This is a genomic window from Malaciobacter pacificus, assembly GCF_004214795.1.
GTDB lineage: Bacteria > Campylobacterota > Campylobacteria > Campylobacterales > Arcobacteraceae > Malaciobacter_A > Malaciobacter_A pacificus.
The window spans coordinates 1,614,804-1,730,146 of sequence record NZ_CP035928.1 but is presented as its reverse complement, the minus strand read 5'-3'; the positions used below and the strand labels follow the sequence as shown (position 1 = coordinate 1,730,146).

General features: G+C 28.0%; 123 protein-coding genes, 5 tRNA genes and 3 rRNA genes (2 of these 131 cut by a window edge). 76 read left to right on the top strand and 55 right to left on the bottom strand.

Going from position 1 to position 115,343, the window contains the following annotated elements:
• The 26 genes from hemE to APAC_RS08575 all read left to right on the top strand — a co-directional run.
• Positions 1-77 carry the final stretch of a uroporphyrinogen decarboxylase gene (gene hemE / locus APAC_RS08700; protein ID WP_130233734.1) on the top strand. It extends 961 nt beyond the left edge of the window, so only the last 77 of its 1,038 coding nucleotides appear in the window; the start codon falls outside the window, past its left edge; it ends in the stop codon at positions 75-77.
• A 74-nt stretch (positions 78-151) separates the two neighbouring features.
• Positions 152-1,069 carry a radical SAM protein gene (locus APAC_RS08695; protein ID WP_130233733.1) on the top strand — a complete coding sequence of 306 codons (918 nt, stop codon included), beginning with the start codon at positions 152-154 and terminating at the stop codon, positions 1,067-1,069.
• Positions 1,070-1,133: 64 nt separating this feature from the next.
• Positions 1,134-1,208: transfer RNA gene (locus APAC_RS08690), tRNA-Asn, on the top strand.
• Positions 1,209-1,251: 43 nt separating this feature from the next.
• Positions 1,252-1,326, top strand: a tRNA-Asn gene (locus APAC_RS08685).
• Positions 1,327-1,356: 30 nt separating this feature from the next.
• Positions 1,357-1,431, top strand: a tRNA-Asn gene (locus tag APAC_RS08680).
• Positions 1,432-1,498: 67 nt separating this feature from the next.
• The gene (locus APAC_RS08675; protein ID WP_130233732.1) at positions 1,499-2,512 is read left to right on the top strand and encodes a GGDEF domain-containing protein; all 1,014 of its coding nucleotides are present in this window, start codon (positions 1,499-1,501) and stop codon (positions 2,510-2,512) included.
• 419 nt (positions 2,513-2,931) lie between these two features.
• A 16S ribosomal RNA gene (locus APAC_RS08670) occupies positions 2,932-4,448 on the top strand.
• Between the two features lie 97 nt (positions 4,449-4,545).
• A tRNA-Ile gene (locus APAC_RS08665) sits at positions 4,546-4,622 on the top strand.
• Between the two features lie 38 nt (positions 4,623-4,660).
• A tRNA-Ala gene (locus tag APAC_RS08660) sits at positions 4,661-4,736 on the top strand.
• Between the two features lie 290 nt (positions 4,737-5,026).
• A 23S ribosomal RNA gene (locus APAC_RS08655) occupies positions 5,027-7,954 on the top strand.
• Positions 7,955-8,249: 295 nt separating this feature from the next.
• Positions 8,250-8,365 (top strand): 5S ribosomal RNA (rrf, locus tag APAC_RS08650).
• Together the 16S, 23S and 5S rRNA genes with 2 tRNA genes alongside form the textbook arrangement of a ribosomal RNA operon.
• Positions 8,366-8,592: 227 nt before the next feature.
• Positions 8,593-9,885: an NCS2 family permease gene (locus tag APAC_RS08645; protein WP_130233731.1), complete on the top strand. Its 1,293-nt coding sequence runs from the start codon at positions 8,593-8,595 to the stop codon at positions 9,883-9,885.
• Positions 9,886-9,921: 36 nt separating this feature from the next.
• Complete coding sequence (locus APAC_RS08640) at positions 9,922-10,341, top strand: phosphoribosyltransferase (RefSeq protein WP_170170177.1); 420 nt, start codon at positions 9,922-9,924, stop codon at positions 10,339-10,341.
• Between the two features lie 56 nt (positions 10,342-10,397).
• Positions 10,398-10,685, top strand: a complete 288-nt coding sequence (locus APAC_RS08635; RefSeq protein WP_130233729.1) for a hypothetical protein — start codon at positions 10,398-10,400, stop codon at positions 10,683-10,685.
• 45 nt (positions 10,686-10,730) lie between these two features.
• On the top strand, positions 10,731-11,120 hold the full coding sequence (locus APAC_RS08630; protein ID WP_130233728.1) for a DUF423 domain-containing protein: 390 nt from the start codon (positions 10,731-10,733) through the stop codon (positions 11,118-11,120).
• Positions 11,121-11,124: 4 nt separating this feature from the next.
• Positions 11,125-11,928 (top strand): ion transporter, encoded by an 804-nt coding sequence (locus APAC_RS08625; protein ID WP_130233727.1) that lies wholly within the window; start codon positions 11,125-11,127, stop codon positions 11,926-11,928.
• 11 nt (positions 11,929-11,939) lie between these two features.
• Positions 11,940-12,437 (top strand): YajQ family cyclic di-GMP-binding protein, encoded by a 498-nt coding sequence (locus APAC_RS08620; RefSeq protein WP_130233726.1) that lies wholly within the window; start codon positions 11,940-11,942, stop codon positions 12,435-12,437.
• A 198-nt stretch (positions 12,438-12,635) separates the two neighbouring features.
• Entirely contained in the window at positions 12,636-13,292 is a 657-nt protein-coding gene (locus APAC_RS08615; RefSeq protein ID WP_130233725.1) for a hypothetical protein, read from the top strand.
• A 59-nt stretch (positions 13,293-13,351) separates the two neighbouring features.
• Entirely contained in the window at positions 13,352-14,011 is a 660-nt protein-coding gene (locus APAC_RS08610) for a response regulator transcription factor (RefSeq protein WP_130233724.1), read from the top strand.
• Positions 14,004-15,173, top strand: a complete 1,170-nt coding sequence (locus APAC_RS08605; protein ID WP_130233723.1) for a sensor histidine kinase — start codon at positions 14,004-14,006, stop codon at positions 15,171-15,173. The genes APAC_RS08610 and APAC_RS08605 overlap by 8 nt, the downstream gene beginning before the upstream one ends.
• 66 nt (positions 15,174-15,239) lie before the next feature.
• Entirely contained in the window at positions 15,240-15,821 is a 582-nt protein-coding gene (locus APAC_RS08600; protein ID WP_130233722.1) for an NUDIX hydrolase, read from the top strand.
• Entirely contained in the window at positions 15,821-16,258 is a 438-nt protein-coding gene (locus APAC_RS08595; RefSeq protein WP_170170143.1) for a cytochrome c family protein, read from the top strand. Before APAC_RS08600 ends, APAC_RS08595 begins: the two co-directional genes overlap by 1 nt.
• Before the next feature lie 91 nt (positions 16,259-16,349).
• Positions 16,350-16,991: a ribulose-phosphate 3-epimerase gene (gene rpe, locus APAC_RS08590; protein WP_130233721.1), complete on the top strand. Its 642-nt coding sequence runs from the start codon at positions 16,350-16,352 to the stop codon at positions 16,989-16,991.
• A 2-nt stretch (positions 16,992-16,993) separates the two neighbouring features.
• Positions 16,994-17,587 carry a phosphoribosylanthranilate isomerase gene (locus APAC_RS08585; RefSeq protein WP_130233720.1) on the top strand — a complete coding sequence of 198 codons (594 nt, stop codon included), beginning with the start codon at positions 16,994-16,996 and terminating at the stop codon, positions 17,585-17,587.
• Positions 17,574-18,398 (top strand): 3'-5' exonuclease, encoded by an 825-nt coding sequence (locus APAC_RS08580; RefSeq protein ID WP_130233719.1) that lies wholly within the window; start codon positions 17,574-17,576, stop codon positions 18,396-18,398. Before APAC_RS08585 ends, APAC_RS08580 begins: the two co-directional genes overlap by 14 nt.
• Positions 18,388-18,876, top strand: a complete 489-nt coding sequence (locus APAC_RS08575; RefSeq protein WP_130233718.1) for a hypothetical protein — start codon at positions 18,388-18,390, stop codon at positions 18,874-18,876. The genes APAC_RS08580 and APAC_RS08575 overlap by 11 nt, the downstream gene beginning before the upstream one ends.
• Positions 18,877-18,910: 34 nt before the next feature.
• Here the strand turns inward: APAC_RS08575 and APAC_RS08570 are convergent, their stop codons facing one another.
• Genes APAC_RS08570 through APAC_RS08555 form a run of 4 tightly spaced genes read right to left on the bottom strand, consistent with a single transcriptional unit; the run spans position 18,911 to position 21,804 of the window.
• The gene (locus APAC_RS08570; RefSeq protein ID WP_130233717.1) at positions 18,911-19,486 is read right to left on the bottom strand and encodes a 2-oxoacid:acceptor oxidoreductase family protein; all 576 of its coding nucleotides are present in this window, start codon (positions 19,484-19,486) and stop codon (positions 18,911-18,913) included.
• Positions 19,487-19,501: 15 nt separating this feature from the next.
• A complete protein-coding gene (locus tag APAC_RS08565; protein ID WP_130233716.1) occupies positions 19,502-20,335 on the bottom strand; it encodes a 2-oxoglutarate ferredoxin oxidoreductase subunit beta in 834 nt (277 codons plus the stop codon).
• Positions 20,336-20,337: 2 nt separating this feature from the next.
• Positions 20,338-21,468: a 2-oxoglutarate synthase subunit alpha gene (locus tag APAC_RS08560; RefSeq protein WP_130233715.1), complete on the bottom strand. Its 1,131-nt coding sequence runs from the start codon at positions 21,466-21,468 to the stop codon at positions 20,338-20,340.
• A gap of 9 nt (positions 21,469-21,477) precedes the next feature.
• Complete coding sequence (locus tag APAC_RS08555) at positions 21,478-21,804, bottom strand: 4Fe-4S dicluster domain-containing protein (protein ID WP_130233714.1); 327 nt, start codon at positions 21,802-21,804, stop codon at positions 21,478-21,480.
• 282 nt (positions 21,805-22,086) lie between these two features.
• On the opposite strand from APAC_RS08555, the gene APAC_RS08550 reads away from it, so the two are divergent.
• From APAC_RS08550 to trpC, 4 genes are read left to right on the top strand one after another with little or no spacing between them, the layout of a single operon-like run.
• The gene (locus APAC_RS08550) at positions 22,087-22,803 is read left to right on the top strand and encodes a tRNA1(Val) (adenine(37)-N6)-methyltransferase (protein ID WP_130233713.1); all 717 of its coding nucleotides are present in this window, start codon (positions 22,087-22,089) and stop codon (positions 22,801-22,803) included.
• Positions 22,796-23,179: a YkgJ family cysteine cluster protein gene (locus tag APAC_RS08545; protein ID WP_130233712.1), complete on the top strand. Its 384-nt coding sequence runs from the start codon at positions 22,796-22,798 to the stop codon at positions 23,177-23,179. The genes APAC_RS08550 and APAC_RS08545 overlap by 8 nt, the downstream gene beginning before the upstream one ends.
• Before the next feature lie 11 nt (positions 23,180-23,190).
• Complete coding sequence (locus APAC_RS08540; protein WP_130233711.1) at positions 23,191-24,474, top strand: tetratricopeptide repeat protein; 1,284 nt, start codon at positions 23,191-23,193, stop codon at positions 24,472-24,474.
• Complete coding sequence (trpC, locus tag APAC_RS08535; protein WP_130233710.1) at positions 24,471-25,262, top strand: indole-3-glycerol phosphate synthase TrpC; 792 nt, start codon at positions 24,471-24,473, stop codon at positions 25,260-25,262. The genes APAC_RS08540 and trpC overlap by 4 nt, the downstream gene beginning before the upstream one ends.
• A gap of 11 nt (positions 25,263-25,273) precedes the next feature.
• Here trpC and APAC_RS08530 read toward each other — a convergent pair whose 3' ends face one another.
• From APAC_RS08530 to APAC_RS08470, 13 genes are all read right to left on the bottom strand, one after another.
• Positions 25,274-26,797: a carbon-nitrogen hydrolase family protein gene (locus APAC_RS08530; RefSeq protein WP_130233709.1), complete on the bottom strand. Its 1,524-nt coding sequence runs from the start codon at positions 26,795-26,797 to the stop codon at positions 25,274-25,276.
• A gap of 38 nt (positions 26,798-26,835) precedes the next feature.
• Positions 26,836-27,516 (bottom strand): YggS family pyridoxal phosphate-dependent enzyme, encoded by a 681-nt coding sequence (locus tag APAC_RS08525; RefSeq protein WP_130233708.1) that lies wholly within the window; start codon positions 27,514-27,516, stop codon positions 26,836-26,838.
• 10 nt (positions 27,517-27,526) lie between these two features.
• Positions 27,527-28,585, bottom strand: a complete 1,059-nt coding sequence (rseP, locus tag APAC_RS08520; RefSeq protein WP_130233707.1) for an RIP metalloprotease RseP — start codon at positions 28,583-28,585, stop codon at positions 27,527-27,529.
• A 9-nt stretch (positions 28,586-28,594) separates the two neighbouring features.
• A complete protein-coding gene (pgsA, locus tag APAC_RS08515) occupies positions 28,595-29,137 on the bottom strand; it encodes a CDP-diacylglycerol--glycerol-3-phosphate 3-phosphatidyltransferase (RefSeq protein WP_130233706.1) in 543 nt (180 codons plus the stop codon).
• Positions 29,137-29,916: an enoyl-ACP reductase gene (locus tag APAC_RS08510; RefSeq protein WP_130233705.1), complete on the bottom strand. Its 780-nt coding sequence runs from the start codon at positions 29,914-29,916 to the stop codon at positions 29,137-29,139. Before APAC_RS08510 ends, pgsA begins: the two co-directional genes overlap by 1 nt.
• Positions 29,916-30,803: a 4-hydroxy-tetrahydrodipicolinate synthase gene (gene dapA, locus APAC_RS08505; protein WP_130233704.1), complete on the bottom strand. Its 888-nt coding sequence runs from the start codon at positions 30,801-30,803 to the stop codon at positions 29,916-29,918. Before dapA ends, APAC_RS08510 begins: the two co-directional genes overlap by 1 nt.
• A gap of 63 nt (positions 30,804-30,866) precedes the next feature.
• Entirely contained in the window at positions 30,867-32,192 is a 1,326-nt protein-coding gene (locus tag APAC_RS08500) for a M16 family metallopeptidase (RefSeq protein ID WP_130233703.1), read from the bottom strand.
• A gap of 17 nt (positions 32,193-32,209) precedes the next feature.
• Positions 32,210-33,253, bottom strand: coding sequence for a quinone-dependent dihydroorotate dehydrogenase (locus APAC_RS08495; protein WP_371868591.1), 1,044 nt, complete (start codon positions 33,251-33,253; stop codon positions 32,210-32,212).
• Between the two features lie 87 nt (positions 33,254-33,340).
• Complete coding sequence (locus APAC_RS08490; RefSeq protein ID WP_130233701.1) at positions 33,341-35,050, bottom strand: ABC transporter ATP-binding protein; 1,710 nt, start codon at positions 35,048-35,050, stop codon at positions 33,341-33,343.
• A gap of 78 nt (positions 35,051-35,128) precedes the next feature.
• On the bottom strand, positions 35,129-36,433 hold the full coding sequence (gene murJ, locus APAC_RS08485) for a murein biosynthesis integral membrane protein MurJ (RefSeq protein WP_130233700.1): 1,305 nt from the start codon (positions 36,431-36,433) through the stop codon (positions 35,129-35,131).
• The gene (locus tag APAC_RS08480; RefSeq protein WP_130233699.1) at positions 36,434-38,011 is read right to left on the bottom strand and encodes an endonuclease/exonuclease/phosphatase family protein; all 1,578 of its coding nucleotides are present in this window, start codon (positions 38,009-38,011) and stop codon (positions 36,434-36,436) included.
• 74 nt (positions 38,012-38,085) lie between these two features.
• Positions 38,086-38,739: a ferritin family protein gene (locus APAC_RS08475; RefSeq protein ID WP_130233698.1), complete on the bottom strand. Its 654-nt coding sequence runs from the start codon at positions 38,737-38,739 to the stop codon at positions 38,086-38,088.
• A 61-nt stretch (positions 38,740-38,800) separates the two neighbouring features.
• A complete protein-coding gene (locus APAC_RS08470) occupies positions 38,801-39,463 on the bottom strand; it encodes a ferritin family protein (RefSeq protein ID WP_130233697.1) in 663 nt (220 codons plus the stop codon).
• Between the two features lie 257 nt (positions 39,464-39,720).
• On the opposite strand from APAC_RS08470, the gene APAC_RS08465 reads away from it, so the two are divergent.
• Positions 39,721-40,122: a Fur family transcriptional regulator gene (locus APAC_RS08465; RefSeq protein ID WP_130233696.1), complete on the top strand. Its 402-nt coding sequence runs from the start codon at positions 39,721-39,723 to the stop codon at positions 40,120-40,122.
• Positions 40,123-40,148: 26 nt separating this feature from the next.
• On the opposite strand, the gene APAC_RS08460 is transcribed toward APAC_RS08465, so the two are convergent.
• Positions 40,149-41,066 carry a calcium/sodium antiporter gene (locus APAC_RS08460; RefSeq protein WP_130233695.1) on the bottom strand — a complete coding sequence of 306 codons (918 nt, stop codon included), beginning with the start codon at positions 41,064-41,066 and terminating at the stop codon, positions 40,149-40,151.
• Positions 41,067-41,068: 2 nt separating this feature from the next.
• On the bottom strand, positions 41,069-41,488 hold the full coding sequence (ybeY, locus tag APAC_RS08455) for an rRNA maturation RNase YbeY (protein WP_130233694.1): 420 nt from the start codon (positions 41,486-41,488) through the stop codon (positions 41,069-41,071).
• A gap of 114 nt (positions 41,489-41,602) precedes the next feature.
• Between ybeY and APAC_RS08450 the strand changes: the two genes are divergently transcribed.
• Positions 41,603-42,010 (top strand): thioesterase family protein, encoded by a 408-nt coding sequence (locus tag APAC_RS08450; RefSeq protein ID WP_130233693.1) that lies wholly within the window; start codon positions 41,603-41,605, stop codon positions 42,008-42,010.
• Positions 42,011-42,016: 6 nt separating this feature from the next.
• Here the strand turns inward: APAC_RS08450 and radA are convergent, their stop codons facing one another.
• Positions 42,017-43,366, bottom strand: coding sequence for a DNA repair protein RadA (radA, locus tag APAC_RS08445; protein ID WP_130233692.1), 1,350 nt, complete (start codon positions 43,364-43,366; stop codon positions 42,017-42,019).
• Positions 43,367-43,999: 633 nt separating this feature from the next.
• On the bottom strand, positions 44,000-44,230 hold the full coding sequence (locus tag APAC_RS08440) for a hypothetical protein (protein WP_130233691.1): 231 nt from the start codon (positions 44,228-44,230) through the stop codon (positions 44,000-44,002).
• Between the two features lie 83 nt (positions 44,231-44,313).
• Here APAC_RS08440 and APAC_RS08435 point away from each other — a divergent pair, with 83 nt between their 5' ends.
• Entirely contained in the window at positions 44,314-46,935 is a 2,622-nt protein-coding gene (locus tag APAC_RS08435; RefSeq protein WP_130233690.1) for a DEAD/DEAH box helicase family protein, read from the top strand.
• Here the strand turns inward: APAC_RS08435 and APAC_RS08430 are convergent.
• The gene (locus APAC_RS08430; protein ID WP_130232179.1) at positions 46,932-48,296 is read right to left on the bottom strand and encodes an IS4 family transposase; all 1,365 of its coding nucleotides are present in this window, start codon (positions 48,294-48,296) and stop codon (positions 46,932-46,934) included. The two genes, APAC_RS08435 and APAC_RS08430, sit on opposite strands and share 4 nt — an antisense overlap.
• A gap of 184 nt (positions 48,297-48,480) precedes the next feature.
• Here APAC_RS08430 and APAC_RS08425 point away from each other — a divergent pair, with 184 nt between their 5' ends.
• The 3 genes from APAC_RS08425 to APAC_RS08415 all read left to right on the top strand — a co-directional run bounded on the left by APAC_RS08425 (position 48,481) and on the right by APAC_RS08415 (position 49,753).
• The gene (locus APAC_RS08425; RefSeq protein WP_228255905.1) at positions 48,481-49,014 is read left to right on the top strand and encodes a DUF3427 domain-containing protein; all 534 of its coding nucleotides are present in this window, start codon (positions 48,481-48,483) and stop codon (positions 49,012-49,014) included.
• 230 nt (positions 49,015-49,244) lie between these two features.
• Entirely contained in the window at positions 49,245-49,490 is a 246-nt protein-coding gene (locus APAC_RS08420; RefSeq protein WP_130233689.1) for a type II toxin-antitoxin system Phd/YefM family antitoxin, read from the top strand.
• Entirely contained in the window at positions 49,484-49,753 is a 270-nt protein-coding gene (locus APAC_RS08415; protein ID WP_130233688.1) for a Txe/YoeB family addiction module toxin, read from the top strand. The genes APAC_RS08420 and APAC_RS08415 overlap by 7 nt, the downstream gene beginning before the upstream one ends.
• Positions 49,754-49,764: 11 nt before the next feature.
• Here APAC_RS08415 and APAC_RS08410 read toward each other — a convergent pair whose 3' ends face one another.
• A complete protein-coding gene (locus APAC_RS08410) occupies positions 49,765-50,604 on the bottom strand; it encodes a paraquat-inducible protein A (protein WP_130233687.1) in 840 nt (279 codons plus the stop codon).
• An 85-nt stretch (positions 50,605-50,689) separates the two neighbouring features.
• Here APAC_RS08410 and APAC_RS08405 point away from each other — a divergent pair, with 85 nt between their 5' ends.
• A complete protein-coding gene (locus APAC_RS08405) occupies positions 50,690-51,169 on the top strand; it encodes a ribonuclease HI (RefSeq protein WP_130233686.1) in 480 nt (159 codons plus the stop codon).
• Here the strand turns inward: APAC_RS08405 and APAC_RS08400 are convergent.
• Complete coding sequence (locus tag APAC_RS08400; RefSeq protein WP_130233685.1) at positions 51,166-51,759, bottom strand: SH3 domain-containing protein; 594 nt, start codon at positions 51,757-51,759, stop codon at positions 51,166-51,168. The genes APAC_RS08405 and APAC_RS08400 overlap by 4 nt on opposite strands.
• A 119-nt stretch (positions 51,760-51,878) precedes the next feature.
• Here APAC_RS08400 and APAC_RS08395 point away from each other — a divergent pair, with 119 nt between their 5' ends.
• Positions 51,879-52,433 (top strand): YqiA/YcfP family alpha/beta fold hydrolase, encoded by a 555-nt coding sequence (locus APAC_RS08395; RefSeq protein WP_130233684.1) that lies wholly within the window; start codon positions 51,879-51,881, stop codon positions 52,431-52,433.
• Between the two features lie 19 nt (positions 52,434-52,452).
• Here APAC_RS08395 and ftsY read toward each other — a convergent pair whose 3' ends face one another.
• Both ftsY and APAC_RS08385 read right to left on the bottom strand, forming a co-directional pair.
• Positions 52,453-53,481, bottom strand: a complete 1,029-nt coding sequence (ftsY, locus tag APAC_RS08390; RefSeq protein WP_130233683.1) for a signal recognition particle-docking protein FtsY — start codon at positions 53,479-53,481, stop codon at positions 52,453-52,455.
• 9 nt (positions 53,482-53,490) lie between these two features.
• Positions 53,491-54,057, bottom strand: coding sequence for a TlpA family protein disulfide reductase (locus APAC_RS08385; protein ID WP_130233682.1), 567 nt, complete (start codon positions 54,055-54,057; stop codon positions 53,491-53,493).
• 61 nt (positions 54,058-54,118) lie between these two features.
• On the opposite strand from APAC_RS08385, the gene APAC_RS08380 reads away from it, so the two are divergent.
• Genes APAC_RS08380 through APAC_RS08365 form a run of 4 tightly spaced genes read left to right on the top strand, consistent with a single transcriptional unit; the run spans position 54,119 to position 57,621 of the window.
• Positions 54,119-54,658: a 5-formyltetrahydrofolate cyclo-ligase gene (locus APAC_RS08380; RefSeq protein WP_130233681.1), complete on the top strand. Its 540-nt coding sequence runs from the start codon at positions 54,119-54,121 to the stop codon at positions 54,656-54,658.
• A gap of 9 nt (positions 54,659-54,667) precedes the next feature.
• Positions 54,668-56,212, top strand: a complete 1,545-nt coding sequence (gene rny / locus APAC_RS08375; RefSeq protein WP_130233680.1) for a ribonuclease Y — start codon at positions 54,668-54,670, stop codon at positions 56,210-56,212.
• A 6-nt stretch (positions 56,213-56,218) separates the two neighbouring features.
• Positions 56,219-56,815, top strand: a complete 597-nt coding sequence (gene rsmD, locus APAC_RS08370) for a 16S rRNA (guanine(966)-N(2))-methyltransferase RsmD (protein ID WP_130233679.1) — start codon at positions 56,219-56,221, stop codon at positions 56,813-56,815.
• A 5-nt stretch (positions 56,816-56,820) separates the two neighbouring features.
• On the top strand, positions 56,821-57,621 hold the full coding sequence (locus APAC_RS08365; protein ID WP_130233678.1) for an ABC transporter permease: 801 nt from the start codon (positions 56,821-56,823) through the stop codon (positions 57,619-57,621).
• A 4-nt stretch (positions 57,622-57,625) separates the two neighbouring features.
• On the opposite strand, the gene APAC_RS08360 is transcribed toward APAC_RS08365, so the two are convergent.
• Entirely contained in the window at positions 57,626-58,447 is an 822-nt protein-coding gene (locus APAC_RS08360) for an SDR family NAD(P)-dependent oxidoreductase (RefSeq protein WP_130233677.1), read from the bottom strand.
• Positions 58,448-58,517: 70 nt separating this feature from the next.
• Here APAC_RS08360 and APAC_RS08355 point away from each other — a divergent pair, with 70 nt between their 5' ends.
• The gene (locus APAC_RS08355; RefSeq protein WP_130233676.1) at positions 58,518-59,165 is read left to right on the top strand and encodes a hypothetical protein; all 648 of its coding nucleotides are present in this window, start codon (positions 58,518-58,520) and stop codon (positions 59,163-59,165) included.
• Positions 59,165-59,944 (top strand): TIGR02757 family protein, encoded by a 780-nt coding sequence (locus APAC_RS08350; protein WP_130233675.1) that lies wholly within the window; start codon positions 59,165-59,167, stop codon positions 59,942-59,944. The genes APAC_RS08355 and APAC_RS08350 overlap by 1 nt, the downstream gene beginning before the upstream one ends.
• Here APAC_RS08350 and APAC_RS08345 read toward each other — a convergent pair.
• From APAC_RS08345 to abc-f, 3 genes are read right to left on the bottom strand one after another with little or no spacing between them, the layout of a single operon-like run.
• Positions 59,941-61,062, bottom strand: a complete 1,122-nt coding sequence (locus APAC_RS08345; protein WP_228255904.1) for a GGDEF domain-containing protein — start codon at positions 61,060-61,062, stop codon at positions 59,941-59,943. The genes APAC_RS08350 and APAC_RS08345 overlap by 4 nt on opposite strands.
• Before the next feature lie 3 nt (positions 61,063-61,065).
• Entirely contained in the window at positions 61,066-61,509 is a 444-nt protein-coding gene (locus APAC_RS08340) for a GatB/YqeY domain-containing protein (RefSeq protein WP_130233674.1), read from the bottom strand.
• 36 nt (positions 61,510-61,545) lie between these two features.
• Positions 61,546-63,501: a ribosomal protection-like ABC-F family protein gene (gene abc-f, locus APAC_RS08335; RefSeq protein ID WP_130233673.1), complete on the bottom strand. Its 1,956-nt coding sequence runs from the start codon at positions 63,499-63,501 to the stop codon at positions 61,546-61,548.
• Between the two features lie 409 nt (positions 63,502-63,910).
• On the opposite strand from abc-f, the gene APAC_RS08330 reads away from it, so the two are divergent.
• Positions 63,911-65,221 (top strand): hypothetical protein, encoded by a 1,311-nt coding sequence (locus APAC_RS08330; RefSeq protein ID WP_130233672.1) that lies wholly within the window; start codon positions 63,911-63,913, stop codon positions 65,219-65,221.
• Positions 65,222-65,737: a hypothetical protein gene (locus APAC_RS08325; protein ID WP_130233671.1), complete on the top strand. Its 516-nt coding sequence runs from the start codon at positions 65,222-65,224 to the stop codon at positions 65,735-65,737.
• Here the strand turns inward: APAC_RS08325 and APAC_RS08320 are convergent.
• Positions 65,730-65,984 carry a helix-turn-helix transcriptional regulator gene (locus APAC_RS08320; protein ID WP_130233670.1) on the bottom strand — a complete coding sequence of 85 codons (255 nt, stop codon included), beginning with the start codon at positions 65,982-65,984 and terminating at the stop codon, positions 65,730-65,732. The two genes, APAC_RS08325 and APAC_RS08320, sit on opposite strands and share 8 nt — an antisense overlap.
• A 178-nt stretch (positions 65,985-66,162) precedes the next feature.
• On the opposite strand from APAC_RS08320, the gene APAC_RS08315 reads away from it, so the two are divergent.
• Positions 66,163-66,426, top strand: a complete 264-nt coding sequence (locus APAC_RS08315) for a hypothetical protein (RefSeq protein ID WP_130233669.1) — start codon at positions 66,163-66,165, stop codon at positions 66,424-66,426.
• A gap of 14 nt (positions 66,427-66,440) precedes the next feature.
• On the top strand, positions 66,441-67,466 hold the full coding sequence (locus tag APAC_RS08310; RefSeq protein WP_130233668.1) for a hypothetical protein: 1,026 nt from the start codon (positions 66,441-66,443) through the stop codon (positions 67,464-67,466).
• A 26-nt stretch (positions 67,467-67,492) separates the two neighbouring features.
• Here APAC_RS08310 and APAC_RS08305 read toward each other — a convergent pair whose 3' ends face one another.
• The gene (locus tag APAC_RS08305) at positions 67,493-68,620 is read right to left on the bottom strand and encodes a replication initiation protein (RefSeq protein WP_130233667.1); all 1,128 of its coding nucleotides are present in this window, start codon (positions 68,618-68,620) and stop codon (positions 67,493-67,495) included.
• 609 nt (positions 68,621-69,229) lie between these two features.
• On the opposite strand from APAC_RS08305, the gene APAC_RS13270 reads away from it, so the two are divergent.
• Entirely contained in the window at positions 69,230-69,370 is a 141-nt protein-coding gene (locus tag APAC_RS13270; protein ID WP_170170142.1) for a hypothetical protein, read from the top strand.
• 20 nt (positions 69,371-69,390) lie between these two features.
• Here APAC_RS13270 and APAC_RS13265 read toward each other — a convergent pair whose 3' ends face one another.
• A complete protein-coding gene (locus APAC_RS13265; protein ID WP_170170141.1) occupies positions 69,391-69,561 on the bottom strand; it encodes a hypothetical protein in 171 nt (56 codons plus the stop codon).
• Between the two features lie 338 nt (positions 69,562-69,899).
• Positions 69,900-70,169, bottom strand: a complete 270-nt coding sequence (locus APAC_RS08300) for a hypothetical protein (protein ID WP_130233666.1) — start codon at positions 70,167-70,169, stop codon at positions 69,900-69,902.
• Between the two features lie 243 nt (positions 70,170-70,412).
• Between APAC_RS08300 and APAC_RS08295 the strand changes: the two genes are divergently transcribed.
• Complete coding sequence (locus APAC_RS08295) at positions 70,413-71,609, top strand: IS110 family RNA-guided transposase (protein ID WP_130232234.1); 1,197 nt, start codon at positions 70,413-70,415, stop codon at positions 71,607-71,609.
• A gap of 116 nt (positions 71,610-71,725) precedes the next feature.
• On the opposite strand, the gene APAC_RS08290 is transcribed toward APAC_RS08295, so the two are convergent.
• From APAC_RS08290 to APAC_RS08270, 5 genes are all read right to left on the bottom strand, one after another.
• Complete coding sequence (locus tag APAC_RS08290; protein WP_130233665.1) at positions 71,726-72,589, bottom strand: hypothetical protein; 864 nt, start codon at positions 72,587-72,589, stop codon at positions 71,726-71,728.
• Positions 72,590-72,600: 11 nt separating this feature from the next.
• Positions 72,601-72,963: a hypothetical protein gene (locus APAC_RS08285; protein WP_130233664.1), complete on the bottom strand. Its 363-nt coding sequence runs from the start codon at positions 72,961-72,963 to the stop codon at positions 72,601-72,603.
• Positions 72,964-73,710: 747 nt separating this feature from the next.
• Positions 73,711-74,601 carry a hypothetical protein gene (locus APAC_RS08280; RefSeq protein ID WP_130233663.1) on the bottom strand — a complete coding sequence of 297 codons (891 nt, stop codon included), beginning with the start codon at positions 74,599-74,601 and terminating at the stop codon, positions 73,711-73,713.
• A complete protein-coding gene (locus tag APAC_RS08275; RefSeq protein ID WP_130233662.1) occupies positions 74,601-75,245 on the bottom strand; it encodes a hypothetical protein in 645 nt (214 codons plus the stop codon). Before APAC_RS08275 ends, APAC_RS08280 begins: the two co-directional genes overlap by 1 nt.
• A 232-nt stretch (positions 75,246-75,477) precedes the next feature.
• Positions 75,478-77,637: a site-specific integrase gene (locus APAC_RS08270; RefSeq protein ID WP_130233661.1), complete on the bottom strand. Its 2,160-nt coding sequence runs from the start codon at positions 77,635-77,637 to the stop codon at positions 75,478-75,480.
• A 365-nt stretch (positions 77,638-78,002) separates the two neighbouring features.
• Between APAC_RS08270 and APAC_RS08265 the strand changes: the two genes are divergently transcribed.
• Complete coding sequence (locus APAC_RS08265) at positions 78,003-78,809, top strand: hypothetical protein (RefSeq protein WP_130233660.1); 807 nt, start codon at positions 78,003-78,005, stop codon at positions 78,807-78,809.
• A 112-nt stretch (positions 78,810-78,921) separates the two neighbouring features.
• On the opposite strand, the gene mdh is transcribed toward APAC_RS08265, so the two are convergent.
• The 4 genes from mdh to APAC_RS08245 form a co-directional block, all read right to left on the bottom strand.
• Positions 78,922-79,863: a malate dehydrogenase gene (gene mdh, locus APAC_RS08260; protein ID WP_130233659.1), complete on the bottom strand. Its 942-nt coding sequence runs from the start codon at positions 79,861-79,863 to the stop codon at positions 78,922-78,924.
• A gap of 12 nt (positions 79,864-79,875) precedes the next feature.
• The gene (locus APAC_RS08255) at positions 79,876-82,182 is read right to left on the bottom strand and encodes an HD domain-containing phosphohydrolase (RefSeq protein WP_130233658.1); all 2,307 of its coding nucleotides are present in this window, start codon (positions 82,180-82,182) and stop codon (positions 79,876-79,878) included.
• Between the two features lie 61 nt (positions 82,183-82,243).
• Positions 82,244-83,128 carry a cation diffusion facilitator family transporter gene (locus tag APAC_RS08250; RefSeq protein WP_170170140.1) on the bottom strand — a complete coding sequence of 295 codons (885 nt, stop codon included), beginning with the start codon at positions 83,126-83,128 and terminating at the stop codon, positions 82,244-82,246.
• Between the two features lie 4 nt (positions 83,129-83,132).
• Positions 83,133-84,302 (bottom strand): pyridoxal phosphate-dependent aminotransferase, encoded by a 1,170-nt coding sequence (locus APAC_RS08245; protein ID WP_130233656.1) that lies wholly within the window; start codon positions 84,300-84,302, stop codon positions 83,133-83,135.
• 84 nt (positions 84,303-84,386) lie between these two features.
• Between APAC_RS08245 and APAC_RS08240 the strand changes: the two genes are divergently transcribed.
• Complete coding sequence (locus APAC_RS08240) at positions 84,387-84,980, top strand: M48 family metallopeptidase (RefSeq protein ID WP_130233655.1); 594 nt, start codon at positions 84,387-84,389, stop codon at positions 84,978-84,980.
• On the opposite strand, the gene APAC_RS08235 is transcribed toward APAC_RS08240, so the two are convergent.
• Positions 84,964-85,371 carry a DciA family protein gene (locus APAC_RS08235; protein ID WP_228255903.1) on the bottom strand — a complete coding sequence of 136 codons (408 nt, stop codon included), beginning with the start codon at positions 85,369-85,371 and terminating at the stop codon, positions 84,964-84,966. The two genes, APAC_RS08240 and APAC_RS08235, sit on opposite strands and share 17 nt — an antisense overlap.
• Here APAC_RS08235 and APAC_RS13260 point away from each other — a divergent pair.
• The 7 genes from APAC_RS13260 (at position 85,351) to APAC_RS08205 (ending at position 92,822) form a co-directional block, all read left to right on the top strand.
• On the top strand, positions 85,351-85,479 hold the full coding sequence (locus APAC_RS13260) for a lipoprotein (RefSeq protein ID WP_150131737.1): 129 nt from the start codon (positions 85,351-85,353) through the stop codon (positions 85,477-85,479). The two genes, APAC_RS08235 and APAC_RS13260, sit on opposite strands and share 21 nt — an antisense overlap.
• The gene (gene nadB / locus APAC_RS08230) at positions 85,479-86,927 is read left to right on the top strand and encodes an L-aspartate oxidase (protein ID WP_130233653.1); all 1,449 of its coding nucleotides are present in this window, start codon (positions 85,479-85,481) and stop codon (positions 86,925-86,927) included. Before APAC_RS13260 ends, nadB begins: the two co-directional genes overlap by 1 nt.
• Before the next feature lie 114 nt (positions 86,928-87,041).
• Positions 87,042-88,436, top strand: a complete 1,395-nt coding sequence (gene nhaD, locus APAC_RS08225) for a sodium:proton antiporter NhaD (RefSeq protein ID WP_130233652.1) — start codon at positions 87,042-87,044, stop codon at positions 88,434-88,436.
• Between the two features lie 141 nt (positions 88,437-88,577).
• Entirely contained in the window at positions 88,578-90,113 is a 1,536-nt protein-coding gene (guaA, locus tag APAC_RS08220; protein ID WP_130233651.1) for a glutamine-hydrolyzing GMP synthase, read from the top strand.
• A gap of 602 nt (positions 90,114-90,715) precedes the next feature.
• Positions 90,716-91,312 carry a pseudouridine synthase gene (locus APAC_RS08215; protein ID WP_196781787.1) on the top strand — a complete coding sequence of 199 codons (597 nt, stop codon included), beginning with the start codon at positions 90,716-90,718 and terminating at the stop codon, positions 91,310-91,312.
• Positions 91,313-91,374: 62 nt separating this feature from the next.
• Entirely contained in the window at positions 91,375-92,124 is a 750-nt protein-coding gene (locus APAC_RS08210; RefSeq protein WP_130233650.1) for an alpha/beta fold hydrolase, read from the top strand.
• Positions 92,124-92,822, top strand: coding sequence for an alpha/beta fold hydrolase (locus tag APAC_RS08205; RefSeq protein ID WP_130233649.1), 699 nt, complete (start codon positions 92,124-92,126; stop codon positions 92,820-92,822). The genes APAC_RS08210 and APAC_RS08205 overlap by 1 nt, the downstream gene beginning before the upstream one ends.
• On the opposite strand, the gene APAC_RS08200 is transcribed toward APAC_RS08205, so the two are convergent.
• A complete protein-coding gene (locus APAC_RS08200) occupies positions 92,815-93,285 on the bottom strand; it encodes a hypothetical protein (protein WP_130233648.1) in 471 nt (156 codons plus the stop codon). The genes APAC_RS08205 and APAC_RS08200 overlap by 8 nt on opposite strands.
• Before the next feature lie 134 nt (positions 93,286-93,419).
• Between APAC_RS08200 and pnuC the strand changes: the two genes are divergently transcribed.
• From pnuC to APAC_RS08180, 4 genes are all read left to right on the top strand, one after another.
• Entirely contained in the window at positions 93,420-94,037 is a 618-nt protein-coding gene (pnuC, locus tag APAC_RS08195; RefSeq protein ID WP_228255902.1) for a nicotinamide riboside transporter PnuC, read from the top strand.
• Complete coding sequence (locus tag APAC_RS08190) at positions 94,009-94,785, top strand: choline kinase family protein (protein WP_130233647.1); 777 nt, start codon at positions 94,009-94,011, stop codon at positions 94,783-94,785. The genes pnuC and APAC_RS08190 overlap by 29 nt, the downstream gene beginning before the upstream one ends.
• Complete coding sequence (locus APAC_RS08185) at positions 94,782-95,654, top strand: DMT family transporter (protein WP_228255901.1); 873 nt, start codon at positions 94,782-94,784, stop codon at positions 95,652-95,654. The genes APAC_RS08190 and APAC_RS08185 overlap by 4 nt, the downstream gene beginning before the upstream one ends.
• A gap of 66 nt (positions 95,655-95,720) precedes the next feature.
• Positions 95,721-96,032 (top strand): EthD family reductase, encoded by a 312-nt coding sequence (locus APAC_RS08180; protein WP_130233646.1) that lies wholly within the window; start codon positions 95,721-95,723, stop codon positions 96,030-96,032.
• Position 96,033: 1 nt separating this feature from the next.
• Here APAC_RS08180 and APAC_RS08175 read toward each other — a convergent pair whose 3' ends face one another.
• Positions 96,034-96,660, bottom strand: coding sequence for a hypothetical protein (locus APAC_RS08175; protein WP_130233645.1), 627 nt, complete (start codon positions 96,658-96,660; stop codon positions 96,034-96,036).
• 326 nt (positions 96,661-96,986) lie between these two features.
• On the opposite strand from APAC_RS08175, the gene APAC_RS08170 reads away from it, so the two are divergent.
• The gene (locus tag APAC_RS08170; protein ID WP_130233644.1) at positions 96,987-97,763 is read left to right on the top strand and encodes a phosphotransferase; all 777 of its coding nucleotides are present in this window, start codon (positions 96,987-96,989) and stop codon (positions 97,761-97,763) included.
• A gap of 18 nt (positions 97,764-97,781) precedes the next feature.
• On the opposite strand, the gene APAC_RS08165 is transcribed toward APAC_RS08170, so the two are convergent.
• Positions 97,782-98,663: an IS3 family transposase gene (locus APAC_RS08165; protein WP_233750439.1), complete on the bottom strand. Its 882-nt coding sequence runs from the start codon at positions 98,661-98,663 to the stop codon at positions 97,782-97,784.
• Positions 98,660-98,956, bottom strand: a complete 297-nt coding sequence (locus APAC_RS08160; RefSeq protein ID WP_044416656.1) for a transposase — start codon at positions 98,954-98,956, stop codon at positions 98,660-98,662. The genes APAC_RS08165 and APAC_RS08160 overlap by 4 nt, the downstream gene beginning before the upstream one ends.
• 170 nt (positions 98,957-99,126) lie before the next feature.
• Here APAC_RS08160 and APAC_RS13455 point away from each other — a divergent pair, with 170 nt between their 5' ends.
• Positions 99,127-99,261 carry a hypothetical protein gene (locus tag APAC_RS13455; RefSeq protein WP_266095888.1) on the top strand — a complete coding sequence of 45 codons (135 nt, stop codon included), beginning with the start codon at positions 99,127-99,129 and terminating at the stop codon, positions 99,259-99,261.
• Positions 99,262-99,390: 129 nt separating this feature from the next.
• Here the strand turns inward: APAC_RS13455 and APAC_RS08150 are convergent, their stop codons facing one another.
• Positions 99,391-99,774, bottom strand: coding sequence for a hypothetical protein (locus APAC_RS08150; RefSeq protein WP_130233642.1), 384 nt, complete (start codon positions 99,772-99,774; stop codon positions 99,391-99,393).
• A gap of 74 nt (positions 99,775-99,848) precedes the next feature.
• On the opposite strand from APAC_RS08150, the gene APAC_RS08145 reads away from it, so the two are divergent.
• The 6 genes from APAC_RS08145 (at position 99,849) to APAC_RS08120 (ending at position 105,539) form a co-directional block, all read left to right on the top strand.
• On the top strand, positions 99,849-101,099 hold the full coding sequence (locus APAC_RS08145; protein ID WP_130233641.1) for a glycosyltransferase: 1,251 nt from the start codon (positions 99,849-99,851) through the stop codon (positions 101,097-101,099).
• A gap of 104 nt (positions 101,100-101,203) precedes the next feature.
• Positions 101,204-102,496: a M99 family carboxypeptidase catalytic domain-containing protein gene (locus APAC_RS08140; RefSeq protein WP_130233640.1), complete on the top strand. Its 1,293-nt coding sequence runs from the start codon at positions 101,204-101,206 to the stop codon at positions 102,494-102,496.
• A gap of 1 nt (position 102,497) precedes the next feature.
• Positions 102,498-103,202 (top strand): alpha/beta fold hydrolase, encoded by a 705-nt coding sequence (locus APAC_RS08135; RefSeq protein ID WP_130233639.1) that lies wholly within the window; start codon positions 102,498-102,500, stop codon positions 103,200-103,202.
• A 61-nt stretch (positions 103,203-103,263) separates the two neighbouring features.
• Positions 103,264-104,262, top strand: coding sequence for a HupE/UreJ family protein (locus tag APAC_RS08130; protein WP_130233638.1), 999 nt, complete (start codon positions 103,264-103,266; stop codon positions 104,260-104,262).
• A gap of 80 nt (positions 104,263-104,342) precedes the next feature.
• On the top strand, positions 104,343-105,218 hold the full coding sequence (locus APAC_RS08125; protein WP_130233637.1) for an alpha/beta fold hydrolase: 876 nt from the start codon (positions 104,343-104,345) through the stop codon (positions 105,216-105,218).
• 9 nt (positions 105,219-105,227) lie between these two features.
• Entirely contained in the window at positions 105,228-105,539 is a 312-nt protein-coding gene (locus tag APAC_RS08120) for a hypothetical protein (protein ID WP_130233636.1), read from the top strand.
• A gap of 17 nt (positions 105,540-105,556) precedes the next feature.
• On the opposite strand, the gene APAC_RS08115 is transcribed toward APAC_RS08120, so the two are convergent.
• The gene (locus APAC_RS08115) at positions 105,557-105,751 is read right to left on the bottom strand and encodes a YgaP family membrane protein (RefSeq protein WP_130233635.1); all 195 of its coding nucleotides are present in this window, start codon (positions 105,749-105,751) and stop codon (positions 105,557-105,559) included.
• 153 nt (positions 105,752-105,904) lie between these two features.
• Between APAC_RS08115 and APAC_RS08110 the strand changes: the two genes are divergently transcribed.
• Positions 105,905-106,969, top strand: a complete 1,065-nt coding sequence (locus APAC_RS08110; RefSeq protein ID WP_130233634.1) for a PQQ-dependent sugar dehydrogenase — start codon at positions 105,905-105,907, stop codon at positions 106,967-106,969.
• A gap of 104 nt (positions 106,970-107,073) precedes the next feature.
• On the opposite strand, the gene APAC_RS08105 is transcribed toward APAC_RS08110, so the two are convergent.
• Genes APAC_RS08105 through sfsA form a run of 3 tightly spaced genes read right to left on the bottom strand, consistent with a single transcriptional unit; the run spans position 107,074 to position 110,165 of the window.
• Entirely contained in the window at positions 107,074-108,183 is a 1,110-nt protein-coding gene (locus tag APAC_RS08105; protein WP_130233633.1) for an OmpA family protein, read from the bottom strand.
• A gap of 2 nt (positions 108,184-108,185) precedes the next feature.
• On the bottom strand, positions 108,186-109,406 hold the full coding sequence (locus APAC_RS08100) for a MotA/TolQ/ExbB proton channel family protein (RefSeq protein WP_130233632.1): 1,221 nt from the start codon (positions 109,404-109,406) through the stop codon (positions 108,186-108,188).
• Between the two features lie 57 nt (positions 109,407-109,463).
• The gene (gene sfsA, locus APAC_RS08095; RefSeq protein WP_130233631.1) at positions 109,464-110,165 is read right to left on the bottom strand and encodes a DNA/RNA nuclease SfsA; all 702 of its coding nucleotides are present in this window, start codon (positions 110,163-110,165) and stop codon (positions 109,464-109,466) included.
• A gap of 211 nt (positions 110,166-110,376) precedes the next feature.
• Here sfsA and APAC_RS08090 point away from each other — a divergent pair, with 211 nt between their 5' ends.
• The 3 genes from APAC_RS08090 to APAC_RS08080 all read left to right on the top strand — a co-directional run bounded on the left by APAC_RS08090 (position 110,377) and on the right by APAC_RS08080 (position 113,641).
• Positions 110,377-112,455, top strand: coding sequence for an AAA family ATPase (locus APAC_RS08090; protein WP_228255900.1), 2,079 nt, complete (start codon positions 110,377-110,379; stop codon positions 112,453-112,455).
• A gap of 93 nt (positions 112,456-112,548) precedes the next feature.
• Entirely contained in the window at positions 112,549-113,118 is a 570-nt protein-coding gene (locus tag APAC_RS08085; protein WP_130233629.1) for a hypothetical protein, read from the top strand.
• A gap of 79 nt (positions 113,119-113,197) precedes the next feature.
• Positions 113,198-113,641 carry a hypothetical protein gene (locus APAC_RS08080; protein ID WP_130233628.1) on the top strand — a complete coding sequence of 148 codons (444 nt, stop codon included), beginning with the start codon at positions 113,198-113,200 and terminating at the stop codon, positions 113,639-113,641.
• A gap of 251 nt (positions 113,642-113,892) precedes the next feature.
• Here the strand turns inward: APAC_RS08080 and APAC_RS08075 are convergent, their stop codons facing one another.
• Both APAC_RS08075 and APAC_RS08070 read right to left on the bottom strand, forming a co-directional pair.
• Positions 113,893-114,483, bottom strand: coding sequence for a transposase (locus tag APAC_RS08075; RefSeq protein WP_130233627.1), 591 nt, complete (start codon positions 114,481-114,483; stop codon positions 113,893-113,895).
• Positions 114,462-115,067, bottom strand: a complete 606-nt coding sequence (locus APAC_RS08070; protein ID WP_130233626.1) for a transposase — start codon at positions 115,065-115,067, stop codon at positions 114,462-114,464. The genes APAC_RS08075 and APAC_RS08070 overlap by 22 nt, the downstream gene beginning before the upstream one ends.
• 169 nt (positions 115,068-115,236) lie before the next feature.
• On the opposite strand from APAC_RS08070, the gene APAC_RS08065 reads away from it, so the two are divergent.
• Positions 115,237-115,343, top strand: partial view of a hypothetical protein gene (locus APAC_RS08065; protein WP_130233625.1) — the 5' end (the start) only. The gene runs 649 nt beyond the window's last position; only the first 107 of its 756 coding nucleotides appear in the window; it begins with the start codon at positions 115,237-115,239; its stop codon lies off the right edge, out of view.

The following is a 115,343-nucleotide window of genomic DNA, read 5'->3' as shown; positions in this document are numbered from 1 at the left end:
ATGGAATTTTACCTGATGTTCCAGTTGAAAATGCAATTCACTTTGTAAAAGAGTGTCAAAGAGTTTCTAAAAAATAGTAGAGTATTATCTCTAAAATCTCAAATTAATTTAAGTAGGAATCTTCCTACTTAATCTTTCGAAAGTATTTAATATGTCTTATTCAAACTCAATAACTTTTGGTCCAGTTCCATCAAGAAGATTTGGTATATCTTTAGGTGTAGATTTAAGTCCTTCTAAAAAACAGTGTAATTTTGATTGCTTATATTGTGAGCTTGAAGGTGCAAAAACAGTAAGTAGTATGGATGAATATCCAAATGTTGAAGAAGTTATAAATGAAATTAAAAAATCATATCTTAAACATCCAAAAATTGATGTAATAACTTTAACTGCAAATGGTGAACCAACTTTGTATCCAAAACTAGATGAATTAGTAGATAAAATTAATGAAATTAAGGGTGAAACTAAAACATTGATTTTATCTAATGGTAGTACAATTTATAAGAATAAAGTATTTAATACCTTATTAAAAATCGATATTGTTAAACTTTCGTTAGATTGTGTTAGTGAAAAATGTTTTAAGAAACTTGATAGACAAGATAATAGTATTGAGATAGATAAAATTATTCCTTCTATGTGTGAGTTTTCAAATCAAACTGAAAATGATTTTGTATTAGAAATTTTATTTGTTAAAACATTAAATGACAAAGATGAAGAAATTACACTACTTTATGATGCTATAAAAAGTATTAATCCATTAAGAGTTGATATTGGTACTATTGATAGACCACCAGCTTATGATGTAAAACCTGTTAGTTTTGAGTTCTTAGAATCTATTGCAAAAAGATTTGAAAATATTAATGTAAACATAGTTTATAAAAATAGACCAAAACTTCTTCAATCTTATAATGAAAAAGAAATTTTAACAACTTTAAGTAGAAGACCACTTACTAAAGAAGATATTTCAAATATGTTTGATGAGAACAGTATAAAAAACTTGGAAAAACTAGTAAATAATGGTCTTATTTCACTAGTATCTAGTGCAGGTGTAGAATTTTATAAAAAAGCTTGAAAAAGTCTTGACAAAGACTATTTTTTTGACTATAATTCCAGTCCATTTTGAAACAAAGATAGATTCCGGCATAGCTCAGTGGTAGAGTAGATGACTGTTAATCATTTGGTCCCTGGTTCGAATCCAGGTGCCGGAGCCACTAACTTTTTTTAAAATACCTTTTCAAACTAATTTATTAAGATTCCGGCATAGCTCAGTGGTAGAGTAGATGACTGTTAATCATTTGGTCCCTGGTTCGAATCCAGGTGCCGGAGCCACTTAAATAAATTGTTTCAAAACTTACAAATTCCGGCATAGCTCAGTGGTAGAGTAGATGACTGTTAATCATTTGGTCCCTGGTTCGAATCCAGGTGCCGGAGCCACTAAAAAATTATTTCTCTAAACTTACTTTTAACATATTTAGATTATTATTCCTTTGAGGTATAAATAATGAATGAAAACTTATTAGAAAATCAAATATTCACACAAAAAAATTTAGAGACATTAAATACTTTAAGAAATCAATTACAGTATAATCAATCCTTTTTACAACTACTTTTAGACACGATTCCAAACCCAGTATTTTATAAAGATATAAATGGAATATATCAACATTGTAATGACTCATTTTCAAAAATGATTATAGGTGTTGAAAAAGAATTAATAATAGGCAAGTCTTTATATGATTTACCTGAATATATACCAACAGAATTAGCGGATATATATTCTAATAAAGACCAAGAGTTATTCTCTAATCCTGGAACCCAATTTTATGAAGCAAAAGTTAAATGTGCAGATAAAAAATTAAGATATTTTAATTTTTATAAAGCAACATTTATGTCAGAAGAAAATAAAGTATTAGGTCTTGTTGGTGTAATGTTAGATGTAACAACTTATAAAAACATTCAGATAGAACTTGAAAAAAAGAATCTAGAACTAAAAAAATTAAGTATAGTTGATGAATTAACGAACTTATATAATAGAAGGTATTTTGAGGAAATGTTTCAAAAAAAAATAGAAAAATTAAATCGAGAAAAAAAACCCTTTTGTTTTGCTATTATTGATGTGGATTATTTCAAAGACTATAATGATGGTTTTGGTCATTTAAAAGGTGATGAAACATTAAAAAAAATATCATTAATTTTAAAAAAGACATTTAACAGAGCAAATGATTATCAATTTAGACTTGGTGGTGAAGAGTTTGGTATTTTATTTGATGTAGATAAAGTAGAGAATGCAATTAAAATAATAAAAAAATTAATTGAAAATATCAGTTCAGAAAAAATAGAAACATATAATCAAAGTGTTTCCGATTTTTTAACAGTCTCAATTGGTTTAGGTTTTATAGAAAATATTGATTTAAACAATCAAAATTTTAAAGATGAATTGTATGATAGAATAGATAGAAAACTATATGAGTCAAAAAAAGAGGGAAGAAATAGATTTAGTTTAGAAATTATCTGAATAAAATACTAATATAAACTAGTAAAAACCTTATTTTTATTTAAATTTAGCTTAAATTTAATAAAAAAACAAAAAACCCCTTGACAAAGGGTCAGGAATCTATTATAATTCCCGTCCAAATTGACTGAGACACATCAAACGGAAGAGAGATGAGTTGAGAGTTAACGATCTTTAAAAAGAAATAAAGTTTAAAGAAGAGTAATCTTTATAAACTGAATATTATCAATAAGATAATTAAATAAATGTTAAATAAAAAAACAAGAATAAAAATTCTTGTCTATTAAATAGAATGTAAAAATTTTATTTTTAGCTTTAAGCTAAACAATGAGTGATAATTTTGTAACTAAAATTGCAGTACTCTGAAAAAATGCAAATTTTTTTAGAATGCAAAGTTACATAAAGTTGTCAGTTTCAAACACTTTATGGAGAGTTTGATCCTGGCTCAGAGTGAACGCTGGCGGCGTGCTTAACACATGCAAGTCGAACGAGAACGGGTATTAGCTTGCTAATACTGTCAGCTAAGTGGCGAACGGGTGAGTAATATATAGGTAATGTGCCTTGAAGAAGGGGATAACAGTTGGAAACGACTGCTAAGACCCTATATGCCTTTAAAACAAAAGTTTGCAAGGGAAATATTTATAGCTTCAAGATCGGCCTGTACAGTATCAGTTAGTTGGTGAGGTAATGGCTCACCAAGACAATGACGCTTAACTGGTTTGAGAGGATGATCAGTCACACTGGAACTGAGACACGGTCCAGACTCCTACGGGAGGCAGCAGTGGGGAATATTGCACAATGGGGGAAACCCTGATGCAGCAACGCCGCGTGGAGGATGACACATTTCGGTGCGTAAACTCCTTTTATATAGGAAGATAATGACGGTACTATATGAATAAGCGCCGGCTAACTCCGTGCCAGCAGCCGCGGTAATACGGAGGGCGCAAGCGTTACTCGGAATCACTGGGCGTAAAGAGCGTGTAGGCGGATAGATAAGTTGGGAGTGAAATCCTATGGCTCAACCATAGAACTGCTTCCAAAACTGTCTATCTAGAGTATGGGAGAGGTAGATGGAATTTCTGGTGTAGGGGTAAAATCCGTAGAGATCAGAAGGAATACCGATTGCGAAGGCGATCTACTGGAACATTACTGACGCTGAGACGCGAAAGCGTGGGGAGCAAACAGGATTAGATACCCTGGTAGTCCACGCCCTAAACGATGTACACTAGTTGTTGTGAGGCTAGACCTTGCAGTAATGCAGTTAACACATTAAGTGTACCGCCTGGGGAGTACGGTCGCAAGATTAAAACTCAAAGGAATAGACGGGGACCCGCACAAGCGGTGGAGCATGTGGTTTAATTCGACGATACACGAAGAACCTTACCTGGTCTTGACATAGTAAGAACTTTCCAGAGATGGATTGGTGTCTGCTTGCAGAAACTTATATACAGGTGCTGCACGGCTGTCGTCAGCTCGTGTCGTGAGATGTTGGGTTAAGTCCCGCAACGAGCGCAACCCTCGTCGTTAGTTGCTAACAGTTCGGCTGAGAACTCTAACGAGACTGCCTACGCAAGTAGGAGGAAGGTGAGGACGACGTCAAGTCATCATGGCCCTTACGACCAGGGCTACACACGTGCTACAATGGGGTATACAAAGAGCAGCGATACGGTGACGTGGAGCAAATCTCAAAAATATCTCCCAGTTCGGATAGTAGTCTGCAACTCGACTACTTGAAGTTGGAATCGCTAGTAATCGTAGATCAGCTATGCTACGGTGAATACGTTCCCGGGTCTTGTACTCACCGCCCGTCACACCATGGGAGTTGAACTCATTCGAAGCAGGGATGCTAAAGTAGCTACCTTCCACAGTGGATTCAGCGACTGGGGTGAAGTCGTAACAAGGTAACCGTAGGAGAACCTGCGGTTGGATCACCTCCTTTCAGAGAAAGAGTTAAGATTCGTTTCTTAACTCGAAACATTTATAGAAAAACTAATTGATATATTCAGTTTATAAAGATTATTTAAAATAGGTAATAGGGGCCTATAGCTCAGCTGGCTAGAGCGCTCGACTGATAATCGTGAGGTCCCAGGTTCAAGTCCTGGTAGGCCCACCATTAAATAATCTGTAAAAAAAGATTAACTCAGCATATATGGGGATATAGCTCAGCTGGGAGAGCGCCTGCCTTGCACGCAGGAGGTCAGCGGTTCGATCCCGCTTATCTCCACCATATACCTATAAAACTTAATATAAGTTCAAATATATTTGGATTTATATTAGGTTTTAAACCTAAGAATTACTAGAGATGGTAATACGATATTTAAAAACATAATGTTAAAGTCTTAAAATTTTTCTAGCGAATATTTATAGCGATATAGATATAAGTTAATAAAGAAACAATTTAAAACACAACTATATTTATTAAATGTAAATTTAATAAGATAGTAGCCAAGGAATAATTATTCAAAAAATAGTAGAAATACTATTAAGAAAAAAGGTAGCTTAGTTTACTAAGTTATTTGAAAAGCTATTAAGGGCTAATGGTGGATGCCTAGACTGTAAGAGGCGATGAAAGACGTACTAGACTGCGATAAGCTTTGGGGAGCCGTCAAGAGGCATTGATCCAGAGATTTCTGAATGGGACAACCCAATATAGTGCGAGCTATATTATCCTTTCGAGGAGGCAAACCTGGTGAAGTGAAACATCTCAGTAGCCAGAGGAAGAGAAATCAATTGAGATTCCGTCAGTAGCGGCGAGCGAACGCGGAATAGGGCGCATACATTTAGCATATTAGATAGAAGAAGTATTTGGAAAGATACACCATAGAGAGTGATAGTCTCGTATTTAAAATCTTTTATGTGGAACTAAGGTATGGAACGAGTAGGTCGGAACACGTGATATTTTGACTGAATATGGGGGGACCACCCTCCAACCCTAAATACTACTTACAGATCGATAGTGAACAAGTACCGTGAGGGAAAGGTGAAAAGTACTCCAGCGAGGAGAGTGAAATAGAACCTGAAACCATTAGCTTACAATCATTCGGAGCCCTATGATTTATCAGGGTGACGGACTGCCTTTTGCATAATGAGCCTGCGAGTTGTGGTATCTGGCAAGGTTAAGTCAAGTACGAAGCCGTAGCGAAAGCGAGTCTTAATAGGGCGAAATAGGGTCCCCATTAAGAACTTTATGTTCTTAATGGGTTCCCTTAGTCAGATGCTGCAGACCCGAAACGAAGTGATCTATCCATGAGCAGGTTGAAGCTGGTGTAAGAGCCAGTGGAGGACCGAACCGATGGGCGTTGAAAAGTCCCCGGATGACTTGTGGATAGGGGTGAAAGGCCAATCAAACTTCGTGATAGCTGGTTCTCTCCGAAATATATTTAGGTATAGCCTTGCGTAGTAGCATATAGGGGTAGAGCACTGAATGGGCTAGGGCTGCTTACCGCGGTACCAAACCCTATCAAACTATGAATACTATATGTGTAATCGCAGGAGTCAGGCGTAGGGTGATAAAATCCTATGTCGAGAGGGGAACAACCCAGACTAACAGCTAAGGTCCCTAAGTTACATCTAAGTGGAAAACGATGTGGAGTTACTGTGACAACCAGGAGGTTGGCTTAGAAGCAGCCATCCTTTAAAGAAAGCGTAACAGCTCACTGGTCTAGTGATTCTGCGCGGAAAATATAACGGGGCTAAGATGTACACCGAAGCTTTAGATTCAATTTTTAATTGAGTGGTAGGAGAGCGTTCTATTCAGCGTAGAAGATGTACCGGTAAGGAGCGTTGGAGCGGATAGAAGTGAGCATGCAGGCATGAGTAGCGATAAAAGAGGTGAGAATCCTCTTCGCCGAAAACCCAAGGTTTCCTACGCGATGCTCGTCATCGTAGGGTTAGTCGGGAACTAAGTCGAGTCCGAAAGGGGTAGACGATGTCAAATTGGTTAATATTCCAATACCAACATATAAGCGCGATGTGGGGACGCATAGAGTTAATCGAGCTCACTGATGGAATAGTGGGTCGAAGGACGTAGGTTGATACTTAGGCAAATCCGGGTATCGTTAGACCGAGATCTTACAGGCTCTTGACGCTCTTCGGAGATGATAGAGAATCGATGATACTGTCGTGCCAAGAAAAGCCACTAAGTATATTATATGTTGCCCGTACCGTAAACCGACACAGGTAGGTGGGATGAGTATTCTAAGGCGCGTGGAAGAACCCTGGTTAAGGAACTCTGCAAACTAGCACCGTATCTTCGGTATAAGGTGTGCCTACTTTAGTATAGAGACTTGCTCTCAAAAGCTAAAGAGGTTGCAACAAAGAGTCCCTCCCGACTGTTTACCAAAAACACAGCACTTTGCTAACACGTAAGTGGATGTATAAGGTGTGACGCCTGCCCGGTGCTCGAAGGTTAATTGATGATGTTAGCGTAAGCGAAGCATTTGATCGAAGCCCGAGTAAACGGCGGCCGTAACTATAACGGTCCTAAGGTAGCGAAATTCCTTGTCGGTTAAATACCGACCTGCATGAATGGCGTAACGAGATGGGAGCTGTCTCAACCAGGGATCCAGTGAAATTGTAGTGGAGGTGAAAATTCCTCCTACCCGCGGAAAGACGGAAAGACCCCGTGCACCTTTACTACAGCTTGACACTGTAGCTTGGATATTCATGTGCAGGATAGGTGGGAGGCTTTGATTACTAGACGCCAGTAGAGTATGAGCCATCCTTGAGATACCACCCCTGAATATTTGAGTTACTAACTGCGAGGAGTTATCCTTCTTCAGGACAATGTCTGGTGGGTAGTTTGACTGGGGCGGTCGCCTCCTAAAAAGTAACGGAGGCTTACAAAGGTTAGTTCATGGCGGATGGAAATCGCCAGTTGAGTATAATGGCATAAACTAGCTTGACTGTGAGACATACAAGTCGAACAGAGACGAAAGTCGGTCATAGTGATCCGGTGGTTCTGTGTGGAAGGGCCATCGCTCAAAGGATAAAAGGTACGCCGGGGATAACAGGCTGATCTCCCCCAAGAGCTCACATCGACGGGGAGGTTTGGCACCTCGATGTCGGCTCATCGCATCCTGGGGCTGGAGCAGGTCCCAAGGGTATGGCTGTTCGCCATTTAAAGCGGTACGCGAGCTGGGTTCAGAACGTCGTGAGACAGTTCGGTCCCTATCTTCCGTGGGCGTAGGAAAGTTGAGGAGATTTGTCCCTAGTACGAGAGGACCGGGATGAACGTACCACTAGTGTACCAATTGTTCTGCCAAGAGCATCGTTGGGTAGCTACGTACGGATGTGATAAGAGCTGAAAGCATCTAAGCTCGAAGCCAACTCCAAGATGAACTTTCCCTGAAGATCCCTCGAAGACTACGAGGTTGATAGGCTGGATGTGTAAGCGTTGTAAGGCGTTTAGCTGACCAGTACTAATAGATCGTTTGGCTTTTTTTATAAATTTCTTGGTTTACTATCTTATTAAGTTTATTTACGTTAAGAAAATGACAACTGCTTGTCATTTTTAGGAAATAAAGAGATTTATGTATACGAAGGTATCATAAATGTCCGTTGTCCTTTAAATCTAACGTGTGAAATTACTTAATAAATAAACAGTGTAAAATTGTAAAGCGTTACCTTGAAAAAATGTCAATTTTTTTAAGAGCTTAAGACTTTAACATTATCTTTACACTCAAGACTATCTTGATGTGAGTAAAGAGTATACTTTATAAGTATCTTCTTTACTCATATTGCTGGTGGTTACAGAGAAGTGGAAATACCCAGCTCCATTCCGAACCTGGAAGTCAAGCACTTCATCGCTGATAATACTGCACCTTTCAGGTGTGGAAACGTAGGCCGCTGCCAGCTCTTGAGTTTACAAATAGCCTATCTAAGCATTCTTTTTTAAGTCTGTTTAGGTAGGCTTTTTTTTAGCAGCTTTTTTATTAATTCTGCTATTCTCTTTTTTATTCCCTTTTTTACTATTTAGTCTTACATTTTTATTTAGTTTATTTCCTATATTTTATACAGACTTATTCTATATTTTCATTTGTTTTTCTATATAATTTCCTCTTATTTCTCTTAAGGATTAAGTCATGGACTTATTTAAATTATCTCAACACAATACTAATGTAAGAACAGAATTTTTTGCAGGTTTTACAACTTTTTTAACGATGATGTACATTGTTCCTGTAAATGGATTTATATTAGCAGATGCAGGTTTACCAATTGATGCTGTAATTACAGCAACGGCACTGATAACAATATTATCAACTTTGTTTTCAGGACTATGGTCTAATACTCCTATTGCAATGAGTGTAGGAATGGGTTTAAATGCTTATTTTTCATATGGTTTAGTATTAGGTATGAAAATACCATGGGAAACTGCTTTAGGGATCGTTTTTTTATCGGGTATATTATTTGTTATTTTATCCTTAACTAATTTTAGAGTTTGGATTATGACTTCAATACCAATGAATTTAAGACGTGCAATTAGTGCTGGTATTGGAACTTTTATTGCTTTTATTGGTTTAAAACAAATGGGAATGATTGTTGGCAATGATGCTACGTTAGTTGAATTAGGAGATTTTTCTAAACCAGAAGTATTGATTGGAGTTTTAGGTTTAGTTTTATCTTTTAGTTTTTATGCATATAAGTTACGTGGAGCTTTCATTTTATCAATTTTGATTACTTCAATAACTGCATGGATAATTGGTATTGGCGATTTTCCTAAAGAGTTTATTTCAATTCCCGCTTCAATTGAACCAATATTATTTAAATTAGATATTCTAAGTGCTGTATCATTATCATTATTACCTGTAATTATTACTTTTTTAATTACTGATATGTTTGATACCTTAGGTACTTTAACTGGTGTTGGTACTAGAGCTAAGTTATTTCAAGAGAATAATAAAGATGATAAGTCTTTGCAAAAAACATTAGAAGCTGATGCAGTTGCTACAACAGCAGGAAGTTTAATTGGTGTTTCAACTACTACATCTTTTATAGAGAGTGCTAGTGGAGTTGAAGAGGGTGGAAGAACAGGTTTAACTGCTGTTTTTACTGCATTGTTTTTTATTGGAACTTTATTTTTGTTGCCATTATTTAAATCAATTCCATCAAATGCTATTTATCCAGTTTTAGTTGTTGTTGGAGTACTTATGTTTACTGAACTTGGAAAAATCAATTTTGAAAAGGCTGATTTAGCTACTTGTGCGGCTGCGTTTTTAATTGTTATATTAATGCCATTAACTTTTTCTATAACAAATGGAATTGCAGCAGGTTTTTTATTTTATACTATTATTAAGTTAGTAAAAAGAGAATTTGAAGATTTAAATTTAGGTATATTGGTTATTACAATAATTAGTGCATTAGCATTTATTTTATAAGGATTATATTTGGAAAAATTATATTATAGTTATGACATGTTTAAAAAAGATACACAAAAGTTAGTTGATAGTTGTAGAGGCTATGAACCAGATATTTTATTGGCAGTTGCAAGGGGTGGTTTGACATTAGCTCATTGTATGGCTCAAGCTATGGATATGAGAAATTTGTATACATTAAATTCTATTCATTATGAAGGTGATTTAAAGTTAGATACTTTTAATATTTTTAATATTCCTGATATATCACATGCTAAAAGAGTTTTAATTATTGATGATATTGTTGATTCAGGAGAAACTATGGAGGCAATATTAAAGTTATTAAATGAAAAGTTTCCTAATGTAGATTTTAAGTTAGCAACACTTTTTTATAAAGGAACAGCAGTATTAAAGCCTGATTATTCAGTAAGAGAAGCTAATGAATGGATTGATTTTTTTTGGGAAGTTGATGTTGTATAAGAATTATTTTAAAAAGTTATGTGTATAATTTTTCAAATTTATTACTTGGGAAGAACATGACTTTTATCGAATTTAAAAAACTTTTATTAGATGCTGAATTAACCATACCAAAATTTACTGCTTTAATTAAAGTTAGTGAAAAAAACATTCAAGCATATAAGAAGAAAAAAGAGGTACCTAATGCTATAGCGGTTGCTGCTGCTTGTTTTGCAAAGATGAATCAAGAAGGTATGGATTATAAAGAACTGATTTCTAGTCTTGAATTAAAAAAGAAAGAAAAAAAAGGTGCTGGATTTTCAAGTAAAAAAGAGTCAAAAGAAAAAAAAGAGAAAAAAGATAAATAAAACAGAAATTTGATATACTTCCCAAAAAATTAGGAAAGATATTAAATGACTTTAAATAAAACTTCACAAAACTTTTTTGCAATAGCCTCATTTTTAATGGCGTTAGCTATTGCAATAGGTGCTTTTGGGGCACATGGATTAAAATCAATAGTAACAGATGATATGTTAAAAATTTATAATACTGGTGTTGAGTATCACTTTTATAATACTTTAGGTTTATTTGCTCTTTCTATTTTTATTAATTTTAAAGAGAATAACAAAAAGCTTATTATTGCATGTTGGCTTATGGTTATAGGTTTATTGATTTTTTCTATTTCGTTATATTTGCTAGTTATTTTAAATATTCCCATATTAGGTGCAATTACTCCTATTGGAGGAACATTATTAATTATTGCATGGTTAATGGCAACATACTCTATTCTTAAGGACAAATAATTAAATGACAGCTATTCAAAAACTAGAGCAAATAAGAGATTCTAGATGGTTTTCTAATTTAACTACAATAATTATTATTGCTTATGCTTCTATTTTAGGTTTTAAAACTTTAGATGAAGTAGAATCTCAATATGATATGTTTTTAAGGTTTGCAGATTATTTTGTAACAATTTACTTTGTGTTTGAGTTAGCAATTAAAATGGTTGCTGAAAAAAGATTTTTAAATTTCTTTAAATCAGGTTGGAATGTATTTGATTTTATTATTGTTGTAATAACTTTACTTCCTTTGGAGTCTTCAAGTTTTGCTGCAATTGCTAGACTTATGAGAGTATTTAGAATTTTAAGATTGTTTACAGCACGGCCTGAGCTTAAAGCAATTATAGATATGCTTATTAAAGCTATTCCATCAATTATTGATATTGTAATATTAATGTTTATAATATTTTATATTTATGCAATTATTGGAAGTTTCTTCTTTGTTGATTTACCTTCTGGCTTATGGAAAGACTTTTTAATCTCTATGTTAACACTGTTTAGAGTATTAACATTTGAAGATTGGACTGATGTTATGTATGAAGCAATGGAAGTTTATCCTTGGGCATGGGTTTACTTTGTTTCATTTGTAATTATTGCAGCATTTGTATTTTTCAATCTTTTTGTTGCAGTTATTATTGGAGAGATGCAAAAACTTCAAGAAGCAGAGATGAAAGATGAAATTCATGAAGATCATTTAAAATTAGATATTCTTTTAGAAGAAGTTAAAGCTTTAAGAGAAGAAATAAAAGATTTAAAAGATAAAGATAAATAAAAGGAGAAAATATGGCAAAAGAACATTCATTTGATATATCAGCAAAATTAGATTTACAAGAGATGAAAAATGCAGTTATTCAAGCACAAAAAGAGATTGACAATAGATATGATTTTAAAGGTATAACAAAAGAGATTGATTTTAATCAAACGGCAAAAACAATTACTATTACAAGTGCAAGTGATAATAAAGTTGATGCAATGAAAGATATTTTAATATCTAAAATGAATAAAAGAGGTATTTCTATTAATTCACTTGAGGAGTTAAAAAAAGAGGACTCAAGTGGGGCTAATAGAAAATATAGTTTTAAAATTATTGATAGTATAGAAAAAGATGAAGCAAAAAAGATTCAAACTGAAATAAAAGGTTTAAAGTTAAAAGTAAGTGCTGTTAATCAAGGTGATGAAATTAGAGTAAGTGGTAAGAACTTAGATGATTTACAATCGATTATGAGACATCTTAAAAGTTTAGATTTAAAAGCACCATTAGTATTTGATAATTTTAGATAAAATTAATTAGATTTTTGACTAACTTTTAAATAATTAATATATAATTCGTCTTTTAAAGGATGAATTATAGAACTTATATTTATAAAAGCAATTTCAGTTGTTAGTTTAGTTTTAGCATTAAGTTATATTGCTGAAAAACTAAGTCCAAAAATTTCTGGAATACTTTCTGGACTTCCTGTTGGAAGTTCAATTACATTATTGTTTTTTGCTATAGAAAATGGTGTAGATTATGTTACAAATGTAGCTTTATATAATATTCATGGATTATTTGCAGCTCTTGCTTTCTCTTATGGCTATTATTTAAGTACATTTTATAGTGGAAAATTAGGTATTTTTTTAAGTTTAATGATTTCATTTTTATCTTATGTAATTATTGCATTAGTTTTATCTTTGATACCTCCTCATATAGTATTTACTCCTTTAATTGTAATAGTTCTAATGATAGGTTCATCTATTTATTTTGCTAAAAAAGAGAATTTTGCTATTAATAAAAGTATAAAAACTTCAGTTTGGGATATTATATTTAGATCAGTTTTAACTATAAGTATCTTTTTATTAGTTACTTCTTTACCTAATTATGTTCCCCAAAATATAGCAGGTATTTTTTCTGCATTTCCAACTATTTTACTACCATTACTACTTATAATTCATTTAAGACATAGTAATTTACAAGCTAGAACGATTATAAAAAATACTCCATTTGGATTAAGTTCAGTGGTTATATATTCACTAAGTGTATTTTTTACTTATGGTACCATTGGAGTATTTTATGGAACTTTAGTATCTTTATTTTTAAGTGTAGTTTATATTGTAATTCAAACTAAACTATTAAAATATTTTAAATTAGTAAATTGATAATACACATAAAATAAACAAATTTCTAATACAATTGATATTATAAATAGGATTTAGATATGAAAGTTTTATTATTAGAAGATGATATTGCATTAAATGATTTGCTAAGTGATCATTTAGAAGACAAGGGTTTTGAGCTTGCTGTTTGTTTAGATGGACAAGATGCTTTAGAAAAACTTATCGATGAAAAATTTGATTTAGCACTACTTGATATTAATACTCCAAGTTTGAGTGGAATAGATGTTTTAAAAACAATTAGAACTGATTATAAGAAAAATATTCCTATTATCATTTTGACTGCTTATCAAGATACAAAACATTTAAAAGAGTCTTTTGAAAATGGTGTTGATGATTATATTAAAAAACCTTTTGATTTAGAAGAATTAGATCAAAGAATACAAAAAATATGTAGACAGTTTAATATTGAGCAAGATAGTAGTATAAAAATTAATGAAAATATTGTTTTTTATCCATCTTTATGTCAAATTATAAAAAATGAAAAAAGTATAAAAATTGCTCAAAAAGAGAGAGATATTCTGAAGTATTTTTGTACACACAAGAACAGAGTAATTTCTAGTGAAGAGTTATTACAAAATATTTGGATTTATGAAGAGATGCCAACTGATGCTACAATTAGAGTTTATATAAAAAACCTTAGAGAAATTGTAGGTAAAGATAGAATTACAACTATTAGAGGAATAGGATACAAGTTTGAATAGAGATGAAAAAAGTGCACTAGTAAAATTCTTAGTTATTTATATAGGTTCAGGTGTTTTTTTAGTTGCCATTATGCTTTATTTATATTACAACAAAGAAGTGAAGCTTTTAAAAGAACACTGTAATATGTGGATGAGTAGTGCAACTATGCAATTAAAAAATGAAATTTTAGATTCACATATGAAACATGAAAAATTCAATCCTGAAAAACTTAAAGATAAGAGATTAAAATATGCATTATATGATAAAGATAAAAAATTAATCTATTCATATTTAGAAAATGAAAAATTTGTGGATTTGGAGAAAGCTTTATATACTAGTGAACACTTTGATTATTTTATAACAACTGTTATTGATGATAATTTGCCTATTAGATATATAGTAATGGAAACTTGCAAAAACTATGAAGATAAAAAAAGACTTCAAGTATATATTTTAATTTCATTTATTATTAGTATTATTTTTATAGTATTTATAGCATATTTCTTAGCTAAAACTTTATTGAAACCAGCTCAAGCAAGAGTTGAATCAATGGATAAGTTTATAAAAGATTCTGCCCATGAATTAAACACACCAGTATCTGTTTTAATGACTTCTGTTAGTATGTTAAAAAAAGGAAAGAATCCTCAAAAAATGATGAAATATATTTTAAGTAGTTCAAAACAAATATCTCAAATATATAATGATATTCATTTTTCTGCCTTTAATGAAATAAATGAAGATGTATATGAAGAGTTTGATTTAAAAGATTTAATTAGTGAAAGTGTAGAGTTTTTTCAAGATATTTCTATTACAAAAAATATTGTATTAAATTCAAATTTAGAAAGCTGTTTAATTAAAATGGATAGAACTAAAACTCAAAAATTAGTTAATAATCTAATTTCAAACGCAATTAAATATAGCAAATCAAATTCATCAATTAATATAAGCTTAAAAGATAATATATTTAGTGTTGAAGATTTTGGTATAGGTATTAGTCCAAGTGAACAAGCTGAAATATTTAAAAGATATAAAAGAGGTAACAATATTGAAGGCGGTTTTGGAATAGGTTTAGATATTGTTAAAAGAGTTTGTCAAGAGTATGATTTAAAATTAAGATTAAAATCACAACTAAATAATGGAAGTACTTTTTTTGTGGATTTTTCATCAATAAAGCAAGTCTAATTTTACTTAAAAAGAGTTTTTTATTTTTTTAGTTAGAATAATAAAAATTTATAAAAAGAATAATATATGAATATAGAGTTAAAAGATTTTAAAGTACAAGATTTAGAAAATACTAAGTTTATACATCCTGTTAGAGTTACGTATAATCTAAATGGAAAAGATAAAAGTTGGGAAGCTGTAAGAAGTCATGATAGTGTAGCTGTATTACTTTATCATACTGAAAAAAATGCTTTTTTACTAGTAAATCAGTTTAGAGCTCCCGTATATTTAAGTGATAAAAGAAAAAAATTTACCTATGAATTATGTGCAGGTTTAGTTGATAAAGATATACCGTTAGAAAATATTGTAAAAGAAGAGATTGATGAAGAGTGTGGATATGATGTAAAAGTTGAAAATATATCAAAAATTGCACAGTTTTACAATAATGTAGGGGTTAGCGGAGGATGCCAAAGCGTTTATTTTGCTAAAATTGATGAAAGCATGAAAATACATGAAGGTGGTGGAATAAATGATGAGTATATTGAAACAATGTTTTTACCAATTGATGATATTGATGAATTCATTTTTGATGAATCAAAAGCAAAAACACCAGGCTTGATGTTTAGTTTATATTGGTTTTTAAAAAATAAAGAAAAATTAGGGTTTTAATGAAAAAATTTTTATTATTTATTATTTCTATTTTTTATGTAAGTTTTGCGCAAGAAACAATAAGTTCAAAAAAAGTTGTAGATATAGATAACTCTTTTATAACAAAGTTTGAATACGGAAAAATGTTATATCATAATCCAAGGGGTATTGGTTGTAATAAGTGTCATGGAGAAAAAGCTGAGGGAAAAAAACTTGTAAATTTTGTACATAAGTATAAAAATAAAGAGTATAAATGTAGTATGATAATTCCTAGTATTACTGAAACAGATTATGAAACATTTAAAAATAAAATAAATCAAAAGAAAAATCCAAATAAAAAGTTTACTAAAGAGCAAGTTTGTGAAAAACTTATTTATTATGCTAATGTGATGCCAACTTATTTTTTAGTAGATGAAGAGATTGATGGAATTTATTATTATATTCAGAATTTAAAATAACTACTTTTCTTAACTAATCTAATATACATTTTATAGAGTATAAAAAGTATAAATGATATAATCGCGAAATATAAATTAAAAAGGTTATAATATGCTTGTTGCTCCTTCAATATTATCAGCAGATTTTGGAAAATTAGATGAGGAAATTAGGGCTATTTGTGATGGTGGATGTGATCTAATACACGTAGATGTTATGGATGGTCATTTTGTCCCAAATATGACAATTGGTCCCGTTGTTGTAAATCCTGTAGCTAAAGCTGCAACTAAACCACTTGATGTTCATTTAATGGTTGAAAATAATACATTTTTTGTAGAGTTATTTGCTCCTTTAAAACCTGAATATATCTCTTTTCATATTGAAAGTGAAAAGCATCCTCATAGGCTCATTCAAAAAATTAGATCTTATGGAATTAAGCCAGCGATTGTTTTAAATCCACATTCAACTCCTGAATCAATTGAGTATCTATTAGAAGATTTAGATATGGTTTTATTGATGTCTGTTAATCCAGGATTTGGTGGTCAAAAATTTATTTCAAGTGTAGTTGAAAAAGCTAAAAAATTAAAAGAGTTAATTAATAAAAGAAATCCAAACTGTTTAATAGAAGTTGATGGTGGAGTAAATGATAAAAACATCCATGAATTAAAAGATGCGGGAGTTGATGTAGTTGTTGCTGGATCGTATGTATTTGGTAATGATGATTATTCAAAAGCAATTAAGAGTTTACAGGTTTAAAAATGAAAATCAAGATTTGTGGTATTACAAATTTACAAGATGCTCTTGATGCTATTGAAGCAGGTGCAGATGCTTTAGGCTTTGTTTTTTATTCAAAAAGTCCTAGATATATTGACCCTTTTGAAGCTAGAAAAATTGTTGATGCAATTCCTCCTTTTGTTCAAACAGTAGGTTTATTTGTAAATGAAAATGAACACTATATTAATCAAGTTTGTGCAAATGCTAAAATGCAATTAGCTCAAATAATTGATGATTTTAATTACACAGATTTTGAAATACTAGATGTAAAATATATAAAAGTTCTAAGAATTAAAGAAAAAAATGATTTAAATCTAATAGATGATAATTTTGCTTTAGTGGATGCTTTTGTTGAAGGATTTGGAGGTGAGGGTAAAAGACTTGCTTTGGAATGGTTTGATAAAATAGATTGCTCAAAACTAATTATTGCAGGTGGATTAACATCTAAAAATTTAAATGAGTTATCTGGATATGGATTTTATGGAGTTGATGTTAGCAGTGGTGTAGAAGAGTTTAAAGGAAAGAAAAGTAAACTAAAGATGATTGAGTTTGTAAAAGAGGCAAATGAAATCATTTAAAAGAACAATAGTTCCTAAACTAAATCAGCAAAAACTAATAAATCATTTATTAAAAGAACCAATACTTATTGATGAATTTCTAGATAAATTATCAAACTGTACAGATAGTTTTTTTGATAATCCTGAATTAGAATTAGAGCTTTTAGTTGCAAATGGTTTACCTTTAGATTTTCATGATGATAGTGTTTATATGAAAACTACTAAAACGAATTTCAATGATCAAGTATTTTGTGTAGTTGATATTGAAACTAATGGTGGTTCTGTGAAAAAAGGTTTTCAAATTATTGAACTAGGTGCAGTTAAAATAAAAAATGGTGAGATAATAGATAAATTTGAATCCTTAGTTTATGCAAAAGAGATTCCTCCTTATGTTCAAGAGGTTACTAATATTAGACCTAAAATGTTAGAAAATGCTCCTGTTTTAGATAAAGTTTTAAGAGAATTTAAAATCTTTTTGGAAGATGATGTGTTTGTAGCACATGATATTAAGTTTGATTACACTTTTATTTCAGATTCTCTTGAAAAATATGATTTAGGCAAATTACAAAATAGAAAACTATGTACTATTGATTTAGCAAAAAGAACAATAAAAGCAGAAAAATATGGACTTAGTTCTTTAAAAGAAGTCTTAAATATAAATGTTAATAATCACCATAGAGCTTATTATGACGCATTAACAACTGCAATAGTCTTAAAAGAGTGTTTTAAAAATATTGATACTAATAGTATCTCTACAACAGAAGAATTACTGTGTTTTTCTAAAAGTGATAATATTATTAATAAAAAAAATAGAGTAAAGAATGATGTTTAGTCAAGATAATTATTTAAAAGTTATAAATTATATTTCAAAGGTATATTCAGATGATATAGAAAGTTTTAAACATTCTATTTCAGTTTCTACAGAAGTTTTGTATACTTGTATTGAGTGTAAACTTGATAGTGATAAGACAAATTTTTTGATTACTTTATCTTGCTTAATTGATGTCTTTTCAAAATCAAATCTTGTTTATGATGATATCTTTAATGATTTTGGCTTTGAAATCGCAGAAGCTTTAGAGTCTTTAAGTCTTAATAAGATGTTGAAAAATAAAAATCAGTTACAAGAAAATATAAATCAAATTTTGACTTTGGATTACGAAATTCAAATGATTAAATTAGCAGATCAAATTATTAAAATTGAAAATAATAATACTACATTAAAAGAATCTAAATTTATTCTTTCATGTTTGAAAAATTCTAATTTATATCTATCTCAAAGATTAGAAAAAAAGATAGAAAATTTATTATAATGTTTAAGTAACTCATTTTGAGTTACTTAAAGAATTATGAAGCTTGAGCTGCTTGAGCTTCTTTTGCGTATTTGTAACCTAAATCAAATGCTTTGTTATTTATATCATGTACTTTTTCAGGTACTTTTGAAAGCATAGTTTCTCTTAGTTTTTCTGCTGGAATTGTATCTCCTGTAAAGTAGTTAGCAATTGCTAAAGCTAGTACAGATTGAGTAATAACATTTCCAACTTCTTCTTTTGCAATAGTAATAATTGAAATCTCAACGATATTCCATTTTTTTCTATCTTCATCAGTTGGGTTAACTAAGTTTGGCTCAATTACGATTGTTCCACCTGGTTTAACACCATTTTTAAATTGGTGGTAAGATACGTCTGCAACTGATAACATGAAATCAATTTCACCATCATTTGCATAAGGATATAAAATCTCTTCATCCTGTAGTGTAATATCAACAACTGTTGGACCACCTCTAACTTGAGATGTATATGTTGCAGTTTTTAAACCATATCCACCATTGTTAATTTTTGCAGCTGCGAAAATCGCACCTGCAAGAAGTACACCTTGTCCACCTACACCTGTAAATCTCATTAATGTTCTATTAGCTGCCATGATGATTACTCCTTCTTATAGCTCAACTGCTGTTTTATTTTTGTGAGCTTCTTTAACTTTTTCATAAGCTTCACAGTACTCTTGAGCGTCTTTGTCGTGTTTTAAAATACCTGTTGGGAATTTACCTACTTGATCCTCAGGCTCTAATTTCTCAAATTTAGCTTTAGCTAATGAGATTGAGTCAATCCACTCTAAGTTAGCCATAGCCGTTGCCATTTTGTTTTTTCTTCCTAAGTTAACATGACAGTTAGAGAATACTTCAATAAATGAGAAACCTTTATGCTCAAATGCTTTAGCTAAAGTTCTTTCTAGTTTTTTAGGATCTAACATAGTTTCTCTTGCAACAAAAGATGCACCTGCTGCTTCAACTAATTTACAAGCATCAAATGTTGGGTCAATGTTACCTCTACTCATTGTAACTGTCCACATACCTTGAGGAGTAGTTGGAGAAGTTTGAGAATTTGTTAATCCATAAATAAAGTTATTAATAATGATATAATTTAAATCAATATTTCTTCTTGACGCATGAATTGTGTGGTTACCACCAATTGCAAGACCATCACCATCTCCACCAACAACGATTACTTTTTTATCTGGGTTTGCTAATTTAATACCAGTTGCATAAGCTAATGTTCTACCGTGAGTTGTGTGTACTGTATTACAGTTGATGTAAGAAGAAAATCTTCCTGAACATCCAATACCAGAAACAACACAAACATCATCCATGTTCCATCCTAATTTGTCAATGGCTCTAATTACAGATTTTAAAATAACACCATCACCACATCCCCAACACCATAGTGTTGGCATTTTTTCAGTTCTTAAATACTCGTCATAATTAAATGCCATAATTACATTCCTTTCACTTTTTCAATAATCTCTAATGGAGATAATGGTCTTCCGTTTACTTTAAATAATGTATCAAAGTCACTTCTTCCTGAAACTCTTTGTACTTCATCCGCAAATTGACCCATATTTAACTCAGTAACTAATACTTTGTCAAATTTACCCATTAATTCTTTAATTCTTTCAGCAGGACTTGGCCAAATTGTAAGTGGTCTAAACATACCAACTTTAATTCCTTCAGCTCTTAATCTATTAATTGCTTCAGTTACACCTAATGAAACAGAACCATAAGCAATAATCATAATATCTGCATCATCTAACATATATTCTTCATTTAATTCTAATTCATCTGTATGAGCATCAACTTTTTTAAATAATCTTTTCATTAATGCATCACAAACATCTGCATCTTCTGTTGGGTGACCAGTTGGTCCATGGTGTAATCCAGTAAAGTGGTATCTATATCCTTCAAACATAGGATTTAGCACTGCTGGCTGATCTTCAGCTACTTCGTAAGGTTTATAGTCTTTTTTGTCTCCATCGAATCTTTTTCTAGAGATTTTGTTTGCTTCAACTTCTTCTAAATCAGGAATTTTAGCTCTACCACTCATGTGTCCAATTGTTTCGTCTAATAAAACAAATACAGGTTGCATAAATCTATCTGCTAAGTTAAATGCTCTTACAACTTCAGTATAACATTCACTTAAATTACCTGGACATAATGTAATTGATTTTACATCTCCGTGAGTTGGGTTCTTAGCTTGTAATAAATCACCTTGTGCAACCCTTGTTGGTAAACCAGTTGAAGGACCACCTCTCATTACATTTACTACTACTAAAGGAACTTCTGAAATATATCCAACACCTAAGTTTTCTGCTTTTAAAGAAATACCAGGTCCTGAAGATGCTGTCATTGCTCTTTTCCCAGACATTGCTGCACCAAGTGCTGTACAAATTCCAGAAATTTCATCTTCCATTTGAATACATGCTTTACCTCTTGCTGGAAGAGCTGAAGATAATACGTGCATTATTTCTGATGAAGGAGTAATTGGATAACCACCAAAAAATTCACAATCTGCGTCTAATGCAGCTTTTGCTGCTAATTCATTTCCTGTTGAAATTAATTCTCTTGCCATTTATTCTCCTTACGCCTCATCTTCATCTAAAATTCTGTAGTTATTTTTAATAACTCTCTCTTTTCTCTCTTTTGCTTCATCAGTTAACTTAGCAAATTTAAACTCTTTTCTATCTGCAACATAGATTGCAAAATCTGGACATGCTAATTCACAGTCAGTACATCCGATACATGAATCAGGATGAACTACTTTAATCATAGATCCTAAAGTTGAAGTAACCTCTTGTCTCATTGCAAGTACACCAGCTGGACAAACAGATACACATTTATCACATGCTTTACATCTAGCTTCGTTTACCCATACAGGAGTGTTTGCAGGAGCTTCCATATTAGACATAATATCCCCTTATTTTTTGTTGATATGAATATTTGATTAAACTCAATATATTATTGTTGAATGATAACCTATCTATCATCTAATTAAAAAATAAATCCCACCATTTATTCATTGAATTTTACTCTTGTTACATTTTGCAACACGATTAATTAATGTTTCTTTAGCTGTTTAAAAAATAAGTTTATATAATTAATTTAAAAAGTTAAAATTATATTAAGAATATCCTAAAACACACATTTATTTTACTTAGATATAATATATAAATTTAATAAAGGAATTTGTTTGGTTTTATATCAACCTATGAACGGTTATTGTTATAATAGTGACACTCATTTTTTATTTAATTTTATTTACGAAAATTTAAAAAAATTTAAAAATGTAAAAGGTGAGTTACTGGATATTGGTAGTGGAAGTGGTGTTTTAGGTTTATTGGTTAAAAGAGAATATGAAAAAATAAATTTAAATCAAATTGAAATTCAAAAAGAGTTTCAATTTTTAACATCTAAAAATTCACAAACAAATAAACTAGATAATAATTTATATAAAGGCTCTTTTTTAGATTTCGAATTTGATAAGAGATTTGATATTTGTGTTTCAAATCCTCCTTTTTATCATTCAAATGTAATAAAAAGTGAAAATAAAAGTTTGAAAATTGCAAGATATAATGATAGTATGCCTTTAGAATCCTTTATCAAGAAAAGTTCAGAAATATTAAATAGTAGTGGTAAAATCTTCTTTTGTTACGATGTGAAACAAATTAATGAAATATTACTTTACTTGATGAAATATAAATTTAATTTAGAGGCACTACAATTTGTTCATCCTAAGAGTTCAAAAGATGCAACATTGATTCTAGTTTATGCAAGAAAAGATTCTAAATCTTTGACTAAAGTTTTAAATCCTTTGGTTGTATTTGATGAAGAGGGTAATTTTACAGAAAAAGTAAATGAAATTTATGAACATTGTGGAACACATAGTATAAAGGCTGAATTTGAGTGAATTGATAAAAAAAAGCGGTTTTAATTTTGCTTTTGATCCTAGTGGATGTAACAGTTGTAACGGAAATTGTTGCATTGGGGAGAGTGGCTATATTTGGATAAATCCAACTGAAATAGAAAAGTTAGCAATACATTTAAAAATTAGTAGTGAAGAGCTAAAAGTAAAATATTTAAACAAGGTCTCATATAAATACAGTATAAAAGAGATACAATTGTCTAAAGATAATTATGCATGTTGTTTTTTTGATTTAAATAAAAAACAATGTTCTATATATGATGTTAGACCAGTTCAGTGTAGAACATTTCCTTTTTGGGACTATTTTAAAGAAAATATTGAAGAGGTAGTAAAAGAGTGTCCAGCTATAAGAACACTTTAGTTTTTACTTTATTGTTAGCAAGCTTTACAGCTTGTAGTAACGATACAATAAATCTTGAAACTAAAGATATTAAAAGTTATAAAAGTATTGAAACAAAAGAGTATCCATATGAAATTTCATATGTAATGTTTGCTTTGGAGTACGAAAACCAAGGAAGATATCCTTATGCTAAATCAATTTATAAAAAACTATTTGAAAATACTAATAATTATGAATATTTAGAAAGATTTGTTTCATTAAGTTTTCATCAAAAAGATTATAAGTCTATACTTGAAATTATTACTCCAAATGTTTTAGAACAAATGAAAGGGATAAAACAAGAGGAAACTATATTAAGAGTTTATTCTTTTTCATTAATGAAAATGGATAAGAAAGATGAGTCAATATATTTTGCAAAAAAAGTATTAAAACTTGACCCAAGTGATGTAAATCATGAACTTCTAGGAAGTATATATCTTGACTCAAAGAATTATCAAGAAGCATTTAATGAATTTGAAAAATCATTTAAAATTAATAACTCTGATTCTACTTTATTAACATTAACAAATATTCAATATTTTTATTTAAAGCAAAATGAAAAAGCAAAGAATACAATTGCAAAGTATATGGAAGAAAATGGTGAACATTATGCTTTATCTTTACAATTATTAACTTTTTATGAAAAAGATAAAGAGGAAGAAAAAGTTTTAAATTTATTAACTAAATTATATAACAAGTATAAAAATGAGAAAAAAGAGATTGCTTATAAAAAAGTTAGAGATTTATTAATTACTTATATTGCACAAAAAGACATAGAAAAAGCAATTATTTTTGTAAAAGAAAATAACGAAAGTGATGAAATTTTATTAGATTTATATAAGAGTTCAAACAAAGCTAATGAAGCTTATATTTTAATTGAAAAAATGTTTAAAGAAACTAATGACTACAGATATTTAGGAGAAATGGCTGTTATTGAGTTTGAGAAAGCTAAAAATAAACAATCAGTTTTAAACTCTGTTATAGTAAAATTCGAAAAAACTTTAGAGAATATCTCTAATCATGTATATGAAAACTATTTTGCTTATTTACTAATTGATTATGATATTGATGTTAAAAAAGGAATTACATTAGTTAATAAAGCTTTAAAAAAACAACCTGATAACCTAGCATATATTGACACTTTAGCATGGGGTGAATACAAGCTTAATAATTGTGACATTGCTTTAAAATTAATGAAAAAAGTTGTGGATAAAGTTGGATTAGAAGATAGTGAAGTTAAATTACATTGGGAAAAAATTAAGGAGTGCAGTAAGTGATTTTAGATGAAATAAATAAAAGAACATTAGAAGATTTAGAAAAAAGAAAAAAAGAAATACCATTGGATTTATTAGGAAGAACTCTTTCTTCTAATCCTTATTCACCAAGAGATGTGAAGCCTTTTTTAACTTCAACAACAGAAGAACCTATTAGAATAATTGCTGAAGTAAAAAAAGCAAGTCCAAGTAAGGGAATTATAAAAGAGGATTTTGATCCAATTAAAATAGCACAAGAGTACAGTGCAAATGGAGCAAATGCTATTTCTGTTTTAACAGAGCCTCACTATTTTAAAGGTGATATAGAATATTTAAGTGCTATTAGAAGATATGTACCAACACCACTTTTAAGAAAAGATTTTATTTTAGATAAATATCAAATTGTAGAAGCTTTAGTTTATGGAGCTGATTTTATTTTACTTATTGCCAAATCACTTGGAACAAAAGAGTTAAAAGAGTTATATGATTATGCAATTTATTTAGGATTAGAAGTTTTAGTAGAAGTACATGATAAAGAAGATTTAACAAAAGCTATTAAATGTGGCGCTACTATTATTGGTATTAATCATAGAAATTTAGAAACTATGGAAATGGATATGACTTTATGTGAAAGACTAATTCCTCTTATTCCAAATGGCAAAATAATTGTTGCAGAAAGTGGAGTTAGTAACACTGAAATCATAAAGAATTTAAGTGAAGTAGGTGCTGATGCATTTTTAATTGGTGAACACTTTATGAGAGTTCCTTCAATTCAAGAAGAATTAATAAACTTCAAAAATGCTTGTAAGTAAGAGTAAAACTCTTACTTTCTAACTACATCGTAAATATCTGTTCTTCTATCTTTTAAGTTAGTAACACTTCCAATATTATGTAATTCATTTAATAGTGATAAATCTACATCAGCAATAAGTATCATTTCTGTATTAGGAGTAGATTCTGCTTTTATTCCATTTGCAGGAAATGCAAAGTCACAAGGTGTAAATACAGCTGATTGAGCATATTGAATATCCATATTTGCTACTTTTGGTAAGTTCCCAACACAACCTGCTATTGCTACATAACATTCATTTTCAACTGCCCTTGCTTGTGCACATAATCTAACTCTTGAGTAACCATTTTGTGTATCAGTTAAAAATGGTACAAATAGTATATTCATCCCTTCTTTTGCTAAAAGTCTGCTAAGTTCTGGGAACTCTGAATCATAACAGATTAATACTCCAATTTTTCCACAGTCTGTATCGAATGTTTTTATCTCATTTGAACCTTTTAATCCCCAAACTTTCTCTTCATCAGGTGTTACATGTATTTTTGCATATCTTTCAGTTGTACCATCTCTTTTACATAAGAAACCAACATTATACAACACTCCATCAATTAGTTCAGGCATACTTCCTGTAATTATATTAATGTTATATGAAATTGCAAGTTTTGAAAATTCATCTTTAAATTGAGGTGTATATTTTGCAAGTTCTCTAATTGCATCTGCTTCACTTAAGTGATTATATTTTGCCATTAATGGTGCATTAAAAAACTCAGGAAATAAGGCAAAGTCACTTCTATATGAAGATACAGAGTTTACAAAATATTCAGCTTGTTCTAGTACTTCTTCAATATTTTTATAAGGTCTTACTTGCCACTGTATTAGTCCTAGTCTAATTACAGTTTTTTCACTCATTGGTTCTTTTGTAGGTTTAGAATAATAGATATTATCCCATTTTAAAAGACATGCATAATCTTTACTGTGAATATCACCTTCTAAATAGTTTTTTATGACTCTTTTTACATAAAAGTCATTGGATAATTGAAAGTTTAGAACAGGGTCATAAATTTCCCTAGATTTTACTTTTTGTATGTACTCTTTGGGTGTAATTTCATTGGCATATTTTGAATAATTTGGAATTCTACCTCCAAATATAATACCTTTTAAATTCTTCTCTTCACACAACTCTTTTCTAAATTCATAAAGTCTTCTACCAAGTCTAAGACCTCTAAACTTTTTATTAATAAATACATCAACTCCATAAAGCATATTCCCATTGTTATCATGGGTGCTGAAAGTATAATTACCAGTGATTTCTTTATAACTGTGGGTATCATCAAATTTATTATAATCAACAATGATACTTAATGCAAAACCAGCTAAGTTATCATTTATTTTTATTGCAACTTGACCTTCGGGAAACTTTTCAATTAGTGAGTAAAACTCTTCTTGAGTCCAAACTGAGTCATCAAGATATCTATACTCATCTTCCATAAGTTTTACAATATCTTGGTGATCCTCTTTTTTTAGATAGACAAGTTCTATTTTGTCAATTTGTTCTTCCATATTATTCTCTTTTTTAAAATATATGGAATTATTATATCTTAATTTTTAAATAGTGTAAAGCCAACTCTGATCATATTTGAACCACATGCAATTGCAAGTTCATAATCACTACTCATTCCCATAGAACAATATTTAGCTCCTAAAGGTTTAAGTTCATCAAATATTTTTTTAGTTGTTAAAAATGATTCTTTAATAATATCTCTATCTTCAACATGTGCACCAATACTCATAACACCTTTTAATTTGATATTTGGGCAAGTTTGAATTATTTGTTGATAAGTTTCAATTGCAATTTCTGGCATTACACCTGCTTTTGAATCTTCTTTTGCAGAGTTTATTTGAAGTAGGGCATTTAATTTTTTCCCTTTAGCTTCTAATTTTTTGTTTAATTCTTGCGCTAATTCAAGTGAATCAATAGATTGAACTAATGAAGGTCTTAAATCAATTAAATTATTAATTTTATTCTTTTGTAATCTTCCAATAAAATGCCATTCAATTGGCAATTCATCTAAAGCGACTGATTTATCTTTTAAATCTTGAACTTTATTTTCTCCAAAAGCTCTTTGTCCCGCTTCATAAAGCGTAGCTACATCTTCACTTGTTGAGTATTTACTAACACCAATAATTTTTACGATATGATGTTCAGAAACTCTAAGTCTAGCAGCTTCAACTTTTGTAATCAATTTATCTAAATTTTGTGTTGCTATTTGTTTGTTCATTTTTTCTCTTTTACTCTTTTAAAAATATTCTATTTATATCATTATAAATACCAAGAAGCATTAAACTTCCTAGTATTACCCATCCCATTATTGTTAAAAACATAAAAACCTGATCACTTGGTTTTCTTCTAACAATCATTTCATATAGGTTAAACATAATATGTCCACCATCAAGTGCAGGAATAGGAAGTAGATTTAATACACCAAGGTTTACAGAAATCAATGCTGTTATTGCAAATAGTGCAATGATACTAGATTCACTCGCATCAGAAATCACTTTTCCAATAGTAATAACACCACCAATTTCACTACTTGGGATTATTCCTTGAATTAGTTTTTGAACACCTTGAAAAATCATAGTTGATGCAAATATAGTTTTTTCATAAGCATATACAATTGACTCAGTAAAAGATAAATCAAGATTTACTATTTTCCCTGATGGTGATATTCCTATCATTCTTTTTTTGATTTTTTCTTTAAACATATTTTCACTATCAGAAATATATGGATTTATTGTTTTTGAAATAAATTGATTGTCTCTTTTTATGAAAAAGTTTAATGAACCTTGAGTAGTTGTAATAATTTTACCTAACTCTTCCCATGATTTAATTTCAGTGTTATTTATTCTTAGAATTTCATCATTTGGTAATATTCCTGCTTTAAAAGCAGGTGAGTTTTCTTGTACTTTTCCAACTTGTGGAGCTAATGTAGTAGCTCCCATTATTGCTATAGCAAAGTATAAAATTGCTGCTAATAAAAAGTTTGCAAAAGGACCAGCAAAAAGTATTATAATTCTTTGCCATGGTCTTTTTGTATTATAAGAATCATTTCCTTCTTCTACAAGACCTGGTTTAGTATCATCTTGACCTTTCATTTGAACATATCCACCAAGTGGAATTAATGCAAACTGCCAAGTTGTACCTTTCCACTCTTTTGCAAAAATTCTTTTTCCAAATCCTATTGAAAAAACATTTACTTTTACTCCAAAAAATCTTGCCGCTAAAAAGTGACCTAATTCATGAAAAAATACTAAGAAAGATAAAACTAATAAAAAAGTAATTGTACCCAAGAAATAACCTTAAACTCTAAAATAGTCTCTAGTGTATTCATAACCAGAGTAAATTGTTAAAATAACAGCAATCCATAAAAGCTCAGTTGCAAATGGCCAATTCATAATTAAAAATCCAATTGCAATCATTTGTATTACAGTTTTGATTTTACCTGCCATTGTAGAAGCTACACTTTTACCTTCAGCAACTGCAACAACACGAAGTCCCGTTATAAAAAACTCTCTAGAAAGTATTAAAAAAACAGCCCAAGCACTTGCTCTATCAATTACCATTAGACCTAAGAAACCTGCAAGCATTAACATCTTATCTGCTAATGGATCTAAAATACCACCAAGCTTTGTCATTTGATCCCAACTTCTTGCTATAAAACCATCAAAAAAATCTGTAACAGAAGCTATAACAAAAATAAGTCCAGCAAAATAATCAAGCCAAGAAGGATGCCAAGAAGCGAAAATTGAAGAGTCTCTATCCACTAAAAACCATAGCATTAGCGGAGCTAATGCTATCCTAAATAGTGCTAGAGTATTTGGAAGATTTAAAGTTTTCTTCATTATTTAAAAGTTGTCCCACCATCAACAATTAATGTGTGACCTGTAATCCATGAAGCATCAGATGTACATAAAAAGTAACATGATTGTGCTAAATCTTCAGGTTGACCAATTCTATTTAATGGAGAGTATTCAGCAGTTTTTGCTTTAACTTCTTCATAGTTTGTAAATGCTTTTAATGCATCAGTATCAATAGGACCACCTGATACTGCGTTTACTCTAATTCCCATTTCTCCAAGCTCAGTTGCTGCATATCTAACCATTGCTTCAACTGCAGCTTTATTTGTACCATGACCTGAGTAGTTTTCAATGTATACTAAGTTACCAGTAGAAGATAAAGAAACTATAGAACCACCACCAACTTTTTCCATTCTTTTTGCAGCTTGTTGAGCTCCACAAACAAATGCATTTACAGTTGCTGTATAGATGTTGTTTAATCCTCTTGGTTTTAGTTTCATAAATTTACCATATCCACCTACTACTGCTCTACCATAAATCATAGCATTTGAAATAAAGAAATCAATTCTGTCAAAGTCTTTGTCAATTTCAGCAAATAACTCTTTTGCAGTTTCTGGTTCTAAAATATTGTATGGGTAGCATTTACATTTTACACCAAATTTATCTTCAACATCTTTACAAATATCTTCAGCTATTTGTGCATTTGAATTGTAAGTAAACGCTACATTAATACCATTTGAAGCAAATTTATATACACACTCTTTACCAATACCTTTTGTTCCACCAGTTACTACTAATGTTTTTCCCTTCATTTCATTGCTCATTATTTTATCACCTCATAATTTTTTAAAGTTTCTTCAAGTTTTTTCATAGTCTCTGCACTTGGAGCAGTTAATGGTAATCTAAACTCTAAAGTGTCTAGTAAACCAGCTATATACATAGCAGCTTTGATTGGAATAGGATTACTCTCACAGAATAACACTCTATTTAATTCAAATAAATCTTCATTTATTTTCTTTGCACTTTCCCAATCACCTTTTTCTAAATCATGAACAAGTTTAGATTTTAAGTTTGGTAAAATATTTGCAGTAACAGAAATAATACCTTTACCACCACTTGCTAAAATTGGAAAGTCAATTGCATCTTCACCAGAAACAAGAATTAAGTCTTTTCTTAAACTTTGAAGTTCAACTATTTTATTAATATCTCCACTTGCTTCTTTGATTGCATAAATATTTTCTACATCATCGTATAGTTTTACAATAGTTTCTGTATCAATTGCTACACCAGTTCTTCCTGGTACGTTGTATAACATAAATGGAATTTCTACAGATTGTGCAATTGCTTTATAGTGTTGATATAATCCCTCTTGAGTTGGCTTATTATAGTATGGAGTTACAGATAAAATTCCATCTGCTCCAACACCTTGAGCATGTTTTGCTATATCACATGCTTCATGAGTTGCATTAGAACCAGCACCAGCAATTACTTTTGTATTTGTTCCCTTACAAGTAGCAACAGCAACTTCAATACATTGTTTGTGTTCATTATGTGATAATGTTGCACTCTCTCCTGTTGTACCAACAGGAACTACTACATCAATACCTTGTTCAATTTGTCTTTTAATTAATGATTCATATTTTTCTAAATCAACTTTTCCATCTTTAAATGGTGTAATAAGTGCGGTCATAGCACCGGTAATTATTTCCATAGTTATCCTTTCTTCTCTACTACTAAATCTTCTAATTCTAATTTATATTTACAGGGTATTTCACTATTTGGCTTGTTTTAAAATAACTGTTGTTGAATTATCTTTGTTTAAATATTTATTTACAACTTTTATTAAATCTTTTTTTGTAAGCTCTTCTACTTGTTTTTCATATTTTAGTAGAGGTTTAATATTGTCTCTTACAAAATAAGAACCATAAAGAGAAGCAACAGAACTAGAACTCTCTAATGAGAAAACAAAATCAGCTTTTGTATTGATTTTTAATTTCTCAATATCACTTTTTGAAATAGATCCCTTTTTTAAATCGTGAATTATATCTAAAATTTCTTTTTCAATTTCTTTAGCTTTAATACCTTCATTTGCAACTGCAACAAAAAGGAAAACTCCAGGGTCTTTTAATTCCATATTATAAGCATAAACTGAGTTAACTAATCTCTTTTCATCAACTAATCTTTTTTGTAAAATTGAACTTTTACCTGAGCTTAGTAATTCACTAAGTGCAGAAAGTGCAACTTGATCTTTATGCTCAAAATTAGGAATATGGTAAGATATTGCAATCATCTCCACAGCACTATCTTTTTTTATAGTAACTCTTTTTGCTCCATCTTGTTTTGGTTCAACTGTATGAAGTTTTGATGGAATCTCTTTTGTATTTTTAATATTTTTAAAATACTTTTTTACTGAAGAAAATACATCATCTTTATTTATATCCCCTGCAACTACTACAATTGCATTTTTTGGCTGATAATAAGTACTATGGAAATCTCTAATATCTTCAATTGTCCAGTTTTGGATATCACTCATAAATCCAATTGGAGTCCAGTGGTATGGGTGATAAATATAAGCATTATTAAATAACCTAAATTGTAGATATCCCATAGGATTATTATCAGTTCTCCATCTTCTCTCTTCTGCTACTACATCTCGTTCAGGTTGGAACTCTTCATCTTTTAGAGTTAAATTTTGCATTAATTCTGCAAAAAGTTCTAAAGATTTATCCATATTTTTTGAACTAGATTTAATATAGTAATGTGTGTAGTCAAAAGATGTTGATGCATTATTCATACCACCAAAACCTTTTACTATTTCATCAAACTCTCCAGCTTTTAAGTTTTTTGTAGATTTAAAGTTTAAGTGTTCAAGCATATGTGCAATACCACTTTTACCCATTTTCTCATCTCTGCTTCCTACTTTGTAGAAAATATCAGTTGATACAACATTTGATCCATTATCCATTGGAATTGCAACAATTTGTAATCCATTTTCTAATGTTTTAGTATAATATTTTGGTAAACTATTACTACTCATTAATTCTCCTGCGAAAATAGTAAAAAATGAAACAAATAAAATAGATTTTTTTAGAATATTCATTTTTACTTCCTTTTTATTTATTTTAAATCAGCTCCGATTGCTTCGCTGATATTGTTATAACCATCTTTGGCAAGTAATTCTAATAACTCTTCATTTATTTTTTTTACCATTGATGGACCTTCAAATATTAGACCTGTGTAGATTTGAACTAATGAAGCGCCAGCTTTGATTCTATCATAAGCTTGTTGCCCATTTGAAATACCACCTACTGAGATTAAAACTGTTTTACCATATAACTCTTTAGCAATTTCTTTGAAAAGTAAATAAGATTTTTCAGTTAAGCACGTACCACTTAATCCACCAAAATCTTGACAATTTGGAACTAAGCTATAATCAATTGTTGTATTAGTAGCTATAATCCCAGCAGCTCCAGAATTTACAGCAGTCTTACAAAGTTCAATCGCTTGAGCTGCTTCCATATCTGGAGCAATTTTTAATAAAATCGGCTTATTTGTAATCTCTTTTGCCATTGTAAAAAGTTCTGTAATAAACTTTTCATTTTGTAAATCTCTAAGATTTGGAGTATTTGGACTTGAAATATTAATCACTAAATAATCACAATAATCTTTAATTTTTTTGATTAAAACTTTATAATCTTCAAGTGCAAACTCTTCTGGTGTAATTTTGTTTTTTCCTACATTTCCACCAATTGGTATTTCAAAAGGATAAAGTTTTTTTAAATTTTTTAAAACTGTATGAATTCCTTCATTATTGAAACCCATTGCATTTTGTACACAGTTAACTTCTGGATATCTAAACATTCTTGGTTTTGGGTTTCCATCTTGAGGTTTTGGAGTAACTGTTCCAATTTCAGTAAAACCAAATCCTAAAGATTTCATAGATTTTATCATTGTTGCATTTTTATCAAATCCAGCTGCTAAACCAACTGGGTTTGGGAAAGTTACTCCAAAAATTTCTTGTGATAATTTTGAATCAGATATGAAATTTCTTTTTTCCATATACTTTTTCCCAATTTTGCAGTTCCCTAATAATTTTAATCCAGTTTCTGCAATATGATGAGCAGTTTCAGGTTCAAACTTAAATAAAACTTTTTTAAGCATTTGATATTTTGACAATGTTAATCCCTTTTGTAAAATTGTGATATTTTATCTAAAAGTTAGTAAATATAACTTTACGAATATAAAAGTTTATATATTCGCTAAGTTATGAAGTCTTTGATACTCTTTACAAGATTTAAGTAATTCTTGTTCTGTATCTATTGCAATTATTTGACCTTCTTTAAATACTGCAATTTTGTTTGAGTTTTTAATAGTACTTAATCTATGAGCTATAACAAAAGTAATTTTATCTTTACTCACTTCTTTTATAACTTCAGAAATGATTGATTCACTTTCGTTATCAAGTGCAGATGTAGCTTCATCTAATATTAATATTTGAGGGTCTTTGTATAAAGCTCTTGCTATTGCAATTCTTTGTCTTTGACCTCCACTTAGATTTGTTCCAAACTCATCAAGTTTTGTATAAATACCACTTTCTAAGTTTGAAATAAAATCATAGGCATGAGCTTGTTTTAAAGCTTTTATTACTTTTTGTTCATCTATTTCATATCCGTAAGCGATATTTGCTGCGACTGTATCATTAAAAATATATACTCTTTGAGTAACAACTGATATATTATTTCTTAGAGATTCTAATTTAAAATCTTTAATATCAATGCCATTAAATTCTATACTACCTTTTGAAATATCATAGAATCTAATTAATAAATTTATAACAGAAGACTTTCCTCCACCACTATCACCAACTAGTGCAAATGTTTCACCTTTTGATACTTCAAAATTGATGTTTTTTAATGCTACATAATCATCATATTTTAGTTCTACATCTTTGAATTCTATTTTTTCTATATTTTTAGGGAATTGTTTATCTCCATCTTTTATACTTGCTTCTTGGGCAAAAACCTCTTTTATTCTAATATCAGCTGCGATTGCATCTTGTAGTTGGTTAAATAGTGAAGATAACCTTTTTATTGGTGTATAAAGTGAAAATAGGGCTGTTGTAAATGATAGAAAAGAACCCGTTGTTAATGTTCCATTTATAACTTGTGTTCCACCCACAATTATAACTACAGCAAAGCCGATTGAACCAATTATTTCCATAAGGGGAGATACTAGGGCATTTGTTTTTACTGTTTTTAATGTTACTGCAAAAAAGTTTTGATTGTGTTTTTTGAAATCTTTCATCTCTAATTCATTAGTTGAATTAGCCTTAATTAACTCAACATTATTAAATGTTTCACTTAAATGAGATGTTATATCAGATATTGATTCTTGTGATTTAAATGATAATTTTTTCATTTTTTTTGCAAGTTTTGAAAGGGGAATTAATGCAATTGGCAAAACAACTAAACCATAAAAAGCAAGTTCTGCACTTTGGTAAATAGCAACAGCAACTAAACCAATAATGGTTAGAGCTTCTCTTATAATATCTGCTACATAGTTTGAAACGGCAAGTTGAATTCTATTGATATCATTTGTTATTCTTGAAATAAGTTTTCCACCATGATTTTTATGGAAAAAAGCCATATCTAAATTTAATATATGAGTTAAAAGCTTGTCTCTAATTCTTCTAACAATATCTTGTCCAATATAAGATATGTAGTATTTTTGAATATAACCACCAATACCTTTAGCTGAATAAATTGCAACAACAACAAAGGGCATAATAAATAGCATATCTTTATCTTTATTAATAAAAATATCATCTAAAAGTGGTTCAATAATATATACAGTTCCTGCTGTTCCACTTGCAACTAAAAACATTCCAATAACTGCAAAGAAAAATTTTAATTTATACTCTTTAATATATGGGATATAGTGTCTATAAAACTCTCTCAATATCAATCCTAATAAAATATTTACCTAAATAAGGATTGATTATATCGAAATATTGATTAATAGCTAAGTAGTAAGGCCTCACTGTATTTTAAACATATTTTTAAATTTTTCAAAACCAAAGGCTTTAATTGTCAAGAAAAATAGTACAAACCCACTTAGTGTACTTGCAAATGCAAGTCCAGCAGCTCCAAAAGGTTGTATTAATGCAAGTGAGAAAATGATATTAAAACCTAAACTTTGCATTGATATTTTTGCAGCTTTTCCTTGTTGTTCCTTTGCATAAAGCCATAGTGAAAATATTTTTGCTATACCAAATGGTAAAAGACCTATTAAATACATAGTTAAAATCAACGCCGTATTTGCTGTATCTTCAGAAGTAAATGCTCCCCTTTCAAATAAAAGCCACACAATAAATTCATTAAAAACTATTCCCACAAACATTGCAAAACTTAATAAACCTAATAAAATAAGAGATGATTTTTTCATTAAATTTAATGCTTTATCTTCATCTTTATTTTTTATTGCTCTTGCAATCATTGGAAATAGTGCTATTGAAGTTGCAATAGCAAAAAGGGCTAATGGAAGTTGAAAAATTCTATTTGCATAATATAAATATGAAATAGAACCTGTCATTAAAAATGATGCCAACCAAGTATCTATAAAAGCTGATATATGAGCAGTTGAAGAACCTACTGTTGCTGCAAAAAAGTTTTTATAAAACTTGTTTTCTTCTTTTTTCTTATGTTTTTTAAAATGAAAAATTTTACATAAATCATGTTTTTTTATAGCAATAACATGAACAAATATTTGTAAAATACCTCCAACTAAAACTCCATATGATAAATAAAAGGCAATTGTGTATTTATCCATGTTTTGAGAGATTAGTAGTGCACCTATCATCCCAATATTTAGTAATGCAGTTGCATATGCTGTTGTTGCAAAGTGGTGTTTATATTGAAGTAGGGCAGCCATAAATGTTACTATAAATATCATTGGAAGATAGTAGAAGTTTATAGCAAACAGTGGTGCTGCTAGGTCTATAGTCTTTTCATCAAATCCTATTGCTATTGCTTTTGCTACTAAATGTGAGAATGCTGTTACTAATAAAGATAATATAATCAAAAATCCAAATAGTTGTAAAAATACAATTGATGAAAATCTAATTTTATGATTTGATTTTGCATATGCAGGAATAAAAGCTTGAGTGAAAGCACCTTCAGCGAATATTCTTCTAAATAAGTTTGGTAGTTTAAAAGCTACAAAAAATATATCAGAATATATATTTGCTCCTAAAATTGAAGCTGTTAGTAAATCTCTAATAAATCCTAATATTCTTGATACTAAAATTCCAGAACTATTTGTAAAAATTGATTTTATTAACATCTATTTTACTACTTTATAATCATTTTTTGAGTGAATTAATATTTGAGGTGTTCCTTTATACTCAGTTAAATGTGCAGTTGTAAATAAAACTTTTTCGCCATTTTTTGGCAAATCATTTTTATTTTTTGCATAAAGTTTTATATAAATATCCTCTTGAAAATATAGTTTTCTATTTTTTACTATACCTTCTAAATTTTCTACAATTTCATTTTGATAATTTTCTTTTAAAATATTAATGTTTTGCCCATTTAGATATAAGTCTTTATAATTATAATTTTTACTCTTTTTATCTAGAATTGAAAATTCAGTTACTTCTTTTAATCCATTGTAATTAATTATTTCTTTGATCTCTAAATCATATTTATAGCCTAGTTCTAAATTTTTTGCATTTTTATAAAGATATATAGCTCTTGTATTATCTTTAATTACAGCCGAAGAGCTTGCTTTGTATATAACAGTAACATCTTTTAAAATTATTGACTTATTTAACTTCTCTTTTAAATATAAATCTTGAATATTATTAATCTTAAAGTGATCAATTTTTTTTAATTCTTTTACTATATTTCTATCTTCTTCACTTGTAGAAAAAGTTGCATAAATAGGAAGATGATCTGAATATCCTTCACCTTTATGTTTTCTATTTGAGTGATTTCCAATCATTTGCCATCTATTGATGTAGTTATTTTTATATAGATAGCTTGGTTTAAAAACTTCAAAAGAGTTAGGAATATATGAAATTTTTTTTGTATCAAATAAAGCAGCTGAAAGTATAATATTATCTGGTGTATTATTTCCACCTCTGTATTTATTTGAAAATCTATTTTTATTTGATTGTTCTTGCCATAAATTTATATGTACTCTTCTATCAATTTTAGAAATATCACTATAAGTGATGAGTTTATTATTATAACTTGTATTTAAAATTTGATTAATACCTGTAATTCCATCAGTGTTATTTAGTTTTCTATTTGATTTTATTGAAAACATCTCATCATAATTTGAGTTAAAATCCCCAAGTAGTATATAGTCATAATCTTTTGGAAGTTTAACTAATCTATCTTGTAGCTCTTTTGCATAAGTTACTCTATAGCTTTCAGGAACAGCTTTTGATGGCCAGTGATTATTGAAAATTTTAAACTCTTGATTATCAATTTCAAATGTAGATTCTAAAATTGGTCTAAATAGTTTATTTCTAAACTTTACATCTATTTGTCTATTATCTCTGATTTTAATTTTTGATAAAAAAGCTACTCCAACAGCACTTCTAGGATATTTTGCAAATGAGTAGTACTTATATTGAGGCAATCTTTTAAACAGTTGTTGCAAAACAGCTTTGTTTTCAATCTCTTGTAAAGCTATTATATCTGCATCAATTTCTTTAATTACTTTTATTACATTATTTAGTTTTATATTAAATGTTTTACTATTCCAATTTGAGTTTGTATTTGGTATAAACTCTTTATACTCACTATTTTGTTTTGTTAAATCAAAAAGGTTTTCAACATTATAAGAAGCAACTTTAAAATTTTGAGAAAAGGCATTTATACATAAAAGTAATAAAAAAAGTAGTTTATACAAGTAGTATCTCCGGTAAATATTTTTCTTATATTACCGAAGATATTATTTTTAATAGGTAAAATTAGTTTAAAAAACTATTTTTGAGAATTTAATCTTGATTGATATTCTTGTGGATGGTCACATACTGGACATTTTTTTAGAGCTTTTTTACCTCTGTGAACATGTCCACATACTTCACAAATCCACTCTTCATCTTCGTTATCGCTGATAAACTCATTTCCACTTTCAAGTCTATCTTTTAATCTTCTGTACATATTTTCATGTTCAATTTCTATTTTACCAATCATGCTTAACATTCTTGAAATATCTGCATGACCTTCATCTTTTGCAACTTTTGCAAAATCAGGATACATTGTTATATTTTCATAACTTTCACCATCAATTGCAATTTGTAGGTTTTCAACTGTATTTCCAAACTCTTTGTCATAATTTAATACATTATAAGCTTTAAGTTCTAGTTGAGCATGTTTCTTTTCATTATTAGCAGCTCTTTGGAAGTGTTCAGCTATATCTCTATAACCCTCTTTTTGAGCAATTTTTGCAAAATACTCATATTTATTTCTTGCCATTGATTCACCAGCAAAAGCTTTCATAAGAACAACTGATGTTAAATCTTCAGTAATACACTCCATTTTCTTACCACAGCAGTGAAGTTCTCCTCCACCAACTTTTGATAATTCAACCTCATTTCCACATACACTACATCTATAACTTTCATATTGTCTCATATTTTATTCTCCTAATAATTTTAATTATTAATTCTACCACTATTAACTTAAGTAAAAATTATTATCCTGCTGTTACATCATTAGGTTTTTTCTTGAAATACTCTTTTTCAACTGCACACAATGGACACTGTTTTGGTGGCTTTTTACCTCTATGAACGTGACCACAAACTTCACATACCCACTCTTCTTCTTCATCTGATTCTAAGAAACCTTCATCGATTAATGCTTGTTTTAATTCTAAGTACTCTTTTTCATGTTCAACTTCAACTTTTCCAATAGCTTTAAACATTCTTGCAATCTCTTTTAATCCTTCTTCTTTCGCTATTGCTTCAAAGTTTGGATACATCTCTTCATGCTCATATTTTTCTCCATCTGCAGCATATTGGATATTATTTTTTGTACTATCTAATTCTATATTTTTTACTAATTTATTATATGCTTTGAATTCAGCCATTGCATGATATTTTTCATTTAATGCAGCTTCTTTAAAGAATCTTGCAATTCTATGGAAACCTTCTTCAAATGCTAAATCTCCAAAAAACTCATATTTATTTCTAGCCATTGACTCACCTGCAAATGCTTTCATTAAGTTAACTGCTGTTAAATTTTCAGTAATCATTTCCATTTCATGTCCACAACATGATAATTTTGCATTTTCTCCTGTTACTTGAACTTCAACTTCACATCCACATGAATTACATTTGTAAGTTTCATATTGTCTCATTATATTTCCTTTTTGATTTTGATAATTAATATATTTTATTAAAGGATAATTTTTTTCCTTTAGACGAAGAATTGTAGGCTAAGACTTCTTAGATTTAGCTTAAGCTTTAATTATCTAAAGAAAAAGTTTATCATTTAATAAAATTTATGTTATAATACTGAATATTGACTTTTTAAACATAAAATAGATATATCCTATATAAATTATGTAAAAATAAAAGGTTTAATATAGTAGAATTCCGCCGAAAGGATGTAAAGATGATGAACTATTCAGGATTATTAAAAGAATATGATTTAAAAGTTACTCCACAAAGAGTAGCAATAGTTGAAGAACTTTACACAAATGGACATATGAATATTGATGATTTATACAAAAAATTATTATCAAAATTCCCATCAGTATCATTAGCTACGATTTATAAAAATATAAATGCAATGGTTGAGAAAGTATTTTTATCAGAGGTAAAAATACCAAATGCAAAATCAGTATATGAGCTAGTGAAAGCTGAGCATGCTCATTTAGTGTGTTCTTCGTGTGGACATATTGAAGATATAGTATTAGATGTTAGTACTATTTTCAGTGAAGCTTCACAAAACAGTGGATTCAAACTTGATTCTACTGATATAGTTTTAAGTGGCACTTGTCCTAAGTGTCAATAAAACTTTAAATTTGAAATACTCTAGCTTTATGCTAGAGTGTTTTGAATTACTAATGCTAAAACTACCATTAAAGCAATTCCAGCTGATTTATTATAAAGTTTATTTGCAGTTATAAATACTAACATAAGTGATACAATAGTAGCTGCTGCGATATCAAAGAAATATGTACTAAAATCTACATTTAGTGGATTTACAATTGATGCTAATCCTAAAACCATAGTAAAGTTTGCAACATTTGAACCAATAATATTTCCTATTGCTAAATCTGCATTATTTTTTAAAGCTGCTTTTATTGAAATCATAAGTTCAGGAAGTGATGTACCAAATGCAACTAAGAATAATCCAATAATCCATTCACTAATACCAAACTCTCTTGCAATATTTCCAGCACTATCAATGGCAAAATCTGCACCACCAATTACAAATACAAATCCTACAAGTAATAATGAAATAGATTTTGCCCATGAAAACTCTGCCTCTTCATCATCTTCTACTTCTTCAACTTGATTTGATTTAATCAAAAATAGTAAATAAGCTCCCATTAATAATAAAAATAAAATACCATCAACCATAGATAGTTTCCCATCAATTCCCATTAAAATAAAAATTAATATAGGAAAAAGTGCCCAAGCTGAATCTTTTGCAAATAGGTCTCTATCTGGAGAGATTTTTTTAGCTATTAAAAATACAACACCAAGAACTAATGAAATATTAAAGATAGTACTTCCTATAACATTAGCAACTGCAATATCTGCACTTCCCTTTATTGAAGCTGACATAGACACAGCCATTTCTGGTAAACTTGTACCAAGAGCAACTAATGTTGCCCCAATTACGAAGTGAGAGATATTATATTTCAGTGCAATTTTTTCACTTTGTTCAATAATAAAATCAGCACCATAAATTAAAGCTCCCATAGAGACAATAAAAATTAAAATATCCATAATTATGAATTCCTTACAATTAAACTTTTAGGTAGATTGAATTGATTAATTAACTCTTCTTCTTTTTCTCTATGTTCACCATCATCAACTTCATGGTCATATCCTAATAAGTGTAAAATACCATGGATATACAATAGAGTAAACTCTTCATTAAAACTATGTCCGTACTCTTTTGCTTTTTCTTCAACGAAATCTGTCGAGATTACTATAGAGCCAAGGGGCATATTGGGAAAATCAAAATCCATAGGAAAACTCAAAACATCAGTTGCTTTGTCTATATTTCTATGTTCACTATTTAATTTTTGAATTTCATCATTTTTAACAACAATTAATTCAACATCTCTTGATGTTAATGTATCAGTTATTGTTTCAATAGTTTTTAAATCTAAGTTAAATTCTGTATTATTTTCTAATTCAATCATTTTCTACCTTTTAATGTCGCGATTGTATCTAAAAAAATCATATTTATACATAAAGGGAGATTTTTGATTTTAAGTTTTATAAATATAAAATAAGACAAATTATGAGGAGAAACTATGGAATTAGAAATAGGTACAAAAGCTACTATTGATTATGTAGTAAAAAACAAAGATTTAGCAAAAAATCTTGAGATATCTAGTGATGATAACTTTCCCCCTGTTATGGCAACTGCTAGAATGACTGCACTTATGGAGTGTAGTGCTGCAAAAGCTATGAAACCACTACTTGGTAATGGTAAGCTATCTGTTGGTGTTGAAGTTAGTCTAAAACATCTTGCCCCTACACTTGAAGGCGATACTGTATCATCAACTGCAACTTTTGTAGGAATGGAGGGAAAACTATATAAGTTTGAAATCGAAGCAAAAGATTCTGGGGGACTTATAGGAACTTGTATTCACACTAGAGCTATCGTAACAGAAGATAGACTTATGAGTGGAGCTAATAAAAGAGTAGGGAAAGAATAGAGTTATTTAAAATAACTCTATCATTTTAGGAACTTCGTCCACTGCAAATGTTTTGATATCAAGTTTTAGTGATGGCTTTTGAGCGATTACTGCTTTTTTGATACCTTGTGCTTGTGCTTCTTTTAATCTTAAATCTAATGAATAAACATCTTTAATCTCACCAGTTAGAGAAACTTCACCGATAAATACTGACTCTTTAGAAATAGGTCTATCCCTAAAACTTGAGATAATCGCTGCAATCACTGCTAAGTCTGCTGAGCTTTCTTTGATTTTTATGCCACCTGAGATATTTATAAATACATCATAGTGATTTAGTGGTAAATCAATCTTTTTCTCTAATAGGGCTAAAAGCATCGTAAGTCTATTTGCATCAAATCCTGTGGCACTTCTTTTTGGGTTTGGATATGTACTTTCTGTTACTAAAGCTTGAACTTCAAGTATGATTGCACGACTTCCTTTCATAGAAACTGTTAGGGCTGAACCTGCTTGGGCTTTGCTTTTATCAAAGAATTTTGAAGCGATATCTTTTGCACTTATAAGTCCTTCTGCACTCATCTCAAAAATACCGATTTCTGAAGTTGAACCAAATCTGTTTTTAAAACCTCTTAACATCCTAAGTTCTTTTGAGGCTTCACCTTCAAAGTATAAAACTGTATCAACCATGTGTTCAAGTACTCTTGGTCCTGCTATTGAACCATCTTTTGTGATGTGTCCAATGATAAACATAGCTATATCACTATCTTTCGCTTTTCTCATAAGCTCAAATGTGATTTCACGTACTTGAGATACACTTCCTGGGGCACTAGTAAGGTTTGATGAATAGATAGTTTGAATAGAGTCGATGATACATACTTCATAATCTTGTCTTAGTAACTCATCTTGAATCTCTTCAAGTTTTATTTCACTAAGTAAGTACATGTTGTCATTGTTTGCTTCAAGTCTATTTGCTCGCAGTTTTATTTGACCAGCACTCTCTTCACCTGATACATATAAAACTTTTTTACCAGAGCTTGCGATACTTCCTGCTACTTTTAAAAGTAGGGTTGACTTACCAACCCCTGGACTTCCACCAATAAGAGTTAAACTTCCTGGAACAATACCTCCACCTAAAACTAAGTCAAACTCATCATTGTGTGAAGAAAATCTTGTAACATCATCTTGTTTTATTTGAGTGATTGGAGTAGCTTTTGAAGTAGTATTTACTACCTTTGCAGTTTGTTTTAGTACTTCTTGTTGGTCTTGGTTTAGTTCAATAAAACTATCCCATGAACCACAATTTGGACATTTACCTAGCCATTTTGTACTTTGTTCTCCACAATGTTGACACTCAAAAAGTGATGATTTTTTCTTAGCCATTTCTTCAAACCTTTTTATTTTATGGTGCAATTATAATAAAAAAAATTTAAAGGGATAAAAAATATGACAGATTGTAAGATTGATTTGTTTAAATATTTTTATTTTAATGTTTTAAATTAAAAAGAGTGAATATTATATGAATAGAAAAATTATCTCAAAAGAGTAATCATACAGCAGTAAATTGAGGTAATTTAGATAAATCAATTGGAGGAAAAGTGTTTCTAAAAGATGCTACAGATTTAAACAGAAGTATAATTTTATTCAATTCTTAAAAAACAAAAGTGAGCAACTATAATTTCATATACATAGAAAAAATGAAGATATACATGACTTTAAAAAGTTATGGATTTTTCAAGTTGATGGAGAGTGTTTTGAACCAAAGGAAATAAAAGAAAAAATATTAAGAAGTATATGTTGATTTAAATTATTTGTTAAATATTAATCAATGGTTATTAGGGACCCTGTAAATTAAACTGTGTAAATTATCTTTAGCCTAAACTCTCACTCTCTAACAATTGGTTATAATTTTCGAGGGAAGGTTAGATGATTTTTTAGAGGTGTAAACTAGTTATTTGACACAGATTTTTTAAGGGTCTCACAAAATATAGTTAAGGGTCTCATTTGAGACAATTTCTATAACATAAATTTGATAGCATCTAATGAATCTCCTGAATATACTCCTCCATCAACTATATTTTCAATTATATATTCATCATCTTCATCTTTTTCATTTGATGAGTATATATTTATTACATAATCATCATCGCTAATAAATATTTCATAATATAGATTACTATGTTCAAATTCTATTTGTCCTGTTTCATCAAGTTTATTTTTTAGTTTTATTATAGTTTTATAATTCACGATTTACCTTTGTTTTATAAAAAACATATGTTAAATGTTTTTTAATTACAATAACAAAACTATATTAACAAAGGATCTCTTAAATGTTTCAGTTTGGTATCTATGAACAACTAATTAATAGTTTTATTTCAAATAAATTAAATCAACTAGATAGTAATCAATTTTATTTAAAAACAACTCAATTAGATAAGAATGAAGCTTCAATAGTTTTAACACAATATTTATCAAAAATATTAAATTTAGGATTAAATTTAATTAGTGGGGAAGATAGTATTGAAAAACAGATAAATCTTATTAATAAAATAATACTTTTATTAAAAGATGAAATTGAGAAACAAAACTTTGAACAAAATTTACTAGATACAAATACTTTAATTTTAAAAGCAGTTTTACCAAGAATAGATTCTAAAATTAATAATTTTGATAGTTTTATTAAAGAAATTACACCTTATACTGGACTTACCCAAAGTGAACTTTTTACAGGTAGTAATGCTAGTGTATCATTAGAAAGTGAAATAAAAAAAGAGATTCTTTCAAGTGATAAAATATATTTTTTAGTCTCTTTTATAAAATGGTCCGGAATAAGAATTTTTGAAAAAGAGTTAAGGGAGTTTACTGATTCAGGAAAAGAATTAAAAGTTATCACAACTTCATATATGGGAGCAACTGATTTAAAAGCGGTTGAGTTTCTTTCAAGTCTACCTAATACTCAAATAAAAGTTTCATATAACACAGCTAATGAAAGATTACATGCAAAGTCTTATCTATTTTTTAGAGATACAGGCTTCCATACTGGATATATTGGTTCTTCAAATATTTCAAAAAGTGCACTTACAAGTGGTTTAGAATGGAATTTAAAAGTTACATCCAGTGAAATATCTCATATTATTAAAAAATTTGAAAAAACATTTGAAACATATTGGGAAGATAAAGAGTTTGAACTCTTTAGTAAAGCAGATACTTTAAAACTTCAAAATGCATTGAAAAATGATTCAATTATTGATAAAAATAGTGCAGTTACATATTTTGAAATAAAACCATTTCATTATCAAGAAGAAATTTTAGAAGAGTTACAAGTCCAAAGAAAAATTCATAATAGATATAAAAATTTAGTAGTTGCAGCCACAGGTACTGGTAAAACTGTAATTAGTGCATTTGATTACAAAAGATTTAAAAATCAAAATAGTAGCGCAAAACTTCTTTTTATTGCACATAGAAAAGAAATTTTAATTCAAGCAAGAGCATCTTTTCAAGGAATACTCCGAGATAATAATTTTGGTGAACTTTGGTTTGATGGTGTCACACCTACTTCAAATGAATATGTTTTTGCTTCTGTTCAAACTTTACAAAATAATATAAATGAGATAAAGTTGAGTAAAAATTATTATGATTTTATAATTATAGATGAGGTTCATCATATTGCTGCAAAAAGTTATAGACCAATTTTAGAAAAGTTTGAACCACAAATACTTTTAGGATTAACAGCAACCCCTGAAAGAATGGATAATGAAAATATTTTAGATGATTTTTGTGGAGTTATTTCTTCAGAAATAAGACTTCCAGAAGCTTTAAATCGAAAATTACTTTGTCCATTTCAATATTTTGGAATAAGTGATAATGTAGATTTAAAGAATATTAAATGGCAAAATGGAAAATATCAAGCAAGTGAATTAACTGATGCCTTTACGACACAAAATAGAGTTCAAGATATAATACAAAAATGTGAAGAATATTTAACTAATATAAATGAAGTTATTGCATTAGGTTTTTGTGTAACACAAGATCATGCAAAATATATGAGTGACAAATTTATCGAATCTGGATTAAAAGCTGATTATTTAATAAGTGGTAGTAATAATCGTGATAATGTAAAATCAAGATTATTAAAAAAAGAGATTAATTATCTTTTTGTAGTTGATATTTTTAACGAAGGTGTGGATATTCCTGAAATTGATACAATTTTATTTTTACGTCCAACGGAGAGTTTAACAGTATTTCTACAACAATTGGGAAGAGGTCTTAGATTTGCTGACAATAAAGAGTGCTTAACGATACTTGATTTTGTAGGAAATGCGAGAGATGAGTATGATTTTGAAGGTAAATTTAGAAGTTTAATTGGAAAAACTACAAACTCAGTAAAAGATGAAATAGAGAATGAATTTCCTCATTTACCATTAGGTTGCTCAATTGTATTAGAAAAGAAAGCAAAAGAACATATTTTAAATAATATAAAAAAAGCTACATCTTTTGGAAGAAAAAGATTAATCTCAAAAATTCGGAATTTTAAAAATCATACAATCTTGCCCTTGACAATAGATAATTTTATGAAAATAAATCATATATCATTGGAAAATTTATATAAAAATGATAGTTTTACAAAGCTTTGTTATGAAGCTGGTGAAATAAAAAATTATGATGAGATTAATGAAATAGAAGTAGTAAGAACAATATCAAAAAAATGGCTTTTATCAAAATCAATAACTTATTTTGAATTTATTTTAAAATTAATAGAGAATAAATTTGATTTAAATTTTATAAAAACAAAAACAGAAGAGTTAATGCTTATGATGCTTTATTATGATTTTTGGCAAGAACCTAAGAAATTTGAAACATTAGAAGAAGGAATAAAATATATAGGTCAAAATAAATTATTAGTAAATGAAATGAAACAAGTTTTAAAATTACTGATAGATAAAATAACTTAACTTTCGCACCTAAAACCAAGCAATTTTCCAGTCACATCTCTTAATAGATCAATGATAGCTGTAAAATCCTCATTTCTATTGACAACTTCTTCAATTTTTGCAATCTCATCTAAAATAGCTAAAAATGCTTGCATAGCTATTGCTAGAGTATGAAGTTCACATTCTAAATCTTTAAACAATCCACCAATTGTTTTAGGTTCATTGCTGATACGATTTATATAGCTAACAACATTGTATGTAAAAAAAGATAGTGTAATTCTGGCTATCAAAGCTTCATAGATTCGATTCTCTTCTTTTCCGAATCCAAAGTGTTCACGAAGTTCTTTATACCCTTGTTCTATATCCCATCGTCTTTTATAAATATCTATAATCTCTTCATCACTAAGTATAAGATTGGTTGATACGATTGGTATTAAATTCTCTTTTGTTTTTATAAAAACAATTTTTAATTTACCAGCTTTTTTATGTTCAACTATGGTTGAAAAATACTCAAACTTTATCTTTTTGCCATATTGACCCATCTTGATAGATTTAAGCTTTTTAAATTTGTTATAGATGCCATCAAGGGTCTTTTTCTCTCCTGTAAAATTCCATATCCTGTCATTGTTTACCATTCTTGAAATGACTTGCAATCCAAGTTCATTCATAGTTTCTATAAATACAGGTTTAGAATACCAGCTATCTACAAGCAGATAATCTGCATATATACCACTAGCTACTGCTCTTTTAATCATCTCTATAGCAATTTGTGATTTCCCTTTTAAGCTTTCCAATCTTCGCTTATGTGCATTGGTTCGATGATCAATAATATTTGTAAACTCTTCTATCTTTACCCTTGCATAACTGTTCATAGCAATTGCAAAGTCCAACATAAAATTTGAATAACCATCACTATAGTTTAGTGATACAACATTTACACCTCTGATTTTTCTCTTTGCTTTATTGCTCCAAAGGTTGTCACAACTTCCCTCTATATTTTTACCAACTTTATCTTCAACAGTATCATCAAGTATAAGAACTCTTACTAGCTTTGAATCTTGCACTTTATGAAGTAGTGATAAGATCTTTAAAGAACTAAGAGATAATAGTTTTCTCCAATTATAAGAAGTATTGGAAAGTAATCGATAATATACATCTTTTTTGAAACTATCATTACTTTGATCCATAAAGGTTGATATTTTTTTATTCATAACCAGCATATATACAAAATGTAATACAACCATATGAACAGCAACTCCCTCTTTTTTAGAAAAATTGCTCTTGGTTAAAATAGTTTTCATATTTAACAAACGTAATGTTTCATAGATTGGATTTTTTAACTTATCGTTTATAATACCGATGATCTTGGATTCTATCTGCATTCTTACCCTTTAATATAATAGATATTATAGCTAAAAGTGCCTATTTAAGGGCTTTATTGAGAGTTCAAAATAGAAAAATATCATAGAAAAACAACTAAATTATTTTTATGTCAACAAGGATAAGATTATTAACTAAAGGAGTAATGTTTTAGGGAGATTTAGCTACAATTTTAATCAATTTAACGTGCGAAAGTTAAGTAAAATAAATTATTTAGAAAATGATTTAAATTTACCTTATTCATGTCCCATTAAAATTCATTCAAGATATACAAGAGAACAAATATTATCAGCTTTTGAACAAAATACAATAAATAAAAAATCAAGTAGTAGAGAAGGTGTTTTAAATATGAAAGATAAAAATACAGAGTTGTTATTTGTTACATTGGAAAAAACAGAAGATAAATATTCTCCCACAACTATGTATGATGATTATGCAATAAGTGAAAAATTATTTCATTGGCAATCTCAAAATTCAACAAAGCCAGATTCTATTAAGGGGTTAAGTTATATTAATCATCAGAAAAATAATAAGAATATTATACTTTTTGTAAGAGAATCTAATCATAATAATGAGAAAAAGACTATGACTTATGTTTGTTTAGGAAAATGTTTTTATAAAAGTCATTATGGAGCGCAACCTATGAGTATAATTTGGGAATTAGAAAATGAAATACCTCCATTTTTATGGAAAAATATTGCAAAAATGTCTGTAGGATAATGCTTATAATTGATAACAATTTAAATTACAAAAAACAAAAAAGAAAAAAAGGGGACAAAAAAAAAGCAAAAAAAGGGGACAGTCCCCTTTTCTCTCACTTTTCTCTTTCTCGACGAGTCCCCTTTTCTATCAAATATTTCTCAACTCAAACTTTATCTTAAAAATTATCGCATCTTGACAAAAACGTACGATATTTAGTACAATATTAAAAATAAATAAAAAGGTTAAACATGACTAGAATTATGTCAGTAAGTCAAGTTAGGGCAGATATTTATAATGTTATGGATGAAACTGCACTAACTCATGAGCCTATACTTATCACAGGAAAAAGAAACAATGTAGTGATGCTTTCTCAAGAAGATTGGAATGCAATAGAAGAAACACTATATTTGAACTCTATAACTAATATGGCATCTTCAATCCAAGAATCAATGAATGCAGATGATAGCGAGTTTAGTGAAGATATTGAATGGTAGAGTATAAAATACTTTATAGTAAATTTGCACTAAATGATGCTAAAAAACTTGTCAGTGCAAATTTAGATAAGAAAGCTAAAGAACTTATTGAAATCATAAAAAAAGATCCATTTAAAAATCCACCTCCTTATGAAAAATTAGTAGGAAATTTAAATGGTTCATACTCAAGAAGAATAAATATTCAACACAGATTAGTTTATGAAGTAAGGGAAGATGACAAGGTTATAAGAATCTCTAGGATGTGGTCACACTATGGAGAATAAGATAATAAATCTTAAATCTTAATCCTATTAAAAAAACTAAGAACAATAGAAAGAACTACATATATAAAAAAGAAGTAAAAACCAACTTCTATCTCAGTCACTATTTTTGACATACCACTATTTACTGATGATAGATATACTAAAAATATTGATAATACAAACACATCTGTCATAGACCACTTACTAAGAGCTGAGAGTAGTTTTGTGCTTTTATTCAGTATTGAAAAATGATTTATAAAAACATTTACAAATGAAAGCAGAGTTTTAATAAGTGGAAAAATCACTGAAAAAAGTAGGATGATTCCACCTACGAAGTATTTTTCTTGGATAGATATTAGTTTGTTTATAGATTCTAGTAAGCTTAGGGATTCAAATTGTAATATTGCATCTTTTATATTTACTATATTTTGAAAATTATAATCTAGCAATATATACATCATAAATATAGGACTAATAAGTCCAAAAAATAAACTTAGAAGTGTAACACTATGTATGTATGTTAGAAAGACTTTTTTTGAAACAACAAAAAAGCTTAGAAGTGATAGGGCGATTATGCTTGCGTAGATAGTGATATATTCTATAGGTTTTTCTTTTAGGTTTTCTAGTTCTTGTTTTTTTGATGGTGTTTCACTTTTTGATGAGTTTGGCTTTTGTCCTAAAAGTGCTCCTATAAAACCATTTAACATCTCTTTTGTGTTTTTTTCTACACTATTTGAGATTGTTTGTTCTTGGGCGTATTGTTTATAAGTATCTTCATAGACTTTTGCATTTTTATATGAAGTAAAAGCAAAAAATGTAAGTGAGATAAAAACTACTGATAATATAAGTGTAGATATAATGTCTTTTGTCAAAATAATTCCTAAAATTTTTTATTGGTGTGATATTACTATAGATTTAATTGGAATTAATTAAAAAACTAAAGATGGTACAAAACATTTGAAAAAAATAAAACTATTTATCGATGGAAGTTGCAATCCTCAAAAAAAGCTAGGAATAGGTTCTTACCTTTTACTTGAAGATAAAACTTATGACTTAGAAGAGTTAAAATCAAAAGTCATAAGCAAAGAGTTTAGCGATACAAGTTCTACTAAGCTTGAACTTCAAACATTTATTTTTTCTATTGAAGATATTGCTTCAAAAGATAGTGTGATAGAAGTATATACAGACTGTCAAAATATCATAAATCTACCATCAAGAAAAGAAAAGCTACAAGCTTTAAATTATCACTCAAGTACAGGGAAATTATTAAACAATGCTGAGTTATATAAAGAATTTTTTGCTTTATTAGATAGCTATGAAATTAGTTTTGTAAAAGTAAAAGGTCATAAGAAAAATAGTTTAAAAGATGAAATTGATAAGATATTTAATATCGTAGATAAAGCTAGTAGAAATATTTTAAGAAAAAGCTTGTATTAAAACTCTTTTAATACAAACTTAGGAACATAAGCTTCTTCATTTAATAGTTTACACCATCCAAATCTATCACATGATTCAATTACAACAGAATCATTTTTTACAATTTTTCTGATGCTTTTACTTTTTGAGTTTGGTTTAGATCTTAAATAGTAAATATTTGTTTTTAGTTGTGTTGTAATTCCTTCATTTTTTTCTTGAACTTCTTTTGTTTCTTCTTCTACCGATTCTTCTTCTTTTTTTGCTTCAATTTCTAAATTTTCTGTCTCTTGAATTTCTTCAGTTTCATTTTGTATTTTAATTTCTTCATTAGTAATATTTTCAACAATTGAGATATTATCACTCTTATTAGTCTCATTAATCTCTTCTTCTATACTATTTTCTTGAATTATCTCTTTTGCTTTTATAATATTATCACTAGTTAAAGGCTCTTTTTTTATTTCCTTAACAATCTTTTCTTCTTTTACCATAGGTGTCATCTCTTTAATCTCTTCTTTATCATAAAAAAAGAAGTAATAAATACCATATATAATTGCAACAACAATTAAAATAATAATCATGTCTTCAAAAAAAGATCTTATTTTTGCACTCAAAACATTCCTTTTAACAAATCAGTAATTTTCTCAAATAAACTTAATTCTATAGAAAAAGTACTAATTAAAAGCTAAAATACTTTACAATACAAATTAAAATTTAAAAAAGAGAAAAATAAATGATACTTTATATACATGGATTTGGTAGTAGTGGACATGGTGGTAAAGCGACACTTTTTAAAGAGTATTTTGAAGATGAGGTTATAACTCCTTCTTTATCTTATGTTCCTAACTTAGCTATTGATACATTAGAACAAATAATTGAGATGCTTTTAGAAAAAGGAGAAAATGTTGGTTTAGTTGGTTCTTCTCTTGGAGGATATTATTCTATTTATTTAGCAAATAAATACAATTTAAAAGCTGTATTAATTAATCCAGCAATTTATCCATATAAGACTTTAGATAAGATAGGAATGGCAACTAATTATTATGATGGAAGTAGTTTTGAAGTTACAAGAAATCATATAGAGAGTTTAAAAAGCTATGAAGTTGAAAATATAAAAAGCCAAGAAAATTTTTTAACACTCTTACAAACTGAGGATGAGGTTTTGGATTATACTCAAGCTGAAGAAAAATTAAGTGAAAGTGAATTAGTTATTGAAGAGGGTGGAAATCACTCTTTTGAAAATATTGAAAGCTATTTTAGAAAAATTGGTAGTTTTTTAGGGGTTTAAATAAAGAGTTGATAACTCTTTATTTTTCTTCAGGTGTGTAGATTTCATCTAGTAAAGAATCTACAAAATCATCAGGGCTAAATTCGATTAAGTCATCTTGTTTCTCACCCACTCCAACATAAAAAATTGGTAATTCTAATTGATTTGAAATTGAGAACAATGCTCCACCTTTTGCTGTACCATCAAGTTTAGTAACAATGATTCCATCAACCCCAACTATTTCATTAAATGCTTTTGCTTGAGCTATTGCAGAGTTTCCTTGTGTTCCATCTAAAATCATAAGCTTTTGATGAGGTGCTCCTTCATACGCTTTTCCACAAACTTTAACAATCTTTTTTAATTCATTATTTAAGTTTTGTTGAGTTTGTAATCTTCCTGCTGTATCAATAATTACATTATCAATATTTCTAGCAACTGCTGAAGAGATAGTATCATATGCTACTGCACTAGCATCATGTCCTTGTTTTGTCTTTATTATTGGTACATCAATTTTTTCTGCCCAAGTTGAAAGTTGCTCAATTGCAGCTGCTCTAAAAGTATCTCCTGCACCTAATATTACAGATTTACCTTCTTTTTTTGTTTTATTAGCTAACTTTGCAATTGTAGTAGTTTTACCAGCACCATTTACACCAATGATAAGTCTTACAAATGGTTTTGGAAGGTTTGTTAAATCTACATCAGGTGCATGTTCAAAAAGCATTACAAGTCTGTGTCTTAATTGTTTTCTTGTAATTTCTTCTGGAAGTCCATCCATAGCTTTTTCGATAATTTCATATTCCATATCAGCTTCAATTAGCATCTCTTCTATATCATCAAAAGCGATTTTTTCTTTTCTTTGGGGAATAACAGACTTAATATTTCCAAAAGTTTTTTCTAAAGCTTTAGCAAAGAAACCTTTTTTTTCTTCTTTAACTTCAACAGGGTTTGCATAAGTTTCTTCTATACTATTTGAAGGCTCTTCTTCTTTTGGTAATTCTTGTTCAACTACTTCATTTATTTCAAGTTCTTCTTTTTTTTCTTCTTTCTTCTTTTTAAAAAAACTAAACATCAATTATCCTTATTTAGAAAGTAGTTTTTTAATATCAATTTCCATCATTTCAGATGGTACTAGACCAACATATTTTTGGAATATAGATGAATCTTTTGAAACTAGATACATTGTTGGGATTGATTTAATTCCACCTAATGACTTTGCAAATTCAAAATTTTCACTAGAATTAGTGATTTCATAGTTAATATTATATTCATTTATAAAAGCTTGAACACTTTCATTTGTTTTATTATCTTCCAATAAAATTGATATAACTTGTAAATCATTTTTATAATCATTTTGTAGTTTAATTAAGTTTGGAATTTCTGCTTTACAAGGAGGACACCATGTAGCAAAAAAGTTTAATAAAACAATCTTTTCTGGGTTGTTTTCTAATGTTATTTTATTATCAGTTACTTTGATATTGATTTGTTTATTATCTATAGTTGTAAGTGTAAAATTTGTTTTTTCTTTAATTACTTCTTGTTTTGTACTTTCATTTTCATCTGAAGTTTTAGTACTCTCTTTTGAATCACACCCATTGAAAAATAATAGTGATAAAATTGATAAAACAGCAATAGTTTTAAACTGCATTTTAAGTCCTTTGGGTAAAATATTTTGTTGGGTAGGAATTTTACCCAAGTGAGGCTTAAATATGAAAAATGATCACAAAAGTGATTTTAGAATATCATCAATTGAAAGATTAAAGTTTTATAGCCAGTTTTCAAAGTATTATAGAAATAAAATTATTGTTAAAAATTTAAAAAAATTTATAGAAGAAAAAGACGGTAAAAACATATTACTTTACATTCCAATGAATATGGAAGTTAATGTTACACCTTTACTAAATGAGCTGCGAAAACTCAAAAATAAAGAAGTGTATGTCCCATTTATGCAAGGGGATAGTTTTAAAATTGTTAAGTATAGACTACCTTTAAACAAAAAGAAGTTTGGTATTAAAGAACCAAATAACTCTTTTTGCAGGCCAAAAAAAATTGATATAGCAATTATTCCTGTTGTGGGTATAGATGCTATTGGAAAAAGAATAGGCTTTGGAAAAGGAATGTATGATAGATTTTTTGATAGGTTAAACTATCAACCAACTATGGTTTTTACACAATTAATACTTTGTAAAAGTGATAAAATACTTTCAAATAATTATGATATTCAAGCTGATTATATAATTACAACATAAGGTTTGAATATGGAATACGTTATTGTAGCTATACTTGCTGCTGCACTTAGTGCTTTAGTGAGTATTCTTGTCATAAAAAAATTAAATAAAGCTAAATTTCAAATATTTATCGAACAAGCAAAAGCAAAAGCAAAAGTTATAGAACATGAAGCAGAAGTTGCTTTAAAAGATGCACAATTAAAAGCAAAAATTGAGTGTGATAAAGAGTTTAAAAGTGCTAAGAAAGAGTATGAACATATGCTTAGCAAAATTGAGAAAAAAGAGAGAGAACTTAATGAACATCTTGAATCTGAATTAAATGCTATTAGAAAAGAAAAAGATGAAATAATTGAAAAAAATAAAAAAATTACAACAATTAAAGCGGGTTTAGAAAGTCAAAAGAAAATATATGAAGAAAAAACAGTAGAAGCAATTAAAATTTTAGAAAATGCATGTGGATTAACTGAAACTGAGGCTAAAGACTTGATGATAAAAAAAGTTAAAGAAGATGCAAGAGCTGAGATATCTTCAATCTTTAGAAAAAAATATAAACTTGCAGAAGAGAATGCAAAAAATGAAATTAACAATATGTTATCACTTGCTGTTACAAGATATGCAGGCGAATTTGCTGCTGAAAGACTTATAAATAACATTCCAATCAATGATGAAGAAACAAAAGGTAAAATAATTGGTAAAGAGGGTAGAAATATTAAAGCCCTTGAAATGCTAATGGGAGTAGATATTATTATTGATGACACTCCAAATACAATTACTATTTCTTCATTTAATTTATATAGAAGAGCCCTTGCTACAAAAACTATTGAAGAACTTTTAGAAGATGGAAGAATTCAACCAGCTAGAATTGAAGAAGTTTACAAAAAAGTTAAAACGGAATTTGATAGAAATATCTTAAAAGAGGGTGAAGATGTAGTCCTTGAATTAGGTGTTAAATCTATGCATCCAGAGCTTATGAAACTTGTTGGAAGATTAAGATATAGAGCTAGTTATGGACAAAATGCTTTAGCTCATACACTTGAAGTTGCAAATTTAGCTGGTTTATTAGCTTCTCAAATGGGTGGAGATGCTGTTTTAGCTAGGCGTGCTGGATTATTACATGATATTGGCAAAGCTTTAACACATGAAATGCCAGGAAGCCATGTACATTTAGGTGCTGAAATTTGTAAGCGATATGATGAGTGTGATACAGTTATAAATGCAATTTATGCACACCATGGACATGAAGAACCAATAAATGTTGAATCAGCTTCAGTTTGTGCAGCAGATGCATTAAGCGCTGCACGTCCTGGGGCTAGAAGAGAAGTATTAGAAAGCTTCTTAAAAAGAGTAGAAGAGGTTGAAAATATTTCAACTTCAAAACCAGGGGTTATTAATGCCTATGCAATTAATGCAGGAAGAGAAGTTAGAGTTATTGTTAAGGCTGAACTTGTAAATGATGATGAATCGGTAATCTTAGCAACTGAAATTGCAAAAGAGATTGAGCAAAAAGTTCAATATCCTGGAGAGATTAAAGTTAATGTTATTAGAGAATTAAGAGCTGAAAGCTATGCAAGGTAATATTTTATGAGCACAACACAACCAAAAACAAAAATTATTGCAGGAAAATACAAAGGTAAGGTTTTGGATTTACCTTCTTTAGAAGTTACTAGAAGTTCAAAAGCTAGACTTAAAGAGTCAGTATTTAATGTTTTACAATTTGATATTATAGATAAAGTTTTTATTGAAGCATTTGCAGGAAGTGGTTCAATAGGTCTTGAGGCAATAAGTAGAGGTGCAAAGAGATCTTACTTTATTGAATTAAATAAAAATTCATATAACATCTTAGTTAAAAACTGTAAATCTATAGATATGGAAAAGTGTCAAACTATTCAAGGAGATACTTTTGTTCAAACTCCTTTGATACTAGAATTTTTAAAGAACTCAACTGATGAATTAATTTTGTATATTGACCCTCCATTTGATTATAGAGACGGGATGGAAGGTATCTATGAAAATTCATTTGATATAGTAAAAAATATAGAAACTAACAATATTTACATGATAATTTTTGAGCATGTATCAAGTTTAGAAATGCCTCAAGTTTTAGGTAAATTCTCACTTGATAAGACGAAAAAGTTTGGTAAAAGTTCTTTATCTTATTATTCTTATACACAAGAGTAATTAAAATGTTTAGATTTTCTTTGTATTTTTTGATAACTGTAGTTATTGGAGTTTTTGTACTTCCTTTTTTTTATACAGTATCACCTTATGAATTAAATCCAACAAAAATTCTACAAGCACCATCTTTTGAACATATCTTTGGTACAGATAGATTAGGAAGAGATGTTTTCGCTCGTGTACTTGAAGGTGGACAAACCTCACTTATAATTGGATTTTTAGCAGCAGCTATTTCTTCTATAGTAGGTTTATTTATAGGAATAAATGCAGGTTATTTTAAAGGTAATATTGATAGAAGTATAACAATTATTATTGATTTATTTTTAACATTTCCAACTTTTTTTCTTTTATTAGCTTTAGTCTCTTATATCCAAGCTTCAGCCTTGATTTTAATAATAGTAATTTCAATCACTGGTTGGATGGGAATGGCAAGGATGATTAGGAGTGAAAGTTTTTCTATTTCAAATAGACCATTTATAAAAATATTGAAACTTTCAAACGTAAGTACTTTCAAAATCATATTTAAATACTTCACTCCTCTTTTAGCTCCAATTTTTTTAATTTCATTTACATTTGGTGTGGGTGGCTCTATACTTGCTGAGTCTGGACTTTCATTTTTAGGACTAGGGATAAATCCTCCTGATATGTCATGGGGGAGTTTATTAAGTGATGGTAAAGCAGTGATTGATATAGCTTGGTGGGTAAGTTTCTTCCCTGGATTAATGATATTTATTATTACATTTTGCTTGATGCAAATAAGTGACTATTTACAAAGTAAAGCAAATCAAAAAGAGTTGCAATTGCAATAAACTATTAAATTTTATTTAATAGTTTATCTAGTAAGTTTGTACTAAGTACTCTTTTTGCAAAACCTAAGATATATGTTGCTTTTGTAACATAATATCTAGGCTTAGGTTTAGTTGTATTCATGATTTTTAGTACAATATTTGCAACACTACTTGCAGGAAGATTAAAAGGTGCTTTGTCTTCATTTGTTTCTAGTCTAGCTTTTAACTCTTTTTTATATGTATCTGTCCAAAAACTATCTTCTATGTTTATATTTTTATTAAATTTTTTAAGTGCGTTTTCTCTAAACTTAGAAGTAACTGGTCCTGTGTTTATTGTAGATATAAATATATTTGAGTTTAAAGTTTCTAGTCTTAATGTATCATTGATTCCTTCTATTGCATATTTACTTGCATTATAAGCACCTCTAAATTTAAGTGAGATTATACCAAGTACTGAAGAGTGCTGTATAATTTTTCCATAGCCTTGTTTTCTAAATATTTTCATACTTTGAATAGTCACTTCATGTAATCCAAAAAAGTTAGTTTCAAATTGCTCTTTTAAAGCTTTAGTAGATATATCTTCTACTGCTCCTGGTTGACCAAAACCGGCATTATTAAATACTGCATCTATTTTATTATCTTCTTTTAAAATATATTCTAATGCATTTGTTATATCTTCTTCTTTTGTAACATCAAGTTTAAAACTAATAAGCCCAAGGGTTTTTAAATATTCTACATCTTTTTCGTCTCTTGCTGTTGCATAAACTTTTATATTGTTATTATTTAATGTTATAGCTGTTTCTAAACCAATTCCTGTTGAGCAACCAGTTATCAATATGTTTTTCATAATTTAACCTATATATGTTTAATTTGTTGGTATTATAACAAAAAGCTTTATTATAAAAAAAAGGTATTTAATGAATATATTGATAAATTTTCTAATTTTATGTGTAGTGTTCTTATTTACAGCTTGTAGCTCAAAAAGTGACTCTGGTTTTAATCAATCAAATAACTCAATATCTTTAAATAAAAATGTTCCAATCTCAAGTATTCCAAGAACTATAAAAAGCCCAGTCTCAATTGGACTTGGATTAGGAGGTTATATTTCACGACATTTAGGTATTCATGTAGGCACAAGTTACAGACCTACAATCTCAAATGATGATGCTTTGAAACTGGAGAGAGCATTAAATCAAAATAATATTTCTTTATCAAATATTGTTGCAGATGAGTTTGATAATATGATGAAAAATGATAGTTTTTATAAAGATAAATATGTACCTTTTGGGTCTAATTATAAAATATATCTTTATATTCCAAAGTACTATATTGATACTGCTACTTTTTCATCAAAAGCTAGTGTAAAAATAGTTATTACTACTAAAATATTTAATGAAAAAGATGAGTTGATTTATGAAAATAGTGAAGAAAATGATTCATTATCAAGATATTATAAATATGATGAAAATGAGATTTTAAACTCTTATGAGATATTGAATAAGGTTTTAAGAGACTCAGTTAGAAATTCAATAGCTAAAATAATTATTGATATGAAAAAGAATTAATGACACAAAAAGATTTACAAATAAAACAACTTCTAGATAAAGAGGTTTTAAATAGAAATTCAAGTTCAGAACTATCTTATGATAAGCCAGACCCTTTATTGGTAGCAAAAAGATTTGATGATGAGTATAAGATACTTCTATGTGCTCTTTTCGCTTATGGTAAGGCATCTTTAATTGTTAAGTTTTTAGATAGTTTAAATTTTGATTTACTAAATGAAAAAGAAGAAGTTATTAAAAAAGAGTTGAGTGATTATTATTATAGATTTCAAAATGGCATGGATATTATAAAGATATTTCAAACTTTTAGAAATATGAAACAAGAGATTAGTTTGAATGAAGTTTTTCAAAGAAGTTATAATCAAAATCAATCTATATTAGAAGCTCTAGATAGCTTAATAAATATTATATATGATTATGCTAATTATAATTCTCAAGGTTTTAAATTTCTAGTCTCAAGTCCTTTGAAAAGAGATAGTAAGAACTGTATTAAATTAATAGGAAATGCTCCTTATAAAAGATGGTTTATGTATCTTAGATGGATGATTAGAAATGATGAATTAGATTTAGGTTTATGGTCTAATATAGACAAAAGAGATTTAATACTTCCTTTGGATACTCATACTTTTAATGTTTCTAAAAATATAGGATTACTTAGTCGAAAAACTTATGATTTAAAAAGTGCAGTTTTGATTACTCAAAAGCTTAGGGAATTTGATATAAATGATCCAATAAAGTATGACTTTGCACTATATAGAATAGGGCAAGAGAAATTAGTTTAAATCTCTTGTCCATTTTCTAGAAGAATTCTATTTCTTCCTTTTTCTTTTGCATCATATAAAAGCATATCAGCTTTTTGCAATGTAGTATGATAATTCTCATAATTATTTCTAATGGCAACACCTGCAGAAAATGTAATTTTTATTTTTTGATTGTTATAAATAAAACTATTTTCTGTAACAATCATTTTAATGCGTTTAAGATATTGAAGTAGCTCTCTATTTAATTTAAAGTGAACAATAGCTACAAACTCTTCTCCACCATACCTACAAACTACATCATGATCTCTTGTATATTTAGCTAAAATTTTTGCGAATGTAGAAAGGACAACATCTCCACACTCATGCCCAAAATTATCATTTAGTTTTTTGAAGTGGTCTAAGTCGAAAAATACAACGGCATATTGAGTATTGTTTCTTGTAAATGAACTCTCGATTTTTTTGATCTCTTCTGTGTAAGCTCTTCTTGTAAGTAATCCAGTTAAGTGGTCTTTCATACTTTCATTTTTTGTTCTACTTAACTCTTCTTCTAAAGATTTAACCTTTTCTTCTAATTCCTGAACTTTTGTTTTACCTGATTGAAGTTTATTTGTAACAGTGTTCATTTCACTTTCAATTGATGTTGCAGCATTTATTAGTTCTGTTTGAAGGTTTGTTAATGCCTCAGTATCTCCATCATCAATCTTTATTGCTTGAATTTTTTCTTTTATTGATAAAACATTTTGAGAACCAGAACCGTTACTCGATATTGCTTCATTTAAGTATTGACCCATTAATACAACGAATTTAGAGATATCTGAAGTTCTTTTGATAACTACTTTTTTATCTCTTTCAAATCTATTAGATATGAAGCCTTCAATTTTTTCTTGAATCTCTTTTTTGAATAATAGTTGAGGTTCTTTATCTATTTGTTCAAAAATTGTATCTATATCTTCATTGTTATCATCACAAATAGAAGGTTGCAAAGATTGTTTTAAAATATCTGCTAAAGTATGAACATTTTCTATAGTAACTCTACTTAAAAGTAGGGGTATTATATCTTCAATTGTCGAAAAATTGTTTTTTTTAACTTCCTCTTTTTCTACATCGTTTAGTTGAGAAATTAAAGTTTCAATTTGCATTTTTTATCCTAGTAGTTTTTTAACCATTTCATTAATTCTTTTTCCATCTGCAACACCTGCAAATTTCTTTGTAGCATTTCCCATAACTTTTCCCATATCTTTCATTGATTCTGCACCAACTTGTGCAATAATCTCTTTCATGCCATTTTCTAATTCTTCATCAGTAAGTTGTTTAGGTAAATACTCTTTAAATACGTCAACTTGCTCTTGCTCTTTTGCTACTAAATCATCTCTTGAAGCTTCACTGTATTGAATAATAGCTTCTTGTCTTTGTTTTATTCCTTTTTGAATAAGTTTAATCACATCTTCGTCAGTTAATTCTTTTCTCTCATCTACTTCAATTTGCTTGATTAATGTATTAATTGCTCTTATTGAATCTCTTTTTACAATATTCTTTTCTCTCATTGCAGTTTTTAAGTCTTCTTTTAACTGTGCTTTTAAACTCATATACATCCTTTAATAAATAATAATTATTATATCTTTTTAGTTTTTAAAACTCTCTACTAATTCTTCTAATTCTAAATATTTTTCTACTTTTTGTTCATAAATTGCTTCAATTTCTTCTAATTCTTTTGAAACAGCTACTATTCCCTTTTGCTCGTAGCATTTAGGATCCATTAAACAGCTATTTAACTCTTCAATATTATTTTCTAATTCTTCAATCTCTTCTGGTAGTTTATCATACTCTCTTTGGTCTTTATAAGATAATTTTGTCTGTTTTTTTATCTTTTGAGGTTCCTCTTTTTTAGTAGAGTTATTTGTAGAACTAAGTTCATTTTCTAAATTATTTAATTCAATTAGTTCTTTTTCTATTTCTAAATATTCAGTATAAGGTTGGAAACTTTCTTCTACTAAACCTTGACCTTTAAATACAAATAGTTTTTTAGCAATTTTATCTACAAAATATCTATCATGTGATACAAATATCAATGCACCTTGAAAATTTAATAAATACTCTTCTAAGATATTAATAGTAGGAATATCTAAATCGTTTGTTGGCTCATCTAAAATCAGACAATCAACTTTTTTTGTAAATAATAAAGCTAATGCAACTCTATTTTTTTCTCCACCACTTAATACTCCAATTTTTTTATCTAAATACTCTTTTGGAAATAAAAAGTTTTTTAAGTAACCATAAACATGCAGATTTCTACCATCATCTAAAACTACTCTATCTCCACCATTTGGACAGAATACTTCTATAAGTGTTTTTTCATTGTCTAGCATCTCTCTTTGCTGGTCAAAATAACCTATTTGGAAGTCACCTTTTTTAAATCTACCCCCATCAACTTCCATTTTTTCCATAAAGATTTTAAGTAAAGTTGACTTTCCACTTCCATTTGGTCCTACAATCGCAATTGTGTCTTTTTGTAAGATTCTCGTTGTGAAATCTTTTATTAGTAGTTTATCACCTAAAGATTTACAAATATCATCTAATTCATAAAGCATTTTCTTTTTATTTTGTTGTTTCTCTTCACTATTAAAAGATTTTTGTTCTCTTTGAAGCTCTATTGACATTTTTCTAATAGCTGCAGGATTTGACTTGACTTTTTTCTTTAAGTCTAAGTACTCTGCTTTTCTTCTTTCATTTCTTTTTCTTCTTGCAGTTACTCCACGTTGCATCCAGTGAGCTTCTCTTTTTACAAGTCTTATTAGATTATCGTGGTCTTTTTGCATATTTTCAAGTATTTGTTGTTTTTGTTCTAAATATGAAGAGTATCCACCATTAAATTTTCTTAAAACTCCACCATCAACTTCAACAACACTTGTAGCTATATTATCAATAAAGTATCTATCATGGGAAATGAAAAGAAGAGTAAAGTTGTTTCTTAGTAGCATTTGCTCTAAAAACTCAACCATATATACATCTAAGTGGTTTGTAGGCTCATCCAATAGTAAAACATCAGGCTTTTTTAATAGTAATCCTGCAAGGCTAACTCTTCTTTGTTCTCCTCCACTTAGTAGATTTACATCTTTATTTTCATATTGTTTTAATTTGAATTCTATTAAAACTCTTTCAATAGTGTTATCTAAATCCCAAGCATTGTGAAAATCAATATAAGTTACTAATTCACTTTGTCTATTTAATAACTCTTTATTCTCATAATCTTCAATGATTTTATTAGTTACTTCTTCATATTCAGTTTTTGCAGCTTTTAACTCTTTTAATTGAGCTTCAATAGCTTCTCTAACTGTTAGATTCGCTTCAAACTTTGGTTGTTGGTCAAGCATCTCAATTTTAATTGATTTGTCAATGGACATTTCCCCATAATCAGGTTCAACTGCTTTCATGATTATTTTAAATAAAGTTGATTTACCTTGACCATTTTGTCCAATAACTGCAATTCTTTGTCCTTGCATTAAAGTAAAGTTTGCATCTTTTAAAATAACTTTTGTGTCATATTGTTTAGAGATGTTTTGTAAGTCTATTAATGCCATGTATTTTTTAGTTCTCCCGTAAAATCGGTATTCTTAGAGATTTAAATAGACCTGTAAAACACGAAAAAGTATCGTAAATCATAAAAATATGATACATTGGCACAAAATTTGATTTTTGTATCATAAACTTACAAGTCTATACATATATTTTTATTCTATTTTTCTCTGTAATAAGTAAGGATGATACCCAAAAACTGGTTAAAACCAATTTATGGTTAATACATTGTGTCATTTTTTATTTAAAAGTTGATATACTTCTAAAGCCATTTAAACTAGGCTTGACATTCTCACCGAAAGGTATGCTAAATAGTTTATTTCCGCCTACTTGTTTTTTAATATAGAACAAGCTTAGGTAAAGAGAATTATTCTAAATATATTGTTCTAAAATATTAAATCACAAGGAAAAATTATGCCTACATTCAATAAAGGTAGAATAGCTAATTCTATCTCAAATCAATTAAACTTAGAAAATCAAATTATAATTACTGCTATAAATAGTATAGTTAGTAGTTCTAATTTAAATGGTTATGACAATCTAAAATTATTGTCTAAAAAAATCAAAGATTATTTAAAATCTAATAATTTAGAAGTTAAACATAGTCAGGTTTTGAATGTTATCTCAAAATCTTTAGGATTTCAAAACCATCATTCATTAAAAGCTTATTTTGATAATCCCGTTGAGAATAAAATTAAAGTTGATATACATAATGATTCAGCTCTAAAAAAGCTTTTTTATTTTAGAAAAGAATTTATGGAAAAGTTTAATATTGAACAAGCTCATTTTTCACACTATATACATAAAGGACATGAGTTTGAATTTATGTATAGTAGAAGAGGAATGGGATTAAGAAGTAAAGAAAAACAAGAGATTAATAAATATCTTAGAGAAAAAGGTATAAAGCCTTATAAAAATGTAATTTTATTGTGCAAAATAAAGTATGATGACCTTAGACGAATTGCTTTTAATATTTTGCAACATTATCAAAGTTTTTTTAAACCTATTTGGTTTGAACAAGATGACTTTTTAAATAATCCAATTGGTGTAAGAGGTGATTGGTGGATGTCATCATATTCTAATATTGAGTATAAAAGTGAAAGTTACTTACTTGTAGATTCTTTTTCAACTGATTTACCATGGAATATTATTACTAATTTTTTGGACTATGCTTTTCATCATGGAACGATAAAAGATATTGAGTTCTTTGAAGAGTGTCTAAAACAAAAAACTTACACAAGGGATAAAAGGACAACTAAAACTTTAGGTGAAGCTTCTCGTATATACGATTGGGAAAAAGAACAGATATTAAGCTCTATTGTCAAAAATAAGAAGAACTCTATTAAAGATACATTAGATGATACAAGTTATAGAATAGACATTCAAAAATATATGTTAGAACATTTAAAAGAGTTTGAAGACAAAAATAATAAGTCAATGAAAGAAATCATTATTGAAAATTGTGATTATTTTTATGGTCAAAATAACTATAAGGATAAGGACATAAAAGAAAAGCTTTTCTCTGATTTATTACAAGTAAAACGAGATAATTATATTGATACAATGGAAGATATTGAAGATATTGAAGTTTATCGTACTTATCATGATAAATATAATTGTATTGAAATGTTATCTTCTGAAATTCAATCATTTATAAAAATGTATAAAGATGTAGAAAAAAATTATAGTAGTTATCTCACTGAATTTAGAAAGAAAGGGTACTAAATGGATTGGACACTTGTTAAATTCGGACAATATAGAAATATAGAGGGAAAGAAAAGAAATAAGACATTACCTGAAATATTGTTTCATGATGCTGATTGGTTTTTTTGGGCTTATGAACAAGGTGCATTGGTAAGAAATGGTATACCTAAAGATGAAGTTGAGCTTATGTATTATAGAGCAAGAAGAATTAAGCCAATGAAAGGATGTTATGTTAATCATTTTCTATACTATGATGATACATCCTGGGGATTCAGTTTTATATCAATAGAAGAAGCAAAAAAGTATCACTCTGATTTAATAGGTGGTGGTACTTTTGATAAAGACTATAATAATTGGGATAGTACATATAGAACAATTTTACAATTTATAGATTTGTCATTTCCAAGACAACAAAAAGAATATGATAAAAAAGGTTGTAAAGAGTTTGCTAATGATTTAAAAGATTTTCTAGGTATAAAAAGAATATCAAGAAAGTCTGCTGAAAAATTCTTTTCAAATGAAGATAACTTTATTTAATTTTAAAGAAGTCTTCAATATCAACATCTAGAACATAAGCAATTTTTGCTAAATGTTCGATGTTGAAATGATAGTTTTTATAACATATCTCGCAACATGAAATAACAGTAACAGATTTATGTCCTATTGCTTGTGCTAAAGCCAATTGAGAAACTTTTTTTTCTTCACGAATTTTCTTAACATTTTTTCCAATAGTTATATATAGATTTTGCACATAATCTTTATTTAAATTTTCAATATCTTTCATTTTTAACTTTATATAAGAAGTTGTTAAATTATATATGGTTAAAATTTTTCTCACAACTTTACATATAAAGTTATAGGTAGCTAATAATAGTAATAAAGTTGTAAATAAGTTATATTTTAATAATTTTATTAACTTAGTATAGTTATTATTCTAATTTTAAAAATAATGGGGAGTAAAAATGAAAATCATACTTTTAAGTATATTCCTTTGTATTATTTTTTCTGCATGTACTGGAAAACAAATGAAAAAATATGGTGGAGAATTAGCATTGAACGGTGGAGGTGGACATCCAATTGGAGCTGCAATTGGGGCAGTAGTTGGTGGTACTGTATATGGAGTAGGTGCATTAGTAGATAATGATGAAAAAAAGGATAATCAAAAGTCTATTAATGAAAATAAAGCTCAAGTATTTGAGAAAGAAGACTTAGAAGTTAAATTTTAATAAAAAGGACGAGAGTGAATAAAACAAGTATTTTAAAAGTAGGAATTAGTGTATTAACTGCAACTGTTATTTTATCAGGTTGTGTAGCTTCAAAGCCAGTTACAGTTAACCAGTTATCAAATAATGTAAAAACTGTAAAAGTAAACAAAATAGCACCTAAAAGACAGCTAGGTGGGGTAATGTTTAATGGCGAGCTTATAACTGATAAATTAGGTAATATATCAACTTTCGGAAATATTGGTAATCAATTATTTTATGTAGTTAAAGATGAAAAAAATGATTTTTACTATATTAAAAATCAAGATAAAAAAATCATAAAGAAAATACCTTTACTTGAAACTACAGCTATAAAACATTATGTAAAAATCTCACAAGCAAATGATAAGGAACTATACATTTTTGAAGAGTATGGAAATATCTATAAAAACATAGAGTCTTTTGATGGTAAAAGTTTTAAAACTATAGCAAAGAACAAGGATATTCATTATGATGAATATATAAAAGGTAAATTTCTTTTCTTTATCCCTACAAACTCTTTAGGACCTAAAGGAACTTGGTATCAAAATTTAGAAATTGATACAAAAAATGACTTAACACAAAAACTAAAAAGAAAAGATTCAAAAAGTGATATGAGAATCTTCCCAGTTTTAACTGTAAATGATAATATTGTATACATCTATAATGATTCTGCACTCGATGTGCTTAATACAAAAACAAATCAAGTTAAGACTTTAGCTAATAAAGATTCAAGAATTCAGTTTTTAAAGAATGGACATAAACACTATTTAAGAATATTAGATAATCCAAAAGAGATTGGTATTTGGTCTAAAGAAAATGAATTTGATAAAAAAGCGAAAATTATCGACCTTGAAACTTTATCTTATGTAAAGCTTTCAAGACAACAATTAGAACAGTTAGAAGTAGCAAAATTATTAAAAAAGAAAAACTATGAACTATCTGTTTATCCAATTGAAGAAATAGAAGACTATTTCTTTAAAAGAACTCATGGATATACTAATCCAGTAGGGTTCTTATATTAAATATATTGGCTTCATGCCAATATATTTTAAATAGGTAAATACTTTTTAATAGTTCTTCTATTAAGACCAGTTTCTCGACTTAAAGAAGATATAGTAATTTTTTCATTTTTATTTTGAAGTTCAATAATTGTATCTAAAACTAATTGTTGATTTTTTTCAGCTCTTTTAATATTAAAATCTCTTTTTGCTTCTAATAATTGATTTTTATTTTTTTCTTTATCTCTAATACTTAAAGTCCTTCTTGCTGATGATTCTTGTCTCATTTTTGTTTCAATTAAATACTCATCATAAGATAGATTTCTCATTTTAGAAAAATTCATAGCACCTTCATTAATATCTTTTTCCTTAGTATTTGAACCAAATAAAATTTTTCCATTTTGCCAATACTTAAATACAGACTTTGAAATTTGAGTTAATTCACTTTTAGATAAATCAAGCCCTTTAGCTGTATTTATATCATCTAAATAGTTAAATATATCATCTTTTGTTAATAGTTTTTGAGCTTTTGCAAATCTCATAGCATATTTAAATAAACTATTATTTCTTTGTCCTTGAATAAGCTCTTCATCATTGATTTTTACTTTTAATTTTATAGACCTATTTTTATATTCAACTTTTGGAATAAGCTCTTTAAAATCTGATAGTTCATAATTAATTTGTTTAGAGTAATAATATTTATGTAATAAAGGATTTCTCCAAATACCATATAATCTATGAGAAGCAATTTCATCACACTTTAAAAGCTCTGTTATAGCTTTTTTTACATCAAGTAAATATTTTAATGCCTTTGACTGATTCGTATATATATGGTTCTTCAAATGGTATACGAAATGAAAACCTTTTTGAGTTTCTAAAATATAAGTTGGTTCTAATCCTATTTTTTCAGATATAAACTCATAAAAGCCATCTATATTTTTAAAATGCTCTTTTGCAGTTTTGTTTTTAAAAGTATCAATATCAAATACCATAAAAGATATTCTTTGAGATGTATTAAAATTAATAAACTTGCATTTATCAAGTGCTATTACTGTTTGATATTCATAAATATTTGAAAGATGCTTTTCATTACCACCTTTTATGTTACTTGGTAGATTTTTTATTAAAAGCTCTTTTAACTCTTCTTTTTCTGTTTTATATTGTTGTAGTTTTGTCATGGTGTTACTCCTTTTGACTGGAGCAACCCTTAAAGAGTTGGAAATAAGATTTAATTCATTTGTTTATATGTAGTAGGGTCCAGTTTTCAAAAAAGTTTGATTATTAAAAAGAATTTAAAAATTTGTGCATTTAAGATGGTCTTACTGTATTACTTCCCAAATCCTTTAGATAGAAGAATAGATTTAATAGTAATTATGATGATATTTATAGGAATAAATAAAAGTTGTCGATTTTAGAGACTAAACTTCTACAATAAGGGATAAGGAATTGATAAATCAATAAATATTAACTCTTCTTTATTTTTTAAATTTTTGATACTCAACATAAATAAACCTATTAATATTAAGTCTTAATTCTCTTTTGTTAGTTGGCTTTTCTTCATTTCATTTTATTGTTTTATTCACTTACATAAAAATAAAATCCTCATATTTCCTATTTATATTTTTCTCTAAGTGAAAACCCAATTATTACACTCATACAAGCCCAAGAACTAACGAAAAGAGGCAAAGCCTTATGAAGATATGAAATATGTTTATTTCTTAAAATTTAAAAAGAAGAGATACACCCTCGAATCTTCAAAAAAAGGCAAAAAAATCAAAGGATGTAACATGGAGTTAGTATTAGTAATAGTTGTATTGTCAGTTTTTTATTTAATAATTTGGAATTGGTTTCTAAGTTCAGAAGATGAAGAATTAAAATGGTGGATATTTTGGTGGTGGTTATTTAGTAATGATGATGAAGATGAGTAGCTATTAAAAAGTAGCTACTCTTATAAATCTTTTTTTGTAATGTTTTTATAACCATCTTCTACTAATTGAAGAACTAAATTTGAAGTTGTTATATTATGCTTTTTAGCTAATGTTTCAATTTTAGACTTTTGCTTAGAAGTTAATTTTGAAGTTATAGTTGCATCTTTTATTTGTTTCTTTATTATAGACATTTTGTACTCCTTTTTATTTTTTATAAGTATATTTTTACATAATTCTAAAAATTAATTAAGCCCAAAAAGGTATAAATTTTGAAATTTCTTGGTATTTACTTTTTATATAGCTTTTATCTCTTATTAAACTCTAATTTATATAGATTTTATTCACTCAAAGATAGCTAAAAGGTATACCTTTTTTATACATATAGTAAAGAGATATAAAAAATTTATCAATCATTTATAAAAGGTATACAATTGATGTTTTAGATATATAAGGTGTATGTTTTATTTTAAGAAAGTTGATTTATTGATTTAGTTTTTTGATAATTGAGTAGAGGATGAGTAGCTAGTATTTAACTAGCTACTTTTGAGAAAACTTCTTTATTTAAAATATAGTGATATTCATTTTTTTTAGATAACAGTTCTTTTGATTTTTCTAAAGATAAAATAGCTTTTACTAGGCCATTTCTACTTATATCTAATGATTGAGCAATAATATCTCTTTTTTCTGTGTCTAAGAAGATATTATTCTTTTCATCTGCTTGTTCTATCAGTTCTATTAAAACATTGTTCTCATTTTTTGTAAGATTTTTTAACTTGTTTAATTCTATTATTTTAACCATTTTTTACTCCTACTAATAAATTTTGTATAATTACATACAAAGAGATAAGTAAGATGATCACATTTTTTTTAGATCAATGATAGAACTTTTAATGAAGTTTTATTAAATCTCCAAGGAGTCTATCACTTACTTCAAATCCCAATAGGTTGATTAAGCTTCGAGCTTCTGTCATTATGGAGATAGGATAAAAGTAAGGTTACTTATCTGTTTGTATGTAAAATAACATTTGTAAAGGTATTTGTGATGTATAAACAATTCATAGGAATAGATATTTCTAAAGATAGCTTTGATTTAACACTACTTGAAAATAGTGGTGAAATTAAACTAGAAGTAAAGCTTACAATGAATAGAGATGGATTTGATACTTTAGTAGAGTATTTATCCACATATCCTAAAGAAGAGCTTTTAATAGCAATGGAAGCAACTGGTATTTATCATTTACCACTATTATCTTTTTTATTAGAAAATAGTTTTAAGTGTGTAGTGATTAATCCAATACTCATAAAGAGTTTTATTGGTTCAACTACCCTTAGAAAAACTAAGAATGATAAAAAAGATGCAGCTTCAATTGCTCTATTTAGTTTAAAATCATATCAATCTTTACATCTTGCTAGTACTAATAATATTGAAAATATTAGACCGCTTATCCGTGAAAGAGAAAACCTCTCGAAAGATGTAGCAAGATTAAAAACTGAAATAAAAGCTAATTTAGTGCAATTATTCCCTGAATTGTTAAAGAACACAAATATATTTACAAAGAGCATTTTAAATCTGCTCCTTAAAGCTCCTAGCCGTAAAGCAATTAGGAACTTAAGGGAAAAGACCATCCAACGAATCTTAGATGATACAAGTGGCAATAAAGTTAAAATTACTGCAAAGGATATATTAGCCTTAGCAAAAACTTCTATCGCCGTATCCGATAAATATCTTGAAAAGGTTTTAACTTCTAAAATTAGAAGATTAATAGCTATTCAAGATGAATTATCTATTCTAGATTCTGAGTTGGAAAACTCTTTAGAAGATACTGATATAAACAATGATATTGATATAGTACAATCAATACCAGGAATTGGAGCAGTAACTTCTAAAAACTTTATGGTTGAAGTATCCTCTGTTGATAAGTTTAATTCCGTAAAGCAACTATGTGCTTTTATAGGAATTGACCCATCAGTTAGACAAAGTGGTACTTCAATCAACTATAGGGGCAAAATCTCTAAAAGAGGTAATGCAAACCTTAGAAGAACTATTTGGCAAATGGCAATTGGTACTATTCGTTCTTGTGAAAAATTTAAACTCTATTTCTCTAAAAAACGAGAAGAAGGTAAAAAATTCAAACAAGCTGTTATTGCTGTTGCAAATAAACTTCTAAAAACAATATTTGTAATGTTAAAGAACAAAACCAAATTTGATGAAAATTTAGCTTTAGGTGTTTCCAAATGAAACTTTAAAATCTTTGTTTTTTAGTTAGGTTTCTTTATAGTTGACTCCTTGTTTTTGATATAAATATATTATTACATAGATTGAAAAATTAATTAAGCCCATTTTTGAATTTCTTTTCAATTTGTTCTTGAAAGGTAATAATCCGTGATAGCAGCTCTTTTATGGTTAAGGATTTCTGATACTTGAAGTTTGGCTTCTCTTTCAGATATGCCACTTCTAATTTTTTCTTCATATTTATCCCTTGCAGAAGTGAAGCGGAAGTCGTGGGAAGTAATATTATATTTTTGTAAGTCTTTATAGTATGTACTTTTATCCACCAAAGCATCACTATTATTTAGAATTTTCTGTTCTAATTCAAAACTTATAGATTTTGGTTCATAGTAGTGATTCCCTTTACCCACTAGATTAGATACAATCCCATTGTCTATGTATTGGCTTGGATTTTGCAATAATTCATAGGCTTCTGCTTGACGAATGCTAAGTTCTAATTGAGTTTGAGCCAATAGTCCACTAATAGCTCTATCTTCATATAAATTGCTAATTACATCTTGAACATTATCTATGTATCTATTTTCAATTATAACTTCTGATTGGTCTTTTATTTGAGCCACTTTATCGTCAAAATATCCTTTATCTTCTAAATGTAAAGGAATATGAATATTTTGTTGTTCTAAGCCTTTTAACATACTTGAAAAGCCTCTAAGATAATTCTCTTGTGTTTTATCTGATAAGTTTTCAAACCGTTCATCAAAAAATTTATCAAGATTTTCTTTAGTGAATAAACTATTTAATTTGCCCTCGATATTTTCAGCTATAAAATGATTAGCTACATCTTTGAGATACATCTCTCTTTTTTCAGCTAATTTATCAGAGTGGGTTAAGTTATCTTCTTTCCCAATTCTCCCCACTCCAAAAGCTTCAAGTCGATGAAAAGCATCTTTAACTTGTTTTTGAAAATTTCCACCTTTTAGGTTTGCCATAATAATAACCTCTATAAGTCATTTTGTTTATAAAACTTTTCTATAGTACCACGGCTAATTCTTACCCTGTGATTTTCAAATAAGTATTTAGATATAGATAAACTTCCTGAACCATTTTTTCTAAGTTCAAGAATTATATCTCCATATTTTTTGATGTGTTGGTTTTTAATATTTTCAAAGTTAATAAGACTTTTATTTTTTAGTGATTCTTTTTGAATCTCTACTAAAATAAAGAACCCACTCATAATTTGATTTTTAGTTAATGGTTTTTTTTCTAAAAACTTTAAATACCTTTTTGAAAAGCTCTCAAAATCTTCAACAGTTTTAAACCCTAATATTTTTGCATAATATGCTTTTTTCTTTTGTGTAAACATTTTATTCTCCTATTTATTGAATTAATTGAATCCCTAGAAGAGTTTGTTTATTTTGCTATATTTCTTAACAGAGGTTTAGACCTGTGATTTATTTTGATGCAATATCACGAAATGCACAACTGATGACGAGTGTCAAAGGCAAGTAGTAGTAGAAATAAAGAGACTTGATTGTAACAGTAGCAGCAAGTTTTAGCAGTTGTTAGCTTTTCAAGTAATTGTTAGTTTTTAGAGTGTTTTTATACAAAAAATATCTTAAAATGGACACCGCTAAATGCCCACCTTTCGATATATCTTTTCGCCGTGCGATTTTTTGTACCGCTTCCTATCTCTATTGTCAAAAATGAACAATAGAGATAAGGAAGCTCCCTCTTGGTTCAAGTGATTAATTCAAAGATGTGATGCCACTCACATTTTTTTCAAATGATGTTTTAGCTAAACATCATTAAAAAAGATTTTGTATTAATCATTGCAGTCATCAATTTAGCTCTTTAAGTAAATTGATTTTATTCATTCGTAGCTCCTAATATAAAAATTTATAGCCCGTGGGCTTTTATTGTTATATTAGTTTAAAACAGTTGTTATAACTTTTACTTAAAAAATTGATATTGTATTATGATATTTCATATTGCTTTAAGCTACTTCTTGTAGTAATTACTTTTTGATTCTAAAAAAAGAACTATTGATTCTATTTTTGGAATGATCAATTCCATTTATGGAATTGTGAGTGCAAAAAATAAATTCAATAACTTAATTTTCCAAATCATATTCTTTGTAAAAAGTGATAAATATTAATAATAAAGACAGTATAGTTGTAATCCAAGTATTTGTATAATCATTTTTTTCAATTTCTTTATTATGTTTTTGTATCAATGATGAGTATAGTTTATAAGTGTTATTATAAATATTTAAAAAACCTTGAAACTTTAAAAATGGGTCACCTGATTCATTTACTGATAAATTAATATATAAGTTGTCTGACTTTTGAAGCATTTCAATTATCAAAAAAAGTTGTTCTGCGGTATATTTTGCATGTTCTTTAATATTGGATTTTTTTAAGTCTTTATCTTTTGAATTTTTAAAGAAGTCAATTATCTTTTTATCAAACTCATTAACTTCTAAAAGTGATGAATCTAAAGTATCTCTAAATGATTGAAACTCTTTATTAATATTTTCAATAGCATCAATATCTTCTTTTTTTATTACAGATGGGGTTTGTTTGAGTACAGTATTAATTGTTGTCATCATTTTTACATAGCTTTCAATGATGGTTAAATTCTTTGTATATTTATACATTTCTCTAATATAGTCGTGATATAAAACTAAATTAGCAAGAGTACTTGAGTCAAATTCTTTTCCGTTTTCTAAATTAGCTTTTTTTTTATCTTCTTCATTCCAAATGAAATTTAAATCAAATTTTGCATCTTTTGGAATTTTTAAATCAGTTTGAAGTATTTTAAATACTTTACTTTCTTTTATGGCTTTTTGTTTCTCTTTTAAATTGTTCTCGTATTTTTCTTTGATTACCTGAGTTAATAAGTCAATTTCAATATTTTGGTAAGGTTTGTTTAAATGCAGATGTATTGTTTGAGCAAGTAATAAAACTGCTGTAATAGTAAGTAAGATTTTTCTTTTTGACATTATTTCCCTTTATTAAATATTTTTATACTATTTTCTTCACAGCTTACAAGTAGTTTAATATAACTTGAATGTGATAGTTCACAGTTTTGGCATTTTGATTTTTTTAGTTCTCTATCAATTTTTTGTTTACAGAGATTGTCTATATGAATAATTGATAAAATATTGTTTTTAAATGGCATGATTTCAAAAGATTTATAATTTATAAAAAATGTCATAAGTACCAAAATGGCACTAAAGAGTTTTATATATTTTATTTTATAAAATTTAGGAAGTAACCTTATTGTATTTATAAATAATAAATATAATGAGAATATTAATAGAATACAAACTGTTAAACTTTCAATAATACTTATTTCAAGTTTACCTGTGTCAATTAGTTTATCTAAAATAGATAATAATACTAAAAAAAGTAATGGGTAAACAATATTAAAAATTTTTAAACCAAATATTAATAGTGATTTAAATAAGTTTTTAGCTGAATGCTTAAATCGAATTATTATATAAATAATTGTTGCATAAATTAAATATAAAATATAAATTTGTATATAGAGAAGTATAACAAATGGTTCACTCAAAAGTGCATTAAAGTCAAAATTTAATAGATTGATTTCTTTTGATAAATAAAGAAAAAAATTAATTGTCAAAATTCCTATGAACATATAGACAATGTGGTATTTAAGTTCATACTCTGAATATTTTTTGTAGTCAACTTCAAAGCCTCTTGAGAATATATTAAAAATGTATTTTATGTAGTAAATATAAAAGAAGAAGATTTGCTGAACTGTATCTGTTTCAGTTTTAAAGTCTATTTTAGCATATGTTTTTTTTTGTTTTTTAATAGTTTCTACCTTTTTATAAAAATTTAATAAGAGAAGACTATATCTTCTCTTTTTTAATAGTTTTACTTTTATGCTTTTTAATTTTTGATTTTATTTTCCATTCTTCATTACTTTTTTGAGCTACCCAGTCAAGTTTATATTTTATATCATCATTAAAAATTTCTTTAATATCTTCTTCAAGTCTTTGTAAAAATGGATAGTTAAAGAAGTAATCAAATGAGTTTAAAATTTGGTAACCTACAAAAGGCTCGATTCTTTCATAATAATACTCTGTTGCTGAATTATCACTATGTCCAATTAGTTTTTTAATATTTGTAATTGTGTGATAATCTCCACCTATTTTTTGTTTATCAATAACATTTACAAAGTTTTTTCTAAAACTCCTGTATTGGATAAATTCATAAGCTTCTTCTCCATCTTTTACTCTTTGTCTTAGAAGTTCAATATTGTTTTCATTACAAGCAAGTTCTCCAAAACATTTTTGAAAGGCTCTTTGATAAAATATATTTAATGCACCCGTTATTTCTTGACTTTTTTTATTAAATGTGTAATTAAATAGTGTTTCATGACCTAACTCTCTTCTTCTATCTATAAAAGTTAAAAGACCTAATCTTATAAGAATATCTGGAATAGGTAAATTTCTATGTGAGTTTGAAGTTTTTAGCCTTGTATCATCGTCATTTTCATCTAAATAAAAATAATAATATTTTTGCCCATCTTTCTCTTGGACTTTTAGATTTCTAATTTTTAATTGAAGACCTTCTCTTATTCTAACTCCAAAAACTAAACCAAGTAAAAAAGTATAAAAGTTTTGAGGAGATTCATTTAGCATTTTTTCAATAGTATTTTTATCTTTATAAATGATATTAGCAAATTTTGTCATTTCTGAAACAGATATAGTTCTAACACCATAATCAACTTCATCATCATCTTCTCTAAGTAGTTCTAATTTAGTTTCAGCATTCAAGTAGTCAATTAAATCAACATCTCCACCAAGATTTTTATGTGCTTTACAAAGATGTTTATAAAAACCTTTTATTTGATACTCTATTCCATTCATATTACTTGGTTTCATTAATCTTGAATTCTCTATAGTTCTTTGACTAACTAACTCAAATAAAGACATACCTTGATGTTTCTTTGTTCTAACAATAATATTTGCCAGTAAGTCTTGAAACTCTATTATATCTTCATCTGTTAATTCACTTAACTTTTTAGGCTGGTGTTTTTTTCCATTCCCTTTCATATAGTCAGTAAAGTATTTTATATTTCTTGCATAGTTTATAGCAGATTTACCTTGTTTCCCTAAAAACTTTTTTATATATACTTCTGCTAACCTCTCTAAGTTTTCGGCTTCATTTAGGACACTTTGTTCTTGTTCTTGCTTCATTTGGTTAAATAGTTCTAAAATATATTCTTTACTATTAGCTAATGAAGTATCATTATCAAAATTTGCATTTTTTACATGTTTCTTTACAAGATTAAGATAGTTTTGTAAGGGATTTTCTCTAACTAACTCTAAAAAGCTTTCAAGTGTAGTTTCAACTCTATCTCTTTCTTCTTTCATTTCTGCACGAGTAGGGGATATATTTTTAAAAAGATACATATTTCTTTGAATATATAGTCTTATATCATTTTCAATAACTTTTTTTTCTGTTTTGATTAATTGTTCGTAAAAGTCAACTATTTTTTCAGGTGGTATTTCACTTAACTTATCTTTTGAAATATTACTTCTTTTAAATATTTCAGACCCCATTCTGATAGTTTCTTCTTTATCATTTAGGTTATGATATTGTTTATCTAACTCTTTCCACTTCTTAGCCAGTGGTTGGAGTGTATGTCCTTCTTGATTTCCATTTTCATCAAAGTACTCTAAAGATTCAATTCTAAGCTTTTCTAAATCTGAGTATTCAATTTTTGCTTCTCTTTCATAGTTTTTGCAAAGCATGTCTGTTAATCTATTTATTTCATTCTCTGTCATTAGGCTCTCTTTTAGATAACTGTTAAGTTCTTCATTTAAATAATTTGTTAGTTTATCTAATTCATCATTATCTTTGACTAACATAAAGTAAAACCTACAGCACTTTTTAAGGGATTTTCTAAATACAAAATCTTTATTTCTATTTTTTAAATAACGAGCATTGATTCTTTTTCTAAAGTAGAAAGTACCTTTGAACTCATAACTATGACTTGACATTTTTTCTCCTTAATATGGAAAAAAATAGAAGTATCGTATATGTTACAAATAGATTTAAAAGTCTATAATAGACCTGTAAATAAATCTAAAAAGTTCTAAGAATTTCGTTTTTGTGGGGAATTAAAAATTTTGGATAGACAAGTTTTGTAAGTCTATTAGTGCCATATATTTTTATAAATTCCCTTAAAATAGTATTGTATATATAAATTATATTGTTTTAATAAATAAAGATTATATCTAAAATATATTTATAGCTTGATTGTTTTATTTTTTAAGAAATATCAAAAAAATAGTAATTTTCATAAAATGAGTCATTTCTGAGACATTATTAAATATAATTTTATAACACATAAAAAAGGAGCATAATGTACAGTTATATCGTAGAAAATATAATTAGCAGATATTCAGAAAATGAATTATCACAAAAATATAACGTTGACTTACCAACACAGAAAGGAAATGAAGAGTTAGTAAATAATTCAGACTTTTCAAATAAAATGGATGGTCATTACTATGAAATTAATAATGATACTAAATTTAGAAAAGAAAAAGGTGGTAGAGCACATGCTACAATTCTGCAGAATGATGACGGAATCTGTTTTGAATATAGACTTAGTTGGTTTGAGAAACTATTAAATAAAATAAAAGGGTTTTTTGATTCTATTAAAAATAAGATTCAAAATTTTATTGATAATTTAGTATCGAAGGTTCCACAAAATTTAAGAACAGTATTAAAGTTTTTTCTAGGTTTAGTTCTTATACCTTTTATTTTATTAGGTGTTATTACAACAAGTTTAAAAACAATTACTCAAATGCCAGGTGGTATTTTAGGTATGATTATTGGTGCATTTATAACATTATTTATAATTCTTCCTATTAAAATCAGTATAGAAATTATAAGTTATTTACTTTCACCTTTAGTAAACAAGTTTGCAGATTCTATGATGCATAAACCATTTATTAAAAGTATGGTTATAGGTAGAATTGTTAATAATGCAAATTATTTAAAAGAAGGGAAAGTTGTTATTTCTAAAAGTATGGTTAGTGATATCTCTTTTCAAGAATTTAAGACATTAACAGGAAAACAGAATCTTTATGTAATTATTACAGAGGGAAATCAATCTATTTCTATGGTAGAAAAAGTTATTTTAACTAGACTTTTCCCAGATTAGTATTTTATTAATAGAAGGACTGTATTTTATACATCTATTGATAATAAAGATAATTTTGTAAATCTTTTTCAAAATAAAGAGGAAAAAGCCTCTTAATTCAAACTTTTAAGAGTTAAAAGAAGTTATTTTCTAAAACCTCAGTTAACTCTTTTACTGAGTTTATCGATTTCTCAAAAAGTACTTTTTGTTCATCTGTTAAATCTAGTTCTATGATTTTTTCGATTCCATTACTTCCTAACATCACAGGAACTCCTCCCACAATATTTTCATAACCATATTCACCTTCTAGTAATACAGAACAAGGGTAGATTTTCTTTTCATTATTTAAAATTGATTCAACCATTAAAGATGTTGCATGAGCTGGCGCATAGTAAGCTGAACCTGTTTCAAGAAGTTTAACTATTTGAAGTCCACCATTTCTCGTTTTAGTAACTATATCATCAATATCTTTTTTAATTAAAATATTATCTATACAAATACCAGCAACTGTTGAATGATTTGGTAGTGGAACCATATCATCTCCATGTCCACCCATAACTAAAGCTTCAATTTGTCCTGCACCATATCCAAGTTTATCTAATATGAAGTGGCTCATTCTAGCACTATCTAAAACTCCAGCCATACCTATAACTTTTTCTTTTTTAAATCCAGAACTTTTTAGGGCACTATATACCATTGCATCTAGTGGATTTGAAACAACAATTACTATTGCATCAGGAGAGTTTTCCTTTACTTCTAAGATTACACTTTCCATTATTTTTGCATTTGTTAAAAGTAAATCATTTCTACTCATTCCAGGTTTTCTTGGAACTCCTGCAGTGATTACAACTATATCACTACCTTCTAAATCCTTTGAAGTTTTTGCTGCTTTTACAATTGTGTGTGATTTTGCAGCATTGGCACTTTGAGAAATGTCTAAACTCATAGCTTCAACAATATTTTCTCTAATATCTTTAAGTATAATAGTTGAGCATATTGCTTTACTAGCTAGTGTATAAGCTAATGTAGAACCTACATTACCAGCTCCAATAATAGTAACTTTTTTATTAATCACAAAAATCCTTTATTATAATTCTATATCAATCTGTTTTTTATCTAATTCATCTTTAGAATATTTTTTTAATATCTCATTATTAAAGAAAAATTCTATTAATTCTTTATCTATTTCACCTTTATTAGCTAAAGTAAATAAAATATCTTTTACTTTAGAAAGTTTCATAGCTTCTTTATATGGTCTATTATTTGCTGTCAGTGCTTCAAATATATCTGCTAAAATCATAATTCTATCTTCTAAAGAGATCTCTTTTTCACTTAAACCTCTTGGATAACCAGTCCCATCAAGCTTTTCATGGTGATTACAAGCTATATTTAATACATCTTTATATTTTTTAGGGAAAGGAAGCTCTGAAATCATATCTAATGATAGTTGGGCATGATTGTTTATTATATCTTTCTCTTCTTTTGTTAATGTACCTTTTTTTATGCTTAGATTATAAAATTCATCTTGTGTTAAAAAGTTTTTTTCATAGATTTCAAAAAGTTTTGCTTCATCTTTAGTATCCATAAACTCTGCACCGATATTAATTCTTTTTAGAAATGATACATACTCCTCAATCATTGTTGAAAACTCTTCAAACTCATCTTGAGTAATCAAGTTTTTTAAGTATTCAATCTCTTTATTTTTTTGCTCGATTTTTAATCTTTGTTCGATAACTTCAATTCTATCAAATATTTTTTCAAGTTTCGTACTTTTATCTATAATATGCTCAGGCATAGATATCTTACCAATATCATGCATCCAAGCAGCAAGAGCTATTTGTTTATAGTCATTTTTACTATAATTTATATTTTTATAAATAGTGTCATCTTTATCAATTGCCTTTGCTAAAAGTATTGCTATTTTTTCAACTTTTTGAATATGTTCACTTGTGTATGGTGATTTTGCATCAATTGCTTTTGCAATCGTAGTTACAAATGAATTTAATAAGTCTTCAAGACCAATTATTAGTTGTGTATTTGTTAATGCCATTGCCGCTTGAGAAGCAAGAGATTTAAGAACTTTTTCATCAAATTTATTGAATTCTTTAGTTTTATTCCCAACTTTTTTATTAATTAATTGTAGCACTCCAATTACATCATTTTCATGATTAATTAATGGAATTACAAGCATTGATTCTGATTTGTAACCAGTTTTTTTATCAAAATTTCTAGTGCTCTCAAAATTATACTTCTTATTATTATATGCATTTGGAATATTTATGATTTTCTTTTGATGATAAGACATAACAGCAACCATAGAATTATTAATCTCACCATTATCTAAATAAATTGGTAAAGAAGGCCATTGTAATTTTTTATTTAAACCACCTAGCTTTATATTAAGTTTATCATTTTGTACAACTTTAAAATCTAGTTTTTGTTCATCTTTTGATGTTATATATAGTGTTCCAGCTTCTGCATTAGTAAATTTTCTAATTAGAGTCAAAATAGAATCCAATAATTTGTTTTTATTGTGTTCTGAGCTAAACATAAGATTTATTTTCATAATTTCAGATAATTTATCTTCAGATATTAAATCATGTTCAATTTTACCAGAGTCTACATGTATTAAATCTCCTTCTTTAAGTATTTTTCCATTGAAGTTTAATAATCCAAGCTCTTTAATCTCTTTTTTTAATTGTTTTTCATATACAGGCTTTAGATGGTAGTAAAATATAGATAAATCATTTCTTTTTAAATCTTTTAGTTTTTGTTTTATCAGTTTAGGTGTTAAATGTTTAGTTAAGTTTGCAAGCTGTTCTAGTTCATTTGGAAATGAACACTCTATTAATAATGACTTTATAGTTCGATCTTCATTTATAATATCAATAAGTTTTTTGTTTAGATATGTATCTCCTGAGATTATAAAACTTTTGTTTGATTTTTTTATAAGATATCCACAAGAACCTTCTATGTGATTAGCATCTATTGCTTTAATACTATATTCATCTAAAATAATCTCTTCTTCAAGTGTAATTGTTTTTAAAATTAGTGAAGGTTCATTTGTATTTGGTAAATTTATTTTCGTAAAATCAGGCCAGACTTTATTATTAAAAGAGTGTTCTTTTAAAACATTTATAGTCTCTTCTAAACCATAGATTATCAAAGGCTGAGTTCTTTTACTAAAGAAACTCTCAATTACAAAAGGTAAATCAGAAATATGGTCAGCATGGGAGTGAGTTATAAATATATGGTTTATATATTGAGCCTCATCGCCTAAAGCGTTTATTATATTTCCTGCATCAACTACAATGTCTTTAAATACTTGAAAAGATGTTGTATTATGGCCTTTTGCTTTGCTACCGCTTGCGCCTAGTATTTTTATATAGTTCAAAATAAAACCTTTGATATTTATTATGAAAGATTATATCTAAAGGTTTTAAGATGAAAATTAATTAGTGTGCATCATTGATCATAAAGTCATCATATGGATCCATATGAATGTTAATAATCCAATCTCTATTAGTATCTAATTTTTTGATCTTTTCTTCAATCTTATCACTTACCCTATGAGCATCCATTAAAGTTATAATACAATCAAATACTAAGTGCACTTCAACAAAAGTTTGATGTCCAGCTTCTCTTGTTTTAAGTAAATGATGAGCATTCACTTTTTCACTATTGTTGATAATATTTTTGATTTCATTTACTATTTCTTCATCAACTGCTCTATCTAATAAAACTAAAACTCCATCATGAATTAATTCATAAGCTGAATAGATAATATATAAAGCTATTCCTCCACCAACAAACACATCAATTAGTTCAATTCCTGTAAAGCTAACTAAAACTAATGATATTAAAACAGCAGCATTTGAATATACATCTGTTTTATAATGTAGTGCATCAGCTCTAATAACCATAGAGTTTGTTTTTTTAGCAACTTTATTTAAGAATATAACTAAAGAAATAGTAATAATAAGTGAAATAATCATAACAATAATTGAAATATCAACGTACTGCGAAACTTCCCCATTTATTGCTTTATCAACTGCTTGATACAATAAGAAAAGCCCTGAAATAGTAATAATTGTACCTTCAATAATAGAAGCTAGTGCTTCAATTTTTCCTCTTCCATAGTTAAACTCTTTATCAGCAGGTTTTTCAGAATTAGAAATTGCAAAATAGTTAAAGATTGATACAAACATATCTAAGACTGAATCAACAGCAGATGCTAAAACAGCAACAGAACCACTAGCAATACCAATTGCAAGTTTCATAAGTGTAAGTAATGCTGCAACGGTTGAAGAAATAACCGTTGCTTTTTTTTGAAGAGTCATGATATTAGTGCCTTTCTACAAACTCTTTGATTCTTTTAATTCCCTCTTGAATTGATGCTAAATCTGTAGCAAATGAGAATCTAAAGTATCCTTCTGTTCCAAAAGCAAGTCCTGGAACAACTGCAACTCCTTTTTGCTCTAATAAATCAGAACAAAATTTCATTGAATCATTTGTAACTTCTTTGATGTTGATGAATAGATAAAATGCTCCATCAGGGTCAATTGTAGAAAGACCTTTAATTGCATTGAAAGACTCAACTGCAATATTTTTTCTTTTTTCAAATTCTACTCTCATCATTTCAATAGTTTCATCAGCAGCACCTTCAAGTGCTGGAATAGCAGCATGTTGAGTTATTGAGTTAACATTTGAAGTTACTTGACCTTGAAGTTTAATCATAGCTTTTACTAAATCCACATTTGGAGTTGCAATATAACCAAATCTCCATCCTGTCATTGCAACTGCTTTACTTAATCCATTAATTGTAACAGTTCTTTGGAACATATCATCACTAATTTGAGCAGCTGCTGTGAACTCTTTACCGTTATACATGATTTTTTCATACATTTCATCAGATAAAACAATAATATCAGTTCCTACTAAAACTTTAGCAATTGCTTCTAACTCTTCTTTTGTATAAACAGCACCAGTTGGATTAGAAGGTGTGTTTAATAAAAGAATCTTAGTTTTTGGTGTAATTGCAGCTTTTAATTGTTCTGCTGTAATTTTAAACTCTGTTGAGTCATCAGTTTCAATAAATACTGGAACTCCATCAGAATATTTAACTTGTTCTGGGTATGTAACCCAGTATGGTGCAGGAATAATTACTTCATCACCATTTTCAATTAAAACTTGAAATAGGTTAAATAAAGAGTGTTTAGCACCATTACTAATTACAATGTGCTCTAATTTGTAATCTAAATTGTGATCTTTTTTTAATTTATTAATAATTGCTTGCTTGGTTTCAGTTATTCCTTCTACTGCAGTATATTTAGTGTGTCCATCTTTTATAGCTTGAATAGCAGCTTCTTTGATGATCTCAGGTGTATTAAAATCAGGTTCACCTGCACTAAAACTTAGAATATCTTTACCTTGAGCTTTTAGCTCTCTTCCTAAGGCAGTGATTGCCATAGTAACTGATGGAGACAGGTTCTCCATTCTGCTCGCAATTTTCATTCGCAAATTCCTTAATAAAATTTTGATTATATATTATTTAGATATAATTCACGGATTATAACAAAAATATGCTTAAGGATTTGTTTGATTTTTGAAATAGAAGTTGCCAATAAACGAATAGCTGTTCAATTGGAAAATAAAAAACATATAAGACATTGTTATCTTAGAGTTTTAAAAGAAGATTTAATTCAAATTAGAGCTAATAAATACTTCGATATTTACGATGCTCATGAATTATTAAATAGAAAAAAAGATTGGATAGAAAAATCTATAAGACAATTAGAAAAAAAAAGAATAAATGATGATGAGTTTTTATATTTAGGTCAGGTAGAAAAATTGGTTGATTATAAGATTAAAGATATAGATAAATTTTATAAAAAAGAGATTGAAAAACATATCTACCCTTTAATTGAAAAACACTCAAAAAATATGAATCTATTTCCAACTTCAATAAGATTTAGAAAAAATAAAAGAACTTGGGGCTCATGTAATTATAAAAATGGATTAAATTTTAATTATTTACTTATGAAATATCCAATTCATATTATGGAATATATAGTAATTCATGAATTGGCACATATAAAACATAAAAACCATTCAAAAAAATTTTGGGATTTAGTAGAAAAATATTGTCCAAACTATAAATTTATAGAAAAAGAGTTCAAGACTCTTTTATAATTTTTCTAATCTCTTCAAACTTCTTGAATATATTTTCATCTTGGGCTTTATTTAAGAAAATACCATGTGACTTTTCAGTGTAATATTCAACAGGTTCTTTAGGTTTTTCTTTCTTTTCAATTTTATTAGTTACAAAAAAAGCAACATCTTCTACATTTGCTATATTAGCTTTTTTTAATAATGATTTTATATCGCCTTTGTTATACTCAAACTCCATTTTATAAACAGGATGAGTTAATACAAAATAAAGTGTTTGCTTTTTTACATAAGCAAATTTAATTCCTTTTTTTAATTTTAAAGGAAGTATCTCTATAAGTCTTTCTATGGCTGAAGATGTATTAATTTTCCTGAATTCAGGATTTTTTTTAAGATGACTAAGAATTTCATTCATTTTTTTCATGTTGTTATTATAGCAGGAATTTTATTATCAGTAAGTGGTTGTGGTTACAAAGGTGACCCAGTATATGTTCAAGATCAAACTAAAGAAGTTAAAAAATAATGACATATGATTATATAATTATTGGTGCAGGTATGGCTGGATTAAATGCAGCTAGACTAATACCTGAAGATAAAAAAGTATTGATATTGTGTAAAATGTCACCTTGGAATTGTAATACTTTTTGGGCTCAAGGTGGAATCGCAACGGCTGTCGATAAAGAGGATATTCCTTTACATATTAAAGACACTTTGGAAGCTGGAGTTTATCATAATGATAAGGAAGCAGTAGAACTATTAAGTGAAAAATCTTTAGATGCTTTAAAAAATCTTATTGATGCTGGAATGCAATTTGATAAAAATTCTAATGGCGAATTAGCTTTTACAAAAGAAGCAGCACATAGCAGAAATAGAATTTTACATGCAGATGGTGATGCTACAGGAAGAATGATACATGTTTTTTTACTTGAACAATGTATGCATGAGGTTGTAACACAAGCTGTTGTTAGTGATTTATTAGTTCAAGATGACATCTGTTATGGTGTTCAGTATTATGTTAGTGAAACTGAACAAAAAGTTGCATACGCAGATAATATTTTTATTGCAAGTGGTGGAGTTGGTTCAATTTACAGATATCATACAAACTCAACTGCAAATGCAGGTGAAATACAAGGTATTATAGCTGAGAAGAACTTGCCATTAAAAGATATGGAAATGATGCAATTTCACCCAACTGTTGTTAGAGGGACATCATTTGCTAGAAAACCACTTTTAAGTGAAGCTTTAAGAGGTGAGGGTGCTCATGTTGTTGATGAAAATGGATATAGATTTTTATTTGATTATCACAAAGATGGAGAGTTAGCACCAAGGGATGTAGTGAGTAGGTCTATTTTTGATTATAATCAGAAAACAGGTCTAGGTGTATTTTTATCTTTTAAGAATTTTGAAAAAAATGCATTTAAAGAGAGGTTTCCTAATATTTATGCAAATTTAAAAGAGTTAGGATATGACTTACCATTTGAAGACGTACCTATTTCTCCAGCTTTTCATTATTCAATGGGAGGTGTTGAGGTTGAGTTAAATGGAAAAGTAAAAGGAATGCAAAATTTATATGCAATTGGTGAAGTTGCATGTACAGGTGTTCATGGAGCAAATAGATTAGCATCCAACTCTTTACTTGAAGCATTAGTTTTTTCACAACTTGCTGTCGAAGAGTCTTTAAAAAATAATTTTAAGATAAATAAAGAAGAGTATAAAAAAAATATTATAAAGTTTGTTAGAAATAAATCTATAGATAAAGATATAAAAGATACTCTTAGGGAAATAATGTGGAGTTGTGCTGGAATTGTAAGACAAAGAGATGATCTTGAAAAATCACTAAAAATTGTAGAAGAGTTTTTAACAAAAGATGTTGGTAGATTACTTTATCTAAGACTACTTACAGCTAGATCTATTTTAGTTTCTGCATTAAATAGAGAACAATCATTAGGTGCACATTATATAAAAAATTGATATTTTCTTGACAGAAAATTGATATTTATTAATATTTTTAAGTTTATTTACGGCAGAATAATCTTATTTAGTGCTTAATAATAATTTTTAAGCACACTTTATCAAGGAGATTTAATGTTAAAAGTTATAATGACATTACTGTTATCATCAGTGGCGTTATTTGCAGCTAGTGGGCCATCTGGTACTGCTGAGGTTGCACCTGATATTACAATGACATGGGTAGGAATTGCGTGTTTAGTAGTATTTGTTATTGGATATTATTTTGTTGCAGCAGAAGAGAAATATGAGATAGATAAAGCTAAACCAGCTTTATTTATTGGTACTTTCATGTTTATTTTAGTTGCTGTTTATTATGCTTTAAATGGTTTAGATTTAGGTTTAGTTCACACTGAAGCTCAACACTTAATCTTAGAAATTGCTGGTATTTTCTTCTTCTTATTTGTTGCTATGACTTATATTGAATCCTTAATTCATATGGGTGTTTTTGATAGATTAAAATATAACTTAGTTTCAAAAGGATATACATACAGACAATTATTCTGGGTAACTGGTATTATTGCATTTTTCTTATCTCCAATTGCAGATAATTTAACTACAGCTTTAATTTTATCAACTGTATTAATTACAATTGATAAAACAAGAAAAGACTTCTTAGTTCCTGGTGCTATTAATATCGTTGTTGCAGCAAATGCAGGTGGTGCATGGTCTCCTTTTGGTGATATTACTACACTTATGGCTTGGACTGCTGGTAAAGGAACATTTACTGATTTCTTATTCTTATTTCCAGCATCTATTATTGGATATTTAGTTACAGCTTTAATTTTATCAAGATTTGTTCCAGATGTTAAACCTGATTTTGATGCTTCAAAAGAGCAAAAACCTAAAATGGCTGAAGGTGCGAAAGTAGTTATTGCGCTTGGTGTATTTACTATTTTCTGTGCAGTTATGTCTCACCAAGTATTACATTTACCAGCAATGTGGGGTATGATGTTCGGTCTTTCACTACTAAAAGTTTATTCTTATGGTTTAAAAAGAAAATACGGTACAGATCATTTTAATATCTTCCATTCAATGGCTAAAATTGAAAACAATACTTTAATGTTCTTCTTTGGTATTTTAGCAGCAGTTGGTGCATTATATTTTATTGGATGGCTAGCTCTTGCAGTTGTTGTTTATGACCCATCAGTATTAGGACCAACTTGGTCAAATATTGGAGTTGGATTCTTATCTGCTATTGTTGATAACGTTCCTGTTATGTCTGCAGTTTTAAAAGCATCTCCTGAAATGGGACTTGACCAATGGATGTTAGTAACTTTAACAGCTGGTGTTGGTGGATCATTAATTTCATTTGGTTCAGCAGCTGGTGTTGGAGTTATGGGTAAATTACATGGAATTTATACATTTGGTTCACATATGAAATATGCTTGGACTATTTTAATTGGATACTTTGTATCTATTGCTGTTTGGTATGTACAGTACCAAGTATTAGGATTTTATCATATAGGATAAAAGTAAAAGTGCGAAAGCACTTTTACCCTAAATTTACTCTTCTTTTTTTCTAATCAATTTTTAACTACTTTTTAGCTACAATATATACTTAAATTTTTGTAACAAACAAACACTAATGTGTTTAAACAAGGAAAATCATATATGAAACACGTACCAATAGTTGTATTAGATTTCGGTAGTCAATATACTCAAATTATTGCTAGAAAATTAAGAGAATCAGGTGTTTATTCTGAAATAGTTCCATACTCTGAAAGTATTGAAGATATTATGGCTAGAACTCCAAAAGGTATTATCCTTTCAGGAGGACCTGCTTCAGTTTATGCTCCAGATGCATATCACCCTGATGCTACTATTTTTGAATTAGGACTTCCTATTTTAGGTATTTGTTATGGAATGCAATTAATTTCACAACATTTTGGTGGAAGTGTAATTCCTGCAGATCACCACGAATATGGAAAAGCAAAATTAACATTCCAAAAAGAGTGTGCAATTTTTGCTGATACTACTGATGGACAAACAGTATGGATGTCTCACGGTGATAAGGTTGATAAATTAGCAAATGGATTTGAAGTAATTGGAACTAGTGAAAATTCACCATTTGCAGCTATTGCAAATGAAGATGAAAGAATCTATGCATTCCAATTCCACCCAGAAGTTTATCACTCAGAGCAAGGTAGTAAAATCCTTAAAAATTTCGCAAAACATATTTGTGGATGTGAGTCAACATGGAACATGGGTTCATTTGCAAAAGAGCAAATCAAAAAAATACAAGATACTGTTGGTGATAAAAAAGTACTATGTGGTGTATCAGGTGGTGTTGATTCATCTGTTGTTGCTACTCTTTTGGCTGAAGCTATTGGAGATCAGTTAATTCCTGTATTTGTTGATAATGGACTTTTAAGAGCAAATGAAAGAGAACAAGTTGAAGCTATGTTCAAAGCTAGAGGAGTAGATCTTATTACTGCTGATGCAAGTGAACTTTTCCTAGAAAGATTAGCAGGTGTTACAGATCCTGAAACAAAAAGAAAAATCATCGGTGAAACTTTTATCGAAGTATTTGATGAAGAAGCAAAAAAACATGATGGAATTGAGTTCTTAGCACAAGGTACACTTTACACTGATGTTATTGAGTCTGTTTCAGTTAAAGGACCTTCAAAAACTATTAAGTCTCACCATAACGTAGGTGGATTACCTGATTGGATGACATTTGAGTTAATCGAGCCTTTAAGAGAAATCTTCAAAGATGAAGTTAGACTTTTAGGATTAGAACTTGGATTACCAAAAGATATGATTGGTAGACATCCATTCCCTGGACCTGGACTTGCTATTAGAGTTATGGGTGATGTAAATAAGCCTGATTTAGAATTACTAAGAAAAGCTGATACTATCATGTTAGACGTATTACATGCTACTGGATTATATGATAAAACTTGGCAAGCATTTACAGTACTTCTAAACGTAAAATCAGTTGGAGTAATGGGTGATAACAGAACTTATGATAATACAGTATGTGTAAGAATTGTAGAAGCAACAGATGGTATGACGGCAACATTTGCACATATCCCTCATGATGTATTAGAAACTATTTCTAGAAGAATCATCAATGAAGTTGATGGAATCAATAGAGTAGTTTATGATATTTCTTCAAAACCGCCAGCAACTATCGAGTGGGAATAAAAGCGCTAGCTTTTATTCATCTTGCACTAGACTTAGGTTCGAGGTACTTTTAGTACATCTTCACCTAAATCTAGCACAATCTAAACAAAATCTATCGCTTTTAGAATATATATTAAATAAACCAGTTATAATTGTTCCTAGAACAGCTCCAGAAATTAGTGTAGTTAAAAAAGATTCCATAATTATCCTAGTATTGAATATTTTATTATATAATAAGATGACAAACACCTTTTAGAACAGTACCAGGGGAGTGATTAGTTCCCCCTTTTATTAATACAGTTTAATTGCGAAGATTAAACATATTAAAATTAGTACTGTCAACTTATAGAGCATTATCTGCACCTTGTCTTGGCACTCTCACCCTTATGACTTGCTACACTACCCGCAAAAAAAAAGGATAAGGACAAAAGTCCTCACCCCATCTATGCCAAAAGTTAGGTAATCACTCCCAACTAGTCAGACATGCTCTTAAGTTAGTGAAATTCTAACAAAAAAATTTATTTTTGTAAATATAATTTTTAAAGTTATTTTTAATTAGCTAGTTTTGCACATTTTAACGACTTATTTGATAAAATTTTTATTACAAAAGTTAAAGGATTTTATTGCAAGATAACATTTCACAATCACACCACCACTTCAAAATGTTCAAACCATATGGTTGTGTAAGTCAATTTAAACCAAAACCAAAAAAGAGTAAGACTTTATTAGGTGATCATTATGATTTTCCTGAAGATACTATGGCTATAGGTAGATTGGATATGGATTCTGAAGGGTTATTACTTCTTACAACTGATGGTATGATGAGTTATAAAATTAGAGATAAAAGTATAGAAAAAGAGTACTATGTCCAACTTGATGGAATAATCACTGATGAAGCTATACAAAAGTTGCAAAATGGTGTTGAAATTAGTGTAAATGGTAGTATGTATTTAACTCTTCCTTGTAAGGCATTCAAATTAGAAGAAGAACCATCGCTTCCTCAACGTGGTCGTAATATTCGTAATTCAAAGCATGGACCAACTTCTTGGACATCGATAATTATTAATGAAGGGAAAGAGCGTCAAGTTAGAAAGATGACAGCAGCTGTAGGTTTTCCTACATTAAGATTAGTTAGAGTTCGTATTGGAAGTATTTTTATTGATAACTTACTACCAAGTGAGGTAATTGCTTTAGATAATTTAGATGATGCACTTATTTAAAATCTTTTTTCATAAACTTTCACTACAATCAACTTTTAAAATATACATACAAATAGGTAAAAATGATTGAATTAAATTATAAAAAAGTTGGTACTGGTTCTAAAACTATGATTTTGATGCATGAGTGGATGGGTGACCATACAAACTATGATACATCTATTCCTTTTTTAAACACACATGATTTTACATATATCTTTGTTGATTTTAGAGGATATGGAATATCAAAAGATATTGAAGGTGAATTTACTTTTGAAGAGATGGTAAGTGATATCAAAAATTTAGTAATAAAACTTGGTTTAAAAGAGTTCTATTTGCTAGGTCATTCTATGTCTTCACTTATAGCTCAAAAACTTGCAATGGATTTAAAAGAGCAAGTTATAGAACTATTTTTAATAACTCCTATCTTACCAACTGGTATAAAGATGAAAGAGAGTGCAAAACAAAAGCTTTTAGATGATGTTCAAAATGAAAACAATGTTATAGAAAATGTAGTAACTCAAGCTAGTAAAAGATACAACAATACTTGGAAAAACTATAGAATAAACTTAGCTCATACTTGCTCGACACTCAAAGCAAAAGTTTCATATATGAATATGTATCTTTCAACTGATTTTAGTGAAGAGATAAAAGGTTTAGATACAAAAATTACCGTACTAACTGGGAAACTTGATTTGCCAGCTTTTCATAAAAATTCATTAGAAAAAAGATTTATGAATTATTATCCAAATATTAGTTTTATTGAGTGTTTAGAAGCAGGGCATTATCCCATGATAGAGTGTCCAGTATTTTTCTCTACAGTTATTGATAGATAATGAGAGAAAAAATATATTTAATTCCGGGACTTATGTGTGATGAGAGATTATGGAGTAGATTAAAACCTTTTTTAGAAGATAAATATGAGTTAATACATTTGCCAATACCTTTTAGTGATAACTTCAATACTGCTTCAAAAAAGTTAGAAGGTATTATAGAAGATGAAAGTATAAATCTTTTAGGTTTTTCTTTAGGTGCTTATTTAGCTTCTTATTTTACAGTAAAAAATCCTTCAAAAGTAAAGAGACTTTTTTTAGTGGCTGGAACACCTGGTGCTATTAATGATGATGAAATTACAAAAAGAAAAATGGCAATATCTCAAATACAAAAGTTTGGATTTAAAGGGCTTTCAAACAAAATGGTTTTATCACTTATTGATGAAAAAAACCATAATGATAGTGAGTTAATAGATCTAATAAAAGATATGTTTAAAAACTTAGGTGAACAGACTTATAAAATACAGATGAAATTAACTTTTAATAGAGTTGATATATCTGATGATTTAAAGAAATTAGATATTCCTATTAAGTTTTTTTATAGTACTGATGATAAACTTTTAAATTATGAAGTTCTAAGTAAATTTATTAAAAAATATAATCACATATCAATAGTTTCTAAAGAGGGTACAAATCACATGATACCTTTAGAAAAGCCAGAAGCTTTATCTAGTGAGATTATAAAGTGGATGTCTAGTTAATTTCTACTTTATTACTCTCTATTTGGTCTAAGACTATAGAATTTGGTTCTAAACTAAGATAATGATCCATCGAACTTGCATCTGCACCTGTTAAAGTAGGGTTAGCTTCTAAGATTTTAAGTACAGCATAAGATGAATATGGGTCATGCTCTTTTTTGATCAAAAGTTTTTCAAGTAATAAGTCCATCTCTAAAACTTCTAGCTGTATTGACATAGTTTTATATATCCATGCTAGTACAATGATTTGCATAAAATCAGTAGTTGGTTTAAATACTCTTTCATCTTTTATAATAGTATGAAGTTTTATTGTTCCTAACATCTCTAAAATATCAGCATCTTTACTTGCATTTAGTTTATATCCATTGTCAGTAATTTCAATATCTCTATCACTTAATGATTCATCTAATTTTATTTCATCATCAATCTGGTAAGTTTCTTTGTACATATCTATAAAATCTTGCATCTTTTCTCCCACATATAATTGACTTTTTATATGCAATTATAATACCACAAAACTAGATATCAAAGTACTTTTAAAAAGTTAATTTTTAACCACTTATTAGATAGAATCCTTTTTTAATACAAGGATAAAATATTTTGGAATTTTTACAAACAGTTATTGAATCATTAAATATTATGAGTACCTATGAAGCTATTGCTATGGTTTTGGCTATTGCATATATATTATTAGCTATTAAACAAAGTCTTTGGTGTTGGCCTGCAGCATTTGTTTCTACACTTATTTATACAATTTTATTTTATGATGTTTCACTTCTTATGGATTCAGCTTTAAATGCATATTATCTTATCATGGCAGTATATGGATGGTATTCTTGGAAGTATGGTGGAAAACTACAAGAAGTGGATTTAGAAGTATCAACTTATGGATTAAATAAAAATATCCAAATAATAGCGATATTAACTATTATTTCTTTAGCATTTGGATATGTTATGGCAAATTACACTAGTGCTGATTTTGCTTATGTTGACTCTTTTACAACTGTTTTTGCAGTGTTTTCAACTTATATGTTAGCAAAAAAGATTATAGAAAACTGGATATATTGGATAGTAATTGATGTTGTTTCTATTTATATTTATATTCAAAAAGGTTTAAATTTAACAGCAGTTTTATTTATGATTTATACTATATTAGCCTTAGTTGCATACTTAGATTGGAAAAAAGAGTTTGACCTTAAAAAATCTAAAACAGTATAAAATATTTAAAAATGAAAAACTTTTAAGTCTTGAGTTATTTGAAAATCAAGGTTTCTGCAATATAAACTATCATCTAAAAACTTCAAAAAACTCTTATGTTTTAAGGGAGTTTAAAAGTGATAAAACAGTAAATATAAGTAGAGACTTTGAGTTTAAAGTACAAAAAATAGCTTTTGGAAAAAATATTGCTACAAAGCCTGTGTATTTAGATAAAAACAAAAAGTTTATGATATATAAATTTTTAGACGGTAATCATAAATCAAAACTAAAAAAAAGTGAACTAAATAGTCTAATTAAAACAGTCAAAAAACTCCATAAGATAAAGTTAGTCTCAAAAGAGATGAACTTAAAAAATGAGTTAAAACAATACAAATATTTAGATAGCAAAAAAGCAAAAAAGAGTTTAGATATTTGTAACAAAGAGTTAAGAAAATTGCAGAGATATAAAAAGTCATTGGTTGTTTGTCATCATGATTTAAACCCTAAAAATATTCTTTTTACAAAGGATGGTATTAAGTTTATTGATTGGGAGTATTCTGGTATAAATGATAGTTTTTTTGACTTGGCAACTATTTGTTATGAATTTGATTTAAATAAACAAAAGAGAGTTTATTTACTAAAGAAATATTTAAAAAACTATACAAAAAAAGATTTATCAAAACTTGAATCATATATCAAAATATATAAACATATTTGTAAATTATGGTTTATTAGTTTAGAAAACTCAAAAGCCCAAGGAAATAAATGAGTGAAAAGATTAAGATAATAGATACAGGTGTACTTTTTATGCTAGCAAGCTCTGTTTTAGGAGCTTTAAATGGAGCAGTAGCAAAGTATCTATCACAAAGTATGGATCCCCTTGAAATAGTTTTTTATAGAAACCTAATAGGTGTTTTTATTATACTATTTACACTAAAAAAATTAAATGTATCTTTTGATACTTCAAAGGTGCATTTACTTTTATTAAGAGGATTATTTGGTGCATGTGCTATGGCTTTGTTTTTCTATACAATTGCAACTATTCCACTTGGAGAAGCTGTTGTTTTAAATAGAACTTCGCCATTTTTTGTGACTATTTTAGCTTATTATTTAGTAAAAGAGACAATAAATTTAAAAACATTTTTCGCCTTGATTATTGGCTTTCTTGGAATTATATTTGTGATGAAGCCTTTTGGAATAGAGTTTTCTTTTGAGCATATTTTAGGGGTATTAGGTGGTTTCTTTGCAGCAGCAGCTTATGCAACAATAAAAAAAATCAAAGATATCTATGATGCAAGATTAATTATGCTTTCATTTATGGGAATTGGAATTATTATTCCATTGCTTGTATACTTTTTTACACCAATATTTGAATTTAAAATCCATACTGATCCAATGATTTGGTTACTTATTGGATTTATGGCAGTTATTTCAACTGGTTCTCAATGGTTTATCACAAGAGCATATAGTCTAAGTAAGGCTAGTATTATTGGAGTAGTTAGTTATACAAATATTCCATTTTCCATTGGCTTTGGTATTATGCTTGGGGATTCTTTACCTGATTTATTCACATTTATTGGTATTTCACTTATTGTTGTTGGTGGAATTTTAGTTAGCTATAATTCAACTAAAAAATAGTTTGTATCTATTGTGTTTAGTAAAATTTTTTGTTAGACTCTTAGCAATAATCACTAAGGAGAAAAAATGATTAAAGTAAGTGTTTTATACCCAAATGGAGAAGATGTAAAATTCGATAAGGATTATTATCTAAATAAGCATATTCCATTAGCAGCTGAATTAGTTGGTGATGCTTTAAAAGGTGCAAATGTTGATTTTGGTTTAGCAAATGGAATTCCAGGTGAACCAATACCTTATGTTGTAATGACTCATCTTACATTTGAATCAATTGAATCGTTTCAATCTGCTTTTACACCTCATGCAGAAAAGATTATGACAGACTTACCAAACTTCACAAATACAAAACCTATCATTCAAATAAGTGAAGTTGAAATTTAGTTTATTTTAAACTTGCTAATTCCTCTTGAAAAAGAGGGATTATCGGTTCAACTACACTATATGAAAACTCATCTTTATTGAATACAGTTTTAGAAATAATCGCAACTAACTTTCCATCTTGGAAAACTCCTCCACCACTATTTGATGGTATTGCTAAGCAATTGCTTCTTATTTCAATTTCTTTTGTAAGGTCTGTTAAGTCTAAAGTAGTATTTAAGCCTGTTGGTTCATTTTTTGCTTTATAAAATTCACAATTTTTTTCTTTTAGTAATATTGAGTAAAACATACCTTCTTTAGACATTGAGTAGTATTTAAAAGTTCCTTTTTTGGATAAATCTAATTTAGACAATTTTAACTTAGATACTTTATCTGTTTCTATATAATTTAAATCATAGTGGCTATTTTTAGAGTTATCAATATTACAGTGCTTTGCAGTATATATTTTATTGTTAGCGTGTATACCGTTACAATCTTTGAACTTTTTTATGTATGTATAATCTTCGTTGTAAATTGGAGTAGTATTGATATCTTTATATTTTGGGATTTCTTCTAAATTGTTTTTAGGATAGTTATATTTAGGTATTAGTGCATTGATATTTCTATCTAGCATTACTATATTGTCGTTCATTGAGTCTACTGAAAACTCTGGGTCGGGATTTTGTATTAGAGAATCTTTAAATTTTACTATACAAGTTCTTGTTGATTTTAAATATATGTATAATAATCTAGTGTTATCACTGAATTCCTTTGCTTTAGTATATCTCTTGATACATTTGTCCCACGATAAAGCATAAATATAGTTACTACTAATAACTAGTAGGGTTAAAACTAAAAATAACTTTTTCATGCTAGTGGAAGTTTACCATATTTTATTACTAAAGTAAATATTTTTAGTAATATTTTTTAACCAACTTAATTTTCTATATGATAAAATCACATTAAAAAAAGTGAAAAATGACTGATACTAATCTATATCAAAATATTGGCAATGATTTAAATTTAGGGAAGTTGACACAAATTAATAGTATTCAAACTTTATGGAGTGGATATGGAGAAATTGTTAGATTAAAATTTGAATCTAAAAGTGTTATTGTAAAACATGTAAAACTACCAAATTCTACAAATCACCCAAGAGGTTGGAATACAAACTTATCACATCAAAGAAAAATCAACTCTTATAAAGTAGAAGTAAACTGGTATGAAAACTTTTCTAAAACTATTGATAAAAACTGCTATGTTCCAAAGGGCTTAAAGACCTTTCAAACAAAAGATGAATGGCTAATTGTAATGGAAGATTTAGAAACTAGTGGATTTATAAAAACTTCAATAAATGCAAATGAAGAGCAGATTATCTCTTGTTTAAAATGGCTTGCAAATTTTCATGCAAAATATATGCAAACAAAAAGTGACTTACTTTGGGATATAGGAACTTATTGGCATTTAGATACTAGACCAGATGAGTTAAAAGTCTTAGAAGACAAGCAATTGAAAAATTATGCTAAAAGATTAGATGAGGTTTTAAATAGTTGTAAATATCAAACTATAGTTCATGGAGATGCAAAGTTAGCTAACTTTTGTTTTAGTAGGGATGATAAACTTTGTGCTGCTGTTGATTTTCAATATATTGGACATGGTTGTGGTATGAAAGATGTAATTTATTTTATTAGTAGTGCTATTGAGCCTGAGAGTTGTGAACAAAGTGAAGAGTGGTGGAGTGGTAACTTAAAATAAGACACTTTTTTTATAATTCTATGCAGCTATTTCATTTTGTAACATCAAATTGATTTCTTCAAATCTAACAGGTGATAAATTTCCAAGATAACTATGTGATCTTGTTCTATTATAATAAAACTCAATATACTCAAAAATCTCTTGTTTTGCTTGTTTTTTAGTATAGAAATATTTCTGATAAATTAACTCATTTTTTAATGATTTAAAAAAACTCTCTGCTACTGCATTATCCCAACAATTTCCTTTCCTACTCATACTTTGAATTATTCCATATTTTTGCAATAAATCTTTATGACTATAAGAAGCATATTGACTTCCTCGATCTGTATGCCAAATAAGTCCTTTAGGTGGATTTCTATGTTTAATTGCCATATCTAAAGCATCATTTACAAGTGATACTTTCATACTATCATCAATAGACCATCCAACAACTTTTCTTGAATATAAATCAATTACAGTTGCAAGATACAACCATCCCTCTCCAGTAGGAATATAAGTAATATCACCAACATATTTCTCATTAGGATTTGAAGCATAAAAATCTCTATTTAAAATATTTGGTGCTATTGGTAGATTATGATTTGAATCTGTAGTATTTTTATATCTTCTTTTAATATTCACTTTTAGATTCAAATCTTTCATAATAGTAGAAATACGTCTTCTTGATACAATAAGCCCATAGAGTTCTTTTAGTTTATCTTGAATTCTTCTACTGCCATAATTATTTCTACCAAAAACAAATATAGATTTTACAAGTTCATTAAGTTGAATATCTACTTTTTTTACAATACAACCAGCTTTTACCCAATGATAATATGAAGCTCTATTTACTTTTAGAATTTTACACATTTTATTGATATTGAAACTCTTTGTATGTTTTTGTATCCAGGCATACTTTATAGAGTTTCTTTTGCGAAGTATGCTGTTGCTTTTTTTAATATATCCCTTTCTTGCTTTAAAATCTTATTCTCTTTACGTAAGCGTTTAAGCTCTTCAGCTTCACTCTCTTTGAGTGTACTTTTTATTTCAATATTCCTCATTGGAATATTATGTTCTTTTTTATATGCAGTAACCCATGCATATAATGTTTTTGGATTTAAATCTAAATCTTTTGCTATATCTTTTACATTTTCATTATTGTTAATAATTAATTGTACTGTTGAGTCTTTAAACTCTTGACTATATTTTCTCATGGTAACCCTTATTCATTTTTTATTTTAACGCAGAATCTCTAAAATTCTTTGTCTGAATTTATGTTACCACTCCATGGCTTTTAAATGTTTATTTTATAGAATTAAAAAAGGCAATTAAAATCTATCAACCTTCTTTAAATTTTGAAGATATAGAAGAAGAATATAGATTTATGTATGATTTTGCATGGGCTGATTTTCAAAGGTTTATAAAAGGTTGGAGCCCAAATCATTTTAAAATAAATGATTACAGTGATATGATTACTAAAAGAGCTTTAAATCATTTTTCTAATGAGGATATTTATTAGATTTAAGAAGAACAAAGTTCTCTAATTCTTTGATAAAAGATACAGGATTTGAAGAGTGTGATTTAGAACTAACATCTTTTATAAAAAACAATTTAAAAAAAGCTAACTTTGAAACATCAAAAAACTGTTTTATTTTTTATAAATTACTTGATAGTTTTTGTAGTAATTAATTGTTTCTATAAGTAGTAATGCAATTAAACCCATGATCCAGTATAAAAGCCATTGAGATATCATTCCTATGAAGCCATCTTCAGCTATATAATCAATTACTTGAAATAACAGAAAAAACACAATTGTAGTTTTTAGAGATAGGTTATTTTGAGTAAATCTCATAATCGGATGACCTTTTAATTTAAATTTAAAAAATCCATAAGCAATTGAGACAAATAATAATCCAATAATCAATAAGTACTCATCTATTATCATTTGTATTGTTTTGTCTTGTCCAAAAACGTATAAATAAACAGCTATAATAGCTATAAGTGATAATATAAACAGATTTCTTGTACTCATATATTTTATTTCCTATTTTATAAATATTTAACTTACTAAAGATAAAATACACTCTATCAAAATAAAGAATATAAATGAATAAAACAAACCCCTCTTTACTTAAAAAAGTGTTAGTCATAGGATATGTTTGGCCTGAACCAAATTCATCAGCTGCTGGAAGTCATATGATGTCACTTTTAAGGTTTTTTAAAAAAAATGACTTTATGGTTGAGTTTGCAACTCCTTGTGCTATTTCAGAACATATGATAGATTTAGGTGCTGAGGGAATAAACTCAAGAGCTATTGAGTTAAATTCAAGTTCATTTGATGAATATATAAGTGAATATAATCCTGATATTGTACTTTTTGACAGATTTATGATGGAAGAGCAATTTGGTTGGAGAGTTGATAAAAATTGTCCTAATGCATTGAAAATACTTGATACTGAAGATTTACAGTTTTTAAGAAATGCAAGGCATGAGGCTTTGAAACAAAATAGAGAATTAACTCAAAAAGATTTAAATAGTGATTTATCAAAAAGAGAGATAGCTTCTATTTTAAGATGTGATATCTCTTTAATAATATCAACATATGAGATAGAATTACTTACAAAAATTTTTAAAATTGATTCAAAAATACTTTATTATTTACCTTTTATGATAGATTTAAAAACAGTTCCAAAAAACAGTTTATCTTTTGAAGAACGTGAACATTTTATGACTATTGGAAACTTTAGACATGCACCAAATTGGGATGTAGTTTTATATCTACAAAAAATTTGGCCACTAATAAGAAAAGAATTACCAAAGGCTGAACTTCATATATATGGTTCATATCCACCACCAAAAGCAACAGCACTTAATAATCCTAAAACTGGATTTTTAATTAAAGGGTGGGCTAATGATGCAAAAGAAGTTATAGAAAAATCAAAAGTATGTTTAGCACCAATAAGATTTGGAGCAGGAATAAAAGGAAAACTTTTAGATTCAATGATTATGAGAACACCTAGTGTTACTACAAGTATAGGTGCAGAAGGAATGAGTGAAGATAAAGTTTGGAATGGTTTTATAAGTGATGATATAAATGATTTTGTAAAAAATGCAGTTAGTTTATATTCTGATAAACAAGTTTGGGAAGAGGCTTCTTTCAAATCTTTAAAACTATTAGAGAAATATGATAAAGAATCTTTAGAAAAAGAACTTTTAACACATATACAAAATATAAATAAAAATTTGTCACAACATAGATTAGATAACTTTTTAGGAGAAATGCTAAAACATCATACTCTAAGTAGTACAAAATATATGTCACAATGGATTGAAGAAAAAAATAAGAATAAATCATAAAAATTTAAACAAATAATTTTTAACCATCTTCTAAAATGTGATGTGATATTATTCAGCGCAATTATGGGCTAATTGCAAAATTTTTATTTACATTTAGGAGACTTATGAGATTTTTATTCCTTTTTATTCCTTTTTTTATTTATGCTGCTAACTTAGAATACACTTTATTTAAAAAAGAGGGTGAGATTAAAGGAAATACACTACTTGTTATTGGTGGTATTCATGGAAATGAGCCAGGTGGATACTTCGCAGGTGCTTTTTTAGAGAAATATTACAATATAAAAAAAGGTTCATTATGGCTTACTCCAAACTTGAACTTTGATAGTATCATTATGAATGAAAGAGGAATTTATGGTGATATGAATAGAAAATTTAGTTCTATAAAAGAGCATGATGAAGATTATGAAATTGTAACTAAAATAAAAAAAGTTATATTAGATGAAAAAGTAGACTTAATTTTAAATTTACATGATGGATATGGTTTTTATAGACATAAATATGAAAATGCAATTTTTAATCCAAATGCTTGGGGACAAGCAACAATTATAGACCAAGAAAAAATTCATGGTTTAGAAAAGTTTGGGGATTTAGATAAAATTGCTAATCAAGTCCAAAATGCAATGAATACTGATGAACTATTTAAAGAACATCATTTATTTGGTGTAAAAAACACTGAAACAAAATTTAAAGATGAACAACAACAATTATCACTTACTTTTTTTGCTGTAACTCACAATAAACCAGCTTTTGCAATAGAAACAAGTAAAAATATTACTGATTTAACACAAAAAGTAATTTATCAGTTAAAGTCAATTGAAGAGTTTATGAATATTATGGATATAGAGTTTGAAAGAAAATTTGATATCTCTAATTATGATGATGTAAAAGCTAAAATATATGATTTTGAAACTGTAACTATTAATGATAATATAAAAATACCACTTACAGATATCTCTAAAACATTAAGATTTGTTCCTATGAAAAAAGAGGGAAATAAAATAGAATTCTCTCATGTTTTAGGGGCTTATAAAATATATGGAGGAGTATATAGGTTTTATATAGGGAATAAACATATATGTAGTATCCATCCTCAATATTTTGAAATAAAAGAAGCAACTAAACCTATAAAAATAGAAGTTGATGGGAATATTCAAGATGTAAAATTAGGAACAATTTTAGATATTAAAAATAGTTTTGAAATACTTAAAAATGGATATAGAGTAAATATCATTGGATATAGTAAATCTGGAATAGATAGTGAAGATGGTATTTTAATCAATAAAGATGATATTTTAAATAGATACTCAATAGATAAAGAGAACAAAAAATATAGAGCAGAGTTTTATAAAGATGGTAAGTTTTATGGGATGATTGTTTTAAATTTTGAGGAAAAATAGTATGAAAAAAGAAAAAATATATCTTATTCCGGGTCTAATGACTGATGAAAGACTTTGGAGTAGAATTAAACCACTTTTAGAAGATAAATATGAATTAGTTCATTTTCCTATTCCAAATAGTGAAGATTTTGATGAAATAAATGAACATATTTTAAATGAAATAAATGAAGAAAAAATCAATATTTTAGGGTTTTCTTTAGGTGGATATATCGCTTCTTACTTCACTTTAAAAAATCAACATAGAGTAAATAGACTTTTTGTAGTAGCAGTTACTCCAAGTGCAACTAGCCCAAAAGAAGAGATAAAAAGAAAAGAAAAAGTAGAAGCTATGAAAAAAGAAGGCTTTATACCTTTAGGTTTTGAAAAAGCTAAATCTTTGGTAGAAGAAAAAAATCAAAGTGATTTAGAATTAATTAGTATTATAGAAAATATGTACAATGATTTAGGAAGAGATACGTTTATTACTCAAATGAATAGCACTTTTAATAGATTAGATTTATTTGAAGATTTAAATCAATTAAAACTACCAGTGTGGTTTTTTGTTAGTTTAAAAGATAGACTACTAAATAAAGAATCTTTATCTAGACTTTTAGAAGAAAATATAAATTTAAATGTAATAACAAGAGAAGGCTCTAGTCATAATATACCATTAGAAGACCCTGATACATTAGCTAAATTAATTTACAAATGGATGGAAACTAAATAGTTATATTTAAGCTATATTTCTTAGTTAGACTTCTATTAAATTTTTTAGTGGAAGTTAGAATATGTTAAAAATATGTTTGTTATTTTTATGTTTAGTTAGTGTTTCATTAGGGCATGGAATGTCCGAAGCAGAAAAGCAAATAATTGTTGAAGGTGGAAATCTTCATTATATTTATGTTGGTGCTGTTCATATGCTTTGGGGATATGATCATCTATTATTTGTTTTAGGAATAATATTCTTTTTACAATCTTTTAAAAATATTGTTAAATATATCACTACTTTTACTATTGGTCACTCTATAACTTTAATTTATGCTACTTTTAATTCAATAGAAATTAACTATTATTTAATTGATGCAATTATTGCATTAAGTGTTTGTTTAATAGGTATTATTAATTTAGGAACATTTAGAAAATTTATCAATTTTACTACATCAAGGATGCTAGGACTTATTTTTATTTTAGGTTTAATTCATGGCTTAGGTTTATCTACGAGACTTCAACAACTTCCTTTAGATCCAAATCAGTTATTCTTAAATATTATATCTTTTAATGTAGGAATAGAGCTAGGACAAATAATTGCACTTGCTGTGATGTTAGTATTTATTAATATTATTAGAAAAAGTAAAAATTTTAATTTATTTTCTTTAGTAGTTAACTCTTTTATTGTTATTGCTGGAGTTTATTTTTTTATTGTGCAATTATCAGAATATAAATTTAGTATATCTCAAAATAATAATTTCAAAGATGAAATAATAATTGTTATAAAAGCCAAGGGAGAAAAAGAGTATAAAGTTTGGCAAATACCAGATGAAAACTTGATTTATTCTTGGGAAACATCTCCTAAAACAAATCTATTTTTTGATTTTCATGGAGAACCAGCATCTTCGATAAATGGTTACTTTGAAAGCTTCAAAGAGACTACTTCTTCTAAAGATTCAGGTTCTAGAGTATCAACTTTTATTGGTACACATGGTTGGTATTGGAAAAACAATTCAAACAACGATGTAGTATTAACTCTAAAATTAGATGGAGAATATAGAAGAATGGATAAAAAATAATATTTTGAAGTTTCTCCAAAATGTTGTGTTCATGCTACGTTTTGAAGATATAATCCCAAAAAAATGATAGGATTATATCTGTGTTATTTAACAAAAACTTCAAAAAAGATAGATTTATTACAAGTGACAATATTCAAATTAATTATGTAAGTGGAGGTAGAGGTGAACCTTTACTTTTACTACATGGTTATCCTCAAACACATGTTATGTGGGCATCTGTTGCAAATGAATTATCAAATGATTATTTTGTAATATGCCCAGATTTAAGAGGCTATGGAGATAGTTCGAAACCAAAAGGTTTAGAAAACCATGAAAACTATTCTAAAAAAGTTATGGCAAATGATATGATTGAACTTATGGAAGAGTTGGGATATGAGGAGTTCTATTTAGCAGGGCATGATAGAGGTGCTAGAGTGACGCATAGAATTTGTTTAGATTATCCCCATATGATAAAAAAAGTTAGTGTTCTTGATATTGCACCAACTTTCCATATGTTTTTAAATAGTGATATGAATTTTTCAACGGGATATTATCATTGGTTCTTTTTAATTCAAGAGTACCCATTACCTGAAACTTTAATAGGTAATAATGCAGAGTATTATTTAAAAGAGAAATTAAAAAGATGGAGTGCACCAGGTGCAACATTTAATGAAGATGCAGTAAAACAGTATGTGAGATGCTTTGATAAAGATATGATTCATTCAACTTGTGAAGACTATAGAGCTTCAGCAACTGTTGATATGAATGATGATGCTTTTTCTCGTGATAAAAAGATCAGTATGCCTCTTTTAGTTTTATGGGGTGAAAAAGGCTTTATAAATAAAAATTATAATGTAATAGATGTTTGGAAAGATTATGCAAAAGATGTAAGTGGAAAAGCTTTAGAGTGTGGTCATTTCTTAGCAGAAGAAGCACCTTTTGATGTAATTGATGAATTTAGAAAATTTTTTAGATAGGAAAATACTTTGGGTAAAAAATCAAGACAAAATAGTAATAATGAAAAAATCAAAAAAGAGTTTGCAAAGGTAATAAAAAATGCTCAAATCACTGCTTTTTTATTCTTTTTACTTTTAACTCCAACAATTGTTTTAACAATAAAAGAGCAAAGTGAATTATTTGGCGTGACAAAAGATATCTGGTTTAATGCTTCAATTGCAGGATTTATAATCTATATTGGTTACATGTTTTTTTTATGGAAATGTCCTAATTGTGGAAAATATCCAGGACGAGGATGGTTTCGAAAAGAGTGCGATAACTGTGGTTGTGAATTAAGCTAAGTAAGGCTATTTAAGCCTTACTGTAAATTTTTTGGTGTACATTTTTTACTAATAATACATACTGGACAAAAGTCTGCAAGTCCAGCAATCAAAGGTATTACTCCTAAGTAAAACCATGGATTATCTAAGAAAAATCCAATGGCAATTAATACTAATCCAATAACAATTCTAAATGGTCTACAAAAAGCTCTAAATTTATCAAATTTATTCATCTTTTAATCCTTAATAATTGACTAATTCTCGTAATTTAAATTATCATATAATTTTACTTAATAAATGTTTAATAAGAAATACTTATGTTTCTTAACTAAACAGTGAATTAACATTTAAAAGATATAATTAAATAAAAGATACTGAGGAATACTATGAAATTTATAATCACATTTTTATTACTTATTCAAATCCCACTATATGCAAAATATCAAGGGAAAGAGTTAGTGTCAAATTTAGGTGTTGTTTGGGGTATGGATTTTATAAATGAAAATAAAATGATACTTACAATAAAAGATGGAAGAATTTTACTTTATGATTTAAAGAAAAAAGACACAAAAATATTAAAGCAGTTTGAGGTTTATAATAAAGGTCAAGCTGGTTTACTTGATGTAAAGATTTCACCTAATTTCAAAGATGATAAAACTATTTATTTTACGTATGTGAAAAATATTGACTCTAAAGGTGCTACAACTTTGGCAAAGGCAATATTTGAAAAAGACAGCTTAGTAAATTTTCAAGATATTTTAGTAACTAAGTCGTTAACATCAAAAAATGTCCATTTTGGAAGTAGAATTACATTTGATGAGAAGGGAAATCTTTATTTTGGAGTGGGGGATAGAGGTGTTAGGGCAAATGCACAGAATTTAAAGAATCATGCAGGAACTATAATGAGACTTAATCTTGATGGAACAATTCCTAAAAATAATCCTTTTGTAGATGATAAAAATATTTTAGATGAAATATACAGTTTTGGTCATAGAAACCCTCAAGGGCTTTTTTATGACAAAGTTAATAAAAAACTTTGGGAAATTGAACATGGACCTAGGGGTGGAGATGAAATTAATTTAGTACAAAAAGCACAAAACTATGGTTGGCCTGAAGTTTCTTGGGGAAAAGAGTACTGGAATATTTCTTCTGTTGGTGTAAAGCATAAAGAGGGAATGAAAGATGCAAAAAAATATTATGTTCCTTCAATTGCACCAAGTTCATTAGTATATTATGATGGGGATATTTATGAAGATTTAAAGGGCAAATTATTAGCTGGTGCTTTAAAGTCAACACATATTAATATTTTAACTTTAGATAAAAATTTTAATATTATAAAAGAGGATAGAATTTTAGATAAATTAGGAGAGAGAATACGACATATAGCAATTTCTCCAAAGGGATTAATATATTTTAGTACTGATAGTGGTAAGGTTTATTTACTTAAATAAGTTTTTGATTTTTACAAAAAAGCTAGAGTTTTTCTTCTCTTCTAGCTTTTTTTCTATCTCTTTAGCTAAGTTTTTTAAGTTTTTTGGCTCATAAAGATAATTTTTCATTGCTTTTCCAAATAGTTTTGAAGCTCTTTAATAGCTGTTTCATTTTTAATTCTAAATTTGATTTCAATTCTTCTTGAAGCATTTTTATCTTCTATTCCATTTTGTAAAATCATATCAGAATAAGACCTACCACTTGCACTAACATATTTTGTAAGTAACTCATTGTCTACGATATTTGACTCATACAAAAATTTCATAACCTCTAAAGCTCTTTGTTGAGAAAGCTCTAAGTTTGCAAGATAAGTTCCATCACTATTAGTATGACCTTCTATTGTAATACTATCAATATACTTTTTTATATCTTCATTATCAAAAAGTGCAGACATATAGTTTTTTAAAATATTTTTTAATTCTTGTTTTGAATCCTCTTTTAGTTTGTATTCACCTTGTCCAAATAAAATATTAGAAGAGAATTTTATCGCACCACTTTTAGCATCAATATCTATTGAATTACCAAGTTTCTCTTTTAATTTTGAAATAACAGTTAATTTAATACCTGTAAGATGCTTGATTTTTGTTTTTGTTATATCAAAATCTTCTACAAGTTTTTGATGGATTTTTAATTGTTCTAAGAGTTTATCTTGAAGTAGAGATAACTCATCATCTTTTAGTTTTATAAAATTGTTTTTTTCATCAAGTTTTACTATAAGTTCATCTTTTTGTGAAGTTTCATTTTTTAGTTTTAATTCATAATCTAAAAGTAAAGCTTTTAATTTTTCTACTTCTTCATTTGTTAAACTTACTTGTTTTAGTGCTTCATCAAGTGAAACTTTTAAATTACCTTCACTTGTTTTTATTTGTTCATATAATTTTTGAGACCTAGCTAAATCAAATGCAAGTCTAGTATTCTCTTCTAGTGTTGAGTTGAGTTTTTTATTTATTTCTTCTAATTGAGTTTTTCTATTTTTTAACTCCTCTTCACTCATATTTAAAGCAATTTTCTCTTTTTCTAAATCTGTTTTAATAGCTTGTAAATCAGTTTGAGTAAAGAGATATTTTATAATAATAGCTCCAATTACAAGTATAAAAACAAATAGTAATCCAGCCATTAAATCTGCATAAGATATCCAGAAGTTTTCGTTGTTTTCTTTGTTATTATTGTACATGGCTATTTTGAGATCTCTTTAAACTCTTTTAAATCTTCAATGATTTTAACTGTTTGATTATCTATAGCTTCTAGTGAGTTTTTTAGTTTTTCACTAAATTTTGAATCATAATCATCTAAATCTTGAGTAAATTTCCATCTAATTTTATCTGTTTCATTTTTCATAGTGTTAATATTTTTAATAACACTTGAATAGATTTCTTGAACATTAGTTGAATTTAAGTTACTTAAAGTAGAGTTTAGACTTTCAATATTTTCACTTAATATTTTTGTACTATTTTCATAATCATCTTTTTGTTCTGTGAACTTAGACATATTATTTTCAATATTTAAAGTCATAAGTTTTATTTGGTCAAAAAGTTTTTCAAAGTTTTCAATATTTATTTTTATATTATGAACTAATAACTCTTCTTCTTTTATAATTGACTCAACAATTTGTGCTCTTTTTTCTAAAGAAGTATTTATTGTATTTAATAAGTTTGTTGATGTTATTTGTTCAAATAATTGACTCATTTTTTCAAAGTTTTTCATGCTACTTTGTAAGTGAATAGATTCAATATCAAGTTTTGTCCAAAAGAAAGATTTTGTATTCTCTTTGATAATAAAAGTATCATGTTCGAATCTACTCATTCCAATCTTTTCAAAAAATATCCACCAAAGTGAAAGAAAAATACCATAAATAGATACATAAAAAGCAGTACCAACACCACCTAAAAGTACGGTAATCTCTTTTTCTAGTGCACTTGATGTACCAGAGCTGAAATCAGGCATACTAAATGCAATTGATATAAAAGTACCTAAAATTCCAAGAGTAGGGAAAACACCTGAGGCGATTGATGAAAAGTTTGTATTTCTAATATTACTTGTGAACTCTTTTAAAAAATCATCAACACTACCATTTGCTTTAGTTGTATCACCAATTGTAAGAAGATTGTCATTTATATAGTTTTTTAAATGTTCAACTAAAAGTTTATATTGTGCTTTAAATTTACAAGATACATAATATGCATTATGTCTTACAAAAAATAGGTATATAAAATAAATAAAACCAATTAAAACAACACTATGTAGTTCAACTTTTAGAGGAAAATAACCAAAATATCCAAGTATTACTAAGGCAAAAATTATTGTAGGAACAGTTAGAAGATTGAATATTCTTGCTGTTGCCTTACAATGAGTGTAAAAATTTTTATTTAAAAATATAAAGTCTTCTCTTGTAACCATGTTTTATTCCTTATGAAAAATAATATCTAAAATTTATTAACCATTGTATAACAAAATTTAGTAAGTATAGTTTATTTTTTTTACAATATTTATCTCTTGATGATTTATATCTGATTGATAAACCAATACTTCAACTCCTTGATTAGTTACTTCTTTAAATATCTCATCATATTTCTTATCAATCTCTCTTGCAATTCTAAAAGGTAATTTGTCAGTTCTTTGAATAACATATAACATAACTGCTCTATGACCTTCAGTAACCATATCTCTAAGCTCTTCAAGGTGCTTTTGACCTCTTGTAGTTTTTGCATCAGGGAAAGCTAGAGTATCCCCAAGGTTTAAACTAACACTTTTGATTTCTACAAAACATTCTTTATCAGAATTTTCATTCCATAATAATATATCGATTCTAGAGTTTTGATTTCCATATTTTTGCTCAGGTTTTAGATTATCATAATCTTGAAGTTCTTTTATAACTCCATTTTGTATAGCCTCAATTGCAATTTTATTTGCAACTCCTGTATTTGTACAGATTAACTCATTTCCCATTTTTGTAAGTTCTAAAGTATATTTTAGTTTTCTTTTTGGGTTATCATGGTGTGATACCCATACATCACAAGCTTCTTCAATACAAGAAGTCATAGCTCCACTATTTGGAACATGAGCAGTAATTTCAGTGCCATCATCAAGTGTAATATCAGCTAAAAATCTTTTATATCTTTTTATTAGTTTTCCATGGATTAAATTATCAAATTGCATAATACTTCCTAAATATGTTTATATCTGAGTTGGAGTGTATAATATAATGGCTTAAGAATAAGACTAAAACAAACCTTTTTTTGTTCAATATGTGTTCAAAAAAACTCAATAAATTTGTTTTATAGACAACTTGCAAATTTTTTAAAATCAGACATTAAAATGTCCACTTAAACTATTAAAATCTCATTATAAGTTAATTAAAGGATTTATGATGAGTAGAAGATCTAAAAATATTTCAAGTTTTGATATTGAGAATTTAGTTGAAAAAGAGTTAGTTGATAAGTTTTCACTTTGGATGTTAAGAGTTCTTTTTAAATTAAATACTATAAATGAATTCATCGACAAAGATGGAGATATAAGAGAAGAAAATTTAGCCTATTTTTTAGGATTAGAGTCTTTTTTAAATGAAGAAAATACTAGAGAAAATGTCATATCTTTTTTAAAAAACAAACTAATAAAATTAGAGAATAGAGTTAGATTTTCAAATATAAAAACTTTAAAAACAAATCTTAAAAATATTTCAAATATTGCTCAACTAAACAACAATGAAACTAATATCTTAGAGTTTGCTATTTTATTAAATCAATATGATATTTTAAAAGAATGTATGGGATTTTTAGGTAGAAATCTAAATTCAGGACAAACTAAAAGAGCTTTAGCAGTTATTTTAAATATTCCTATAAATGAAATAAATAAAATTTTCTCTTCAAAATCAAGATTAGTTAAATCATCACTTTTAACACTTGACACAAAATATAGTGGTTGTTTAGAAGATAATTTAGAATTTATTACAGATTTATTTGCTCAAAATATGTTGTCTTGTAATCAAGATATGGAATCTATTTTAAAAGAGGTAATTTATAGATGCAATGAAACAGATCTTTGTTTAAATGATTTTGAACATATAAACAATGATTTAAATATTTTAGTACCTTATTTAAATAATGCTTTAATATCAGGTGATAAAGGAGTAAATGTTCTTCTTTATGGAATCCCAGGAACTGGTAAAACTGAATTAGCAAAAGCTATTTCAAATGAGTTAAAATCGGCCTTATATGAAATCTCATATTGTGATGAAGATGATGAACCAATTGAAGGAACAAAAAGACTTAGAGCATTTAAATTTGCACAATCACTTTTATCAAATAAAAATGCACTAATTATGTTTGATGAAGTTGAAGATATATTTAATTCAGGTGATATTTTTGATAGTAGACAAAAAAATAAAGCCTGGATAAATAGAACTTTAGAAAACAATGACATTCCTACTATTTGGATTACAAATGATGCAAATAGTATTGATGATGCCATTATTAGAAGATTTGATTTAAGCTTAGAAGTTCCAATTCCACTTAAGTCAAAAAGAAAAGAGATTATAAATAAATATAGCCAAAACTTAATAAGTGAAGATACAATTACCTCTTTATCAAAAAATGAAAAAATAGCTCCTGCATTAGTTAGTAGAGCAGCAAAAGTAATATCAAATATAAATACAAAAGATAAAGACAAAGCCTTTGAAATGATTATACAAAATACCCTAAAAGCACAAGGACATGATTATAAAAAAGAGGATAGTTTAATTAAATTACCTAAAACTTATGATCCTTCATATATAAATTGTAATATTGATTTAAATAGTTTAGCATCAGGAATAAAAGAAAACCAAAATGCAAGAATATGTTTGTATGGGCCAGCAGGAACTGGAAAAAGTGCTTATGGTAAATATATTGCAGATTTTTTGGATAAACCACTTATTTTAAAAAAAGGAAGTGATTTAATGTCTATGTGGGTTGGTGGAACTGAAAAAAATATCGCAAATGCATTTAAAGAAGCAAAAGAAGAGGATGGAATTCTTGTATTTGATGAAGTTGATAGTTTTTTAAGTAGCAGAGAAAATGCTTCAAAATCTTGGGAAGTTACACAAGTAAATGAAATGCTTATTCAAATGGAAAACTTTGATGGTATTTTTATTGCAACTACTAATCTTATGAATAATCTAGATAAAGCAAGTTTAAGAAGATTTGATTTAAAACTTGAATTTGATTATTTAAAATCACAACAAGCTTGGGAACTGTTTGAGAGTGAATGCAAAAATTTAAATATTAAAGATTATGAAAAATCTAAAAACCAAATAAAAAGTTTAAGTTGCTTAACACCAGGTGATTTTGCAGCAGTAGTTAGACAAAATAGATTTATGCCTATAAAAAACTCAAATGATTTTTATAATAGATTAAAAGAAGAAGTAGAAGTTAAACAAGTAAATAATGAAAAAACAATGGGGTTTATTTAAGTAGACAACTTTTTGTCTACTTAGATGATTATAATAACTACATAAAAGCAGTAAACAATGTATCGACTGCTTTAAAAAACAAAGGATAATAAAATGCTAAAAGAAATACTAAACCAAAAAATCAAAGATGCTTCAATTGAAGATTTAAAACAAAAGTTAGATTATCAATCAACAAAAAAATTAGAAAAATCACTTAATAAATTTCTAAAAACAGAAACTATTTATGGGTGGCTAAATAGTGGATTTTATGACTTAGTTAATAATGCCGAAGAGTTTTTGATTAAACTTTGTAAAGCGCTTGAAATTGATGATACACAAATTCAAAAAGAGCTTGATAACTACGCAAATCTAAAAATTGAAATAGAAAAATTTAAAGATGCTTATATTTTTGTAAATACAAATTTTAAAAGAAAAAGTGAACCTATATTTGCATTGGCTTTTTTAGAATCAAAAAGAAGAATATCGTTATATAAAGATGAGAAATATTTATTTAAAAGTAGAAATGAAATATTAAATATTATTTCAAATGAAATTATTAAAGACTATGTATTTAATAATGGTAAGTTGTTTATATGGGGAGATATAGTTAATTATGAATTATATTTATTTGGTAATTTGTATACGTTTACAAAAGATGGAAAACTAATAAATGAAAAAATATAAAAAATATAAAAAATATATTTAGACAAATAAGTGTCTTATTTTTTATTTATAATTAGTAATAATTAATTAGGAGAATTATATGGCTCAAATATTATATACAATTGATGAATATGTGGTAAAAGAAAGAAAAAGAGAAACTTATTGGCTAGTGTTTAATACAGTTTACAATGATGTACATGCTTTTGGTAAGAAAGTTACAGGTGAAGATGTTTTTACTAAATATCTAAATAAAGATTTTACTAACTATACAAAAAGAGAAGAATTTTTAAAATACATGAATGAAAATTTTCCAAGTGTAAAATTAATAGAAGTCTTTGATTTAGTGAGTTCAGAATATGAACAATACCCCTATTTAGGAAGTATTGCTATTGAATGTGAAAAAGATGATGAAGTATTTAATGCATTATCAAAAAAGTATGGAAATCCATATGAAGATGGAGTTGATAATAATGCAGTATTTTGGGTTTTAGATTATGATAATGCTAAAAGATTTTATGAAGAAAAAATATTTTATTTAGATTGAGTTATTTCTGAGACTTTGTTTGAATATAATTTTAAAAAGGATTGATATTGGATTTTAATTTGAGCCGCTTGCAAATTCCACCATCATAAACTAGTGAATTTGTAAACCTACTAAGCTTATCAAGCAGATCTTTTAAACTTTTAATCATTTTACCGCTTTATGGGTCAATTTTAGATAAAAAACTATTATTGGGTGCGTGCTTGATGGTTGAGTTTTAAAAATGGCTAATTTTTAGTGTTTTTAGCTAAAAGTTATGTTACCAGTTTCAAACTCTGATGAATACAAACTGATAAAATACCAAATGCTAAAACAGAAGCTACTTTTGTAGCTCCTTTATAATAAATATTACTGCATCCAAAGTCTTCTTTGAGGTATTTATTGACTCTCTCAACCATACTTCTTTGGTTATAGTGATGGGTATCTAAACTTTGAGTAAGGTTTAGAATTTTAAATTTCTTTTTTTCATCTTTTATAAGTTGAATTTTTCCTTTTAACTCTTTGGAGTTCTTCGGATTGATATCAATAAGCGGTCTATGATTTAGTTTTTTGGAAAAATCTCTGATAATATTGCTGTCGTATCCTGCATCTTGTAAGTCATAAAGATATGATACTTTTTTGCTTGTCTCGTTTATAAGAGGAAGTGCTACTGAGCTATCATGAACATTTGCCCCTGAATAAATAGCAGTAATAGGGATATCTCCATCTACTACACTGATATGGAGTTTCCCTCCTATCCATGTTTCAAAGTTGCCTTTGGAATTCTGTTTTCTTCCAACTCCACACTGCGTTGATACCAAAGATAGCATCTGCTTTGTGGTTTTCATATCTTCTTGTTGCTGCAAGATACTGGGTGTTTTAGGCTCTCTTGTTTCACCTTTTTTAGGTCGTCCTCTTCTTTTTGGTTTAAACTTTTCTTTTTCACTTTTACAGGTTTTTCTCTCAGTGGTATTTTTGTTGCATCACTTGCATTATAAAAAAAGAGTGTATCCCTTAGATACTCCTTCACAAACTGCTCATGCGTCTTTTGTGCAATTTTAAGCTCACTGAGCTCCTTAAAGACTCTACTAAATTTAGACTCACTTGGAATATCGTTTTTATATCTCCACCCACACAAGATCCTCAGCGTTCTATCACTATGAAGTCTATCGATAAGGTCTCTGGTTGTTTGGATATTGTAAACACTCTTTGCAATAAATGCTCGTGCAATCTCTTCTCTATGCTTTGGAGTGTTTGTAATAGATACGACAGTGATATTTTTTTCAATCGCAGCAAAGTCTAATATCTTAATAAGCTTTTGCTCTTTATTTGACAACTCTTCTAATTGAAGCTCTCTTTTCAAAGAAGGAAAAAGTGAATTTTCAAGATTTAAAACCTTAGTCCACATTTTAGATAGACTTGAAGATATTTTTGGTAGAATAATTTCCATAAGTTGAATCGCTCTTCTGTTAAATTTTTGTAGTAAAAAATTATAACTTATCTGAAGTTTGATTCAACTTTTTAAAATTTAAATCAGCTTAAATTACGGGTTGTTTTTTATAATCTGCAAGTGGCTCAATTTAAATAATTTAAAAAATAAAACTTTAGTTGAAATAGCAATGGAAAGAATAGATAGTTATGCTAAGTATTCTGAATGTGTAAAATTAGATTGGTTAATTTATAAAAATGACAATAACAAATATTGTTTAAAGAGTGCAAGAAAAAC

Excerpts from the sequence above, each read along its gene's own strand:
- APAC_RS08695 (WP_130233733.1), top strand. The coding sequence starts at position 152 with ATGTCTTATTCAAACTCAATAACTTTTGGTCCAGTTCCATCAAGAAGA.
- APAC_RS08675 (WP_130233732.1), top strand. The coding sequence starts at position 1,499 with ATGAATGAAAACTTATTAGAAAATCAAATATTCACACAAAAAAATTTA.
- APAC_RS08645 (WP_130233731.1), top strand. The coding sequence starts at position 8,593 with ATGGACTTATTTAAATTATCTCAACACAATACTAATGTAAGAACAGAA.
- APAC_RS08640 (WP_170170177.1), top strand. The coding sequence starts at position 9,922 with ATGTTTAAAAAAGATACACAAAAGTTAGTTGATAGTTGTAGAGGCTAT.
- APAC_RS08635 (WP_130233729.1), top strand. The coding sequence starts at position 10,398 with ATGACTTTTATCGAATTTAAAAAACTTTTATTAGATGCTGAATTAACC.
- APAC_RS08630 (WP_130233728.1), top strand. The coding sequence starts at position 10,731 with ATGACTTTAAATAAAACTTCACAAAACTTTTTTGCAATAGCCTCATTT.
- APAC_RS08625 (WP_130233727.1), top strand. The coding sequence starts at position 11,125 with ATGACAGCTATTCAAAAACTAGAGCAAATAAGAGATTCTAGATGGTTT.
- APAC_RS08620 (WP_130233726.1), top strand. The coding sequence starts at position 11,940 with ATGGCAAAAGAACATTCATTTGATATATCAGCAAAATTAGATTTACAA.
- APAC_RS08610 (WP_130233724.1), top strand. The coding sequence starts at position 13,352 with ATGAAAGTTTTATTATTAGAAGATGATATTGCATTAAATGATTTGCTA.
- APAC_RS08600 (WP_130233722.1), top strand. The coding sequence starts at position 15,240 with ATGAATATAGAGTTAAAAGATTTTAAAGTACAAGATTTAGAAAATACT.
- APAC_RS08595 (WP_170170143.1), top strand. The coding sequence starts at position 15,821 with ATGAAAAAATTTTTATTATTTATTATTTCTATTTTTTATGTAAGTTTT.
- rpe (WP_130233721.1), top strand. The coding sequence starts at position 16,350 with ATGCTTGTTGCTCCTTCAATATTATCAGCAGATTTTGGAAAATTAGAT.
- APAC_RS08585 (WP_130233720.1), top strand. The coding sequence starts at position 16,994 with ATGAAAATCAAGATTTGTGGTATTACAAATTTACAAGATGCTCTTGAT.
- APAC_RS08580 (WP_130233719.1), top strand. The coding sequence starts at position 17,574 with ATGAAATCATTTAAAAGAACAATAGTTCCTAAACTAAATCAGCAAAAA.
- APAC_RS08575 (WP_130233718.1), top strand. The coding sequence starts at position 18,388 with ATGATGTTTAGTCAAGATAATTATTTAAAAGTTATAAATTATATTTCA.
- APAC_RS08570 (WP_130233717.1), bottom strand. The coding sequence starts at position 19,486 with ATGGCAGCTAATAGAACATTAATGAGATTTACAGGTGTAGGTGGACAA.
- APAC_RS08565 (WP_130233716.1), bottom strand. The coding sequence starts at position 20,335 with ATGGCATTTAATTATGACGAGTATTTAAGAACTGAAAAAATGCCAACA.
- APAC_RS08560 (WP_130233715.1), bottom strand. The coding sequence starts at position 21,468 with ATGGCAAGAGAATTAATTTCAACAGGAAATGAATTAGCAGCAAAAGCT.
- APAC_RS08555 (WP_130233714.1), bottom strand. The coding sequence starts at position 21,804 with ATGTCTAATATGGAAGCTCCTGCAAACACTCCTGTATGGGTAAACGAA.
- APAC_RS08530 (WP_130233709.1), bottom strand. The coding sequence starts at position 26,797 with ATGGAAGAACAAATTGACAAAATAGAACTTGTCTATCTAAAAAAAGAG.
- APAC_RS08525 (WP_130233708.1), bottom strand. The coding sequence starts at position 27,516 with ATGAACAAACAAATAGCAACACAAAATTTAGATAAATTGATTACAAAA.
- pgsA (WP_130233706.1), bottom strand. The coding sequence starts at position 29,137 with ATGAAGAAAACTTTAAATCTTCCAAATACTCTAGCACTATTTAGGATA.
- APAC_RS08510 (WP_130233705.1), bottom strand. The coding sequence starts at position 29,916 with ATGAGCAATGAAATGAAGGGAAAAACATTAGTAGTAACTGGTGGAACA.
- dapA (WP_130233704.1), bottom strand. The coding sequence starts at position 30,803 with ATGGAAATAATTACCGGTGCTATGACCGCACTTATTACACCATTTAAA.
- APAC_RS08500 (WP_130233703.1), bottom strand. The coding sequence starts at position 32,192 with ATGAATATTCTAAAAAAATCTATTTTATTTGTTTCATTTTTTACTATT.
- APAC_RS08495 (WP_371868591.1), bottom strand. The coding sequence starts at position 33,253 with ATGCTTAAAAAAGTTTTATTTAAGTTTGAACCTGAAACTGCTCATCAT.
- murJ (WP_130233700.1), bottom strand. The coding sequence starts at position 36,433 with ATGTTAATAAAATCAATTTTTACAAATAGTTCTGGAATTTTAGTATCA.
- APAC_RS08475 (WP_130233698.1), bottom strand. The coding sequence starts at position 38,739 with ATGAGACAATATGAAAGTTATAGATGTAGTGTATGTGGAAATGAGGTT.
- APAC_RS08470 (WP_130233697.1), bottom strand. The coding sequence starts at position 39,463 with ATGAGACAATATGAAACTTACAAATGTAATTCATGTGGATGTGAAGTT.
- APAC_RS08465 (WP_130233696.1), top strand. The coding sequence starts at position 39,721 with ATGATGAACTATTCAGGATTATTAAAAGAATATGATTTAAAAGTTACT.
- APAC_RS08460 (WP_130233695.1), bottom strand. The coding sequence starts at position 41,066 with ATGGATATTTTAATTTTTATTGTCTCTATGGGAGCTTTAATTTATGGT.
- ybeY (WP_130233694.1), bottom strand. The coding sequence starts at position 41,488 with ATGATTGAATTAGAAAATAATACAGAATTTAACTTAGATTTAAAAACT.
- APAC_RS08450 (WP_130233693.1), top strand. The coding sequence starts at position 41,603 with ATGGAATTAGAAATAGGTACAAAAGCTACTATTGATTATGTAGTAAAA.
- radA (WP_130233692.1), bottom strand. The coding sequence starts at position 43,366 with ATGGCTAAGAAAAAATCATCACTTTTTGAGTGTCAACATTGTGGAGAA.
- APAC_RS08435 (WP_130233690.1), top strand. The coding sequence starts at position 44,314 with ATGTTTCAGTTTGGTATCTATGAACAACTAATTAATAGTTTTATTTCA.
- APAC_RS08430 (WP_130232179.1), bottom strand. The coding sequence starts at position 48,296 with ATGCAGATAGAATCCAAGATCATCGGTATTATAAACGATAAGTTAAAA.
- APAC_RS08420 (WP_130233689.1), top strand. The coding sequence starts at position 49,245 with ATGACTAGAATTATGTCAGTAAGTCAAGTTAGGGCAGATATTTATAAT.
- APAC_RS08415 (WP_130233688.1), top strand. The coding sequence starts at position 49,484 with ATGGTAGAGTATAAAATACTTTATAGTAAATTTGCACTAAATGATGCT.
- APAC_RS08395 (WP_130233684.1), top strand. The coding sequence starts at position 51,879 with ATGATACTTTATATACATGGATTTGGTAGTAGTGGACATGGTGGTAAA.
- ftsY (WP_130233683.1), bottom strand. The coding sequence starts at position 53,481 with ATGTTTAGTTTTTTTAAAAAGAAGAAAGAAGAAAAAAAAGAAGAACTT.
- APAC_RS08385 (WP_130233682.1), bottom strand. The coding sequence starts at position 54,057 with ATGCAGTTTAAAACTATTGCTGTTTTATCAATTTTATCACTATTATTT.
- APAC_RS08380 (WP_130233681.1), top strand. The coding sequence starts at position 54,119 with ATGAAAAATGATCACAAAAGTGATTTTAGAATATCATCAATTGAAAGA.
- rny (WP_130233680.1), top strand. The coding sequence starts at position 54,668 with ATGGAATACGTTATTGTAGCTATACTTGCTGCTGCACTTAGTGCTTTA.
- rsmD (WP_130233679.1), top strand. The coding sequence starts at position 56,219 with ATGAGCACAACACAACCAAAAACAAAAATTATTGCAGGAAAATACAAA.
- APAC_RS08365 (WP_130233678.1), top strand. The coding sequence starts at position 56,821 with ATGTTTAGATTTTCTTTGTATTTTTTGATAACTGTAGTTATTGGAGTT.
- APAC_RS08360 (WP_130233677.1), bottom strand. The coding sequence starts at position 58,447 with ATGAAAAACATATTGATAACTGGTTGCTCAACAGGAATTGGTTTAGAA.
- APAC_RS08355 (WP_130233676.1), top strand. The coding sequence starts at position 58,518 with ATGAATATATTGATAAATTTTCTAATTTTATGTGTAGTGTTCTTATTT.
- APAC_RS08350 (WP_130233675.1), top strand. The coding sequence starts at position 59,165 with ATGACACAAAAAGATTTACAAATAAAACAACTTCTAGATAAAGAGGTT.
- APAC_RS08345 (WP_228255904.1), bottom strand. The coding sequence starts at position 61,062 with ATGCAAATTGAAACTTTAATTTCTCAACTAAACGATGTAGAAAAAGAG.
- APAC_RS08340 (WP_130233674.1), bottom strand. The coding sequence starts at position 61,509 with ATGAGTTTAAAAGCACAGTTAAAAGAAGACTTAAAAACTGCAATGAGA.
- abc-f (WP_130233673.1), bottom strand. The coding sequence starts at position 63,501 with ATGGCATTAATAGACTTACAAAACATCTCTAAACAATATGACACAAAA.
- APAC_RS08330 (WP_130233672.1), top strand. The coding sequence starts at position 63,911 with ATGCCTACATTCAATAAAGGTAGAATAGCTAATTCTATCTCAAATCAA.
- APAC_RS08325 (WP_130233671.1), top strand. The coding sequence starts at position 65,222 with ATGGATTGGACACTTGTTAAATTCGGACAATATAGAAATATAGAGGGA.
- APAC_RS08320 (WP_130233670.1), bottom strand. The coding sequence starts at position 65,984 with ATGAAAGATATTGAAAATTTAAATAAAGATTATGTGCAAAATCTATAT.
- APAC_RS08315 (WP_130233669.1), top strand. The coding sequence starts at position 66,163 with ATGAAAATCATACTTTTAAGTATATTCCTTTGTATTATTTTTTCTGCA.
- APAC_RS08305 (WP_130233667.1), bottom strand. The coding sequence starts at position 68,620 with ATGACAAAACTACAACAATATAAAACAGAAAAAGAAGAGTTAAAAGAG.
- APAC_RS13270 (WP_170170142.1), top strand. The coding sequence starts at position 69,230 with ATGGAGTTAGTATTAGTAATAGTTGTATTGTCAGTTTTTTATTTAATA.
- APAC_RS13265 (WP_170170141.1), bottom strand. The coding sequence starts at position 69,561 with ATGTCTATAATAAAGAAACAAATAAAAGATGCAACTATAACTTCAAAA.
- APAC_RS08300 (WP_130233666.1), bottom strand. The coding sequence starts at position 70,169 with ATGGTTAAAATAATAGAATTAAACAAGTTAAAAAATCTTACAAAAAAT.
- APAC_RS08295 (WP_130232234.1), top strand. The coding sequence starts at position 70,413 with ATGTATAAACAATTCATAGGAATAGATATTTCTAAAGATAGCTTTGAT.
- APAC_RS08290 (WP_130233665.1), bottom strand. The coding sequence starts at position 72,589 with ATGGCAAACCTAAAAGGTGGAAATTTTCAAAAACAAGTTAAAGATGCT.
- APAC_RS08285 (WP_130233664.1), bottom strand. The coding sequence starts at position 72,963 with ATGTTTACACAAAAGAAAAAAGCATATTATGCAAAAATATTAGGGTTT.
- APAC_RS08280 (WP_130233663.1), bottom strand. The coding sequence starts at position 74,601 with ATGTCAAAAAGAAAAATCTTACTTACTATTACAGCAGTTTTATTACTT.
- APAC_RS08270 (WP_130233661.1), bottom strand. The coding sequence starts at position 77,637 with ATGTCAAGTCATAGTTATGAGTTCAAAGGTACTTTCTACTTTAGAAAA.
- APAC_RS08265 (WP_130233660.1), top strand. The coding sequence starts at position 78,003 with ATGTACAGTTATATCGTAGAAAATATAATTAGCAGATATTCAGAAAAT.
- APAC_RS08250 (WP_170170140.1), bottom strand. The coding sequence starts at position 83,128 with ATGACTCTTCAAAAAAAAGCAACGGTTATTTCTTCAACCGTTGCAGCA.
- APAC_RS08245 (WP_130233656.1), bottom strand. The coding sequence starts at position 84,302 with ATGAAAATTGCGAGCAGAATGGAGAACCTGTCTCCATCAGTTACTATG.
- APAC_RS13260 (WP_150131737.1), top strand. The coding sequence starts at position 85,351 with ATGACTAAGAATTTCATTCATTTTTTTCATGTTGTTATTATAGCAGGA.
- APAC_RS08235 (WP_228255903.1), bottom strand. The coding sequence starts at position 85,371 with ATGAATGAAATTCTTAGTCATCTTAAAAAAAATCCTGAATTCAGGAAA.
- nadB (WP_130233653.1), top strand. The coding sequence starts at position 85,479 with ATGACATATGATTATATAATTATTGGTGCAGGTATGGCTGGATTAAAT.
- nhaD (WP_130233652.1), top strand. The coding sequence starts at position 87,042 with ATGTTAAAAGTTATAATGACATTACTGTTATCATCAGTGGCGTTATTT.
- guaA (WP_130233651.1), top strand. The coding sequence starts at position 88,578 with ATGAAACACGTACCAATAGTTGTATTAGATTTCGGTAGTCAATATACT.
- APAC_RS08210 (WP_130233650.1), top strand. The coding sequence starts at position 91,375 with ATGATTGAATTAAATTATAAAAAAGTTGGTACTGGTTCTAAAACTATG.
- APAC_RS08205 (WP_130233649.1), top strand. The coding sequence starts at position 92,124 with ATGAGAGAAAAAATATATTTAATTCCGGGACTTATGTGTGATGAGAGA.
- APAC_RS08200 (WP_130233648.1), bottom strand. The coding sequence starts at position 93,285 with ATGCAAGATTTTATAGATATGTACAAAGAAACTTACCAGATTGATGAT.
- APAC_RS08185 (WP_228255901.1), top strand. The coding sequence starts at position 94,782 with ATGAGTGAAAAGATTAAGATAATAGATACAGGTGTACTTTTTATGCTA.
- APAC_RS08180 (WP_130233646.1), top strand. The coding sequence starts at position 95,721 with ATGATTAAAGTAAGTGTTTTATACCCAAATGGAGAAGATGTAAAATTC.
- APAC_RS08175 (WP_130233645.1), bottom strand. The coding sequence starts at position 96,660 with ATGAACGACAATATAGTAATGCTAGATAGAAATATCAATGCACTAATA.
- APAC_RS08170 (WP_130233644.1), top strand. The coding sequence starts at position 96,987 with ATGACTGATACTAATCTATATCAAAATATTGGCAATGATTTAAATTTA.
- APAC_RS08160 (WP_044416656.1), bottom strand. The coding sequence starts at position 98,956 with ATGAGAAAATATAGTCAAGAGTTTAAAGACTCAACAGTACAATTAATT.
- APAC_RS13455 (WP_266095888.1), top strand. The coding sequence starts at position 99,127 with ATGTATGATTTTGCATGGGCTGATTTTCAAAGGTTTATAAAAGGTTGG.
- APAC_RS08150 (WP_130233642.1), bottom strand. The coding sequence starts at position 99,774 with ATGAGTACAAGAAATCTGTTTATATTATCACTTATAGCTATTATAGCT.
- APAC_RS08145 (WP_130233641.1), top strand. The coding sequence starts at position 99,849 with ATGAATAAAACAAACCCCTCTTTACTTAAAAAAGTGTTAGTCATAGGA.
- APAC_RS08140 (WP_130233640.1), top strand. The coding sequence starts at position 101,204 with ATGAGATTTTTATTCCTTTTTATTCCTTTTTTTATTTATGCTGCTAAC.
- APAC_RS08135 (WP_130233639.1), top strand. The coding sequence starts at position 102,498 with ATGAAAAAAGAAAAAATATATCTTATTCCGGGTCTAATGACTGATGAA.
- APAC_RS08130 (WP_130233638.1), top strand. The coding sequence starts at position 103,264 with ATGTTAAAAATATGTTTGTTATTTTTATGTTTAGTTAGTGTTTCATTA.
- APAC_RS08115 (WP_130233635.1), bottom strand. The coding sequence starts at position 105,751 with ATGAATAAATTTGATAAATTTAGAGCTTTTTGTAGACCATTTAGAATT.
- APAC_RS08110 (WP_130233634.1), top strand. The coding sequence starts at position 105,905 with ATGAAATTTATAATCACATTTTTATTACTTATTCAAATCCCACTATAT.
- APAC_RS08105 (WP_130233633.1), bottom strand. The coding sequence starts at position 108,183 with ATGTACAATAATAACAAAGAAAACAACGAAAACTTCTGGATATCTTAT.
- APAC_RS08100 (WP_130233632.1), bottom strand. The coding sequence starts at position 109,406 with ATGGTTACAAGAGAAGACTTTATATTTTTAAATAAAAATTTTTACACT.
- sfsA (WP_130233631.1), bottom strand. The coding sequence starts at position 110,165 with ATGCAATTTGATAATTTAATCCATGGAAAACTAATAAAAAGATATAAA.
- APAC_RS08090 (WP_228255900.1), top strand. The coding sequence starts at position 110,377 with ATGAGTAGAAGATCTAAAAATATTTCAAGTTTTGATATTGAGAATTTA.
- APAC_RS08085 (WP_130233629.1), top strand. The coding sequence starts at position 112,549 with ATGCTAAAAGAAATACTAAACCAAAAAATCAAAGATGCTTCAATTGAA.
- APAC_RS08080 (WP_130233628.1), top strand. The coding sequence starts at position 113,198 with ATGGCTCAAATATTATATACAATTGATGAATATGTGGTAAAAGAAAGA.
- APAC_RS08070 (WP_130233626.1), bottom strand. The coding sequence starts at position 115,067 with ATGGAAATTATTCTACCAAAAATATCTTCAAGTCTATCTAAAATGTGG.